This is a genomic window from Denitrobacterium detoxificans (genome assembly GCF_015062615.1).
GTDB lineage: Bacteria > Actinomycetota > Coriobacteriia > Coriobacteriales > Eggerthellaceae > Denitrobacterium > Denitrobacterium detoxificans_A.
The window spans coordinates 115344-230686 of record NZ_SUUH01000003.1 but is presented as its reverse complement, the minus strand read 5'-3'; the positions used below and the strand labels follow the sequence as shown (position 1 = coordinate 230686).

The window sequence follows — 115343 nt, the reverse complement described above, 5'->3', positions numbered from 1 at the left end:
CCCTTGCAATAATCGACGACCGCGATCATGTGAACTCCTTGGCAAAACGAGCGCTACAGGGCGCCCTTGGTGGAAGGCAGCACATTGGCAATGCGCGCGTCGATGCGCGTAGCCTGGCACAACGCACGGCCCGTGGCCTTGAAGGCGGCCTCGATGATGTGATGCGCGTTCTCGCCCGCAAGGCTGCGCACGTGCAGCGTGAGCCCCGCGTTGCTGGCCAGCGCGATGAAGAACTCCTTCGCAAGCGAGGTATCGAACGTGCCAATGATTTGAATGGGCAGGTCGACGGCGTAGTGCAGCTGGCCGCGCCCCGAAATGTCTATGGCAGCAAGCAGAAGCGATTCGTCCATGGGAACGAAGCTGTTCCCAAAGCGCACGATGCCGCGCTTGTCGCCCAGCGCCTGCGCAATGGCCTGGCCAAGCACGATGCCGCAATCTTCCACGGTATGATGTGCGTCGACTTCTATGTCGCCCTTGGCGCGCACGCGCAGGTCGAAAAGGCCATGACGTCCAAATGCGTCGAGCATATGGTCGAAGAAGGGCACGCCCGTCTGAATGTCGGTAATGCCCGTGCCATCCAAGTCGATGGTGATGTCGATATCGGTTTCCTTGGTCGTGCGCGTAACGTGCGCCACGCGAGTACCTTCGGCCATGATCGACCCCTCTCTACGCCAAAATCGCCTGCAAAGCGGCGATAAGCCTATCATTTTCCTGGGGCATGCCCACGCTAATGCGCAGGCACCCAGACGTAAGCGCACCTGCGCTGAAGTCGCGTACGAGCACGCCCTGTTCGTATAGGCGCTCCCATACGACAGAGGCATCCTGCTCGAAGCGCACGAGCAGGAAGTTCGCCGCACTCGGATACACCACGACGCCCGGTAGGGCCTGCAATTCCGCAGCAAGACGGGCGCGTTCGGCAACGACGAGCGCAATGCCCTCGTCGAACGCGACGCGGTGCCGCACCACCTGCAGGGCGATGGCCTGCGAAACGGCATCGACCGAATACGGCTGGCGTACCTTCGTAAGCTCGGCCACAACCGCAGACGACGCAAGCAGATACCCCATGCGCACGCCCGCAAGGCGATATGCCTTGGAAAACGTATGCAGGATAACCAGGTTGTCGTACGTAGCAAGCAGCGGCGCGGCGCTGGCATCGCGCGGCGCGAATTCCATGTATGCCTCGTCGACCAGCACCAATGCATCGGTAGCCTGCAGCAGGCGCTCGATGAACGCAAGGGGCGCCACATCGCCCGTGGGATTGTTCGGGCTGGTGATGACCACCATGCCCACATCGCCCTGCGAAGCGCGTGCGACGACCGCGTCTTGGTCGATGGAAAAATCGGGCAGACGCGGAACGTCGATGACCTGCGTGCCGGTAAGGCGCGCGTTGGCAGCGTACACGCTGAACGTGGGCGGCACGTTCAGAAGCGCATTTCCCTCGCCGCCCCAGGCCAGAGCCAGATCGAACAGCAACTCGTCGCCACCATTGCCGCAAATTACCTGGTCACGCGTAACCCCATGCCATTCGGCGATGGCCTGGCGCAGCTCGTTGGCCATGGGGTCGGGATAGCGATTGAACGCCATGCGCGCGATTTCCCCTTCGATGGCCCGCCTCACGTCGGCGGGAACATCGAACGTAGTCTCGTTGGCGTTGAGCCCCACCTGCGCAGGCAGGTACTTCGGGTCATAAGGCTCGACGCCGCGAAGCAGGGAATTCGAAGCACGCAGCTTAGCCACGATTCAGCTCCTGCAGGCGCAGGCGCACGCTTTCCGCGTGACTCCACAGGCCCTCGCGATCGGCAATGGCCACGATGGCGTCACCGTCGTCAGCGAGCGACTGACGCGTGTACTGGATGACGCTCGAGTGCTTCATGAAGTCCATGGTGCCTAGCGGACTGCTGAACTTCGCGGTGCCACCGGTGGGAAGCGTGTGGTTCGGGCCGGCCACGTAGTCGCCCACGGCCTCGGGAGTCCATTCGCCCAGGAAGATGGCGCCCGCGTTGCGGACGGCACCCAACTGGCCCATGGCGTTGGCGATGTGCATTTCCAGGTGCTCGGGGGCGATGACGTTCACCGCGCCCATGGCCGTTTCCATGTCGGGGCAGACCACGATGAGACCCTGGTCGCGCAGGCTAGCCGTGGTGATGTCGGCACGCGTGCTGCGCTTCATGTGCTGCTCGATGTTGGCTTCCACCTCATCGGCATACGCGGCATCGAAGCACACCAGATAGCAGCTGGCCAGCGGGTCGTGCTCGGCCTGGGCCATGAGGTCGATGGCGACCATCTTCGGGTCGGCCGTTTCGTCGGCAACCACGCAAACTTCGGAGGGGCCGGCGATCATGTCGATGCCCACATCGCCCATGACGATCTTCTTGGCCGCTGCAACGTACGCATTGCCAGGACCCGTGATCTTGTTGACGGGCTCGATGGTTTCCGTGCCATACGCCAGCGCGGCAATGGCCTGCGCGCCGCCGATGGAGTAGATCTCGCTTACGCCGCAGATGCGACAGGCTTCCAGAACGGCCGGATCAAGCGAACCATCCTTCGTGGGAGGCGTAACGCACACGATGCGCTCCACGCCTGCCACCTGGGCGGGAATGGCGTTCATGATAACGCTGGAAGGATACAGGGCGCGGCCTCCGGGAACGTAGATACCCACGGCCTCGATGGGCGTAAGCTTGCTGCCAATAAGCGCGCCGTTGGGACGCACGGCAAACATGCTTTCCTGCAGCTGACGCTCGTGGAACTCGCGAACCTGGTTGGCGGCGTGTTGCAGGCTCTTCGCCAGATTGGGGTCGAGCGTAGCCAGGGCCGCATCGATGGCCTCCTGGCTTACGCGGAAGCTCTCGAGTTCAACGCCGTCGAAGCGCGCGGTGAAATCGCGCAGCGCAGCGTCGCCGCCTTCGCGCACCGCATCGACGATGTCGGTGGCAGCCTTCAGGGCCTGTGCATTGAAGGCGCTCGTGCGCTTCAGGTGGCCGTTATTGAACTTTTCTCCCGCATTCAGCACTACACGTCGCATGGGTCACTCTCCTTCTACTCTGCGATGTTGGTTTTCAACGTTGTGGCTAGGCGCAACACGCGTTCGTCCATGCGGAACGCGCAAGGGTTGGCGAAGAAACGAGCAGTGGATTCCATGACGTCGTCCACCACTTCCAGGTTGTTCTCGCGAAGCGTGGTGCCCGTGGCGGTGATGTCGACAATGCGGTCGGACATGCCAATGAGCGGGCCCAATTCGATATTGCCGTGCAGACGAACGATTTCCACCTGCTGGCCAATGCGATCGTAATACGCCTTCGTGATGTTGGGATACTTGGTGGTAACGCGGATGCTGCCCAGCTTGCGATAGCGTTCCTGTACTGCGGGCGTTGCACCCTTGGGCTGCGCCACCACGAACTTGCATGCGCCGTATTGCAAATCGACGAGCTCCACCACGTCGGGACTTGCCTCGACGAGGCTATCGCGACCGCAGATGCCGCAATCCGCAGCGCCCATGGCCACGAAGACCGGAGCATCAGTGGGACGCACGATGATGTAATCGACGCCCGGGTTGCTGATGATGAGCTGGCGGCCCGGGTCTTCCAGGCCGGTGGTATCGAGACCGGCTTGCGCCAAGACGCGAATGGTGTCGGCATTGAGCGAGCCCTTCGGCACGGCAATGCGCAAGGGGCGACTAGCGCCCGCCTGGCCCGCAAGCGCGGCCATGACCTGCTCCAAGTAGAACGCGAAGCCACCAGCGGGAAGCGAATCGCCATCGTAGGAGGCAAGCATGCCGTCGTAGCGGCCGCCGCTTCCCAGGCTGGCGCCCATGCCGGGCACGTACGCCTCGAAGACGATGCCCGTGTAATAGTCGAACGAGCTCATGATGCTGAAGTCGATGAGCAGCGCGTCTTCCATGCCCTGCTCGCACAGGATGTCGAACGTGCTGGCCAGATCGGCCAGGCCACGGGCGCACCCCAGCGGCTCGGCAAGCTGACGGGCGCGCTCGATGGCGTCGCGGCCACCACGAATGAGCGGCAACTGCGCAATGGCACGCGCGAACGCCGTGGGGACCTCGGGCAGCGAGGTCAGGCGATCGAGCTCGATGAAATCGGATGCGTGGTACGCTTCGAGCACCTGGTTCTTCCAGGCGCCATCGGCCGGGCAGGTTTCCAGCAGCGCGCGCAAGACGCCCACGGTGCCAAGCGCGATCTTGAACGTGGCCAGCCCAGCGGAACGCAGCGCCGAGGCGAACAGGCCCACGATTTCAGCGTCGACCTGCGGGCCTTCGATGCCCAGGCATTCCAGGCCAATCTGCGTGAGCTCGCGCGAAGCGGCCTGCTGGTCGGCCTCGCGGAACACGCGCTGCGTATAGCGAAAGCGGAAGGGGCCCGCCTGGCCGCGCAGACGCGTTGCGCACATGCGCGCCACCTGCATGGTCACGTCGGGGCGCAGGGCGAGCAAATCGCCCGAAGCGTCGAAGAGCTTGAAGGGCAAAGACGGAATGCGGCCCGCGGCGCGCAGGACGTCCATGCGCTCGAGGGACGGGGTTTCGATGGGCGCGTAGCCATGCTCCGAGAACAACGCCTGAACCTGGCTGTTGATCTGTTCGCGCTGCAGCGCTTCTTCGGGCATAACATCGCGCAATCCCGCCGGCGTAACGTAATTCATGTCATCCCCACCTTTCGCTTGGCCCATACACCAGTATACTGGTCGCTCTTCTTCCAAAACCGCTCATTTTTCCAAGCGGATTATTGATAACAGGTTTCTGACCTGGCCACTTTAGTACGATAAAGTGCTAAAGTGTTAGGGGTATTATACAATACGTCGCGAAAAAGGGAATACCTCGGCAAAATGAGCACATAGCAAGGGGCGGCCACGCAATCGCGCAGCCGCCCCCACTGATGTATGTGCGAAACGCGCTATTCGTAGCGCTCGTCGTACACGCGCTTGCTCTTCTTCTCGCTGCGAGGCAGCAGCCCCAACTCGACGATCTTCACCAGCGGCGTAAAGCCGATGCGGCTCTTCACCTCGGCGGCAATCTGCTTGCCCAGCTGCGCGAAGTCGACTTCGCCGCTTACCGCCTCAACGTACAGACGCATGGTGTCGCGGCCGTCCAGGTGCGAAATGCGAATCTGGTACTCGCTCGAAGCGCCGTCGAACGCGGCGAGCACTTCCTCGATCTGGCTGGGGAACACGTTCACGCCATGAATCTTCATCATGTCGTCGGAACGGCCCGAGATGATGTCGAGTCGCACGTCTTCGCGACCGCACGCGCACGTGCCAGGCACGATGCGCGATAGGTCGTGCGTGCGGAAGCGAATGAGCGGAGCGCCTTCCTTCTGCAGCGTGGTGAGCACGATTTCACCCCACTCGCCATCGGGAAGCACCTCGCCCGTTTCCGGGTCGATGATTTCCACGTACACGTAGTCGTTGAACACGTGCATGCCATCGTTTTCCGGGCAGCTAATGCCAATGCCGGGGCCGTAGATTTCAGTAAGGCCATACACGTCGTAGAGTTCGATGCCCAGGATTTCCTGAATGCGCTCGCGCGTCTTGGCGCCCCAGCGCTCGCTGCCGATAACGCCCTTGCGCAGGTGAATCTGGTCCTGAATGCCACGCTTTTCGATTTCCTCGGCAAGCAGCAGCGCATAGCTTGCCGTGGCGCACAGAACCGTGGACTTCAGGTCGATCATCATCTGGATCTGCTTGTTCGTATTGCCCGGGCCCATGGGGATGGCCATAGCGCCCAGCTTCTCGGCGCCATTCTGAAAGCCGATGCCCGCCGTCCACAGGCCATAGCCCGGCGTGATGTGAATGCGATCGCGATTCGTGATGCCCGCGATTTCGTAGCAGCGCTTGAACATCTCGCCCCAGTCGTCCACGTCCTTGGCGGTATAGGGAACGATGACGGGAGTGCCCGTGGTGCCGCTACTGCTGTGAATACGCACGATCTGCTCTTCCGGCACGGCAGCCAGTCCCAGGGGATATGCCTCGCGCAAGTCGGCCTTCTCGCTGAAGGGGAGCTTCTCGAAATCGGCCTGGGTCTTTACGCTGGCCAAATCGATACCCTCGAACTTCTTCGCGTAGAACGCGGAACGATCCTTGAGGTTCTCGAGCTGCTTGGCAAGCAACGCGAACTGGTCGGAGGTCATTTGCATAGCCTGATCATCGCCTTGGTCTATTCGACGCCCGAGAGCGCCTGGTTCGTCAGTTCAATTGCGGAACAGTTTAGCGCAATAAAGCGCTCCTTCACGCACATTTCCAGAGCGCGCGTCAATTCGTCCAGCCCAATGGCGTCGCCCAGACCCGCCTGGCACCTGCGGGAACTAATGACGGCGGCGGCGAGCATAACTACGTTGGCCACCTTGCGGCTACCCACCGCATCGCAGATGGCAGCCTCGTCGACCTGCACGAAATGGGCCGCATGGAAACGCAGGTGGGCAAGCAGCTCATCTGCCTGATAGGCATCGCCCGCCAAGCTGGTGGCCACGGAGGGAATGGGCGTGGAAGCGCAGACCATCAGGCCATCGGGCGCCAAATACGGAAGGGCGCGCACGCCCTCGCCCGGCTCGAGCGCAATAACAAGGTCGGCCTGGCCATGCGCCACGAGCGAGGAGTGAATCGCTTCGCCGTTGCTGCCCATGCGAATGTGCGACGTTACGTTGCCGCCTCGCTGCGCCATGCCGATGGTCTCGGCAGTGCGCACCTGCCAACCGCGATTCTGCGCGGCTTGGGCGAGGATCTTCGCGGCGAGCACCGAACCCTGGCCGCCAATGCCGGCGATAAGCACGTTGAGCATGCTACTTCGCCTCCTTCCGGAACGCGACGAAGGGCACCTGGCCCGCTTCGCGCACGGGGGAAGCGATAGCCTGCACAGGGCAGGAATCCACGCACAGGCCGCAGCCATAGCACAGGGTGGCATCGATGCGCATGACGCCTTCGTGCCAGGTCATGGCAGGGCAACCAAGCGTGGTGAGGCACTTTCTGCACCCAATGCACGCCGTTTCGTCTACCGTGGCAGGCGCTTCGGGGCGCACAAGCTGCATGCAGGGCGACTCGAAGATGATGGCCGAGGGCCCTGGGAAGTCAATGGCCTCCCGCGCAGCCGCCGTGGCCTCTTCGGCATAGAGCGGGTTCGCCCGCACGATGCATTCCACGCCCAGCGCACGCAACACCTCGGCGATGCTGATGGGCTTGGTCTTCGGCCCCATGAGCGTTTGCCCCGTTCCAGGGTGCGGCTGGGAGCCAGTCATGGCTGTGGTGGCGTTGTCGAGCACGCACACGGTAATATCGTGCTGGTTGTAGACCGCGTTCGCGACACCCGTAATGCCACTGGCGAAGAACGTGGAGTCGCCCACGAACGAAATGCACTTCCTATCAGGCTCGGCTACGGCAAAGCCCTGCGCCATGGTAATGCCCGCACCCATGCACAGGCAGGTATCGATGGCCTCAAGCGGCTTTGCATTGCCCAGCGTATAGCAACCGATATCGCCGCAGAACACGGCGGGGCGCTTCCCCACCGCACGCTTCACGGCATAAAACGCGCCACGATGCGGGCAGCCCGCGCACAAGACGGGCGGGCGCATGGGCGGCTGAATGGCTTCAGGCGCCTCGTTCGCACTTTCCATCGGGGAATCTTCGGGGCGCGCATCGCCCGACGCAAGGAACGCGCGCAGGCGAGCGAGCGCATCGTCGATGCCGTTCTCGCCGCGATCGAGCGTGCGACCATCGAGTTTTCCATGCACGGCATACGGTAGACGATGCTTTCCCGCAAGTTTCAGGAATTCGTCTTCCAGAACATGATCGAGCTCTTCGAACACGAGCACATCCTGCAGGCCCTCCGCGAATTCGAGCGCCTTGCGCTCGGGGAATGGGAACGGCGTGCCCACATGCAGAAACCGATACTCGGGAGCCGGCTTGCCCGCACGTTGGGCTTCGCCTTCCAGCATGGCAAGTGCATCGCGCACGTACGCGCTGCTCACGCCGCCGGCAACGATGCCTCGCACGGGAGCGCTCCCCCGCTGCTCCATCTGGTTGAACGCACCCTCGGACTGCTCTTCGGCAATGGCGGCAAGGCGCTCGTTGATTTCCCCATGAGCTTGGTAGGCGCGACGCGGAAAGATGATCCACTTGTCGCTGCGCTGGAAACCACCTTCGGGAATGGGGCGTGCATGCGTTTCCGCGGGCACGTCGAAGAACGTGCTCGCATGATTCACGCGCGTGGTGGGGCGCACGATAACGGGCGTGCCATACTTTTCGGAAACCTCAAAGGCCTCCTTCATCATGGCATAGCCCTCATCGGGCGTACTGGGATCGAACACAGGCACCTTCGCGAAGTTCGCGTAGCGACGCGTGTCTTGTTCTGTCTGGCTGGAAATAGGACCAGGGTCGTCGGCCACAAACAGCACAAGGCCCCCGCGAATGCCCACGTAGTTCAAGCTCATGAGCGCATCGCTGGCAACGTTCATGCCCATCTGCTTACACGTAAACAGGCAACGCGCGCCGCTCATGGACGCGCCAGCCAGAAGCTCGAGCGCCGCCTTCTCGTTGGTGGACCATTCCACGTGCACGCCCTGCGCAACGCCTGCGGCATGCAGCTTCGCCACCGTTTCCACAAGCTCGCTGGACGGCGTGCCCGGATACCCCGCTACGACGTTCACGCCCGCCTCAAGGGCGGCATACGCGAACGCCTCGTTGGCCATGAGCAGTTTAGCTGGCATCAGCCATGTCCTTCTTGTAGGCGGCCATCTGCGCACGACGCTCGTCATCGCCCGTGCCCAGCATCTGGAGCGCGAGGATGGCGGCGTTCTTGGCGCCGTTGATGGCAACGCAAGCAACGGGCACGCCACTGGGCATCTGCACCATAGAGAGCAGACTATCCAGGCCACCCAGATCGCTCGTCTTCATGGGGACGCAAATGACGGGGCACGGCGTGTAAGCGGCAACGACGCCACCCAGGTGAGCAGCCTTGCCAGCTGCAGCGATGATCACGCGGATACCGCGCTCCTCGGCCGTGGACGCCCATTCGTGCACTTCGAGCGGCTTGCGATGAGCGCTTGCCACCTTTACCTCATAGGGAATGCCGAATTCGTCGAGCTGCTTCATACATGCTTCCATGGTGGGCATATCGCTGTTGCTGCCCATGATGATGCCTACGACGGGCGTTACGTCTGCCATGCGCTATTCTCCTTCGCCAGAATGTAGATACTGCCTGCCATTCTAGCATTGCAAGGTACTCCAGCGCGCGAAAGTGCGACGTATGGAGACAGGCTCCAAACCGTACGGCGTAACCCTACGCAAATCGCCTAGAACCCCTGCATGAACGGAGCGAGGTCGGCGTTGAAATCGGCGCCCAAAAGACAATGGGAGAGGCCGATACGCACGGCAAGAGCGAAAAGAACGACATACAGAACCGCAACGACAAGCGGCAGCGCAACGCGCACGATGGCGTCGACGTCCTCCATGGCACGATGCGCCCATCGACGCGACACCACACGGACCAGCCAAGACAGCCCCCGAGACACAAGGCGGACGCCGCATGTGGCAAAGATCATCACAGGAACGAAGGCCGAATACAGATAGCGCCCCTGCGGCTCGTAATCGGCCGACCAGGAATAGTAAATCGCGAACGCCACTGCAAAGAGCACGCTTGCCATAAGTGCGAGCGGAAGCAAACGCCTTCCCCGCACGGCAATCGTTTTGGAACCCGCCACTCCCAGGATCGCAAGCAAGACGACAACGCCATATGCGCCGTACATGGCATTGGGAAGCATGTGCTTCATATAGCCAAACAAACCGAAGAAGCTGTAGAACGTCCACTTCCACCAGATGATTTCGCCCCACGGCTCGAACAGCATCTGCCCCACGGACCAACCCAGGTTCCGCGGCGTTACGTGATCGCTCGGTTTGAAGCCCACTTGCGCGCACGCCTCCGCCAGTTCGTTGCGGGGCCCGAATCCAAAGATATCGCCCTGGTAGATAAACGCGTTGCGCACGTAATACCAGCCGCCTACGAGCATCGCCACGGCGAAAACCAGCAACGCAAGCGCGAGCAGACGCTTCACGGAAACTTGCTCTCGCGCATGCGCGCGAAACGCGCTCACGCCATACACGACAATGGAAAGGACAATGAACCCGAAGCCAAAGTAATACGTAATGGCGCACAGACCGATTCCCAGACCCAGCAGAGCGCAGGTCTTCACGTCCCATCCGTCCTGCAGACCCCGCACCCAAGCCAAGATGATCACGGCGCACGCAAGCGCCGAAGGAACGTCGTTATTGAGATACGATGACATGAACGCGAATTGGGGCGTAAAGCCCACGAACACGGCAAGCAATACGGCATACACGGGACTATCGAAGAGACGCCGCCCGATACGAAGCGACACCCATACGCATATGCCACCGCACAAGACGTTCACCAAACGCACGACGATGGTGAGCACGACAAGGTCGTGGGTAAACAAGGAGGCAATCGCCAGAAATGGAACGGCCACCAACGAAGGGCCATACGCCGTATACGCGTACGAAAAGCCCCAGATAGGATTGACGATAGAAGGTTCGGGGCCCAGCGGAAGCGTTCCATTCTGAAGGATGAACAGGGAAAGCGCCTCGCGAAGGGGCTCGTCGGGCGTTTCGTACGCGCTCAGCGACAAGGCGAACGACAAGTACACCAGCGTGCAGATAATGGGAAGCGCGACGTCCACAACGCGCGACTCGAAAACGGAATTCAAACGACAGAGCACGCTCGTGCCCTTACGCGAACCTCCCTGCATTATGACTAGCCCCTATACTCGCGCGCGCTTGAATCCCACGTACGTCGCTCGACCAAGTAGCGGGGACGGCGCTTGACCTCTAGATACACTTTGCCCAGATACTCTCCGATAATGCCAACGCTCACAAGCTGGATGCCGCCAATAGTACAAATGATACATACCGTCGAAGACCAGCCGGAAATCGTGGAGCCCAGGAAAAAGGATGCAATTGCCCAGATGACGCCCACAAGGCCAACAAGGCTGAAGATGATGCCGAGCATCGACACGATGCGCACGGGCTTGATGGAAAAGCTCGTGATGCCATCGAAGGCAAGGTGGAGCATCTTCCTAAGAGGGTAATGGCTCTCGCCGGCAACGCGCTCGTCGCGCGTGTACTCAACCGTGCTATGGGGCAACCCCACAAGTGGCATAATGCCTCGCAGGTATAGGTTCACCTCGCCATATTCGGCAAGCCCGTCGAGGGCCCGTGCGCTGAGCAGGCGATAATCGGCGTGATTGTATACGGTTTCAGCGCCCATGGCATTCATGAGACGGTAGAAGAACTGCGCCGATCCGCGCTTCATACGCGTGTCGGAATCGCGATTCGAGCGCACGCCATATACGACATCGTCGCCATCGAGGAACCGCAGGACCATTTCGTCAATAGCGTTGACGTCATCCTGACCATCGCAGTCGATGGTCACCACCGCATCCACCTTGCCACGCGCTTCCATCATTGCGCAGAGCAGCGAGTTCTGATGCCCCCGATTGCGGCTCTGCTTGATTCCTATCACGCGCGGGTCGGCCTGCGAGGCCTCCTCGATAAGGCGCCATGTATTATCGCGCGAGCCGTCGTCGATGAAGCATACACGGCTCTGACGAGAGATGAGATCGCGTTCCACAAGTTCGTCGATCTTGCGCGTAAAGGTCTCGAGCGAATACGGAAGGACGTCCTCTTCGTTATAGCAAGGCGAAATTATCCAGATAATGGGCTTGGCGGCCATACCATTCCTTCCCGCACCCAGCGTCGCGCAATGCGCGGACCCCTAGCACCAACAAACGTGAATATCATAATTCAACATCGAGCGCGGGGCTCCACGAACCCTGGCAAACAGCCCGATACCGTAGCTTCGCTATCGTGGCTACAGACCGTACCAGCCAATACCCTCGTCGTTCCAACCAAGCTCAACCAATCCGTCGCGCTCTTCGACGCTCATGGTGTAGTGATGCGAACCCGTTTCGGCATTGGGGTTGTACAGGCGATAGAGCGGCGTGGTCTGCACGGTGTCGGAATGCCAGCCCACGCCTTCGTAGCGCCAGCCAAGCCCAATCAGCCAGTCGCGCTCCTCGGCGCTCATGGTGTAGTGATGGTCGCCGCCGTTGGGGTTGTACAGGCGATATACCTCGTAGCCGCTCGAAGGGGCGTACCAGGCAACGCCCTCGTACGTCCAGCCGCACACCACCAGATTGTCGCGTTCGGACGAGCTTTCGGTATAGAAATGCTCACCGGAATTGGGGTTGTACATGCGGAACATGGAGCCCGACTCGGTCGACGGGAAGCTTACGCCCAGGTAGACGTATCCCAGAAAGCTACCATAGCCACGCGTGCTCGCGCTTTCCAGGTCTTCCCTGCTCATAGTAGTGATTTGGCAGTAGCCATGTTCGGAGCCGGCACTGCTCATACCACCTTCGCTAATGGTGTAAGCGTCACCCGAGACGTTTTCGATGACCAGCACGTGATCGGTAAAGCACGCGAGCGCCTTGCCCGTGGGAACCGATGTTCCGCGCGAAAAGCCATAGTCGGCATACTTGGAGTCGTACCAGTTCTTGCCGCTCCAAATAGTCACGTCGATGCCGGTAAGATCGCAGATGCGCGCGCTGGCAAACCAAGCGCATCCCTGCGTGCCATAGGCATATTCGCCCGAATGCTTCGTGGCGAAATAGGCATACGGATCGGAATTGATGTCGATGGTAATGCCATCGAGCCCATTGTTCAGGATGCCCGCGGACGCATTGGCATGCGCGGAAGAGGGCGTGGTCGAGGCAAAGACCAAACCGCAAACAAGAATACAAGCCGCCAGCATCGCCACAAGGCGATTACGCTGCGCTGGCCGCACGTGCTTAGCGTACAGTACCTTCATGCGTCGACTCTTCTTTCGTTTAGGGTGCATGTATAGTCGGCGTTTAGCAACTTCGGAAACTGTAACGTTAACGGTTAGCCAACCCGAATGACCAGAGCATTATTCAGAGACGCACCAAACAGTCTTCACATGCGAACACCATATGTTGTGGAATGAAAACGAATCGCAACAAAAGCAATTCCGATGCCGCCGCATGCAAAAAACGCCCGCATACCCAAGGCATGCGGGCGTTAAACGCTATGAGGGCAATGGCCTATGGGGCGCTTACGCCGTGGGAACACTGCCTTCGCTGGACTCGTCTTCGGCAGGAGCACTCTGAGGCTGCGCCGGTGCGCTTGCCTCTTCCGCTGCGGGAGCGGGAGCGGCCGGGGCTTCAACGGCAGGGGCGGCAGGCTCCGCGGCCGGAGCTTCAGGCGCAGGAACTGCCGGAGCCTCGGGAGCGGGAACCACCACGGGAGCCGTAGCAACCACGGGCGTGGTGGGTGCAACCTGAGGAGCAGGCTGCGCCGCCGGGGCTTCCTGCTGTGCCACGGGAGCGGCTGCAGGCTGGGTCGGCTGAGCAACGGGAGCGGCCTGCGTGGGCTGAGCCTGAGGCTGCTGCACAGGCTGGGCCTGAGGCTGCTGAGCCTGATAGGGCTGCTGATACGTCTGATACGGAGCCCGCTGCTGAGCTTCAAAGGGCATGGGGTCGGCCTGAGCGCCCCACTGGGCAACATCGAACTGACGCGTCCAATAGCCCAGCGCACGGGCGGTGAGGATGACCATGAACGCATCGAACACGCAGCAGATGTACGCCAGAATGATGATAAACACGAACAGAATGCCCAACATAGGCAGAATGGCCGACAGAACGGCAGCAAACTGGTTCGACCCCGTAACGCCATACGGATACGAGTAGCCATAGTACGTAGAACCGTCCAGTGCAGCGATCTGGGGCGCAACCGACGCAAAGCAGATCGCAAATACGATCATGCTCAGGACGAACAGGATAATGCCAAAGATAAGACCGAAAATGAGGTTCATACCGAAGATGCGGAAGAGGCCGCCGCCATCGTGACGCATCATCTTCCAGATCTTGCCAAACTGAAGACCCGCGCTGATGTTGTCGTAAATGGAAGCGCGCATCGAGCCTACCCAGGTGAAGAACATAGCGGCAAACGTAGCCACCATGTAAATCAGGTAGAACAACATGGCAAAGCCCGCAGCGGCACCGGCGCCGGCATTGACGCCATAAGACGCGTGCGACGCAACCGAGGAAGTGGCGGAAAGAACGTCCGAGACGATCAGGAAGACCATGGGAACGAGCGAGATCACCAGCGCAACCAGGAAAAGGAACCAACCGCGGCGATACAGCTTGCCGTCTTCATTTGCGAAAATGCGCGCGGGAAGCGGCTTATGCACGTTCCACGCGATATCACGCGCCCAGCCATACGCATAGCCAAGCAGCACGATCTGGCCGAATACCGGCACGAACTGGAGCAGCGCGAGCAAGCACATCTTGCCGAACCACCCCTGCGTAGACTTAATATCCGCCCATGCGGTAGAAAAGTATCCTGCCTGCATGTAATAACTCCTATCCTTGCATCTTCAGGTGCGCCTATTATAAACAATTGTCTCCTAACTCGGTATTTCCGCGGCAAAGATACTACAAGTTGAGTAGGAACGGGGACTTGTTTGTTCAAACGGAGCAGCCAGGCAGGAGCCAAAGGCAAAATGGGCAAAATCGAGGACCGTTTTTGCAAAAATGTCGCGTTTTACACACGAATAGCCCCTGTTTTGTCTCTCTGATGGACCAAATGACGCCATCCCCCATACCCGAATCAGCGTTTCCCCAGGTCGCTTTTTTCATGCGGCAGCTCGGGTGCCGACCAATGTGTAATACGCGACATTTTTTACATTTTGCCGGCCGATTCTGCCCAAATCGCGCGCAGGCCTCGCCCGCCGCTGCCGCGGCGCTCGGCCCCGAACGCGCCGCTGGCGCGTTCGCCCTTCGCAGGGTTCAAGTCCCTACGGGGTTTACGGACATGAAAAGGCCCCATTGCTGGGGCCTGTACGATCATGGTGGTCGGAGGGGGACTTGGGCGCGTTCCTCCGGAACCCGCAGGCCTCGCCTGCCGCTATCGCGGCGCTCGGCCCCGAACGCGCCGCTGGCGCGTTCGCCCTTCGCAGGGTTCAAGTCCCTACGGGGTTTATGGACATGAAAAGGCCCCATTGCTGGGGCCTGTACGATCATGGTGGTCGGAGGGGGACTTGAACCCTCGGCACGGGGATTTTCAGTCCCCTGCTCTACCAACTGAGCTACCCGACCAGTTATGTGACGCCTCATCGAAGCGCGAGTTGAAATTATACCCATCACCCCGCAGTCGGTCAAGCGGGATTTTTCGTTCACGAAGCACACACGATTAGCAGCATCTACGCGCCCATGAACAAGGAGGCAACGGCAACGTCCTACCCTCGCGGAGCGTCCTCTGTGCCACCAGTAGACGCCAACACGAAACGACGGTTCTTCTCGTAGAACTCCATAAGGTCGCGCAATGCGCTTTCCGAAAGCCCCACCACAGGAAAGTCGTCGACGATCTCGACATTCACGCGGGCATCGCACAAGGCGCCCAGGCTATCCTGGACTTCCTCCATGGCAACGGACACATCGGCAGCGTCGGCGGTAAGCATGTCGGCAAACTGGGTGGCCGCATAGCGCACGCGCTTGGCACGCTTGCGCACCGTATGCGTTTCCTCGGCGTCTTCGATATGCAGAGCCCCCAACCGTGCATAAATATCGGAAACCATGCCATTGAAGCGCTTCTGCACAATACCCGCAGGAAGACCGCCCCACGCATACTGGCGCTTCCATTCGATGCGATTCGCCTCTGCCGATACGCGGCTAAGACGCTTACGTACCTTCTTGCCGTGGAGCTGGCGATACACCCTGCCCCGCTCGTCATTGCACTGGATGTTCACCGCGCTCAGCAGGCCCTGGTCTACGCCCTCCTGTTCGGCAAGCTCCGCATAGAGCACGTCAAGCTCGCGCAGACGCGACGTAAGCCGCACAACCTCGCGCAGGTCATCCTGCATGGACGCATTCTGTCCCTTCTTCTGGAAGGGGCGCACGAACGCAAGCAAACTGCGAAACGTGCGAATGGACACGCGAAACTTGTGCATCGTCTCTACGTCGGAAGGGTCGGCCAGAAACGAGATAAGCCGCTTGTGAACCGTCTCGTTTGCGGACTTCAGCTTGTGCTCCATCTCGATGAGCGTCTTCCAGCGCTTTGCCTCGGGACCCTGCACGAACCACAGCAAACGCGTATCGGGCTCTTGTTCCACGGCGGCATGCGCAGACCAGGAAACGCGGATGGCGGCCATACCACCCGTAGCGAAAGGCAGATGAACGCCCGTTAGGCGCTCGGCGATATCCTCGATCATGGGATTATGCCCCACGGCATACACCACGCGTGACGACGTGTTGCGCAGCTCGTCTAGGAACAAATCCTCGTTCTGCCCCAGCAAGGACGTGCAGGGACGCATCTCTGGCTCGATGGGCAAGCCCTCGTTCTGCAGCGAAGCAAGCAGCTCTTCGGCCGTGCCCACCGCACGCTCGGCGGGACTCGTCCAGATTTGCGCGGGCTCCAGAACCACGCCCTCGAAATCCAAGCGGCGGGCTACGAGCGGCATATGCGCACGCAAGGCACGCCTTCCTGCTTCGGTAAGCTCGCGCTGTTCATCGGGTATGTCCTGATTTCGCGTTTGCGCTTTCCCATGCCGCACAAGCACGAGTATCTTATCCATGAATCATTGTCCCATCGAGGCTCATTCCGCCGCGTCATCACTGGAAACGCGACCGGCAAACGAACGATACACAAGGAAATGATAAAGCAAGACCAGCGGAAGGCCAATGCACGTGATGACCGTCATGGCGCCCAGCGCAGCGTCGCTGGAAGCCGCACTCGCCACTGTAATGGACAACGCAGCATCGGTTGCCGGAACGATATTCGGGAACAACGTCGTGGCGGTCAGGGCCACCATCCCCACGCATGCAAGGCTCGAAAGAGCAAACTGGACAAGGTCGCTCGCATTGCGCAGAAGCATGCACGCCACTAGGGGCAACACGATTACGCAGACGCATGCGATACGCGCGGCGACAGGAACGCTACCCGCTGCAGCCGAGGCGCCAAGCGTAAAGTACGCAAGAGTTGCCAGGCCGAACACCACCAACACGGACAACGCAAGCGTCTTTCGCAGCGCTACGGCGAGACTATGCAGCCTGCCAGGCAACGTCTTCAGCGCAATCCACGCTGCACCCTGAAGCAGGCACTGGGCAAGGCCCAACACGCCACACACCAGCGCAAACGGATTGAGCAAGGCAAAGAACCCGCCCGTATAGTCGCCATTGGCATTCAAAGCGATGCCCTCGATGACGTTTCCCACGGCCACGCCGAACAAAAGCGCCGGAAGCAAGCTGCCAACGAAAAACAGGGCATCCCAGATGTGCGCATTGCCCTTGTCGTGGGCATAGAGCTCCAAGGACACGGCACGCACGATCAGGCCAAACAGAACCAGCATGATGGCCAGGTAGAACCCCGAGAACGTGCATGCATACGCAGGAGCGAACGCGGCAAACAACGCGCCACCCGCCGTAAGCAGCCAAACCTCGTTGCCGTCCCAAACCGGGCCGATAACGCGACGTAGCAGCGCCTTCTCGTCGTCGCTCTTGCCCAGAAATGGGTAAAGCACGCCCACGCCCAAATCGAAACCATCCAGAACGAAATACCCCGCGATGAGAACGAAGATGAGAATGAACCAGAGAACTTGAAGGAACGTCATGGCTAGTTCGCCCCCTTTGCCTCGGACGATTCTATGGCGACGTTGACGGGACCCTCCTTGATGATGCCCAGAGCAACGCGCAGGTACATCACCAAAATGAAGGCATACACCAAGACGAACAGCGCGATGGTAATGAGCAGCTGCGTGGCGTCAACCGACTGGGAGATCGCATCGGCGGTTCGCAGCTCCTCCCACACAATCCATGGCTGCCTGCCGACTTCGGTGACCATCCAACCCGTCTGGATGGCGATAAACGGGAACAACGGCGCAAACATGAGCACCTTGAGCAACCCGCGTGAGGGCTCTGCACCCTTGCGAACGCGCAGGGTGGCCACCAGGGAAAGGATGACCCACACCCCAATCGCGCCAAACATGGCAACCATGAGGTGGTACGCCTGGAAGACGATCTGCACGGGAGCCGTCTCGCCATATTTCGCCTGCACCTGATGAAGGCCAATATACGAGGTGGAAGGGTCGCCCGACGCTAGAATGGACGTCATGCCCTCGATGGGAACCTCGATGCCGACCACCGTCTCGTTTGCCTCGTCGACCCAGCCGAAAACGTACATCCCCACGGGACCCTCTTCGTACTGACCTTCCATGGCGGCAAGCTTTTCGGGCTGCTCGTTGGCAACCACCACGGCTTGCTGATGCATCGCGGGGATCATGAGAACGCAGGCAACAATGGCGACAATCGTGCCCGTTGCCAGGGTCTTCCTCCCGAAGTCGCCTTTGCCATTACGCATATGGTAAGCGCCAATGGCGATGGCCACGAACGCACCCATGATGATGAGAGCGATGATGGTGTGCGCGTAGCGCGCCACCACCGAAGGATTGAACGCCGCAGCCCAGAAATCGGTGAGCACGGCCTTGCTGCCATCGGCGGCAATCTCGTACCCCGCAGGCGTCTGCATCCAGGAATTGGCGATGAGAATCCAGAGCGCCGAAAGCAGCGACCCAGCCCACACCAGCCACGATGCGGCTAGGTAGAACTTCGGGGAAACCTTCCCGCGACCAAAGAGCACCACGCCCAAGAAGGTGCTTTCCAGAAAGAAGGCAAACAGGGCCTCCGCCGCAAGTGGCGCGCCAAAGATATCGCCCACGAAACGCGAGTAATCGGCCCAATTGGTGCCAAAGGCGAATTCCATGGTAATGCCCGTGGCAACGCCCACCGCAAACGTAGTGGTGAACAGCCTAACCCAGAAACGCGCCGAAGCCTGGTCGGCCGCGTCGCCCGAACGATACGCGCGCGTTTGAGCAAGCGCCATGATCAGGCCCAAGCCAATGGATAGCGGCACAAACAAGAAATGATATGCCACGGTGAACGCAAACTGGAACCGTGACAAAACGACAACGTCCATCCCTACCCCCTTCACCCCACCTGGATACTACCGTTCAGATTATCACGAAATCTGCACAATTCATACGGGTAGAAACGAAAAACGGCGTAACGGATAGCCGTTACGCCGCAAAAGGCAACCCTATTGAAGCCAGCGCTAGAGAAGAGGCGAGCCCACCGAAATCTCGGGCGCAGCGGCGCAATTCTTGCCGTCGCCGAAGATGAGTTCACGCTCGAAGCCGGTAAGCTTGGCACGTGCCTGGTCGCGCAGGTTATTCACGCCGATGAAGAACTGGCGCATCATGGCAACCAGCAGGTAGCGGCCCTTGGGGGAAAGCGTGATCTCCTCGTCGTTGTTGACGTCGAAGGCGCCCACGGCCGACATGAAGGCCATTTCGGCTGGCAAGCCACGCTCAACCGACATGCCGAAGTCCTCCTTGAACTGCTTCTTATCGAGGCGCAGGCCAAAGAGCTGCATCATGAAGCGGTAGCGCATGCGATTGTGCAGCGAGAACGTCTGCTCGTCTTTCACGGAAAGCTTGCCCGCGGGAATGAGCTCGTTGTAATCGGTGACGCTGAAAGTGTTCACGTACAACTTGCCATTCAGATACGTAATGCCACCCGAACCAAGCGCAGGGTATTCCTCGTAGTCGACCACGTATTCGTCGATCATATCGCCTGCGGAGCGGTCGAACGTCCAGGCGCTCGACATGCTAAAGCCGCCTTCGGTAAGGGCATGCCAGATGATGTCGTAGTAATGAGCCTCGCGGCTGTAGTCGACCGCACCCACCGTAGCAGCGAGCGAGCGTTCCACCGAGGGAGACGCCATAAGCGGGTAGAACGTGGTCTGCGTCGCACCGCTTTCCAGCACGTAAGCCAAATCGGTAATGAGCATTTCCTCGGTCTGCGCGGGGAAGTTGAAGATCATGTCGACATTCATGGACTGGAAGTACGGAGAGGCAACCTTGATGCGCTCGAAAATCTCTTCGTTGGTGCCGTACTTTTCCAGACGCCCCATCTGCTTGAGCAGGCCATTATCGAAGCTCTGCACGCCCACGGAAAGGCGCTGCACGCGGCCTTCCAGCTTTTCCAGGTATTCCGGAATGAGGTGATTCGGATTCGTCTCGCTGGAGACTTCCTTGATGGAGAACATCTCGCGAGCCAGGTCGATCGTCTTGCAGAGCTCGTCGATCATGATGGTGGGCGTGCCACCGCCAATGTAGACGCTATCGAAGTCGTAGCCCCTGTCGGCGAGCATACGCATTTCGGTGCGCAGGTTCTCGAAATACGGCTTTGCGCGATCCTCGGCAAAGGGGAATCGATTGAACGAGCAATACGGGCACAGGCGCTCGCAGAACGGAATATGCATATAGAGCATATAGCGCTTACCCGGCTGAGGGCCCGGAATGTCGTGCTCCTTGCATGGGGAGAGTTTCAGAAAGTCATCCATGCATCCACGAATGACACGTGAGAGAATTCGTTCTTCGAGCATTGCCAATCCTTTTCACACACAGGGGACGCATGCGCGTCCCCCTCAATTACTCTGAGTACCCCCTATGATGCGGGCTAGTCCCAGGAAGCGCGCCCCGCTGCGGCTTTCGCGCCAATGTCGGTGCGCAGCTGCTTGCCCTCGAAGTTGATGCAGTCGCATGCCTCGTACGCACGCTCGCGCGCCTCTTCGAACGAGCTGCCCAGGGCAACGACGTTCAGCACGCGACCGCCGTTGGTGATCAGCTCGCCATCGGTGTTGAACGTGGTGCCCGCATGGAACACCGTAACGCCCGGAAGCTGCTCGGCTTCGTCGATGCCCAGAATGACCTTGCCCTTCTCGTAGGCGCCAGGGTAACCCTGGCTGGCCAGAACCACGCACACGGCCCATTCCTCGCGCCAGGAGAGTTCGATTTCCTGGGGAGCGCCCTTGGCAACGGCCTCCATGATGCTCACCAGGTCGCCCTGGAGACGTGGAAGGATGACCTGCGTTTCGGGATCGCCGAAGCGGGCATTGAACTCCAGGACCTTCGGGCCCTGGGGCGTGAGCATGAAGCCGCCGTAGAGCACGCCGCGGTAATCCTGCTCGAACGGCTCGCGCGCCGTGGCAGCTGCCGCATCTTCCATGATCTTCGTCATGGCAGCGAGCTCTTCGTCGGTAACGATGGGCACAGGAGAGTACACGCCCATGCCACCCGTGTTCGGGCCCAGGTCGCCATCGTAGGCGCGCTTGTGGTCTTGTGCAGTGGCCATGCAGAAGGCCTTGCCGCCGGAAACAAACGCCAGCAGCGAGCACTCGGGACCCGTAAGGCATTCCTCGACGACTACGCGGCTGCCAGCCTCGCCAAAGGCACCGGTGAAGCAGCTGCGCACAGCATCGACGGCGGTTTCCACGTCGCCCGCCACGATAACGCCCTTGCCCGCGGCCAGGCCATCGGCCTTCACCACGATGGGAGCGCCCATGTCGCGCACGTACTGCTCGGCCGAAGCGGCGTCGGTGAACGTGCCATACGCGGCCGTGGGGATGTTATTGTCCAGCATGAAGCGCTTGCTGTACGTCTTGCTGCCCTCGAGCTGGGCACCCTGAGCGCTGGGGCCAAACACCAGCACGCCCGCCTGGCGCAGCACGTCGGCCACGCCCGCTACGAGCGGAGCCTCGGGGCCAATGACCACCATGTCAATATCGTGATCGCGGCAGAAGCCAACCAGGGCATTGCCGTCGGTAATGTCGAGGCCGGAAACGTTTTCGGCTACCTGGGCCGTGCCACCATTGCCGGGAGCAGCATACAGGGTGCTGCAACGCGGCGAACGAGCCAGCGCCCAGCAAATGGCGTGCTCGCGTCCACCGGAACCCAGTACCACGATGTTCATGTTGTTAGCTCCTTCTTTCATTCACGATAATAGGTGAACATACCACACGGCTTCGTTCCGCGGGGAAACGAAGCCGCTTCAATTACTTCGACTGCCAGCCGCGGAAGATTGTCTGGTCACGGTCGGGGCCTACGGCAATGATGCTCATGGGCACGCCAACCTTTTCCTCGAGATAGGTAACGTAGGCCTGGGCGTTTTCGGGCAGCTCCTCGAAGGAACGGCAACCGGTGATGTCCTGGCCCTTCCAACCGGGAAGCTCTTCGTAGATGGGCTTCACGTGGTTGGGATAAAGCGCCGACTGCTGCATGGGGAAATAGTCGTACGTCTTGCCGTCGGCCTCGTAGCCCACGCACACCTTGATGGTGTCGAACGCGGAAAGCACGTCGAGCTTAGTGAGCGCCATGTCGGTAAGGCTATTGCAATCGGCCGCGTAGCGAGCGATAACCGCATCGAACCAACCACAGCGACGCTTGCGACCCGTGGTAACGCCGTACTCGCCGCCGATTTCGCACAGGGCCTCGCCGTCTTCGTCGAACAGCTCTGTGGGGAACGGGCCGCTGCCCACGCGCGTGATGTAGGCCTTCGAAATGCCAATGACGCGGTCGATAGCCTTCGGGCCCACGCCCGTGCCGATGCATGCGCCGCCAGCACAGCAGCTGGAGCTGGTTACGAACGGATACGTACCATGGTCGATGTCGAGCAGGGTGGCCTGCGCGCCTTCGAACAGGATGTTCTTGCCCTCGGCCAGCGCAGAGTTCAGCAGCTGAGCGGTCTCGGCCATATGGGGTCGAATGATCTCAGCGTACGGAAGGTACTCGTTGCAGATCTGGTCGACCGTGTAGGGAGCCATGCCGTACACCTTTTCCAGGATCTGGTTCTTCAGCTCGAGCGCTGTTTCCAGCTTCTGGCGGAAGATATGCTCGTCGAGCAGGTCCTGGATGCGAATGCCCGTGCGGGCGGCCTTATCCTGATAGCAGGGGCCAATGCCGCGGCGGGTCGTGCCGATTTCGTTCTTACCCAAGCGCATTTCGGAAGCGCCATCAAGGTCGATGTGATAGGGCATGATAACGTGCGCATCGCAGGAAATGACCAGGTGCTCACAGGAAATGCCCTGCGCCTCGAGCTTCGCCATCTCATCGACGAGCACGCGCGGGTCGACCACGACGCCGTTGCCGATAACCGGCGTGATTCCCTCGTACATAACGCCCGAAGGAATAAGATGCAGCGCGAGCTTCTTGTCGCCATGGATTACCGTATGGCCGGCGTTGTTGCCGCCCTGGTAGCGAACGACGTAATCGAAATCGCGCGAGATGAGATCGGTGATTTTGCCCTTGCCTTCATCGCCCCACTGGGCGCCGACGAGCACGGTGCTGGGCATGGTACTTCCTTTCCTCAGAAGAAAATGCGGGATGCGTTTCGCGAGCGCCCCAAACACCTGCGTTTGGGCTGATAACGCCGCGTGCCTAACCCGCTATGCACAATCGCCCATTATATATGACAGCTCGACCACATGAGCATCGCTGGCGACATCCTGCATAAGCCTTACAACTTCCCTGTGGCACGTGAGGATGATGACCTGCCTGCGCGTTGCCAGAAGCGCCAATGCACGGGCCGCCCCCTTCCTGCGCGACTCATCGAAATTCACCAGGATGTCGTCGGCAACGATGGGCACGTTCACGCCCACATTACGAGCCGTCATAAGCAAGGTGATACGCAGGCTAAGGTACAACTGCTGGCAAGTGCCCAGAGAAAGCACCTCGATGGCGCATGGCTCACCGTTCGCACGCACCGCTTCGAGTGCGCCTTCACGACTGATGCGCACCTGCGACCAGGCGCCATCGGTCATGAGCGAGAACAGCTCGGATGCCTGGCGGTACACCGCTGGCTGGCTGTCGCCTTCCCACGAGGCAATGGCCTCTTCCAGCATGCGACGCGCCAGAAGCAGGCGCGCGTAATCTTCCAGGGCGTCCTGCATGCGCGTACGCAACATGTTCTGGGCAAGCTTCGCCTCGTCAAACGCCTTGGCATGACGCGCCTGCCCCAACGTGGCGGAAAGCTCGCCATACCGGGCATTGACGCTTTCCATGGTGCGCAATTGGGCATCGCGCTGTTCGGTGCGCAGGCGCAAGCGCTCATCAATGACGGAGAGCGGAGCGCTGCCTTCCTGACCCAAAGCGGAAAAGGCGTTCCGACTATCGGAAGAGCAGCGATCGAGTGCTTTCTGGATTGACGCGCGCTGAGACTCGATGGACTGGCGGCGCTGGTCGAGCAGCGTGGCCTGAGCCCGCAGCTCGCCCGTCTCGTCAAGCAAGGCCCGGGCGCGACGCAAGCTGCCCCGAGCACGCTGCATGCCCGCTTCGGCCAGGAACTCGTCTACCCTGCGGTTATGTTCGGACAGCGCCTCTTCGCTCACCTGAAGCTTGCGCTTGTCCTTCTGCATGACCAGCTGAGAGTCGCGCAAACGTGCCTCCACGTCTTCCTCCATGCGGTTGGGGCGGAAGAGCATGACGATGGCAGCAAGCGCCATAATGACGGCGGAAAACACCAGCGCAACGCCAAGCACGGTGATGGAAAGGCTGGAAATATGGCGGCCGCGCACGAACACGTAGGTACCCGCCACGGCGAACAAGATGGGCAGTACTGCGGAAAGGGCGACCTGCAGGCGCTTCTGGCGCGTAGCGCGCTCCTGGAGGCGCTTCACGTCATCGGCTTCCTCCAACGCCTCGTGTCCCGCCACCGAAAGCGCGTAGTCCTGCTTCGCCAAAGCAACGCCATGTTCCAGGCGATTCCGCTCTTCGGCCATGTCGTCGAGCGATTCGCGCAGCGTGCGTTCCTCCACGGCATCGAGCCGCAGGTAGCGCTCGCCACGACGGGCTTCGAGCTCCGCTTCCTCAGCTTCTAACTGGGACATTTGTTCATCAAGCGCGGCAAGGTCGGCGGAAAGCCGTTCGGATTCGTCCTGAGCATGGAGAAGCGCCTCGCGCTGGGCGGTAATCGACTCGATCTCCTGGTTCAGGCGAACGACGGCACGCTGCAACTCGACGCGGCGCTTGGCAAGCTCGGCCATCTCACCGTCTTCGCGACGATAGCGCGCAGCCTGGGCCTGGGCCTCGTTCACTTGCGCACGCACCTCATCGAGACGTGCCTGTATGTTGGCAATGGAATTGCCCTTCGCAGCGGCACGCGAAAAGCAATCGGAAAGCGATGCGTTGAGGGCGCGCACGGCGCCCGCCGGAGAGGATGCCGTACCGGCACCTGCAGTGAGCAGGCGCGACGTTACGTCTCCCACATGCCCCAAGCTGCGAAGCTCGTCGGAGTCGAGCGAGAAGATCGTTCCGTACGTTTCAGCATCGATGTCGCTGATGATCGAGGGGTGCGGGTCGGGCTTGATGCCCTCGGCATTGCGCACGCGCGTGCAGCGGACGACATCAGGACCGCCATCTTCGGCGAACTCGAGCGTCACGGCGCGCTCGGAATGAGCGGGACGATAGGTATTGCGCTCCATGCGCGCATCGGGCCAGCCAAACAGCACACCGCCAATGGCCGAGGCCAACGTGGTCTTCCCCGATTCGTTCGGACCGAACACCACGTTCAGCCCCGGAGCAAACGGACCTACCTCGCGCCGCGCGAAGGCACCATAGGCGTCCATAATCACGCGCTTCAGATAATGCGTTCCCAGCCGGTTAGTCATCGGTAGGACCTCCCAGCAAATCGAGCACTTCCTCTTCGGCTTCGCGTATAAGACGGTCGATGTCCCGCACACACGACGAGGGAAGCTGCAGGCTATGCGCCAGGAATTCGTGCTGCAGGTAATCTACCTGATCGCTCGGAGAATCCTCCATGAGAGCAGACTGCGCGAGCAACGCCGAGGGGAACAGCCCCTCCGCCGCCAAGGCGGCACGGTCGATGGGCTGGCTCGTACGGTCGATGAGGGCATCGCAGAAGAAGACGGGGTACCCATCGTTGATCTGCTGGCGCAGGTCCTCCACCACGCCAGGCTGGCGCAAGATGTGATGCAGGGGCGTCTTGCCCACCAACGTTACGCGTTCGACCATTTCCTCGCACTGGGCGTGGCCGTTCGCCGTAAACAGCTCGCGCATGATGGCATCATGGCAATCGGTGAGCGTGGCACATTCGGATATATCCACCGTGAGCTTCTGCCACACCACGCTGGCCAGGGGAACAAACTCCGCCTGGTTCGGGGCACCCTCTTCCAGCGTGACCACATAGCAGCCGCGCGACCCCGTCTCCTTGATGTCGCGACCCTGAATGCATCCGGAAAAGACCAGATGGGGATCGATTGGCGTGTCGAAGTACGGTTGGTGGATATGGCCCAGCGCCCAATAGTCGAATCCTGCGGCGCGAAGCTCGCGCGGATCGGTGGGCGCCTTGATGTTGTCGAGATGCAAGCCCGTATGGAGCACGCCCACGCCGAAGGGGGCTTCCACGCCTAGAGCCGCCTGGGCAGCAGTCTTCGTAATGCCCGCAGCCAGGTTCTCCTCGGCCGAAACCGTCTGATTGTAGTACCCACGACCCCCCAGCACGCACAGGGGCTCGCCGTCGCGTTCGTACAGGAAGAACCCTGGCTGCGATGCGGGAAACATGTGCACGCTTTCGGGAAGGCGCACGTAGGAATTTTTCCAGCTGGTATACGGATCGTGATTGCCCGTGCAGAAATACACGGGAATGCCGGCATCGGAAAGGCGCTTCATGCCGTCGGCGAAGTGCAGCACGTCGCGATATGACGGCTGCGCGGCATCGAAAATGTCGCCCGCGATGGCCATGAAATCAACTTCGCGCTGAATGGCCAGGTCGATAAGACGATCAAACGCCTCGGGAATAGCCTCCACCATGCGATCGGCCCAAGCGGGCGAAAGCGCGCGCAGCCCCCTGAAAGGCGCGCCCAGGTGAAGGTCGGCGGTGTGGATCCATGTAATGCGCTTGCTCATGGTAAGAGTTTAGCGCACCGGCCCCATTTAGATGCCCCCGAATCGGCTATCGTCAATGTAGTTACCAAATGCCGTGTTCTCGGCCGACCAGGAAAGCGTGATGTCGCGCGTGGAACCGTTACGGTGCTTGGCTACGATGAGGTTTGCCGTGCCCAGGTCGGGGCGTTCATCGGATTCGGCCTCTATCTCGTCCATGCTTCGGTCGATAAACATAACGATGTCGGCGTCCTGCTCGATGGAGCCCGATTCACGAAGGTCGGAAAGCATGGGGCGCTTGTTCTTGCCACGCTGCTCGACGGCACGAGAAAGCTGCGACAGAGCAATAACGGGCATGTCCATTTCCTTGGCCAGAACTTTCAGGCCTCGACTGATTTCGCCAACCTCGACGGCGCGGTTGCCGTCTTTGCGAGCTTGGGGCGGGTTCATGAGCTGCAGGTAGTCGACGATGATGAGGCCCTTGTCCTTGTTGCGCAGCTCGCGGCGCGCCTTGGCGCGGGCCTCCAAAATGGAAAGCGAGGGCGTATCGTCGATGTAGAGCTCTACGTTGGAAAGGCGGGTAATGGCATCGGCCAGAGCCTGCCAATCGGATTCGCCCAGGAAGCCGCCACGCACCTTTTCCAAGCTGATGCGCGCTTCCGCGCACAAGATACGCTGGACGAGCTGGGACGCACTCATTTCCAACGAGAAGAACGTGGTGGGAAAGCCAGCTTTCGCCGCGTTGGTGGCAAGGTTCAAAGCGAACGACGTTTTGCCAACACCGGGGCGAGCGGCAAGAATGACCAAGTCGCCGCCGCGAAAGCCGTGGAACAGGTTGTCGACGTCGGTAAAGCCCGTGGGCACGCCCGCCATATGCGTCTTTTGTTCGGCAAGCTTCGTAATGTCGTCGAATGCTTCGGTGAGCAGCGTGGTAATGGGCGAAAACGTAGAGGACACGCGCTGCTCCGTAACGCTGAACAGCGTTTTCTCGGCACTTTCGACAACCTCGTTCAGATCGTCGGGCGCGTCGTAGGCCATAGCCGTGATCTGGGCGGAGGCACGAATAAGGTCGCGCAGGATGGAGGTACGCTTCACCACGTCGGTGTGCATAATCCAGTTCGTGAGCGCGAAAGTGTTGTCGGCCAGATCGACCAGGTACGACTTCCCACCGGCAGCTTCGAGCTGGCCCGACGCGCGTAGGTTCTCGGCAAGCGAAATCTGGTCGATGGGCAGGTTGCGCGCATGCAGTTCGCACATGCTGCGGAATATGATCTGATGCGCGGGACGGTAGAAGTTCTCGGGGATGAGCTTCGAAGCCACCTCGTCGATGGCTTCCTGATTGAGCATGCACGCAGCGAGAACCGATTGTTCGGCTTCGATGTTATGCGGGGTTTCCTTCGATCCGCCCTTCGAAAGAGCCGGTTCATTGTAATCGGGCATGCGTGCTCCCTAGTTCCTTCTTCATCGTGCGATTCCGTTATAGTACACCAGATTGCAATCCAATATAACCGCTGTTCAAGTGGCGTTTTTATGGTCGGATGCGAAGGTTGGGTTTTCCACAACGGCAAAGGAAAACCCCCTTGGCATAACCTGTGCCTTCGGGGGTTTTCCACATTTTCCACCGTCTAGGACAGTGGAAAAGATTTTTTGGCTGAACTATTCAGCGGCCTCTTCGGCAGCTTCCTCTTCAGCGGCTTCCTGCTCGGGAGCTTCCTCGATGATGCCAGCTGCGGCAGCGGCAGCAGCGATGGCCTCGGGGTCGCCAACGATCATCTTGATCGTGGCCTTAATGTCGCGATGCAGGGCAACGGTGGCCTCGTGCTCGCCAGCCGTCTTGATCTGAGCCTTCAGGTCGATCAGACGACGGTCGATCTCGACGCCCAGCTGTTCCTTCACAGCGTCGGCGATCATCTGAGCGGTAACGGAACCGAACAGCTGGCCCTCTTCGCCCACGCGGGCGTCGATCTGAACGGTGGTGCCGTCGAGGGTTTCCTTCAGCTGGTTGGCAGTAGCCGTGCGGGTCTCCTCGCGCTTGGCGATGTTGTGACGGCGCATTTCCAGCTGCTTCAGGTTACCCTTCGTGGCCTTGACAGCCACCTTCTGCGGGAGCAGGAAGTTGTTGGCGAAACCGTCGGCAACTTCGATGACGTCGCCTTCGACTCCCCTCCCCTTCAGCTCTTGAAGCAAAATAACTTTCATGGCTATCCTTTCGAACTAACCGCGATTGCGGCGATCGCCACGGCCGCTGATGGACGGCACGGCGTACGGCATAAGAGCCATCTCGCGGGCGCGCTTCACGGCGTTCGCGATGTCGCGCTGATGCTGGGTGCAGGCACCCGTGACGCGACGAGGCTTGATTTTACCGCGGTCGGTTACATATTTACGCAGCATCTGGGTATCTTTGTAGTCGATGTACTCAGTGTTTTCCTTGCAGAACTGGCAGTACTTACGACGAGGCTGCTTCACGTAATCAGACATTACATACCTCTTTCGTGATCCCTAGAACGGGATGTCTTCATCGTAGACCGAAGCATCCACCGCTGGCTGGGGCGCAGGCGCAGGTGCAGCAGCAGGCTGGCTGTAGCCACCGTTGCTGTAACCGCCATTGTTATAGCCGCCGTTGTCGCCACGCGGGGTCATGAATTCGATTTCGTCGACAATGACCTCGAGTTTGCTGCGCTTCTGTCCATCGCGTTCCCACTGGCTCCAGCGAAGCTTACCTTCGATGGCAACCTTGTTTCCCTTGCGCAGGAAACCGGAAATGCTCTGGGCACGCGAACCGAACATGGTGCAATCGACGAAGTTGGGATAATCTTCCCACTCGCCAGTCTGCGGGTTCTTGCGACGATCGTTTACCGCCACGCCGAAGCCCAGAACCGCCATGCCACTGCTGGTCTGGCGAAGATCGGGATCGCGCGTGAGATTGCCGCTGATAACAACTCGATTGATGCTCATAGTCTCTTCCTATCCTTGCTTAGAGGGCAAGCCCTCTCCGAACAAATTTGCTTAGTCGCGGTCAGCGCGGCACACGATCATGAAACGCTTCACGGCATCGGTAATGCCCAGCACGCGATTCAGCTCTGCAATGTGTTCGGGTTCTGCATGGAAGTTGACGAGCGTGTAGTCACCCTCGGTCAGGCCATCGATTTCGTACGCAAGCTTGCGCTTACCCCACTCCTCGGTCTCATCGATCACGCCATTGCCCTCGGCGATGGTGTTCGCGATACGCGTGGAAACGTTGGTACGGGATTCTTCGTCGATCGACGGAGCGACGAAATACAGCAATTCATAAGCCTTCATCGGCTCACCTCCTCCTGTGGACTTACGGCTTCGGGCATTCTTTCCTTTCCCGAAGCAGGAATAGCTTTGTCATACTAGCAAACGCATATTGCACGCGCAAGCACACGTACGCTCCCTTTCACAAAACCTGCAGCGCGCCACCCGAACGTTGCCTTTAAGCTTGAGCGAACGCAGTGACACCACGGCACTAAAAAGGTCGCGAAAAGCTTGCATAAAAATGGCGACTGGGTCACCCCAGCCGCCACGACGTGATTCATGCGCTATTCCGCAGCACCTGTGGACTCTTGACCCGCTTCCGCAGCGGCCGCCTCGGCTTCCGTGGCGGGTTCCGCCGGCACGTCGGGCGTGAGCATCATGAAGTTCGGAGCGGGGCCAATGTAGACGGGCTGGGAGGTCACCTTCGGGAAGGCGCCTTCCTCCTTGGCCTCTTCGTACAGGTACCCAATCGCATAGCCCTCGGGTTCGCCCGCCATGCCACCCTCGGCAATGAGAGCGTCCTTGGTGCCATCGTCGGTTTCCACGTAGCCGTCGTAGCAGAGCGCGTAGGCATCGGCGCCACGTACGTTCTGCACGGTATGACGAGCAAGGTTGAAGCACTGCTGCGTATCGTCGGCAGGATGCGATTCCAGGAACAGATTCTCCTTCACGGCGAGGGCGGTGAAGGGAACGACGCTCTCGCCCTTTTCCAGACGCTCGCGCGCTTCCTTCAGCGAGGCGATGAGCACGGCCTGCAAGCGCTCGGGGATTTCGGGAATACTCTCGAGCGTGTCTTCAACGATTCTATCGGCCATAATGCCTCTCCTTTCGAGCTCCCGGCCTGGTGCGGGATTCTATGCTGCTAGTAGTATAGGGCATTTCACACGTGGGGTTTTGAATAAACGGCGAAGACGAAAAACGCATTTGCCGTACGGCCGTCGAATGCTGTATACTTCGTATTCGCTGCTTTACAGGCAGCCATTCGGTTTATGGAGAGATGTCCGAGCTGGCCGAAGGAGCACGATTGGAAATCGTGTATGCCCCAAAAGGGTATCTGGGGTTCGAATCCCCATCTCTCCGCCATGATTGTTATAGCGAGCCCCGAAAGGGGCTCGCTTTTTTATTCCGATCGCGTCGTCCTGCCGGGGATGCCCTTCAGGTCACCCGCTCCGCTGTTCGCTCGGTTTCGCCCCTCGACGGGGCGAAACCGTCGCTCATGCGCTGCGCTGGTTCATGCCTTTACTTGCGCTCAGCTAAGCTGAGCGCATTAGCTGGCGTTCACAGTGACCTTGCGGGCATCCCCGGCAGGACGACAATCGCCAGCATAGAAGCGAGCCCCTCCGCCACCCTCCCATTCGCATGGCGGAGCGTTGGTAGGCTCTTCGGGTCGGCTTGGGGCGTATCCGGGTTCGCTGTCCACCTCATCGATTCGAATCCTTTCCGCCCAAACGGCCGCGCACCTCGTAAACGAGCAAATTCAGCCGGCAAAATGTAAGAAATGTCGTCGTTTACACGCTTGCAGCTCTCCGAGATTCTGCATAGGAAATAGCGACCAGGGACAATACCGATACAAAAGGGCGGGACGCCCCCTTTCGCTCCGTTGGAGAGCCAAAAGCGCCAAGATTACCGTGTAAACGACGACATTTTTGCAAAAACGACCCCGTATTTTGCTCGTTTTCGTTCTGACACCCGTTTAGAAATAGGACCTGCGTGTTTACCATGGCGGAGGAGGAGGGATTCCTGCGTTCGCCGCGCGAACGCCGACCCCTCCCTCACAGGCTCGGTCGGGCAAAACGCTACGCATGCCCCACTGGGGCATGCGCTAAACGCGTTTTCACCTCATCGGTTCGAATCCCTTCCATCCCGAAAAATAAAAAAGCAGGCCCGTTGCCGGACCTGCGTGTTTACCATGGCGGAGGAGGAGGGATTCGAACCCTCGTTACCCGGGTTACGGGTAAAACGGTTTTCGAGACCGCCGCATTCAACCACTCTGCCACCCCTCCGTGAGGTGCAATTGGGTATGGTAGCAGTTTTGCGCCCCTGGGACAACGGGAGAAACAATCCGCACAGAAATTTGCTGCTGGGGCTCGCTGCCCGGACGAGGAACGATTGGCTTCGCCTCCGTTCCTCGCCAGCGCAACTCGACGGGATCGCAGCATACAAAACGACCCGGGAGAGAGCCCGGGTCGTCGCATTCGCGAATATGGAGTATCGCTTAATTGGTGGTCGTCGACGAGCTTGAGGAGCTATCGGTGCTCGAGGAAGACGAGCTAGAAGAGCTCGCGCTATCCGTCGAAGAGGTCGAAGCATCGGTGCTCGTGGAGCTGTCCGTGGACGAGCTATCGGTGCTGCCGCTATCGGTGGTAGCAGAGCTGTCGGTGCTCGTGGAGTCCGTCGACGTGCTCGTAGAATCGGTGCTCGTGCTGTCATCCGTCTGATACTTCGACATATCCAGGTCGTACGGCAGGTCGGAAGGCATGTCGGCCGTCCAAATGTCGGCCTTATCCTTGTAGTCAGACAGCCAGTTGTTGTAAGCCGTGCTGGAGTTACTGCTCTTCACCATGGCGCGCACGTACTCAACCAGAGCCTCGGGAGCCTGGTCGAGGCTCGTTACCTCGTCGGGAGCCGTGTAAACTTCGGTGCACTTGATGATGTGGATGCCATAGTCGCTGGTGACAAGACCGCTCACCTGGCCAGCCTCAAGGCCGTCGAGCGCCGTCTGATAATCGGTAACGAAGGAATTCAGCAGGTCCCAGCCCACATCGCCGCCATTTTCAGCAGAGGCGGTGTCGGTGGAGTACTGCTTGGCGGCGTCCTCGAAGGAAATCTCACCGTTGTTGATCTGGTCGAGCACCTGCTGGGCCGTAGCCTCATCGTCGCTGCTGAACAGGATGTGCGAGGAACGCTTGGCACCCGAGAACGCAGAAGCGTACTGGCTGACCATGGAAAGCACTTCGTCGTCGGTAGGCTCGATGTCCTCGTCGCTTACCACGACTTCCTTCAGCTTGCTTTCCAGCATGGCGGTACGCACGCTGTCACGATACTGGTCTTCGGTAGTGCCGGCAGAGGAAAGGGCCTGCTGCCACGCATCGTCGGAAGAGTAGTTCGCCTTCATCTTCTCGACCTGCTCGTTGACTTCGTCGTCGGTGACCTCGACGCCATTTTCAGCGGCAGCCTGAACCTTCAGCTCCTTTTGAACGAAGTAATCGATAACCTCGGAACGCACGCTCGAGGGGTCGAGGCTATAGGATGCCATCCAGTTGCCCCAGTCCTCTTCGCTTTCCAGGGACTGCGAAGAGCGGAACGATTCGATGTAGTCGGTGATGGTCTGCTCGGAGATTTCCGTACCGTTCACCGTGGCGGCAACCGAGTCGCTGGAGCTGCTCGACGAAGAGCAGGCTGCCAGGCCGAATAGGCATGCGACCGAAAGGGCCGCAGCGCTTGCCGCACGCGCAACAAATGAAGTGTTCATACGTGCCTTCCTTGCATAATTGCAGTTCTGTAGACGTTCCAATTTTCCCATAGCGGAGAATTGGCAGTTCGGTTTGCACAATATGACCACGTTACTACAAAGTCGTTACACCGTGTGGCGTCACTTTTTCCCAAGACATTTGCATTCTTTGCAGTTACGAGAGCGAATCGAGCGTTACTCAACCTTGGTCTCTCGCCTTTTCCCACAACATCATTATTTTTTTCGACATCTATTCTTGACGGAGAATAATATATGGCCTATAGTGTAGTCACTCTTCCAAAAGCATTAATGCTTTCTCGTCTGGTAAGGGGGCCGCGCAAGCGGCTCTTTTACCGTCTGGGACCCTTCTCCCCAGACGAATGAGCCCCTCCATTCTCAGGCAGGAATGGAGGGGCTCGTGGCTTATCTGCGCCTGGCAGCTATGCGTCCAATCGAGGCAAACTCTTCAACGCATGCCAAACAAGTTGCTTGCCCTGGGGCGTTTCCATGTTCTGGGCTATCTGCGGAAGCAGGCGGACTTCCCTGCCCTGCACGCGCTGCGTAGCGTGAGGCGCAGCCTGAAGGCGGTACGCCTGGGAAAACAAGCGAGCTGCTTCCTCCCCCGCGCACACCAACGCAATGGGGTCGAGCCCCTCGACGACCTCATACAACGCATCGGCCGGCAACGCTTGCCCGGCAACGCTTACGAACGTGACGCCATCGGCGCCATACCCAAGGGCCTGGGCGGACTTGACAAGCGCCTCGCGCGCGGCATCGGTGCAATCCGCGCCCGCGAGCACCACGAACAGACCCGCATCGTTCCCAGAAATTAGCTGGCCATACGCACGGAACACGTGCGCACGGCCAGCGCTATACGGCCCCCAAGAGGCCATGTCCGCGCGAGCAGACATTAGATCTTGTACATGAAGTCGAAGACGTCCTGACGCTGCAGCGTAATCTGCACGCCAAGCTTCTCGGCGGTCGCAGCGAGCTTTTCCTGGACCTCGTTGAAATCGGCCGTGTCGGTATCGAGCGTGACCATCATAGTCATGCTGAAGATGCCCGACAGGATGGTCTGGGAAATATCATCGATGTTCGCATGGCATTCGGACAGAACCGCGGAAACGGCGGCAACGATGCCGCTACGATCTTTGCCGAGTACGGAAATTACGCAACGCATGTACAAGTTCCTTTCGTTGAACTGCTACTACCGGAAAATAAGGGAAAGCGCTTCGGCGCGCGTGGCATGGTTCTTCTCAAATGCGCCGCGCACGGCACTGGTCGTGGTCTTCGAACCAGGCTTCTTCACGCCGCGCATGCTCATGCACAGATGCTCGGCCTCCATAACTACGATGACGCCCTGAGGATGAAGCTGTTCGATGAGCGTATCGGCAATTTGGCTGGTAAGGCGCTCCTGCACCTGCGGGCGGCGCGCATAAGCATCCACCAGGCGTGCGAGCTTCGAAATGCCGCAGATGCGACCATCGCTGGCCGGAATGTAGGCCACATGCGCCTTGCCGAAGAAGGGCGCCAGATGATGCTCGCACATGGAATAGAACGGGATGTCGCGCACGAGGACCATTTCCTCGTGATGCTCGTCGAAGGTGGTCTCGAAGTATTCGGCCGGGTCGGCGGCAAGACCGGCAAAGCACTCGGCGTACATCTTCGCCACGCGCTCCGGCGTCTTCAGCAGGCCCTCACGATTCGGGTCTTCGCCCACGCCCTCCAGAATGAGGCGCACGCCCTCCTCGACCTTCTTCAGGTCCATCGTCTTGCCCGAAATATCGAGTTCGTTGCTCACGTAGTCTCCTTATGCGTCGAGTTCCAGCGACACGGGACAATGGTCGCTGCCATAAATATCGGAATGGATGAGCGCCATGCGCACTTTGTCGCGCAACTGCTCGCTCACCAGGAAATAGTCGATGCGCCACCCCGCATTGTTCTCGCGCGCGTGGAAGCGGTAGCTCCACCAGGAATAGGCGCCCGTCGTGTCGGGGTTCAGCATGCGGAAGGTGTCGATGAAGCCCGCGTCGAGCAGCGTGGTGAACTTCTCGCGTTCCTCGTCGGAAAAGCCAGCCTTGCCACGGTTGGGGCCAGGATTCTTCAGGTCGATCTCGTTATGGGCGACGTTGAAATCGCCGCACATAACAACGGGCTTGGGCTCGGCGGTATGGGGACCTTCGGGCGTGGTGCCCTCTTCCAGGCCCTTGCAGAACTCGCGGAACGCGTCGTCCCATTCCATGCGCCCGTCGAGGCGCGCAAGCTCGTTCTTGGCATTGGGAGTGTATACGCACACGAACCAGAACGCCGGGAACTCGAGTGCGCAAATGCGACCCTCGCCAGCGGCATCGAGCTCGGGACGGCCCATGCTATGCAGCACCTGGAGCGGTTCGACGCGCGAATACACCGCCGTGCCCGAATAGCCCTTGCGATCGGCGTAGCTCCAATAGCTGGTATAGCCAGGAAATTCCAGGTCGATCTGGCCTTCCTGCAGCTTGGTTTCCTGCAGGGCAAACACGTCGGCATCAAGCTGCTCGAACGACTCCGCAAAGCCCTTCTTCGCCACCGCCCGCAGGCCATTCACATTCCACGAAACGAGTTTCATGACCATCCTCTGTTTGCCACTTTACTTGGGAAGAGTATACCGCCCCTAGCAAATGCCACGCCCCTTACGCAAATCGCAGCGTAGGGAAAACAGAAGATAGGTCAAGGACGACCAAAAAGAGCCCGGCTTCGCATGTGCGAGAGCCGGACTCGAAGCAATCTATGAGCGAAACCGCTATTCGGCGGAATCCTTCTTGGCGAACTTGGCCTTCAGGCCACCCAGAGGGCTCGTGCGGTTTTCCTTGGCAGCAGCGCGCTTGGCAGCGTCGAGAGCCTCGCGCTCGGCACGCTCTTCCTCGGCCTTCTTCGCAGCGGCCTTGGCAGCCTTACGCTGACGCGTGGCTTCCTTGGAACGGGAGCCGGCGGCGTTCGCAGCATAGTTCTTCCGAATCTTGCGCACCTTCACCACATCGATGGCAATGGACACGATGAGCAGCGCATAGCCCAGACCCAACAGAACGTAGCTCACCCATACCAGGTCGGCAGGCAGCCACATCTGCAGCGCGAACGACAGAATAGTGAGGATGAGCGCAGCGGCAATGGAAACCCACCAGTAGCGACGCCACTTCTTGTATTCGGGCGTAGCCGGATCGTAGTAGCGCGCACGCTCTTCGCGCGACGCAGCACGAGATTCTGCGCTTTCCCGCGGGCGCTTCTTCTGGCCAAACAAGCCCGTCTTCTCGGGCTTCTTCGCGCCTTCAATGCGAACGCTCGATGCGGCCTTGGTTGCCGGCTTGGCGGATGCCGCGCTGCGGCGGGTCTTGCCCTTATGTTCGTCGGCGTTCTGATAACGCTCGTTCATAGGATTACGCTGGGACATGGGTTCTCCTCGATGGATATTGCAAACTACCATGCAAGAAAACCGCCGCGACGGCATTGCGCCCGCGGCGGCCCTGCAAGTTGACTATTTTACAGCGAACGACCCGTAATGAGCTCGTAAGCCTGCGTGTATTTCTGGCTGGTAGCCTGAATGACGTCGGCTGGCAGATGCGGCGGCTCGCCCGTGCGATCCCAATTGGCGTTGAGCCAGTTGCGCACGAACTGCTTGTCGAAGCTGGGCTGCACTTCGCCTTCCTTGTACGTTTCCACACCCCAGAAGCGGCTACTATCGGGCGTGAGCACTTCGTCGGCCAGGATGACTTTGCCGTCGATGACGCCGAATTCGAACTTGGTATCGGCGATGATGATGCCGCGCTCTGCCGCGTGGTTGGCGGCCTTCGTGTACACGGCAAGCGTAAGATCGCGAAGATCCTGAGCGGCTTCGTCACCCACGAGCTTGGCGCACTGCTCGAAGCTGATGTTCTCGTCGTGGCCGCCGATTTCGGCCTTCGTGGAAGGCGTGAACAGGGCCTCGGGAAGCTTGGAGGCTTCGGTGAGGCCAGCGGGCAGACTAATGCCGCACACCGTGCCGTCGGCCTGGTAAGACTTCAGGCCGCTACCGGTGAGGTAACCACGCACGATGCATTCCACGGGGAACATTTCGGCCTTGCGCACGAGCATGAAACGGCCATCGAGGTACTCGGACCAGGGCTTGAACTGTTCGGGCAGATCGGCCACGTCGGCGCTGATGAGATGATTGTCCACTACGTCGGAAAGCAGTTCGAACCAGAAGCACGAGAGCTGCGTGAGCACCTTGCCCTTGTTGGGAATCTCGTCGGGAAGGATGTAGTCGAACGCGGAAATGCGGTCGGTTGCCACAAGCAGGAGCTTATCGCCCAGGTCGTACAGATCGCGCACCTTGCCCTGTGCATCGGGCTTGATGTCAATGGGGTTCATGAACGTGCTTTCCTTTCAGAATGGTCTAGCGGGGCTCTTCCCCGGATTCTGCTTCCTCATTATGCGCTTCGAACGAGCGCTTCATACGCTGCTTGTAGGATTTCACGCGCTCCTCACTGAAGAGCGGAATGTACATGGTGAACGTGGAACCCACGCCCTTTTCGCCTTCCACGCGGACCCAGCCTTCGTGGATGTCGGCAATTTCCTTCACCAGGGAAAGGCCAACGCCCAGACCGCCCTGAGCGCGATTGCGCCCAGCGTCGGCACGCCAGAAGCGGCTGAACACCATCTTGGCTTCTTCGGGCGAAAGACCGATGCCCGTGTCGGCCACGGCGATAGCGGCGTTTTCGTCACCCTTGCTCACCGTGACGGTAATGTGGCCTTCGGGCGTGTAGCGCACGGCATTCGAAATGAAGTTTGCCGTGGCCTGGCGAATGAGGTCGGGGTCGCCGTAGACGTACACGTCGGGGTCGGCCGAATAGCGCAGCTCCAGACCCGAATCGGCCACGAAGGCCTCGTGCGTGGAAACGATGCTCTGGATGAGCTCGCCCACGTTCACGATCTGCATGTTCGTGCTTACGGAACGGTTTTCCAGGCGCGAGAGCTTCAAGATGGCGTCTACCAGGCGCGAAAGGCGCTGGACTTCGGAGTTCACCGTTTCCAGGCGTTCCTGGTCGGCCGCAAATACGCCATCGACCATGGCTTCTACCGTAGACTGAATGGCCATGAGGGGCGTTCGCAGCTCGTGCGCGACGTCGGTGGTGAGACGGCGTTCGAGCTGACGGTCCTTCTCGACCGATTCTGCCATGGCATCGAACGTTTCGCCCAGCTTGGCAATTTCGTCGTCGCCATGCAGCTCGGTGCGCGCCGAAAGGTTGCCATCGCCAAACGACTTGGCGGCCTTGGCGATGCGTCGAATGGGTTGCACCAGGCCACGCGCAAATACGAAGCCCAAGAACAGGGCCAACACCACGGCAAGCGCGGTGGAGAACACCATAGCCTGGTAGCTCTTGTTGCGGAATTCCTGGTCGGCCTGGGTAAGAAGCGTACTAGAGCCGTACACCCATACGCGCACGGTGCCCACATCCTGGCCGTTGGCGTAAATGGTGGCCTGCGCCATGGAATCCTTGCTGGTAGGGGCAAGGGATATCTGCTCGGCGCTATCGGTGGTGCGCGAGTCGTCGTAGAGAATGGCACCGGTGGAATCGAGCACCTGCACGCCCACGCCATTGGAAAGCTCACTTGCAGACGAAGCGGGCGTGAGCGCGCCATTGTACCAATCGTTGCTCTGTTCGTACTTCGACCCAATGGCCGAAGCGGTAGTGGAAGCGATGCGCTGCATATTCTCGCGCGTGTAGGTCTGGAAATGCTGTTCCCACACGAACGAGAGCACGCCAAAGGCAACCAGAGCCGTCATGGCCGAAACCAAGGCAAACGCTGCGGTTACGCGCGTAGTATACGTAAGATTTCCCCAGCGCTTCTTATGCTTGCCCGACCGAGACTCGCGCATGCGCCTTCCCCCTGTTGCAGTAGCTTACTGGCCCTGCTTGGTGGGATCTTCGAAGCGATAGCCCACGCCATGCACCGTGTGCAGCCAGGTGGGGTTACGCGGATTATCGCCGATCTTCGCGCGCAGGTTCTTCACGTGAGAGTCGATGGTGCGCTCGTAGCCTTCGAAGTCGTAGCCGAGCACCTTTTCCACCAGCTCCATACGGGAGTACACGCGACCGGGATAGCGGGACAGCGTGGTGAGCAGCTTGAACTCGCTGGCCGTGAGGTCGACTTCCTCGCCGCGCACGAGCACCTTGTGGCCCGACACGTCGATGGTGAGGTCGCCGAATTCCAGAACCTCGCGCTGGGGTTCCACGTCGGAATGCACGCGGCGGAGCAGCGCGCGGACGCGGGCAACCAGCTCGCGGGGGCTGAAGGGCTTCACCAGGTAGTCGTCGGCGCCCAGTTCCAGGCCGATGATGCGGTCTTCCACTTCACCCTTTGCGGTAAGCATGATGATGGGCACATCGGAGTTGTCGCGGATGGCGCGGCAGACGCGCTCACCGGGAACGCGCGGAAGCATGAGGTCGAGAATAACGAGGTCGAAGTGGTGCTTGCTGAATTCCTCGAGGGCCTCCTGGCCATCGCCCGCAGCCGTTACCCAGTAGTTTTCACGCTCCAGGTACGCCGCCACTGCATCACGAATCGCCTTTTCGTCTTCCACGAGTAGAATGCGTCGCGTTTCGTTGTTGCTCATGTATGCCTCTTCTTTCCGATAGTTTAGCGCTTATGGCAACTTGAACAGGAGTTCTAAGCGGAATATGCCATGTACGTAACATGCGAATGCGTTTATTGTAGCAATTGCACTTAAACACCGCTGAAACCCCGTGTCAAATGACACAATAAACGTGAAATGATACACCTGCAAGAGGATGAAGGAGCGCATGGACCGCAGACCCGGCCAACGTAGGCCCGCGAACAGGCCTTCCGCCCAGTCGCGGCGCAAGGGCACATCGGGTTACGCGCGCCCCAGCACCCAAACGCGGGCAACTCGCGTTCGCAACACCACTCCCCCCAGTGCATCCATGCGCGGCATGGGAAACCACCGCTCCGCACGAGGAGCCGGGCGCCCACGCGCAAGCAAGGCCAACCACGCAGGCGCAAGCGGCACGCTGCTCACCAGGCGTCACTTCCTGTATGGCGCCATCGGCGTGGGTGCAGTCGCAGCCGTGGGCTTTGGCGCGAACACGCTCATCCAGCAGCGAAACGCCGCATCCAGCACCATCTCCACGCTTTCGGTACCCGCAAGCAACGTTTCCACGCTCGACGATTACGCGGAAATCGAACTGGCGAACGCCTTCGAGCAAGTAGGCGAATACGAGCTCCCCTACGGCACGCTCATGTGGTGCAACGACGACTCCATCGCCACGTGCCTCATCCCTACCGAAACCGCTTCCCCGCTTACGCAGATTGGCGTCATGAAGCTTTCCAGCGGCAACCTGGAAACGGTGGTCGATGCGGCGAATGGCGCCTCCGACGGCTTCGAGATCTACGATGTGCGCGGCACGTCATCGGGCCTGGTATGGACGGAAGCCAACATCTTCGAAGGAACCTGGCGCATCCTTACGGCCACGCTCAGCTCCTCCAATTCGGTGGGCACGGCCCATGTCGTGGATAGCGGCGATTCCTCTACCGAAACGCCCTCCATCGCAGCCGTCGATGGCTACGCGTACTGGGTTGTCATGCCCCCTGCGGGCGCCGACAACGAGAAGACGGGCACCGCGCAGCTCAAGCGCGCGCAATTCGGGCAGGAAAGCGCCCAGACGGTATACGAGGGCACGGGTCGCATGGCCGCGCCCCTCTACGGCGCCAGCGACGGCGTGGTTATCACGCCCCGCCACCCCGATGGAACTTCGTACTTCCAGCTCGTTCACGTAAACGGCTCCACGGGCGAAGTGGATGACAGTATTACGCTCCCCTCGGCCATGCAGCCCGTCGAAGCTGGCTATGGCAACGACCGCTTCTCGTTCTGCTTCGAAGCCATCTACAGCTATGGCGACGGCATTGCGAACCTAGGCACGTACACGCCCACAACCAACCCCAACGGCAATTACAGCAGCGCTTCGTGGTTCCGCTTCGGGCGCACGCCCCTGGCACCTCCCGCATGGTGCGGCGATTGGCTCATCGTGAAGTCAAGCCAATCGGTGGTCGCCATCAACTTCGCCTCGAAGTCGTACTGCACGTTCGGCATCATCAGCGGCGCCACCAGCTGGGGCGATTACCTAGCCATGAACGGCACGCACGACCGCGTGGTTACCATCAGCCAGATCAACGAGGTAGACACCGAAAGCAACGCGAACCAAACCTGCACGGTTCGCGTTTGGAAACCCCTCTCGTAACGACAAAGGCGCCGCTGGTTCTCTCCCAGCGGCGCCTTTTGCATATGCGGGGTTACGCGCAGCCTAGCAGGCTACAGCGCGCGAATCTGCTCGGCGAGCCATTCGGCCCATTCCTCCACGCCATCGCCCGTGGTGGCGCTGATGCGGAACACAGGGGCCTGGGGGTTCAAACGCTCGATATGGCTATCGAATGCCTCCTCGTCGAAATTGAACACGGGCATGGTGTCGACCTTGTTCAGGATGACCGCCTGAGACACCTGGAACACGCCCGGGTACTTCAGCGGTTTGTCGTCGCCTTCGGGTACGGAAAGAATCATGACCTTGGCGTTCTCGCCCAGATCGAAATCGGTCGGGCACACCAGGTTGCCCACGTTTTCCAGGAGGATGAGGTCGAGATTGTCCAGGTCGAGCACGTCGACCGCGCGCTTGATCATGTCGCTTTCCAAGTGGCACGCCCCACCGGTGTTGATTTGCACGGCGGCGATGCCCTGGGCCTTGATCTTCTCGGAATCGACGCTGCTGGCGATGTCGCCTTCGATGACGGCAATGTTGAACTCATCGCGCAGAGCCTCGATGGTGGCAAGGATGGTAGACGTCTTACCCGAACCAGGGCTTGCCAGAATGTTCAGCACGAATACGCGCTTCTCCGCGAACAGACGGCGGTTTTCCTGCGCAAGGCGGTCGTTCTTGTCCAGAATGGGCTGCTTCATATCGATATGCATGACATGCGCTCCTTCGACGTTGTTTCAGGCGCTATTATGGCACAACCCTGCACACGAATACGCAAGATTGTGTGAAAGCGCGTATCAGACGGCCGCAAGTGCAAAAAGGGCCGCACGCTTTGCGCACGGCCCGCAATGGCAATGAAGCGATTGCTACTCTTCGGGGATGTCAACCTCGATATTGTCAATCTGCAAATCGCGCCCCGCAAGCAGCTCGGTGGCAATGGAGCCGCATTCCGGGCAGGTCATGTGGAAGCGGTCATGATCGAACTCGACGCCGCATTCCAGGCACCTGCTATGAGGATGAACCATGGTGAGGTTCAGCTTGGAACCCTCCATGAGTTCGTTACCCTCCGTAAGCGCCTCGAAGGCAAAGACCAGGCAGTCTTCGATGGCTTCCGTCATCTCGCCCACCGAAAGGTTCACTTCCAGCACGCGGGTGGCTCCCGCATTGCGAGCGGCTTCGGAAACGGCGTCGACGACGCCCGTCATCATGCCCAGCTCGTGCATGGCCTAGTCTTCCGACTCACGCTCGAGCTTGCGCTGACGCTGACGTTCGGCCCATTCGGCTTCCCATTCGGCGTCTTCCTTGGCCTGCTGTTCCATTTCGAGCTTCTGCTGCTTGATGCGGCGACCCAGCACCAGGCGGGATGCCAGCAAGCTGAGCTCGTACAGGGCCAGCATGGCGCCAAACAGCAGAACCATGGTGACGGGAGAAGCATCGGGCGTAATGAATGCGGAGAGCACCATGAGGCCGATGTACACCTCGCGCCACAGGGAACGCAGCTTGGCATACGGAACGATTTCGAAGATGGTGAGGTAGAACACCACCAGGGGAAGCTCGAACGCGATACCGAAGCCAATTTCGAACTTGATGATGATGTCGACCCACTTGTCAGCCTGGGGCGTAATGGTGGCGAAGCCGGCCGCTTGGTCGGTGAGCCACTGGAACGCCGGGTCGAGAATGATGTTGTAGCAGAACACCGTACCGAACACGAACAACGCGCAGGCGATGGCGAACGTGGGGATGAACCACTTGCGCTCGTTGGGCTTCAACGCGGGCAGGAAGAAGGCCAGCAGCTGCCAGATGATAACCGGCATGCAAGCAACCACCGATGCCCACAGGGCAATGGTGAAGCGCACCGCGAAGGCGTCGAACGCGCCCAGGACGATCATGGTCACGTTGCCATTGGCGTCGGTGGGCATGTATTCAGCTACGGGTGCAAGCAGGAACTGGGACAACGTAGGAGTTGCCATGTAGAAAACGCATACGGCAATAAGCATGCAGACCACGATGCGAACCAAGCGCATACGCAGTTCGCCCAGGTGATCGAAGAGGGGCATTCGCGCAGGACCGATAGGCATGTCTTATTCCCCCTTCTCTTCCTTGGTGGCAGGCTTGGCCTCGGCCTTGCTGCCGGCGGTTGCATTCTTCTTGGGAGCCGAAACGGGCTCGGGAGCCTTAGCACCGCTGGACGCGACCTTGCGCGCGGGGCGCTTGGCAACGGGCTTCGTACCATACAGCTCGTCGGCAGAAACCTTGGGAGCGACCTTCTTCGAGGCCTCTTCCTTGGGCGCAGCTGCCGCTGCTACCGCGGTTGCGCCCGCAGCCTCGGCGGCCTTCTTGGCCTCGTTGGCAGCCTTGCGCTCCTCGGCAGCCTTGCGCGCAGCACGCTGCTTGTCGTAACGAGCCTTGCGGGCTGTGAAGCTTTCGCCCTTGTCTTCCTTCTTGACGTCGTTCTCAATCTTGCTGATAGCGTCGAGAGGGTTCTTGAACGGATCCTCGGCGTCGGGATCGTAGACTTCCTTTTTGATGACATCGCTCATTTCGTTTTGAGCGTTGCGGAACTTGGCGATAGCGCGACCAATGGTCTTCGCCATTGCCGGAAGCTTATCGGGCCCGAAGATAAGGAACCCGAAGAGCAAAATGAGCAGTAGCTCGTTTGCACCAATTCCAAACAATGAAAACCTCTTACTTACTACCGTGCGACGCTTTCGCGCCTACCGTTACCAAACGTGAAATTCTACCGTATTCAACTACGCTGCGCCACCCGAGAGGAAACTGAGGGCAACCGTGGGCACGCCAAGCGCGAGAACGAGAATGATGCACACGATGACGATACCAATGCGCTTCAGACGCTCGGTGCGCTCCTTCTTCAGGCGGGCTGCTTCCTCGCGTGCGCGGGCCGCTTCAAGCCGTGCCTCGCGCTGCTTGGCAGACATCTTCTGCTTCTTTGCCATGGTACTTCCTTCTTACAAAGTGTCGGCGCACTGCCTGCGCAGGCGCGTACGCGTTTTGATCATCTGGGCGACGCTCGAGCCGAACGGCGCTTGAATGTTCCACTTACCCTGGTCGTACAGGGCCTTGCCGCCCACCATGGTCATGACCACGTCGTTGGGGGTAGCGGTGTTCACCACTGCCGCGCACGGGTCGTTGGTGGGCGTGGAGTGAGAGCCCGAAAGGTCGACGGCAATGATGTCGGCCATCTTGCCCACTTCCAGCGAACCAACCTGATCGTCGATGTGCATGGTGCGCGCGCCGCCGATGGTGGCCATTTCCAGCAGGTCGTGCGAAGAGATGAACCAGTTGGTTTCCGAGCTGACCGCACGCTGGACCATCATGCCAATGCGCATCTCGGCGAAGATGTCGGTGGAATCGGTGGCAGCGGGGCTGTCGGTGCCCAGGCCAATGGCCATGCCGGCCTTCATGTACTCCTCGATGGGCGCAACGCCCATGCCCAGGTTCGCATTGCAGCGCGGGCAGTGAGCCACGCCCACGCCGTACTGGCGCAGCTTCTGGATGTCATCCCAACGAACGTGCACGCCGTGCACGACCGTAACGTTTTCAGCTTCGAAAGCGCCCCAGTTCAGAGCATAGTTGACGGGCGTAGCACCCGTGGGCAGCCAGGGCGGAACCTCCATGTAGCCGCGACGCTTCATGGCGTCGACGGAAAACGGCGTGCGACCGTACTTGATGAAGGCGTATTCCTCGCGGCTGCTGGCAACGTGCATGGCAAGCGGCGTGGTGTCGGCCGCATACTTTGCGGCTTCCGTGAAGACGCGCGGATGGCATTCGTAGAGCGGAGCAGGGGCAATGCCAATCTGCAGCAGATCGCCATCGACCATGCCGCGCCACGACTCGATGTCTTCGATGGCCTGGCGCATGGCATAGTTCACGCGACGGCCGTCCATGGCTCCCACCTCGCGATAGGCGATGCCACGCATGCCAAGGTCGTTCATAGCGCGCACGGCGGGTTCGGAGGAAGCGATGTTTGCGGCGCAGGTAATGCCGGACGCAATGGACTCAAGACCGCCAATGAGCGTGGAGTCGTACAGATCGGCCGCGTTGAGCGTGCTGGAAAGGGCGCTGACGCGACCCATCCACGTAGCATACGGCTCGTCGTGCATCATGCCGCGGAGCACCGTGTACTCCATGTGGCAATGTGCATTCACAAAACCGGGAAGGATGGCCGCCTGGCCGAAATCGCGAATTTCCTCGTTCGCATAACGTGCGCGCAGCTGCTCCACCGGGCCTATATCGCGTATACGGCCTTCGGAAATAAGAACCGCGCCCGCCTCGATGGGGTCGGACGTGATGGGCAACACGTATTCAGCGCACAACAGCATGGGCGTCCTCCTGGTGAATTCGTAGCGCACATTCTAGCATTGAACCAGCGGGCACGGCGGAATGCACACAGGAAAGGCGGCTACTTCACCGCCGTGTGGATGGCAACCGCCCCGAAGGCCAGGTTTTCGTATGCCACGTGGCCAAATCCAGCCGCGCGCAGCATATCGCAGAACTCCTCTTGCGCGGGGAAGGCCTTGATGGAATCGGCCAGGTAGACGAAGTCCTCGCGCTTGCCCGTATAGTGCTGCCCCCAAGCGGGAATGCCCCACTTCAGATACAGGTTGTAGAAGGCACGCTCGACGGGACGCGGCGGCGTCGAGAATTCCAGAATGCATGCGGTGCCGCCGGGAACGAGCACACGGCGAATCTCACGCAGAGCGGCCATGCGATCGGGCATGTTGCGAATGCCGTAGGCCATGGTGACCACATCGAAGGAATTGTCCTCGAACGGCATCTTCTGGGCATCAACGACCTGGGTGTCAACGTTCACGCTGCGCGCGTCGCCCGCGGCGATGCGGCGCTTGGCCACTTCCAGCATGGCGGGCGTATAGTCGGTGAGCAGGATGTGCGCAGGGTGCGCCTTGCGGCAGATGGCGAAGGTGACCTCACCAGTGCCACCCGCTACGTCGAGTATGCGCGAGCTCGAGGTGATGGGTGCAAGCTCTACCAGGCGATCGAGCCATTTATGGTCTTGATGAAAGCTAGACGAGCGATTGAAGCGCTCGTACTGCTCGGCGATTTCAGTGAAGATGTTCAGCACGCGCTCCTCGGAGATTTCCGCGGGAGCTTCCTTCCCCGTAGCCGTATCGATGGTATGCGATTTCGAATCGGTCATAGTGGGCTCCTAGTAAGGCTCTTCCAGGTTCGTATGGGCGCAGGCGTCGGCATCGAGCCCGCTCGTCTTGCCCTGGTTGAAGCGATCGAGCGCAACGAGGGCGATCATGGCAGCGTTGTCGGTGCATGCGGAAAGCGGCGGCATGGTAAGGCGCACGCCACGCTTGCGGCACATGCGCTCGTAGGCCGCGCGCAGGGCCGGGTTGGCGGCCACGCCACCACCCAGGCAGAATTCCCTGGCGCCCGTTTCGCGCAGGGCGGTTTCCGCCTTCGCCACCTGCACATCGATAACCGCAGCCTGGAAGCTTGCGGCAATATCGGGCAGGTTCAACTCAGCGCCTTCGGCACGCTGCTGGTTGATATACGTAATAACGGCCGTCTTCAAGCCCGAAAGCGAGAAGCGCAGGTCGCCCGAATGCATCATGGCGCGCGGGAAGCGAACGGCCTTCGCATTTCCCTGGGCGGCAAGCTTCGAGATGATGGGGCCGCCCGGATAGCCCAGACCCAGGGCCTTCGCCACCTTGTCGAACGCCTCGCCCACGGCGTCGTCGATCGTGGAGCCCAGAATACGATAATCGCCCCAGTCACGCACGTGCACGAGCATGGTGTGCCCGCCCGAGACAAGCGAAACCACCATGGGAGGCGTCATGTCAGGCGTGGCGATCTTGTTCGCGTAGAGGTGCCCCTCCAAGTGATTCACGCGCACGAACGGCACGTCTGCAGCCCACGCGGCAGCCTTAGCGTAGGCAACGCCCACCACGAGCGCACCCACCAGGCCAGGGGCATACGTGCAGGAAATGGCGTCCATGTTGGCCAGGGAAAGCGCGGGGACGCCCAGGCGGGCAGCGGCGCTTTCCAGACACACCTGCACCACGCCGCAGATGGCCTCAACGTGCTTGCGGCTTGCGATTTCGGGAACCACGCCGCCGAAGCGCGCATGGAAGTCAATCTGGCTGGCCACGGTATCGGCCAGGATTTCGCCCTTGCCGTCGATGATGGCCGCGGCGGTCTCGTCGCACGACGACTCAATAGCCAGAATCAGCGGATGCGCCACATTCGCAGGAGCGTCCTGCATGGCAGCGGCGTCAACGCGCAGCGTCATACCCGCCACGTCACGCTCTTCAAGCGGCAGCGGGCCTTCCATGATGACCGCATCCTCGCGGTCGCTGTAGTAATGCGGACGCGTGCCGATGGGAGCGAAATCGAGCGAGGCGTAGAACGACTGCGCACCCAGATTGCTTGCACGCACCTCCAACGAGCACGTACGTGCCCCCAGGTCGCGCGCATCACTGGCCACGCGGGCAATGAGCACACGGGCAATGCCACGACGACGAAACGCGGGGTCCACCGCAATCTTCAAGATCTGCAACTGGCCGTCGGTAATCCAACCGCCTGCATACCCTACCAGCGTGCCGCTGGTATCGTACGCAGCCCACCAGCTACGATCCTTGCGGGGCAGCTCATCGACGACCAAATGCTCGTTCCAGGCATCGGTGCCCATGGCAGTAGCCTCGAGCTGGGCAACGTCGGCGGCATGCGCGGCGTCGAGGGGGCGGTATACGATCTCCTGCGCTTCCCCATCGCGCACACCAGCATGCTGCACGCCCGTGCGCAGGTTCTTGGGCTCGGAAGAAGACAGGCGGACGCGCTCGTTCTCTTCCGCATCGGAAAGGCGCGTGTACACCGGCAGTAGCAGCGCCGGGTCGTGACGGCGCGCGTCGAACGGATCAATCGTACCCGCCCGCCAGGCCGCCTGCACGGCCGCAAGCAGGCCCGCACCTTCGGGCGTCCAAAGCTCGCGCGGGGCAAGAGAGCCCGCATTCTGAAACAGCTCGGCGTACTTTTCGAGCGCGTCGCCCGCAATGAGCACATCGTCGCCGTGCGCGAGGGATTCGGCGAATGTCTGCGCCTTCACGACGGTATCGGGCTCCAAGCGCTCGGCAGCCTGGTCGGAAAGCTCATAGCGAACGGGATAAACTTCCTTGCGCATGGCATCGGCCAGCACGAGCGCGCGGCCGCGATGGCCCGCCGCCTGAAGCTGCCAGGCAATGGCATCGAGCGTGGATACGCCCACGAGGGGCACGCGCAGAGCCTGAGCCACGCCCTTCGCGGAGGCAATGCAGATGCGCACGCCCGTGAAGCTTCCTGGCCCACGGCCGCAGGCAACGCATGCAACGCCATCGCGCGCAACGCCCGCTTCATTCAGAAGCTCCTGGATGGCGGGCAGCAACTGCGTGTTCGAAGCGCGATGCGCGGGAATGCGGCGCGAGGCGACGCACTCCACCGAACGGGTTTCAGAACTCAGAATGCCCAAGCCCAGGGCGATGACTTCGTTTGCCGTGTCGAATGCGAGGATGTACGTAGGTTTCATCGGAATCTTTCCCAAAAGCACGCTAGCCCAGCGAAACGCTATTCGCCCAGGCGATGCCAGGCATCTGGGGCAGCCTGCACCCAGTTGAACAGCAGCTGGTTCGCGCGCTTGCCGCGGGCGATGACGCGATAATCGCGGCCGCCCTTGCTATTTGCAGAAAGCAGCAGCTCCAGGTAGTCTTCCGGCGCTTCATCGGGGAACTTTTCGCCCCATTCCACGAAGGAGACGCCACACCCCTCGAGCGTTTCCCAATAGCCCAGGTCGTAGAGTTGATCGGCATCGTCGAGACGATACAGGTCGAAATGATTTAGCACGAGCGAACCGCTTTCGTAAGTAAGCTGAATGGTAAACGTGGGACTCGTGACGTCATCGGTGACGCCAAGGGCACGCGCAACGGCCTGGACGAAGCTGGTCTTGCCAGCACCCAGATCGCCATTGAGCATAACGACGTCGCCCGCGCGCAGAAGCGGGGCGAGCTGGGAAGCCAGGGCGCCCGTCTGTTCCAGGTCGGCGCACGTGCACGTATATGCGAGTTCATCGTTCATGCCGCTATTGTAGCGCCCCCGACCCGTCTTCAAACGAATAACAGCTTGCGCGCAAGGTACCGCCACGCGCGCAAGCCGCGGGATTACGCGATTCCGAGCGCGCTTTCGCACGAATGGATGACGTGCTCCATGGTAGTAGACGTGGTAACCGTGCCAATGCCACCGGGGACGGGCGTGATTGCCCCAACAATGGGCTCGGCCGCGTCGAAGTCGACGTCGCCGCACAGATTCCCCGCCTCGTCGAAGTTGATGCCCACATCAATGACCGTCTGACCAGGCGCAAAGCATTCCGCTCCAAACGCCTTCGCACGCCCCGTCGCGCAAATGACGACATCGGCCTCGCGGCAACGAGCCGCAAGGTCCTCGGTACGCGAATGGCACATGGTAACGGTGGCGTTGCGCGCGAGCAGCATCATGGCCACGGGCTTGCCGATGACCAGGCTGCGGCCCACCACAACGACGCGGGCGCCATGCAGCTGCACGCCATAATGATCGAGCACGTGCATGCAGGCCTGGGCCGTTGCCGGCGGGAAGCCGTAGCCCGCACCCGTAAACACGCGCGCGAGCGATGCGGGCGAGATGCCATCGATATCCTTGCGCGCATCGAGTGCCGCGCACGCTGCCGCCTCGTCGAGACCGGCAGGCAACGGACGGAACATAAGACAGCCATGAATGAATTCGTCGGCGTTTACCTGCGCAATCGCATCAAGAAGCTGCTCATTCGTTGCGTTGGCGGGAAGCACGATGGAGCGAATGCCCACCCCAAGCACCTCGGCGCGCTTACATGCCGTGCGCTCGTAGCTAAGGTCGCTGGGGTTTTCGCCCACGCGCAAGATGGCGAGCGTAGGCTGCGCACCAGCTTCGACGCACCCCTGCACGCGTTCCTTCAAGCCAGGGGCCATTGCCTGGACGACTTCCTTACCGGAAAGAATACGGGCCATGCTAGCGCACCTCCTGCGCAACGTAATCGAATGTTGCCTGGGCCTTTGCGGCGTATTCCGCGATGAGGGCATCGGCCTGAGCGCGATAGGCGTCCGCCGCGGAAGCATCTGCGAGAGACTTCGCGTTGATATACACGTTGAGCGATGCTCCCATAAGCGCCGCGCGGGCAAACGCCGCCGCAACGCCAGCATCGCTGACCGCCAGGCGGCTGCCATCATGCGCCATGACGTCACACAGCTCGATGACACGCACGCACGCGTTCATGATTGCGAGCGGCGCTTCCGTTGCGCCCACGAGTGCCGCCTGCAACGCAGCGTCGCGCTCGGCAAGCTCTTCGGGCGTGCTGCGCGGCATGCCATACGCCGCAGCCAGAGGCGCAAACGCGCGGGCGTCTTCGTCGATGAGCCCCAGCAAGCGAACGCGCAGCGCTTCGAGCTCGCCAAGGGTTTCCTTCACGCGCTCTTCCACCTGCGCGTACTTCGGCTTGCCCACCGTAAGGTTTCCCACCATGGAGCCCAGGGCCGCAGCAAGGGCGCCGCAATAGGCGCAGGCCCCACCACCGCCGGGCGTAGGATCGGCGCTCGCCAACTTGTCGATAAACGTAGTGTCGACCATTTCCCCACCTTACAGAAGCGGGAAGGCAGAACCTTCCCGCTTCCCATATCTCATATGACCACGTAGCTACGCGGATGCATTTAGAACAGACCGGTAATCTTGCCCGTCTCGTCGACGTCGATGTTGAACGCCGCGGGATGCTTGCCCAAGCCGGGCATCGTCATGATACTACCCGTGAGCGCGACGATAAAGCCCGCACCTGCGCTGACCTTCACGTTGCGCACCGTCATGCGGAAGCCGCGGGGCGCGCCCAGCAGCGAGGCGTCGTCGCTAAAGCTGTACTGGGTCTTCGCCATGCATACGGGCATGTCACCGAAGCCAAGGCGCTCGAGCTCGGCGATTTCCTTCTTCGCAGCGGCCGTGAAATCCACGTCATCGGCGCGATAGATGCGCTTGGACAGCGTGCGAATCTTGTCGGCGATGCCACCTTCCAGCTCGTAGCTAAACGAGAAGTCGTTGGGCTGCTCGCACAGGCGCACGACCTCTTCGGCCAGCGCCGTGCCGCCCTTGCCGCCCTGAGCCCACACCTCGGAAAGCGCCACGTTCACGCCCAGTTCCTTGCACTTGGCTTCGACCAAATCGAGCTCGGCTTTCGTGTCGGTCGGGAATGCGTTGATGGCAACCACGCAGGGAAGCTTGTAGACCTTCGTAATGTTTTCCACGTGCTGCAGGAGGTTGGGCAGGCCAGCCTCGAGCGCCTCGAGATTCTCGTCGTTGAGCTGGTCTTTCGGAACGCCGCCATGATTCTTCAGCGCGCGCACCGTAGCAACGACGACCACCGCGTCGGGCTTCAGGCCCGTAAGGCGGCACTTGATGTCCAGGAACTTCTCGGCACCCAGGTCGGCGCCGAAGCCGGCCTCGGTGATGCAGTAATCGCCCAGGGCCATGGCCATGCGGGTAGCCATGATGGAGTTGCAGCCATGCGCGATGTTTGCGAACGGGCCGCCGTGGATGAACGCGGGCGTGCCTTCCAGCGTCTGAACCAAGTTGGGCTTGAGCGCGTCCTTCAGAAGCGCAGCCATGGCGCCTTCGGCATGCAGCTGATGTGCGGTAACGGGCTCGCCAGCATGGTTGTAGCCGACTACGATACGGCCCAGGCGCTCCTTCAGGTCGGTGATGGATGTGGCCAAGCAGAAGATGGCCATGACCTCGCTGGCCACCGTGATGTCGAAGCCGTCTTCGCGCGGCACGCCGTTGGCCTTGCCGCCCAGGCCGTCGACCACGTGACGCAGCTGGCGATCGTTCATGTCGACGACGCGCTTCCACGTGATGCGGCGCGTATCGATGTCGAGCTCGTTGCCGTTGTGGATGTGCGCGTCGAGCAGCGCGGCGAGCAGGTTGTTAGCAGCGCCGATGGCGTGGAAGTCGCCCGTGAAATGCAGGTTGATGTCCTCCATGGGGATAACCTGGGCATAGCCGCCGCCGGCAGCGCCTCCCTTGATGCCGAACACCGGGCCAAGCGACGGCTCGCGCAGGGCAACGACCGTCTTCTTGCCAATGAGGTTCATGGCGTCGGCCAGGCCCACCGTCGTGGTGGTCTTGCCTTCGCCCGCAGGAGTGGGGTTGATGGCGGTAACGAGTACGAGCTTGCCATCTTCATGCTGTGAATCGCGCAGCAGGTTGTAATCGACTTTAGCCTTCGTATTGCCGTAAAGCTCCAGGTATTCGCGGGGAACACCGGCCACATCGGCAATCTCGGTAATGGGACGAGCCTTGGTCGCCTGGGCGATTTCGATATCGGTCAGCATGCAGCGCCTTTCTCTCGCGGACTTCACCTAGGCGCATTGTATCTCAGGGGCGCGACGACGCTGGCGTGGTTGCCGCGAACGACGCAAAAGCGGAACGGATATGGCAAAAATGGCACGATAGGGGTGATGCCCCGCACGACGGCAAACGAGACGCGAGGAGCGTTTTGGCGGCGAACGGCTTAGGAGGCGCTACCCACGCTGGGGATGGCCACGATGAAGCATGCCCCGCCCTCGGGCAGATTGTATGCCTCGACCGTGCCGTCGTGAGATTCCACGACGCTCTTCACGATGGCCAAGCCCAGGCCACTGCCACCCGTGTTGCGGGCACGACTGAAGTCGGTGCGGTAGAAGCGCTCGAACAGCATCTTCGGATCCACGTCGCCGAAGCCCGTACCGTCGTCTTTCACGGCGATGACGGAATTGCCCTTCACGCCATACAGTTCCACGCGGATGTGGCCACCCGGCTCCACGAAGCGACTCGCATTGTCCACCAGGTTCGAGACGACCTGCTTCAGCCGGTCCCAATTACCCAGCACATCGGGCGCCTCGCCCGTGATCTCGACATTCGCCTGTCGGTCGGCTAGCACCGGGGCCAGGGCATCCACCGCTTCCTGAGCAAGCGGCTTCAAGTTGATGCGCTTGAAGTTGAGCACGTGGCTGTCGCCTTCGATGTGCTGCAGCGAGAGCAGGTCATTCGTAAGGCGCGTAAGGCGTTCCGTTTCCCGAATGATGGTGTTGCAGAACTTGTCGTGCAGCTCGGGAGGCAGGTCGGGATCGGAAAGGAGCTCGGCGTTTCCATGGATGGCCGTAAGCGGCGTGCGCAGTTCGTGAGCCACATCGCCTACGAACTGAACCTGTTGCTTTTCCCTGCGCGACAGGTCGGCGCATTGGGCATACGAGGAATCGAGCAGGTCCTTGAAATCGACGGCCAAATCGTCGGCCTCGCGCAGCGCCCCGCGCCTGCGGAAGTCCACGTTCGCGTCGCCCGCGCGGTACGCCTTGATGGCGTCACGCAAATCGGAAAGCGGCTGGCCCATGAAATGCCCCACGACAAGCGAGAACATGAAGATCGCCAGCGCCAGCGGCACGATGAGGCTAAACGTAAACGCATCGATGGCGCCATACACGCTTGCTATGACGAGGATGGCAGCGCAAGCGAATATGCAGATCAGCGTGACGAAGCACGCAAAATATGTTGAGAGTTTATTCGTGAGGCGCCCCTATGCACGGAAGCGATACCCGTAGCCACGCACCGTTTCCACGATGGCGGCGTCGTAGCCCGCCTGGGAAATCTTGTCGCGCAGGCGCTTGATGTGCGTGTCGACCGTCTTCGTTTCGGTGAGGTATTCCCAGCCCCATGCGTCCCGCAGCAGGTCTTCGCGGGAGACCACATTCCCCGCGTGCTTCATGAGCGCGGCCAGCAATTCGAACTCGCGCGGCGTGAGGTCGATGGGGCCCGATTCGCCCACGGCAGTGTGAGCGTCTTCGTCGAGCGTGATGCCGCTTGCCGTGATGGCATGGCTCTGTTCCATCTGGCCAGTGCCGCGGCGAAGCAGGGCGCGTACGCGTGCCACGAGCTCGCGCAGGCCGAAGGGCTTGCTCAGGTAGTCGTCACCGCCAATTTCCAGGCCGACGACCTTGTCGAGTTCGGTGTCTCGCGCAGAGAGGAACAGCACCGGGGCGCTCGTCTTGCTGCGCAGACGGCGGCACAGTTCGTAGCCGTCCATACCGGGCAGCATGATGTCGAGAATGAACAGGTCGTAGTCGTTCTTCCCCGCCATGGCCAAGGCGTCTTCGCCGTTGCTTGCCACGTCGGGCTCGAACCCTTCCTTCTTCAGTGCGTATCCGACAAAATCGGTGATGGTCTGCTCGTCGTCTACTACGAGGATGCGCGCTGCGTTATCGTTCATGGGCTGCTCCTTGACTATGTTCGCCGATGCGACACGTGCCGAATCGGAAGGTGAACAGAAGTTTTTCTTGAGCTCGTATTATCATATCACCCAAAATACAATTTCGAACCGCTAAGGGGCTGACACGTACATGTTACTTACCATCGACGTAGGCAACACGCATACCGTTCTCGGTGTATACGAGGGTGAAGAGTTGCTGCATATGTGGCGCGTGCAGACCGACGCCCAACAGACCTCCGACGAGGCGCGTGTGGCGCTGAACGGCCTGTTCCAAATGGCAAATATCGAAGCGCGCCAGATTTCCGGCATCGCCCTTGCCACGGTGGTTCCCAGCTTGAACCGCCTGTGGCGCACCGTTGGGGAAACGCTTTGCCACTGCCCCGTCGTATCGGTTGACGCAAACGTGGTAGCCGACATGATCGACACCTCGGGATATGGCGGCACGCCTGGCGCCGACCGCCTGGCCGACGCCGTGGCCGCACGCGCGCTCTATGGCAGCCCCGCCATCGTGCTCGACCTGGGCACCGCCACGAACATCGAAGTCATCGACGAGAACGGGCGCTTCCTGGGCGGCGTCATCGCACCGGGCATTCAAACGTCCATCGAGGGCCTGGTGAACCGCACGGCCCTGCTCCCCGACGTCGAGCTTGCCGACCCAGGGTGCGCCATCGGCAATTCCACGGTGAAGGCCATCCAGATTGGCGTCGTATACGGCCAGGTAGATGCCATCGACGGCATGGTGCGCCGCATCTGGAAGCAGCTTGGCACCGAAACGCCCGTCATCGCCACCGGCGGCTTCGGCTATCTCATGTCGAGCTTGTCGCAAACCGTAACCGACGTAAACCCCGAGCTCACGCTCCAGGGCCTTCGCCTCATCTACCAGGCAAAGACAGAGCAGTAAGCAACCTCCCCTTTCCGCATGAAAGAGAGGGGAGGTTGCGTAAAAGTAATCGAAGCGAACGCGCGGGGACCGAACTATTCCACTCGGCAATGCCTAGGGCATTCCATCCGCTCAACACCAGCGACATTTCCGTTGCCTGGCGTTGCTGAGCATCAATCGAAAACTATGCAGCCTGAACCTGAGGCTTCACCTTGTCGGTAACGGCCTTGCGCACGGCATGCGCAGCGGGAACGGCAAGTACGATCTTGATGATGTCGATAACGATAAACGGCGCGACAGCGGCAACGAATGCGGACTCGGCGCTCATGCCCGTGGACGTCATGAGCCAGAACCAGCCCATCGCATAGCTGATTACCAAGTAGATTGCCGCGGCAACGTATTCGAACACAATGGAGCGCTTGCCCGTCACGCGCAAAAACGCAATGGCCACAGCGGCGGCAACGAAGAAGCTCCAAAGGAAGCCGCCCGTGGGCCCCAGCAATGCGACCATGCCACCCTTCATCCCCGAGAACAACGGCAGGCCAATACCACCCAGCACCAGGTACGCGGCAATAGCCGACAGGCTCTCACTTGGCTTCAGTGCAAGCAGCAGAAAAACGATGACGAACGTCTGCATGGTGAACGGCACGGGGCCAAGCGGAACGGTAATCCACGCGGATACTGCCAGCAAAGCAACCGACAGCCCGGCAAACGCAATGGAACGCGTACGTGATACGGCCGATGAACGAGTTTGCATGTCCTCTTCTTCCTCTCTATTAGCGAACGCGGTTCACTTTAGTCGAGTGAAGCGGGATTGTAAACCTATTTTTTGCTATAGGTTTACAATCGTCAAACTATTTCCTCACCAGGGCGAAAGACATCACCATCAGAATGAACGAACAGGCAAGCGAGAAGTAAATGGCGCAATTCACGCCAAGCGCCGTAACGGAGCCTACCTCGCCGCCAATGGCCATGAGTAGCACCATGATGCTCGTGCCAAACGCAGCCGCAATCTGGCGCACGGCGTTGCTCACGCTCGTGCCGTCGGCAACGATGGACTCATTCAAATTGCGCATGCTCCACGTGGTAAGCGGCTGAATGAGCGAGCTAATGCCAAAGGCGCGAACCGCCTGCCACGCCATAACCAGCGGCAGGGAATCCATGTTGCCCAGGTCGTACATGCCCAGCGTGCCAATCACGAGCAAGGCGGAGCCCACGCACGTTACGTATCGCGCGCCAATGCGGTCGTAGAGAATGCCCGACACCGGGTTCATGATGAACGCGGCAACCGTACCGGGCAGAAGCGACATGCCCGCTTCGAGCGCCGAACGGCCATGCACGCTCTGCAGCTCCAGGGGCAGCGCGAGCGTAACGCCAATGAACGCGCTGAAGAGCAGGCAGGTCATGATGGTACCCAGCGTGAAATCACGGTTCTTGAACGGCTCGAGAGAAAGTAGCGGATTCGCCACCTGCGACTCGCGACGCACGAACCAGGCCATCGACACGCCGCCCACCAGCAAGGGAACGACGCACTGCCACCCCATGCCAAACGAGGAAATGTTCGACACGCCCATGAGCAGGCCTCCAAAAGCCAACGTGGAAGCGATAAGCGAAAGCACGTCCAAGCCCGACGCGCCATGCTGGGTGTTGCTCTTATGTATGGCGAAGCACGACAGAAGCGCAATGAGCGCCGAAATGCCGGCAAAGCACCAGAAGGCCGCGCGCCAATCCCATGCCTGGATGAGCACGCCCATGATAGTGGGGCCAATGTTAGGGGCAAATCCCATGGCCAGCCCCACAAACCCCATGATGGTTCCCCAGCGCTCGCGCGGGAACTTCTTGAAGACCACCACCTGCACCATGGTGAGCATGATAGCAACGGCAATACTTTGGAGGACGCGCCCCAGAAAGACTACGGGGAAGAGCGTAGCGAGAGCGATTACCACGCTGCCAAGCGAAAAGAGCAGCGAGCTGGCAACGAACAACGCCTTGGTGCTGAATCGCCGCGAAAGAAAGGCCACGAGCGGCATAACGATGCCCAGCATGAGCTGGAATACGGTCACCAGCCACTGAGCAACATCGGTGGTGATGGCCAGATCGGTCATCACGGAGGGAAGCGCGGTGTTCATGCCCGTTTGGGCCATGCCTCCCAAGCTAGACCCAAGCACCATAAGAGCCAAGGCAAAGTACGAAAACCCGTTCTTGCGCTCAGCTCTCATAGTGCATCCTTGTTATTGTCGTCGTCGATTAGAAGGCGGCAGCTTCGAGCTCGCCCGACTCCAAGCGCTTCATGCGCCTGAGCTCGACAAGCATGAAAATAACCGTGGTGAAGATGGCCAGGAAGTCCGCCAAGGGCACCGCGAAGTACAGGGCGTCAAGGCCGGAGTACTGCGGCATGATCTGCGGAAGCAGCTCGGGCAGCAGGATGTACAGCGGAATGAGGAACAGAACCTGACGCGTAAGCGAGAGGAATGCGCTCTTCACGGGCTGGCCCGTGGCTTGGAAGTAGTTGGAACCAATGATCTGGAACGCAACGAACGGCAGCAAGAAGAGCTGCACCTTCAGCGCGAAGACGGTGAACTCGATGAGCTCGGGATCCTCCAAGCCGAATGCGCCCACGATCTGATTGGGCCACAAATGTACGGCAACCCACATGGCAACAGCGATAACGGTACCGCCCAGCATGCCCTGGAACAACGTGGTGCGCACGCGCTTGAACAGGTGAGCACCGTAGTTGTAGCCCAGCAGCGGCTGCAGCGCAACGGCCACGCCAATGAGCGGGAAGATCGTGAACATGGCCACGCGGCTTACCACGCCAATGCTGGCCAGCGCCGCGTCCTGCCCCAGAGCGCTCTGCGCGCCATACTTCACCAGCAGGTTGTTCAGCACGAAGTTGACCACGGCAGCAGCAGCCTGAATGGCAAAGCTGGCAAAGCCCAGCGAGAGGATCAGACGAACCGTGCGACGCTCGAGCTTCATGAAGCGCTTGTGCAGCTTCATGGGCACGTTCTTGGTAAAGATGAAGAACCAGAGCACGCTTACGCAGCTTGCCGCCTGGCCCGCAAGCGTGGCGCATGCGCTACCGGCAATGCCCCAGCCCAGCACGATAACGAACAGGTAGTTGAAGATGACGCACACTACGGCGCCGATAATCATGGTGCCCAGTGCACGATTGGGATTACCCGACGTACGAATGAAGTTGTTCACGCCCATGCCGATGCACTGCAGGAAGAAGCCCGCCGAAATAATCTGGATGAACGTCTTGGAATACTCCCACACCTCGGTCGTAGTGCCCGAAATGGAGAGCAGGCCGTTGATGCACGGCGGGACAAACGCGAGCAAGGCAACGATTGCGCTCACGATAAGGGAGAGCGTGACGGTGTTACCCAGGCTGCGCTCGGCGCCCTGGCGATCGCCCTCGCCCATGCGCAGCGCGGCAAGTGCATTGCCACCATTGCCGATAAGCATGGAAATGGCCATGAACACGATCATGATAGGCACGGCGGCGGTAACCGCGGCCTGGCCCGTTTCATGCATCGCACTACCCAGGAAGATCGAATCGATGATGTTATACGCCCCATTCACCACCATGCCGATGATGCTGGGGATGGCAAACTCGGTAATCAAACGCGGAATGCTGGCGCTTCCCATGCGATTGACCTTGTCGTCGCGCCCCGGGTTCTTCGGGTCCTGCCCTACGGGCGCTCCCGTGCTCGATGCCGAATCAAACAGATCGTTTCGTGCTTCTGCCACAATGCCCCTATCTTACTTATCGTTGTGTAATGCTCACCTAGCTTACTCCGTTTAGCCAAGCTTGCGAGAACGCGCACAATAGACGCATAGCCGCAATGTAATGCTATACATGCGGTGCCATTTCGTGTATAATATACGCTTGGGTTTAGAGTTATGGAAGCCCAGCCTATGCGACGTTCCAAATCCTCCCCAAAAACCGCAACGTCACACTGGGTTACTGAAGCGCAGGGGCGAAGGCCTCCCCTGCGCTTCTTGTTTCCTCTATTCAGATGAAATACGCGACTAGCGAATCTTCTGCGCGGCGCCCACGGTTACCGTGTCGAGCGTAACGAGCGTGCCATCGGAAAGAATATGACGCGGCAGCAGCTCGAGGAGCGGCTTCACCACGAAATCGCGCTCGGTGAGCAACGGATGCGGCAGCGTAAGCTGCTCGTCGTCGGACACGTAAAGCTGATAATCCAGAATGTCGATGTCGCACGTACGCGGACCGTTCTTCACGGTGCGCACGCGGCCCAGGCTATCCTCCACGGCGTGCAGGTACTGCAGCAGATCGCGCGGCGCCAAGCCCGTGCGCAGCAGAACGACCGCATTCACGAATGCATCCTGATCTTCCAGGTACGCAGGCTCGCTAGCATAGAAGCTAGAGCAGTCGATCATCTGGGTATCGGGCATCATGCAGATAGACGAAATCGCCTGATTGAGCTGGGCAATCTTCGCCTCCTGCTCCTGGCCGCGCTCGCCCACGAGCGCCACGTTGCAGCCCAGGCCCAGCAAAACGTAGGGTCGAATGGCCGCCAGCTTTTCCACGGTAAGGGGCACGTTGTGCATACGAACAACGCTTGCTCCCAGTTCGCAGGCCATGAGGGCTTCCTCGACGCTCGCTTCGTCGCGGTCGCGTGGGTCCTCGATGCCATAAGCGTAGCCAATGTAGCTCTTGCGCGAGGGAGCAGCCACGACGGGATACCCCGTGCGCACGAACTCGTGAAGGTTGCGCATGAGCTCGATGGTCTGCTTGGGCGTCTTGCTGAAGCCCGGACCGGGGTCGATGGCAATGCGATCGCGCGCAACGCCCTCCTCTTCGAGCATGCGGCAGCGCTGTTCAAGATAGTCGCGCACTTCGGCAACCACATCATCGTACTGCGTGAACTGCTGCATGGTAGAAGGCTCGCCCTGCATGTGCATGACGATAAGGCCCGCTTCGCATTCCTGGGCCACACGCACCATGTCGGAAGAGCTGAAGCCCGAGATGTCGTTGATGATGGCAGCGCCCGCTTCCACGCAAGCACGCGCAACGGACGCGTGGCGCGTGTCGACGCTTACGCACACGCCCTGCTGAACCAAGCCGCGCACGACGGGAAGAACGCGATCGAGCTCTTCCTGCGGACTCACGGGCGTAGAACCGGGGCGCGTGGACTCGCCGCCCACGTCGATAATGAGCGCGCCGGCTTCCTTCATGGACAGGCCGGCGGCAATGGCCTCTTCCGCGTTAGCATACGAACCGCCATCGGAAAAGGAATCGGGAGTGACATTCAGGATGCCCATGACAACGGGCATCCTGGAATCGAAGCTAAAAGAACCACAACGCCAAATCACAGGCGTACCTCACTTGAAAAGAACTACTGATTGTTGGAAGAGGGCGAATCGGAACCCTCGCCCGCATGCGGATGCTGGGGCTTCGGCGCATACGGCACGCCCGGAGCGCCCGAACCCGGCTGGGCGGGAGGCTGCGGGATCTGTGTCTGCGTGGCAACGGGGGCGGGAACCTCTTCGGGCGCAACAACCGTGGTAGCCGCGCGCTCGCGCTCGGCCTTGCCGGCTTCGCTCTGCTCATGCTCTAGGTAAGCGCTCCACTCGTTGTCGAGCAGCGCCTGGCAGGCTTCGCCGTCGATCGTCTCACGCTCGAGCAGCACCGATGCCATGAGGTTCATCTGCTCCTTGTGGCTGGAGAGAATCTCGTAGGCGGTATCGTGCGCATGCTTCATGAGGCGTGCGACCTCGTCGTCGATGCGACGAGCCGTTTCCTCGGAGTAGTCCTGCGTGTTGCCATAATCGCGGCCCAGGAACACCTCGTGATTCGGCTGGCCAAAAATCTGAGTGCCAAGCTCGGCGCTCATGCCGTACTGCGTGACCATCTGGCGAGCCATCTTGGTAGCGCGCTCGAGGTCGTTGCTGGCGCCCGTGGTGATGTCGTCGCAGAAGATTTCCTCGGCAACACGACCGCCCAGAAGCACGGCCAGTTCCTGCATCATCTCGTTGCGGCTGTTCAGCACCTTGTCTTCCTTGGGAATGGACAGAGTGTAGCCCAGCGCGCGACCGCGGCTGACAATGCTGATCTTGTGTACCGGATCGGCCAGCGGAAGCGTATGGCCTACCAGGGCATGACCGCTCTCGTGGAAGGCAATGGTCGTCTTCGTCTGGTCGTCCATCACGCGGCCCTTGCGTTCGGGGCCGGCGATGACGCGCTCCATGCTGTCCTGAACTTCTTCCATGGAGATGACCTTCTTGTTGCGGCGAGCAGTAAGAAGGGCGCTCTCGTTCAGAAGGTTTGCCAGGTCGGCACCCGTGAAGCCAGGCGTGAGCTTGGCGATCTTGGGCAGGTCGACGTCCTGCGCGATGGGCTTGCCCTTCGCATGGACGTTCAGAATCTTCTCGCGGCCGCGCACGTCGGGCACGTCGACCACAATCTGGCGGTCGAAGCGGCCGGGACGCAGCAGGGCCGGGTCGAGTACGTCGGAGCGGTTGGTGGCGGCAATAAGGACCACGGAGTCGTTGGCCTCGAAGCCGTCCATTTCCACGAGCAACTGGTTGAGCGTCTGCTCGCGCTCGTCATGACCGCCGCCCAGGCCCGTACCACGTTGACGACCCACGGCGTCGATCTCGTCGATGAACACGATGGCGGGAGCGGCTTCCTTGGCCTGCTTGAACAGGTCGCGCACGCGGCTTGCGCCCACGCCCACGAACATTTCCACGAAGTCGGAACCCGAGATGCTGAAGAACGGAACGCCCGCCTCGCCGGCAACGGCGCGCGCAAGCAGCGTCTTACCCGTACCCGGAGGGCCCACCAGCAGGCAACCACGGGGAATCTTCGCGCCAATGTCCTGGTACTTCTTCGGGTTGGCCAGGAAGTCGCGAATCTCCTGCATCTCCTCGACGGCCTCGTCGACGCCAGCGACGTCGTCGAACTTCACGTCGGGACGCTCTTCGGAAGCCATCTTCGCCTTCGTCTTGCCGAAGGACATCTGAGAGCTATTCGCCTTGTTCATCTGGTAGAACATCCAAACGAAAAAGACGGCAATAAGAATCATGGGCAGATATGACAGCAAGCCGGACAGCAAACCGGAAGGCAGCGTGACCTGGTAGCTGATGTTGGGATGGGCGGCCATGAGCTCGCCCAGCGAATCCTGGCCCACCCACGTTGCCGTGTAATTGCGCTCCGTACCCAGGTTCTGCACATCGAGTGCGTTGGTTTCGACCGTGCTGGAGATGGAAGCCTCGTCGTTGGTATGCAGCGTGCCCAGGGCCGAGGAAAGCGCCTGGAAAGCCGTGTTGTACGCTTCGCTGGTGGTGCCGCCCGCAGTTGCCGCGGGATAGTACGTGCCGGAAACGGTGTCGGAGCCCGCATCGAACGTGACGTCTTGCACGCGGCCCTCGTTCACGGCGGCGATGAACTCGCTCGTCTTCAGGTTGTCGGTCTGGCGCGTTTCCGCCTGATGACCAATACCCGTGAGCTGCGAACCCAGGAACAGGAAGATGAGAACCATGAGGATCGTCCAGACGACGGTCGTCCTGGAACTGGGCTTAATAGGCGGTTTCTGATCTGGCATGTGGTATGTACTTCCTTGCTGTCCGAATGGAAGTTCGGGCTATTTCTCGTAAACGCTCTTCTTCAGAACGCCGATGTAGGGCAGGTTGCGATAGCGTTCGGCGTAGTCGAGGCCGTAGCCGACGATGAACTCATCGGGGCATTCGAAGCCCACGTAACGGCAGTCGATCTTCGCCTGCTGGAGCGTCTTCTTGCGCAGCAACGTGGCAACCTCGATGGAAGCTGGGTTGCGCGCCTGCAGATTACGGATGAGGTAGCTGAGCGTAAGGCCGCTATCGAGGATGTCTTCGGCGATGAGCACGTGACGGCCTTCCACCGAAGAGGTGAGATCCTTCAAGATGCGTACGATACCGGAGCTCTTCACGCCGTTACCGTAGCTGGAAATGGCCATGTAATCCATTTCGAGGGGAAGCTCGATTTCGCGGACCAGATCGGCCATGAAAATGGCGGCGCCACGCAGCACCGAAATGACAAGCAGGCTCTCGCCTTCGTGGTCGGCGGTAATCTGGCGACCCATCTCGCAAATTCGATTATGCAGATCCTCTTCCGTGAACAGAATGCGGTCTACATCTTCATGGATATCCTGGAACGACAAAGCCATTACCTCTTCCTGATTACGCCATGAGCAGGAGCGCATGGCGCCACAAACTACACTCGGTTTCTGAGTGTAGCAAATCCCCCTAGCCCCTAACTCGACAAACAGGTAACGGCGCGTTATTGAGCACGTTATTTACACGCTGGACACGCCACGTAGCGGACCTGCGGCTAAACGCTATTCGGCAAGCGCGGGAACAAGGTGCAGCAACGTGGCAACCGGAAGCCCCACGATATTGTCGTAATCGCCTTCGTAGCCGGCAACGAGCTTGGCCCCCTCGCCCTGTATGGCATAGGCGCCCGCCTTGTCGAAACTTTCGCCGCAAGCCAGGTAATCGGCAATTTCCTGACTGGAGAGCGGCTTGAACGTGACTTCGCTGGTCTCGGAAAACGCACGGCGTGCAATGGACACATGGCCCTCTTCGTCGGGACCGAGCATCCATACGGAGACACCTGTAATGACCTGGTGCGTCACACCCTGAAGCTGCTGCAGCATGTGGGTACCCTCTTCAAGCGAGCGGGGCTTGCCGAAGATTTGGCCATCCTTCACGACCATGGTATCGGCGCCAATGACGGCCACGGGCTGGTTGAGCGGACGCGGAACCGCCAGAAGCAGCTGAACCACAGAACCGGCCTTGCGGTCGGCAAGCGTACGAGCCGCCTTCGACGGGTCGGCGAGCTCGGATTCGGTGAGCTCTTCGGTTGCCTCGCTGGGGATTACGCGAAACGTTACGCCCGCCTTCTTCAGGATCTCGCGACGACGAGGACTTCCCGAAGCAAGAACGATTTCCACTACTACCTCTTCCTGCGCGCGCGAAACGCGCTCATTGGCTCGATGCGTACACCCCGCTTGTTTGCGGAAACGGCGAGGTCACCCTGTATGTTGGCGGTATACCCCGACACCGGGGCCTGGCCATCATACGCCTGGACCACCGCCTGAACGGAGGCGGATTCCACGCGGACCTCGTCGCCCAGCATAAGCTGCAGGACGTTTGTAACGCAACGCCTAACCAGGGGTTTCGGCTGAATCGCCATACCGGGGTCCAGCAGGCAGCCCTCGGAATAACGCGGCTCGGACGATTCGCTGAGCCAGGAAACGTAGCGATTCTGCAGCTCGAGCGCCATGCCTTCGAGCATGTCGTCTTCGTCGGCGATGAGGTTCATGGAACGGCACAGCGTGTCGAGTAGGCGCGGATTGCGCTCCTTGGCAGCGGGTACGATCTTGTGGCGCACGTACGCGCGAAAGCGATCGGTGTGCGCGTTGGTGGCGTCCTCGCGCCACAGGTTGCCCTGCGAGTCGCGCACCAGGACGACGCTTTCATCCTCGGCGGAATCAAGCTCGCGCATGCCCAGGTAGGCACGCAGATCGTCGCGCGAGACATCGAGGCAGGGACGCACGATGGAACCATTGCGATAGCGCATGGAGCGGAACCCGCCCGGCCCCGTTCCCACGATGGAGCGCATATAGAAGTTCTCGACGCGGTCGTCTTGCGTATGCGCCGTAAAGATACGCCCCTCGGAAAGCGGCGCTCCCACATGAAGGCACAGGCTTTCCAGAGCCTCGTTGGCGGCCTGATAGCGTTCCTGACGAGCGACGGCTTCCAAGTTGTCACCCGTCATCTGCACCAAGCGGGGAATGTCGACCTGCACCATAAATAGCGGAATGCGAAGGGCGCCAGCCAGGGACCGCACGAACTCCGCATCACCGTCGGATGCCTCGCCGCGAAGATTGTGGTTCACGTGCAAGATGGCAAGCTGGCCCAAACCCCCTTGGCGATGCAGATCGGCCGCCAGGTACGCAAGCGACGTGGAATCGGAGCCACCCGACACCATGAGCAACACGGGAGTATCGGGGCCAGCAAGCCCCTTTTCCTGAATGGTGCGCGCGAAGCGAACCTGCGTGGTTTCCTTTGACGCGGACACGCGAACTACCCCAACCCGTGGAACAGGTCGGTAGACAGATAGCGCTCGCCCGTGTCGACCGCAAACGTGACGATGGTGGAACCACGAGCCTCGCGATCGTTTTCGATGAGCTCGAGCACGGCGGCCAGGTTCGCACCCGTGGAAATGCCTACGAGCAGGCCTTCGTCGCGCGCGGTACTGCGGGCGGCCTCGATGGCGTCTTCGGTGGGAACCTGAAGCGCACCCGCCAAGGCCCCCAGATCGAGCGTTTCGGGAATGAAGTTGGCACCAATGCCCTGAATGCCATGGGCATGCGGCGTGAGCTCTTCCCCGGCAAGCGCCTGCGAGATGATGGGGCTTTCCGCTGGTTCCACGGCATAGCACTTCGTGCGGGCATGCTTGCCCGCGAAATAATGCGCGCAGCCGGAGATGGTTCCGCCCGTGCCCACGCCCGCGAGCACGTAGTCGGGGTCGAAGCCCAGCTGCTCGAAGATTTCAGGAGCCGTAGTGCGCTCGTGAGCCAATGGGTTGTTCGGATTGGTGAACTGCCCCACGATCCAGCCAGAGTGGAACGTATCACGCAGCTCTTCTGCCTTGGCAACGGAGCCCTGCATTCCCAGCTCGGCAGGCGTAAGGACCACTTCCGCACCATAGGCGGCCGCAAGCTTGCGGCGTTCCACGCTCATGGATTCGGGCATGACCAGAATGACGCGATAACCGCGCACGGCACCGATCATGGCGATGGCAACGCCCGTGTTGCCGCTGGTGGGTTCAATGAGAACGCTACGAGAAGGGGCGATGATGCCCTCGCGTTCTGCACGATTGATCATACACAGTGCGGCGCGATCCTTCAGCGACGCACCCGGGTTCGCCGCCTCGTACTTCACAAGCACCCGAGCCCCTACTTGCTCGGAAAAGCTACGAAGCAGAATGAGCGGAGTACGCCCAATGGCGTGTGTTAGTTCGCTGGTTCCCTGCATAGCAGCCCCCTTTCCCAGGCAAACATATTGGACCCATCATACTGCTGTGAAGATTAGATGGGAACACATTTTCAGCAGAAAAAGGAAGCGGCAAATGTGCGCCCTAACTGGTCAAATGTGGTAGTATTGCACTAGCATATGAGAGACTTACCGCACATAATGAACTTCCGCGATCTAGGCGGAATGGCCACGAGCGACGGCTATATCATCAAGCCGCGCAAGCTCTACCGTTGCGCCGCGCTGGGCGCCACTGATGCGAACGAACGAGCCCTGCTTGCCGGCTACTATAACGTGGGAACGGTCATTGACCTGCGTACGGGGCTGGAACGAAACAGCGATCCCGACCCCGATCTACCCGGTGTCACGCACCTGGAAGTGCCCCTCATGCCAGTAAGCGCGCTGAGCATCACGCTGGAAGATTACAATTGGCAGGAGCTTCTACGCGGCACCTGGAGCCCCGACCTGTACGACGCATGTGCGCTCTACCGCAAGATGGTAAGCCCCGCCATGGCGCCGCGCTGGCATCAGATCTTCCAGGTCCTACTGGAAGCGGGCGACCAAGCCGTCCTGTGGCATTGCACGAACGGGAAGGACCGCACGGGCGTCGTGGCGGCCGTGGTGCTGCTGGCGCTGGGCATCCCCGAGGAAACGGTGCTGGCCGATTACATGGATTCGAATTCCGGTCTGGCGGATTATCGCGCGAAAATCCTGCAGGACGCACGCGACCGAGGCGTTGAACCCAGCATGACGCACCGCATGGGCCCCCTGCTCGAAGCGCGTTACGAGCACATAGCCGCCGCAATAGAGGCAATCGACAAGAACTTCGGCGACTTTGCCGGCTTCCTGGAAGACGTGTGCGGCGTAGGCCTGGCTGAAGAGGACACGCTTCGCTCCATCTTCCTGCAATAACTATGGGCCCCGAACGTGCCCGCGCAAAATGTGCCACAATAGCCGCATGAACGCGAAACACGAACACAAGCAATCCCATCGCAAGCACTCCCCCGCCCCCGCAAAGGGCGACAAGAAGCGCAGCGAAAAGCAAACGCGCCACGCCAAAGCCAACACTCAGGTGAAGACGGGCAAGAAGCCCGTGAGCAAAGCGCGTAATAGCAAGCACGCGCAGGGCCCGAAGTCGCAGCTCTGCCCCGTTGCCGCCGAATGCGGCGCATGCTCGGTCATCCACGTGCCCTACGCAGAGCAACTAGCGAACAAGCAGAAGCGCATCGTCGACCTGTTCAGCGACCTGGCCGACGAATCGTGCATGCTCGACCCCATCGCCGGAATGGACGAGCCCCTGCACTACCGCAACAAGATCACCTCGCCCTTTGCGCCTGGACGCGCGCAGAAGGGCGGACGAGGGGGACAGGAGCGGCGCCACGAGGTTCTCTGCGGCATGTACGCCGCGCATTCGCACCGCATCATCCCCGCAGACACTTGCGCCGTCGAAAACGAAATCGGCCGCAAGGTCATTGCAGCCATCAAGGCCATCATGGGCAAGTACGGCATCGAGCCATACAACGAAGACATCGGCACGGGGTTCATGCGCCACGCCATCGTGCGCGTGGGCCACGAAAGCGGCGAGGTGCTGGTCACGCTCGTCACCAACAGCAAGCAGTTCCCCGGGGCGAAAAACTTCGCGCGCGAACTGAAGCGCCGCTGCCCCGCCGTCACCACCATCGTGCAGAACGTGAACCTGCGCCAGACGAACGTCATCCTGGGGCAGGAAGAGCACACCATCTACGGCCCGGGCTTTATCATCGACACGCTCTGCGGTCTTTCGTTCCGCATTTCCTCGCATTCGTTCTACCAGGTCAATTCCAAGCAGACCGAAGTCCTATACCGCACTGCCGTACAGTTCGCAGGGCTAAACGACGGCGCCGAGAGCGGCCGAAACGATAGCATTACCGTGCTCGACGCATACTGCGGAACGGGAACGATTGGGCTCATTGCCGCAGCCGCTTCCGGCCGCGCGCAGGTCATTGGCGTGGACAGCGTTGATTCCGCCATTCGCGACGCACGTGCCAACGCCGCGCACAACGGCATCAAGAACGCTGAATTCGTCACCGCCGACGCGGGCGCGTTCATGAAGGAATGCGCCGCGCAGAACCGCACCATCGACGTCCTCATGATGGACCCGCCGCGCGCAGGCGCCAGCGAAGACTTCCTCGACGCCGTGAACGTGCTTTCGCCTGGCCGCATCGTCTACATCTCGTGCAATCCCACCACGCAAGCGCGCGACGTGGAATACCTACGCACGTTCGGGTACCGTCCAGTGCGCATCCGCCCCGTGGACATGTTCCCCCATACCGATCACGTAGAGAACGTGGTTCTGCTAGAGCGAGAAGCCAAGCTTTCCTAGGGTCGACAGTTCTTACACGGCTCGTAACCCTGCGCGATGAGCTCATCGCGCGTGCAATGCACTTCCTGCTTGTTCTTGGCGCTCATCTTCTTCACCGACGAGCAATCTGGGTAGTGGAATTTGTGCGTGTTGGTATTCATGACGTAGTCGTGCGCTTCGGAAGTCGCAGGCTGCTCCTGCTGGGCGCTCGATTCGACGGGCGCAGATTGCTCTTGTTGGGGACTCGATTCGATAACGCCATTCTGCTGGACACTTTCGCTTGAGCTGGAAGACGACTCCTGTCCCTCACTAGCAACGGGGTCGGGAGCAGAGCCATCGGACGCATACGCGCCCGTGGCGTAATCGATGACATACCCCTTTGCGCAGTTGTAGACTTCGACCTCTTCGTCGATGCTTCCATCCGAGGAGCGAACGTCCACGACGACCGAACGAGCTACCAGCTCATCGCCCACGTACAGGGGCGTAGCCGCGTAGTACACCGTTCCCTCGGGATGGGATTCCAGCCAATCCCGCGCCTTTGTTTCGGTGTACGCCATGCCTCCTGGCGTGAAGGTCTGGTCGTTGGCTCCCACGTTCTGGGTTCGCGTACCCGTAATGAGGTTCTCGAGCGTCTCTTCCCCACCCAGCGACTTCGCGAGCAGATGGCTGCGGTTGTAGAAATAGCCGTTATACGTCGTGCCGTTGGGCATTTGAATCGATACTTGGCGGTTCTCCTGCCATCCCGAAGGATGCAACGAGCTCATGTCGGAACGCTCGCGCGCCAGGCCAGCCTCCATCATAGAATACGTGACCACGGCGTACACGGCCCCAGCACGCGAATGGGAATCGAGGCCCTGATACGTCGCCACGCCCTCTTCCGCCGCGTAATCGCAGACCGCAGAGCCAACAACACGATAGTAATCGGGCGAAGCGGTTTCATCCCATTCGGTGGGAACGGCCAGGCGCTCGCCTGCTTGCGCGGAATGATCCGCCTGCTCGGCAGAGTACGACGATTCCGAAGACTGCGTAGCAACCGTCTGCTGCGATTCGGAAGACCCACTCGACGAATCGGCGCTACTGCATCCCGCAAACGCCACCCCGCCAAACGAAAGACACAAAACAAGAACGGCAGCCAGCACGCGCGCGTAAAGAGCACGTGCCACGGCCGCATCATGAATACGATGCATGAATGTACCCCCTGTACATATGACCACTAAAGCCATCATACCAGGCAGAAACGCCTCCATAGTTTTGAAAACGCGACGCACGGTTCGTGACGATTCGGTACAGAGTTTTTCCGAAACCGTTATGGCACGTAAGATAGAAAGCCATGTATACCAACGACCGACACGCCAATCGAAACGGAGAACGCATGGCCGCGCATTTCTGCCCCGCTTGCGGTACGCCCCTGGATGAAGGGGCGCGCTTCTGCATGAACTGCGGAAAGGAAATCGTCCCGCCCTCCGAACTCGAGGCGCAGGCGGCATGGAGCGGCATTGAGAACATTCCCGAACCGCTTTCGGAAGCGGGAACCCAGGAAGCCATGGCTCCCGCGGCGACGCAAATGATGGACCCCGTTGCAAAGGCATCTCGCCTGGCGCACATCCCGCCCATCAAGCCCGCTTCAATCAACCGCGACGAAACGGCCGTCATCGCACCCAACCCGTCTTACGCCGTCGCCACGGGCATGGTCGATGCCGACAAGACGCAGATCCTTGCCGCGGCGGCCCCGCCCAACCCCTCCGTCTTCTCCCAGGCAGACCCAGGCGAACCCGACCTGAGCGGCTTCGACATCCCCGCTGCGCCGCGCCCCGACACGTTCGGACAAGACGAATGGGCCAGCGAACGTCCCGCAGGATGGACAAGTGGCATGACGCCCCAGGCAACCACCAACATGCCCCAGAGCGCACCGGCCGCCACCCCGGTCACGCGCAGCGGCACGGAGGTCATGGAGCCCATTGGGGTCGACGCCTACGGCTACGCGCAACCCGCCACGAACGCACGCACGTTCTCCTCGGAAAACACCGCGCGCAAGTCGTACGCAGGCCGCATCGCGCTCATCGTAATACTGGTCCTGCTCATCTTCGGGCTCGTGTACGTCATCCAGTTCAACCCCTACCTGTTCGAAAACCTGGGCTACTCGATTAGGCAGGCATTCGGAGAAGCCGCCGCAAACGGCTTCGATGCCGCAGTCCAGGGCGCGAAAGACCTCATCGAGAACCTGGCAAACATGGTCAAATAGCAATCGACCCCGCTGGCCAACGGGGTCGTTCTTTACGTGCTGCGGAAACGCGGCTATTCGTAATCGCGCTTCAACGCGCCAAAGGCCTCGCGCGAGTTGCGGATCGTCTCTTCCGCGATGCAGTAGCCCAGGCGCACCCAGCCGCCCACGCCAAAGCTATCGCTGGGCACCAGCAGAAGCTCATGCTCCTTCGCCTTGTCGCTGAACGCCTGCGCATCGTCCTCAAGGGCCTTCACCCACAGGTAGAACGCACCTTGCGGCTCGATGTAGGTGTAACCGAACTCATCGAGGATGTCGCAGAGAATCTGGCGATTTCGCTCGTACGTGGCAATGTCGGCAGGCAGGTCGACGCAGCGCTCGATGATGCGCTGGAAAAGCGCAGGGGCACAGATGAAGCCCAGCGCACGGCCAGCACCGGAAACGGCCTGCGTAAGCGCCACATGCTCGGTTGCCGTAGGCGGCACGAGCACGTAGCCAATGCGCTCGCCCGGCAGCGAGAGACACTTGCTCCAGGAATAGCAGACAATCGTGTTGTCGTAGATGCTGGGCACCCAAGGCACTTCACGCCCGCCATACACGAGCTCGCGATAGGGCTCGTCGGAAATTAGGAAGATGGGGCGGCCATTCTGCTCGCTCTTGCGCGTAAGCACGCTAGCCAGGCCCTGCAAGTTCTCCAGCGAATACACGACGCCCACCGGGTTGTTAGGCGTGTTGATGATGACGGCCTTCGTATGCGCGGTGATGGCAGCCTCCAGCGCGGGAAGGTCGATTTCGAAGTTATCGAGACGCGCGGGAACTTCCACGATGCGCGCGCCGTGGGTTTCGATCCATACGCGATACTCGGGGAAATACGGGCTGATGACGATGATCTCGTCGCCCGGCTCGATGATGGCCTTCAGGGAAATGCTGATAGCCGCGGCGGCACCACAGGTAAGGTAGAGATTCGAGGCATCGTAGCTGGTGCCATGCTGGCGATTCAGGGAATCGGCGATGTGCTGGCGGATGTCGGGGTCGCCCGCAGCCTGCGTGTACGCATGCACGGCAACGGGGTCGGCCTGGCCGAATTCCACCATGGCATTGCCCACCTCCTGGGGGGCGGGAACGCTGGGATTGCCAATGCTGTAGTCGAACACCTTATCTGCGCCAATGACCTTCTTGCGCTCGGCGCCATACGCGAAGAGCGTACGGATAGCCGACGGGGCCGCGCCCAACGATTGCATCGTGGTATTCAACATGGCCGATTCCTTTCGCCGCTTTCACTGTTTGAAAGAGTATGGTAGCACTTTCGCGTGATAAAGCGGACGACTGCGGCGTGACGCTAGCTGGATATCGGGAATTTCCATAGCTGCCGCCCGGAAGAGCGGCTGTTACCAGCTGGTGACGTCGCCCGACTGGCTAAGGCTCACGGGTTCGCTCAGGCGCGTGGCCTGTTGATTGGTGAGCACCTTGCCCATGTCGCTGATGCGCGCAAACACCTCGCGAATGTCGAAGTACGTCTGCTTCGCATAGCTATGCAGGTCGCTGGAGACGCCCACGACTTGCATGCCGAAGGAACTGGCGTCGAACAGCGCGCGATACTGGTGATACTCCTGCGTGACCACCACCATGGAGGAGACGCCGAACACGTATTTCGCGCGGTACATGCTGTCGTAGGTGTTCAGCCCCGCATGATCGCAAAAGATGTCCTCGCTGGGCACGCCCGCCTCGACGGCATAGCGCTTCATGTTCATGACCTCGTCATACGAGGAATCGCTCTCGTCGTCGCCACTCATGATGATCTTCGGGGCCACGCCCGCCTTGTACAGGGCTATGGCCATATCCAGGCGATCCTGCAAAATAGTGGAAGGCTCGCCGTTGGATTGCACCGCCGCGCCCAGCACGAAAATGCAGTCGTACGTGGCAGTGCCTGCCTGCACGGACGCCTCCACGGCATCGCTTTCGCGCAGCTTTCCCACCTGCGTGGCGTATTCCCATGCATTGGGCACGAGAAGAACGGCGAGCGCCACCGCGATGATGGCGCCCACGATTCTGAATACGAGTTTGAAAACGAACCTAATCAAACGCACTTATTTAACGACCACATTCACGAGACGACCGGGAATGACGATGGCCTTCAGCACGTTCTTGCCTTCCGTATAGGCGGAAATGGCCTCGAGCGCCTGTGCGCGAATGTCATCTTCGGCAGCAGAGGCGGCAACATTGATGCGCGCACGCACCTTGCCGTTCACCTGCACGGCAAGCTCGACTTCGTCGGCCTTGGCGGCCTCGGGATCGAACGTGGGCCATTCGGCGCGATGCACCGAACCATCGTTGCCCAGGGCAGTCTGCCACAGCTCGTCGGCCCAATGGGGCGCAACAGGAGCCAGCAGACGCACGAGCACGCTTGCCACCTCGGCAGACATATCTGCGTATTCGGCAGCGCGCTGCTCGGCATTCGTGACGCGCAAAAACGCGCCCGTAGCGTTGGAAAGCTCCATGATGGCGGCGATGGCCGTGTTGAAGTTCGTACGATCGAAGTCGTCGGTGACCTTGCCCACCACGCGATGGCGTTCGCGCAGCAGCGTCTTGGCGGCGTCGGCGGGCGCCGGAGCCTTCTTGTCGTTGGCGGCCTCGGGGTCGAACAGCGTCTCTTCCCCAGCGATGCCCAGCAGGTCGTGCACCTGGCGCCACACGCGCACCAGGAAGCGATGCACGCCAGCCAGGCCATCCTCGTTCCACAGCAGCTCCTTCTCGGGCGGAGCCATGAACAGGATGTACGCACGCACGGCGTCGGCGCCGTAGCGTTCGATCATGGTTTCGGGGGCGATGACGTTGCCCTTGCTCTTGCTCATGACGTCGCCATGCTCGTCGAGCACCATGCCCTGGCAGAGCAGATTCGTGAAGGGCTCGTCGAAGTTCAGCAGACCGCAGTCACGCAGCACCTTCGTGTAGAAGCGGCTGTAAAGCAGATGCAGGATGGCGTGCTCGATGCCGCCGATGTACTGGTCGACGGGCATCCAGCGGTTCGCCTTCGCGGAATCGAAGGGAGCATCCTGGTTGTGCGGGTCGGTATAGCGCATGTAGTACCAGCTGCTGCACGTAAACGTATCCATGGTGTCGGTTTCGCGCTTGGCGGGACCGCCGCACTTCGGGCACGTGCAAGAACAGAATTCCTCATGGGAAGCAAGCGTCTCGCCTGCAGCAAGGTCGATGTCCTTCGGCAGCAACACGGGAAGGTCCTCTTCGGGAACGGGCACGACGCCGCATTCCGGGCAGTGGATGGCGGGAATGGGGTTGCCCCAATAGCGCTGGCGAGAAATGAGCCAGTCGCGCAGGCGGAATTCCACCTTGCGCTTGCCGCGGCCCGCCTCTTCCAGCGCGGCCACGATGGCGGCCTCGCCTTCGGAATGTTTGCCTCCGCGCATACCCGTGTACGGGCCGCTCTGCACGAGCGTGCCCTCGGCATCCATGGCCTGATCCCACGGAACCTCGGTGACAACGCGATTCTGCTCGCCCGCCAGCTGTTCCATGAGCGGATCATCGTCGCCCAGGATGATGGGGATGATGGGCAGGTTGTACTTACGCGCGAATTCGAAGTCACGCTGGTCGCCACAGGGAACGGCCATGACGGCGCCCGTGCCGTAATCGGCCACTACGTAGTCGGCAACCCATACGGGCACCTTCTGGCCGTTGATGGGGTTCACCACATAACGGCCGGTGAACTCGCCATGCTTTTCGTGATCGCCCTGAGCGCGCTGCACGGCGGTTACCTTCTTCGAGGCTTCCACCAAGTCCATAACGGGCTTTTCGTATTCCGTGCCCGCCACGAGCTCGGCCACGCGCGGATATTCCGGCGCCAGCACGAAGAAGCTGCAACCGAACAGCGTGTCGGCGCGCGTGGTGAACACGGTAATGAAATCGTCGGTTTCGTTGCCATCGGCATCGCACAGGGCGAATTGAACTTCCGCGCCCTCGCTGCGACCGATCCAATTGGCCTGCTGCTGCTTTACGCGCTCGGGCCAACCCTCCAGCTGATCGAGGTCGTCGAGCAGCTCCTGCGCGTAGTCGGTGATCTTGAAGTACCACTGCGTGAGGTCGCGCTTTTCCACTTCGCTATCGCAACGCCAACAACGGCCTTCGATGACCTGCTCGTTCGCCAAAACGGTCTGGCAACCTGGGCACCAGTTCACGGGAGAATTGCGGCGCTCGACCAAACCACGCTTCCAGAACTGCTCGAAGATCCACTGACCCCAGCGATAGTACTCGGGGTCGCACGCAACCACGGTGCGGTCCCAGTCGTAGCTGAAGCCCATGCGCTTGAAGCTGGCCTTCTGGGTTTCGATGTTTGCATACGTCCAGGTGGCGGGGTGAGAATTGCGCTTGATGGCCGCATTTTCCGCAGGCAGGCCAAAAGCGTCCCAGCCCATGGGATGCAGCACGTCGAAGCCGCGCATGCGGTTGTAGCGAGCAACCACGTCGCCAATGGAGTAATTACGCACGTGACCCATATGGATATCGCCCGAAGGATAGGGGAACATCTCGAGCACGTATTTCTTGGGCTTGTCGGCGCTCTCGTTTACCTTGTCGAGTTCTGCATCGGCCCACGCCTGCTGCAGACGGGGCTCAATCTCGCGCGGATTGTATTCCTTCATGTGCATTCCTTCGTGCATCTGGTCGATAGTTTTCCCAATTATACGCATGTTTGAACACGATAGGCGCACCCACCCCGAAACCCACAATCGAAGGCAGAGAATGGCGAAAGCGCCCAGTCCTGCAGAGACCGGGCGCTTTCGATCCTATAACAGCCAACGCCTGGGAGGGGAAATGCGCGGCTATGCGAAAGTGCTATTTGCTGGCAGCGTGCTTACCCGCGACGCGACCACTGGTCATGGCGTTACCCATGTTGTTGCCTGCACTCGGGCAGTTGTAGGCATTGCCATAGCGTTCGCCCATGGTGTTGCCTACCGCGTACAGGCCTTCGATGACGTCGCTCTTGTCGGCCTTGAGCACCTGGTAGTTACCATTCACGCACAGGCCAGCCAGCGTATTGAGGCCGGGGCCGTACAGGGACGTCGTGCCCTGAGTGGCAACGTAGAAGGGACCCTGCTCGATGGGAAGCATCACGTCGGCGGGCTTGCCGTAGTCGGCGTCGGCACCGGCGGCGCACAGCTCGTTGTAGCGCTCGAGGGATTCGAGGGCCGTGGTCAGGGCATCGCCTGTGAGGCCAGCGTTCTTCAGCGCCTCTTCGGCGGTAGCGCCCACGTATACGTCGTTGTACATGGGGCTCGTGCGGTTCGCGATTTCCAGACCGCGCACGTTCACGACGCCTGCGGACACATCGGCGTTCTTCATGGCCGCGTCGAACTCTTCAACGCCTTCTGGGAATCCCCAGTTGGGAGCGCCGTGGTCGAGACCAGCGCGCTGGATGTAATTCATGTAGTTGGCGTCCATGATAGCGAAGTTGCCCTGCATGGCGGCATCCGTATCGACAGGCTGACGGATGGACTGAGCCAGAACCAGGCCAGCAAAAGCCTCGTTCATGAAGCGCTCGCCCTTGCAGTTCAGCCACAGGCAAGGCGTAGAGCCCCAGGGACCAAAGGAGATCATCGGAGCATTGCCGGCAACCGGACGGGGGTGGCTTTCGATTGCGCCACCAGCCCAGCAGCCCAGCTTATGGCCACTGCCATCGCAGTCGGTCATGCCAACCAGGTCGGTCTTCTCAACGCCGTGACGCATGGCATTTTCAGCACATTCGCTGCAGAGTTCCCAGACCATTTCGTAGTTGGCGCCAAAGTCGCCCGTTGCCAGGATAACGCCCTTGGTCGCGTCGAATTCGACGTAGCCGCCCGCGCTGCTCTTGGCAATAACGCCCGTCACGGCGCCATTGGAATCCTGAACGAGCTTGGAGGCAGTGCAGCCGCAATGCCATTCAGCGCCCAGGTCCTCGGCCGCCTCGCGGGAGTACCACTCGATTTCGGCCAGGCGACTGATGCCAGTGAGCTGACGCTTGCCAACCGGCTGCTCGTTTTCCGTGCCGATGGTCTGCACGGTGCTTGCCCACATCTTGTAGCCAGCGATCTCGACGGGATACGAGCTTCCATCGGGCTTATCGTAGGCCGTCTGCACGATGCACTGGCCACCATCGCGATCGAAGATCGTGCTCGTGGAGGGCACGATGCTCACCAGGTTATCCATCATTTCGCCCGAGTTGTACACGAAAGAGCGAATGACATCGGTGTTGCAACGGCCATTTGCGCGGCGCACGTACTCGTTGACGATCTCTTCCAGATCGTACGGGCCAAAGCCCCAGCTCTTCAGCAGCTCGCTGTTGTAGCTGCAGATGTCGTCGCCACGATAGACGATCGAACCATCTTCGTGCGTCTCGACGACGCAAACGCTGGCGCCCAGCTGAGCTGCAGCCAAGGCGGCCTGCGTACCGGAATGGCCGCCGCCAACGACGACGACATCATATGATTTGGTTTCAGTGATTTCGCTACTCGCGATTTCCGGGGCTTCGCCCAGCCAATCGCTATCGCATATGTAATAGTCGGGACGCGTCGCCTGCGCAGAGCTTCCGCTCTTGGTGGAGCTCGTCTTCGGCGAAGCGCAACCTGCCATGCCGGCCGCTGCTGCAGCCATTACGCCCGCGCCCGCAGCGCCCTTTAGAAAACTACGACGTGAAAGTGCCATATTTCCCTCCAATGGATCTTTGGACAAGCCCGCCACCTCTTCGAGCGAGCCAGGGAACATATTCCGCGCCCACAGCACCCTCCGCCATCCGAAAAAATGTTTATTTCGCTTGCGATTGGGCCATTACAAGCTCTCAACGTTTTTACGTATTTTTACGAAACCCCCAGGTCATAAGTGTACGACCCGTTCCAATTTGGCAAGCGCCGCCAACGCCCCTCACGGGTATGCTACCCTGCCGTCAGGAGGAGATAGAAGTGACCGAGGACCACAACAGCACGCGCGCCCTGCGCCACGAAACGATACTCATCACAAGCGGCATGGCGGCGTTCATTGCCTCCGTGCAGCTCTATTCCCCCGCAATCCTGCCCTTCCAGCGCCTCCCCGGAACGACCGCCTTCGTGGGGTCATTCGCCCAAATCCTACTCGCATGCACGTTCGTTCTGGCGCTGATCGTGGCACTCCTGGCATTCCGCGGACGCCGCATTTCCGATGCCGTTGCGCGCCCCACGGGAGCACTCCTCTACGTCATCGGCTCCGCCTCGTTTATCGCTTCCAGCGTATTTGAGGCGCTGCCCACTAACGCCATCGCATTTACCTGTATAGCCACCGCCCTCACGTGCAGCCCGGGAAGCGTATTGCTTTGCCTTACGTGGGGCAGAATCCTCAAACGCCTGTCATTCAGCCGAGCGCTCATTACCGCCGCATCAGCGGCCGTTATCTGCGCGGCAATTCATGCATTCGAGTACTACGCACCCGTCGAAATCGCCCTGGGAGCATTTGCGGCCTGCGTCATAGCCGCTGCACTGTTGCCGTATGCGCTTCGCTCGCATCAAACAACCAGCCAGCCGGCGTTCTCGGAGCATCTTCCTTCGCTCGCTCACGTAACCGCTGCGCCTGCATTAGGGCTCGCCCTTTGTGCCTTTATCACTGGCTCCATGCGCACCGTGTTCATGGAGATGTACGATACGTACATTGTGGGCACGCTTATCGCAGCAGCCATCGTCATTAGCTGCGTCTTGCTCACGCGCAATGCCCCGCTTATTCGCGTTCTCTACCAACGCGTCATTCCGCTCATCGCAGTAAGCACGCTTTCCATCTTCAGCATTACGCTTGCCGTACTTGGCGGCTCCGTCCTAAACGCTGTCATGACCATGCTGCTGTACATGTTCGTAGCGATCTTGACCCTTGGCATCATCTGCGCCATTGCGCACGCCGGAGAGTTTCCCAGCGATTCCGTATTCCTGCTTGCCCTCTCGCTTTTCGCGCTCGCATCGTTCCTTGGCGTGCGTGCAGGAGAGATGATCGCCGATTCCGACATGAACACGCTCGCCATCGTAGTCACCGCGCTGTACGCCATAACCACCGTCCAATCGCAGGGCGTTTTCAACAAGGCGGATACGGAAACGGACGTAAAGCCCGACGAGCAGGGAGAAAACGCTGCCAGCGATCTTACGGACGCTCGTGAAGAGCACATCGACCGCATTGCCCAAACGCATAACCTCACGCCCCGCGAAACCGAGATCCTGCACTATCTTGCCAAGGGACACACGGGTACCTACGTTGCAAAAGTTCTGTTCATCAGCCCCAACACCGCTCGCACGCACATCCATAACATCTACCGCAAGTTGAACGTTTCAAGCCGAGAAGAAATTCTCCACCTCACCCGCTAGCAGGGGCCAGAACCATCGCCAAGGATGCGCGTCTACGCCTGGTCGCAACTCGGCGGCGTGGCCGCTTACGTACAACCAGCCCAGATGGCGAGGAGCGCGGGCAAAGCATACGTATACGTGCTCGCCCCACTGCCCCAACACCCACGTTTCCATGCAATTGGGCAAATTCAGGCGGCAAAATGTAAAAAATGCAGCCTTTTACACATTTTTCAGCGCTTGGAATCACACATGGCAAAAGCCGACCTGGGGAAATACCGACCCAGAAGCGTGAAGTAGCTCCGTTACCCCCTTCAAAGAGCCCAAATCGCGATGATTCATGTGCAAAACGGCGCATTTTTGCAAAAACGACCCTCGATTTTGCCCATTTTACGATTCAGCCTCCCAACGGAAGCAAATGACTCGCAAAATACGCCTCAATTCGGAACGGCGAGCGTTCGACAACGCCGAAAACGAGCGGAACGGGGACGAATTACGCCCTCAGGTCCGCCAATGCAGCTGCGAGTGCAAAAAGGGCGCCTCCCGTAGGAGACGCCCTGCGAATCGCGAAATAAAGCGTTTAGCCTACGTTCGTAACGTAGGGGTTCTTGTCCTTCTGCAGAACGTCGTGTGCGCCGCCTTCCACGATGGACGTGGCGCTGACCACGGTGAGCTTCGCCTTTTCCTGGAACTCGGGGATGGTGAGCGCACCGCAGTTGCACATGGTGCTCTTGACCTTGGACAGCGTAACGTTCACGTTGTCCTTCAGGCTGCCAGCGTAAGGCACGTAGCTGTCGACGCCCTCTTCGAACGTCATGCCCTTCTTCTGACCGCCCAGGTCGTAGCGCTGCCAGTTGCGAGCGCGGGCTGAACCCTCGCCCCAGTATTCCTTCATGTAGCTGCCGTTCACCATAACGCGGTTGTTGGGAGCCTCATCGAAGCGGGCGAAGTAGCGACCCAGCATGACGAAGTCGGCGCCCATGGCCAGGGCCAGCGTGATGTGCGTGTCGTACACGATGCCACCGTCGGAGCAGATGGGGATGTAGATGCCCGTCTCCTCGAAGTACTCGTCGCGCGCCTTGGCAACTTCGATGGTAGCCGTGGCCTGGCCACGACCAATGCCCTTCTGCTCACGCGTGATGCAGATGGAGCCGCCGCCGATACCAATCTTGATGAAGTCGGCGCCAGCTTCTGCCAGGAAGCGGAAGCCATCGCGGTCGACTACGTTGCCAGCGCCAACCTTCACGCTGTCGCCGTAGTGGTCGCGGATCCACTTGAGGGTAAGGGCCTGCCACTCGGAGAAGCCTTCCGAGCTGTCGATGCACAGGCAGTCGACACCAGCTTCTACCAGGGCGGGAACGCGCTCAGCGTAGTCGCGCGTGTTGATGCCAGCGCCTACCATGTAACGCTTATGAGCGTCGAGCATTTCATTGGGGTTGCTCTTGTGGGAATCATAGTCCTTGCGGAACACCATGTAGACCAGGTTGTCGTTCTCGTCGACGATGGGCAGGGAGTTCAGCTTGTTGTCCCAGATGATATCGTTTGCCTTCTTCAGCGTGGTGTCGGCGGGAGCCACGATGAGCTTTTCGCGCGGGGTCATGAAGTCGCGCACGACTTCGTCCATGCTCATACGGGAAAGGCGATAGTCGCGCTCGGTAACAACGCCGAGCAGCTTGCCATGGCCCGTGCCGTCGGAGGTAACGGGCATGGTGGAATGGCCCGTCTGCTCCTTCAGGGCCACCACATCGGCAAGCGTCATGTCGGGGGAAAGGTTCGAATCGCTGGTTACGAAACCGGCCTTGTAGTCCTTCACGCGGGCAACCATGGCGGCTTCGTCTTCGATGGTCTGGCTACCGTAGATGAAGCTCATGCCGCCTTCGGTGGCCAGGGCAACACTCATGCCGTCGTCGGAAACAGCCTGCATGATGGCGGACACCATGGGGATGTTCAGGCTGATGGCGGGCTCTTCGCCCTTCTTGAACTTCACGAGCGGGGTCTTCAGGCTCACGTTTTCGGGACGATTCTCGGACGATGAGTAACCGGGAACGAGCAGGTACTCATTGAAAGTACGAGAAGGTTCTTCGAAGATGTAGGCCATGGAGCATCCCTTTCGCCGAAAATTTCGCTTAATTGGCTCATTATAGCGAGCCGAAAGGAGGCCCATACGCTACGGCGCACATTCATCACGCGTTCTCTACGCCATGCCCCACCACACGCAAAACGGCCCCGGAAGAATCCGGGGCCGTGAAGCATGCAACCAAGCCTGCTCAGTTACGCGTTATACGTAACGCGCGCACCCTGGGGCGTGTCTTCGATGGTGAAGCCCAGACCCGCAAGACCGTCACGCACCTTGTCGGCCAACGCGAAGTCGCGATTCTTGCGCGCCTCGGCACGAGCCGCCAGCAGCACGTCGACCGCCTGCTTGGGATTCGCGCCCGTATAGCCCGTAAGCTCGCGGGAAAGGTCGACGACTTCCTGCGGGAAGTCGGAGCCTTCCTCCTCCTGGCCCAGCATGATGCCGAACACGCTCATGAGCTCGATGATTACCGTATGAGCACCACGCAGGATGGGCACATCGGAAAGCGAACAGGTCTTGTCGCCCAGCTGGGTATTGAGCTCGCCCACGAAGGCGAACAGCACGCCCAGAGCGCCAGCGGTATTGAAGTCATCGTCCATGGTGACGATGAACTCGTTGCGCATTTCCTTGGTGCGCTTCATGATGGTGCGCGTATCGAGCGGGCTGGGGATGTCCTGGGCGTTCTTCATAGCCCAATCCAGGCGCGCTACCAGGCCCGAAATGCGCTCGAGGGCAGCTTCGGCTTCATCCAGGCGGTCCTGGGAGAAGTCGAGCGGGCTGCGGTAGTGCGTCTGCAGCATGAGCATGCGCAGAACATCGGGCTTCGTGGTGGCAAGCACGTCGCGCAGCAACAGGAAGTTACCCAGCGACTTGCTCATCTTCTCGGAATTGATGCGCAGCATGCCACTGTGCATCCAGTAGTTGCAGAACGTCTCGCCATAGCCGGCTTCGCTCTGCGCCGTCTCGTTTTCGTGATGCGGGAACACCAGGTCGGCGCCGCCACCATGGATGTCGAGCGGAAGGCCCAGGTACTTCTTGGCCATGGCCGAGCACTCGATGTGCCAGCCGGGACGGCCCATACCCCAGGGGGATTCCCACGCGGGCTCGCCGGGCTTGGCGGCCTTCCAGACGGCGAAGTCGAGCGAATCGCGCTTGCGATCGCCGATGCCCTCGGTACGCAGGTCGCGATGGCCGCTTTCCAGCTCGTTCACGTCGCGGCCAGAAAGGGCGCCGTACTTTTCCCAACTGCGGACGCTGAAGTACACGTCGCCTTCGGCTTCGTATGCGCAGCCAGCGTCGATGAGCTTCTGCACGAGCTCGATCATCGCGGGGATTTCCTCGGTGGCCTTCGGGCGCACGTCGGGGTCGAGCACGCCCATGGCATGCATATCGGCGATGAATGCCTCGGTGTACTCCTGGGCAACCTCGGCGGCGCTGCGGCCCTCTTCGTTCGCCTTGTTGATGATCTTGTCATCAACATCGGTAATGTTCTGCACGAACGTGACATCGAAGCCACGCCACGAAAGGTATCGACGAATGACGTCGAAGCTGATGAACGTGCGGGCATTGCCGATGTGAATGTAGTTGTAAACCGTGGGGCCGCACACGTACATGTGCACTTTGCCCAGTTGAGCGCTCTGGAAATCTTCCTTCTCGCGCGTCTTCGTATTGTAAATGCGGATCATCTACGAGCCTATCCTTCGTGTTCCTGTGGAAAGCATGATAGCTGATTGAACATCATAGCGAATACCCAATCGGAAGAACGCACACGAAATGGCAGCGCCCCGCATAACGGGGCGAGCGTAGCAGCATGCGTTATGGGCGGCACCTAGTTACATCGCGCGAGCAGAGCGGTGGCCTGGGCAGAAATGCCCTCGCCACGACCCTCATAGCCAAGATGCTCGGTTGTGGTGGCCTTCACGCCCACGTTTTCCACGGAGATGCCCATGGCCTTGGCCAAGTTGGCGCGCATGGCGTCGCGATGCGGCGACATCTTGGGAGCCTGCGCGGAAATGACGCTATCGACATCGACGATTTCGAAGCCAAGCTCGCGCACGTGCTCGGCGGCCTTCGCCAACAGCACCATGCTATCGGCCCCGGCATACGCAGCATCGGTATCGGGGAAGAGCTTGCCAATGTCGCCCGCACGGGCAGCACCCAACACGGCGTCGGCAACGGCATGGGCCAGCACGTCGGCATCGGAATGCCCCAGCAGGCCCTTTTCGTAGGGAATGTTCACGCCGCCGATGATGAGATCGCGGCCCTCCACCAGCTGATGCGTATCGGCGCCCAGGCCGATGCGCAGGTTGGGAATAGACATTATTCCTGCTCACCCGCCCTTTCGCGCAGCATGGTATGCACGGCTGCGGCCAACATGAGATAGTCTTCCGGCACGGTGAGCTTGATATTGTCGCGCTTGCCTTCCACCACGAGCACCTTGCCGCCCAAGCGCTCGATGAGCGAGGCGTCGTCGGTGCCCACGAAGCCATCGGACAGCGCCGAAGCGTGGGCGCGACGATAGATGCCCGTGCGGAACACCTGCGGCGTCTGCGCATTCCAGAACACAGTGCGATCGGGCGTACCCATGATCACGCCGTTTTCCACGACCTTGAGCGTGTCGACCGAAGGATGGGCCACCACAGCGCCATCGGCGTCGACGTTGCCCTTCAGCACGCTAATGGTGTGCGCGATGAGCTCGGGGCTGATGAGCGGACGGGCGCCATCGTGCAGCACCACGAACTCGAAGCGATCGTCGACGTATTCCAAGCCGGAAAAGGCGCTTTCCTGGCGGATGTCGCCAGCCGGGGCCATGACAACGGGCGTTACGAAGGGGAACGGGTCGATGGCGCGGGCCAGGTATTCCGCCTGGCGCTCCTTCGGGCACACGACCACGATAAGACCCACATCGCCCACGGCGTCGAACGCTTCAGCCGACCACGTGAGCACGGGCTTGCCAGCGATTTCAACGAGCTGCTTGCCACCATCGCGGCCAAAGCGCTCGCCCTGGCCACCAGCCAGGATAATCGCTGCGGTTTTCGGGTCCTTGTCGACCTTGCCTTCCAACCCCACGAGGTTCTGAGTAAGCGCATCGAAATCGATGGCGCTGATAAGAGCCTCGGGCGAGCGCAGCGCCGAGGGAGCGTAAATGGGATCCATCGTGCCCGCAAGGTTGTACTGCGCATCTACGTTGCGCATGGTGCGCCTCCTTTGCAATTCAAAGCGCGGGAACCCCCGCGCACGTTACCCCATGATACGACAAAACCCACGACATGCGGAATGACAGGGCAAAAGAGAAGGCGCATGAGCGAATCATGCGCCTTCGTCATCAGCTAGTTCGCTGCCCCGTCGGCTGCGGGAACGCCACCCGAACCCGAGCCGCCCGAACGCAGGGCGCGACCGGTATCGGAGAGGTCGTAGCCGCGCATGAGCAACTCGGCGTCATGCGCGATGCTATCGCGCTTACGCGGCGCAGGAATGTCGCCGGTTCCAGGCTCGAATATGAGCTCGCCATCCTTCAGGCTGACGTCGATAACCGAACCCGAACGCCACTTCCCTTCCAGAACCTGATCGGAGATGGGGTCTTCCAGCAGGCGCTGAATGGCACGACGCAGCGGGCGCGCACCGTACGTGGTGTCGGTGCCCTGCTCGGCAATGTAGCGGCAGGCGTCGTCGGTGATGTTGATGGTCATGTTCTGGGCGATCAAGCGCTCGCGCAGGTCGGCAACCATCAGCTTCACGATCTGGCCGATCTCTTCCTTCGTGAGGCTCTTGAACACGATGGTCTCGTCGATACGGTTCAGGAACTCGGGACGGAAGAGCTTCTTCAACTCACTCGTCACGCGGCTCTTGATTTCCGTATCGGAAAGACCCGCCTGCTCGGAACCGCCAAAGCCCAGCGGCGCCGTTTGGGCGATGTCACGCGCACCCACGTTGCTCGTCATGATGATGACGGTGTTGCGGAAGTCGACCGAACGGCCCTGGCCGTCGGTGAGCCTACCCTCTTCCAGGATCTCGAGCAAGATGTTGAAGACATCGGGATGGGCCTTCTCGATCTCGTCGAACAGCACCACGGAATACGGACGCTGGCGCACGGCCTTCGTAAGCTGGCCGCCCTCGTCGTAGCCCACGTAGCCCGGGGGCGAACCGATGAGACGCGATACCGTGTGCTTTTCCATGTACTCGCTCATGTCGAAGCTGATGAGCGCATCTTCGCTGTTGAACAGGAACTCCGCGAGCGCCTTGGAAAGCTCCGTCTTGCCCACGCCGCTGGGGCCCAGGAAGATGAACGAACCGGTGGGGCGCTTCGGGTCGGCCAGGCCGCTGCGAGCGCGGCGAATAGCCTTCGAAACGGCGGTGACTGCCTCGTCCTGACCCACGATGCGCTCGTGCAGCACGCTTTCCATGCGCAGCAGCTTGTCGGCCTCGGCTTCGGTGAGGTCGCTTACGGGCACGCCCGTGGTCATGCTCACCACGTCGGCGATGTCTTCGGCGGAAACCTGCTGAAGCGTCTTGTGCGATTCCTCTTCCCACTTCTGCTGGGCGACTTCGCGGTCGCGCTTCAGCTGCTCTTCCTGGTCGCGCAGGGCAGCGGCCTGTTCGAAGTCCTGGTCGGCGATGGCGCCTTCCTTCTTCTGGCGCACTTTGCGCAGCTTATCGTCGAGCTCTGCCAGCTCGGGCGGCAGCGTCATGTTGCGGATGCGCATGCGCGCGCCCGCTTCGTCCATGACGTCGATGGCCTTGTCGGGCAGGAAGCGGTCCTGAATGTAGCGACTGGAAAGCTGAACGGCCGCCTGCAGGGCTTCGTCGGTGAACTTTACGCCGTGATGCTCTTCGTAGCGATCGCGCAGGCCCCGCATGATGCGAATGGACTGTTCCTCGTTGGGCTCGCCCACGGTGATGGGCTGGAAGCGACGCTCGAGCGCGGAATCCTTTTCCACGTGCTTGCGGTATTCGTCGATGGTGGTGGCGCCAATGACCTGAATCTCGCCACGAGACAGCGGCGGCTTCAGAATGCTGGCGGCGTCGATGGAACCCTCGGCCGCACCCGCACCGATGAGCGTATGCAGCTCGTCGATGAACAGGATGATATCGCCTTCCGCGATGACTTCCTTGATGCACTTCTTCAGGCGCTCTTCGAACTCGCCACGGTACTTGCTGCCCGCAACCAGGCTGGAAATGTCGAGCGTGAACAAGCGCTGATGACGCAGCATGTCGGGAACCTGGTTGCTCACGATGAGCTGGGCCAGGCCTTCCACCACAGCCGTCTTGCCAACGCCCGGGTCGCCGATAATCAGCGGATTGTTCTTCTGGCGACGGCAGAGCACCTGCATGATGCGTTCGATTTCGCCCGCGCGGCCAATGACCGGATCGAGCTTGCCTTCGGCGGCCTTCTTGGTGAGGTCGGTGCCATATTCGGCCAGGGCGCTTTCCTTCGGCTGCGCACCAGGGTCGACCCCAGCGCGGCCGGCGAACACCGACGACTGACCCACCAGGTCGTTCAGGGCGCTACGCACGGCATCGCCCGAAACGCCCAGGCGACCAAGCGCGTCGATCGCGGCGCCCTCGCCCTCGCGCACGATGCCCAGCAGCAGATGCTCGGTAGAGATGTAGCTCTGACCCATCTGCATGGCCTCGCGCAGGCTGTTCTCCAGCACGCGCTTCACGCGCGGCGTGAAGCCCAGATGACCCGACACGTCGGAATCGGGGTCGATGGTCACGACCTGCTTCACGGCGTGCACGGCCTCGTCGTAGTGAACGTTCAAGCGGTCGAGCGCCTGAGCGGCCAGACCGTCTTGCTCCTTGATGAGAGCGAGCAATATGTGCTCGGTCCCGACATAAGGCTGATGCAGGCCCCTGGCTTCGTCTTGCGCGATAACCAGCACCTTTCTCGCCTTATCGGTAAACTTGTCGAATGACATGTGGCTCCTCTTTTCTGCAGTGGGCCTTAAAATTTTTGTACCATGCTAGCACTCAACTATCTTGAGTGCCAAAACGACACGTTCCCGTAATAAAACAACCGCGGAAACGCCTTGCCCCTACCCAAGCTGAACGACCGATATGTCCTTCATGTACAAGCCTGGCTTATGCGCAGCCAGCAAATCGGGCGCAGGCTCTTCGCCGCGCAGCCAAGCAACCAAAGCCTTTGGCAGGTTCACGCCCGCCTGATGGGAAAACGGATAACCACCACCGAAGCGCGCATTCATTTCCAGTACGCGCAACGAAGCATACGACCCGTCGTCGTTTTGCACCGCGAACACGTCTACATCCATGTTCCCCGGATGGGGCGCCACCTGGGCAAGCGTGCGCGCAAGCTCAACGAACTCGCACGGAGGCTCGATGACCTGGGCAATGTCGGTTTCACCCGAGCGCATGGCAATTTTCTTGCGCACCGAAACGCCAGCGAACTCACCCCGCAGATCGCACATTACGTCCATGCCGTATTCCTCGCCCGCGGCCGCCTGCTGAATAAGCACGGCGTGGCTAGGATCCTCGCACGACTCGTACTTCACATACGAGCTGGCGACCTGGGCGCGCACCAGACGATACATGGCCTCGAGCTCTTCCTTTGAATGGGCCGCATAGATGCCAATGGAGCCCATGCCCCAACGTGGCTTCACGAACAGGGGAAACGATACCTCCCCCGCCGCAAGCGCGCGCCTGGCGTCGTCTAAGGAAAGATAGGTGGCAAGCGCGGGAATGCCAGCGCCCTCCACGAGCTTCTGCCCCAGGTACTTGTCATTGCACGCCCGAGCCACCTGCAATGGCGCCACAATGGGCTCTACCCCCAACGCGCGGAACTCACTTGCATGGGCCGACAGAACGGGCACGTCGATGTCGAACAGCGAGAGCAGCGCGCCGATGCGATGGTCGCGGCAATACCGCAGCAGGAAGGGAATGTATTCGTCGGAATAGATGAGCGGACATACTTCCGCAGCGTCCGCCAGGGCAAATGCGGGCGTGAGCGATGAGCTGTTCACCACATGCACTTCGCCTTCGCCGGCAAGCGCCTCCTGGAACCAGCGCACCAGGTAGGTCCTGCGGCCCACCGACGTAATGAGCACGTTGGGACGCTCGGGGGCAAGCCCCGTTTGAACACCCTGCATACCGTCGCTCATACAGCACCCTTCCATCCGTCGAACACGCCGTTTCGCCCCAAGGCGAAATCGGTCCGCACATTATAGACTACGAAATCCCGACGCCTACGAGAAGAACAGCTCCTTGCAATCTTCCACGAACGCCTGGGCCTGCGCGCGACTCTCCTCGTTGCGCGCAGTGTAATACGCAAGCGCATCGGAACGCGTGCGCTCAGAATACGCCAGCTGCTCGGGGTCGAACCCAAATGCCACGCCGTACATCTTGTAGTCTTCAGCGTAATAATCGTCGTACGTCTTGCCCGGCTCGGGCACCACCACCGAAATGCACCCGCAAATGCTCGCCAACGTAGAGTATGCCGTTTGCATGTCGTAGCTCACGCAGTACTTACACTCGTTGAACACGCGAACCTTTTCCACCTCGGAAAGGTCATCCACCACGATGCCATCGAACGACTCGGGCAAGTCGGGGCGATCGGCGCCCTTTCGAACGACGTAGCACGTGCCCGTGCGCTCGCCGAAGTTCGTCTGCTTGTACAGTTCCAAGTCGTAATACGGCGTAGTCAGCTGACGACCCTGGGGGTTCAGGTCCATATCGTTGAACGGCTGCATGTAGCAGTAGAACACGTCGCTTTCGCTATAGGCCACGCCAGGGCGGTCCTTGTACGTATAGTGGTAGAGCAGCCAACGCACCACATGCGTAGCATGCAGCGGATTCCCCACGATGTTGTCGGAATACACCACCACGTCGTCATCGGTCACACGCGGCAACCACTTGCGCGCAACACCGCGCACCGACACGTTCACATACCCCTTGAACAGGGGGTTATTCAGAAACGGCTTCTCGCCGAAAAGCTTCACCAGCGCCACGCGCACAACGTCGGTTATGGTAAACACGATTTGCTGCCGCCAGAAGAACGCCTTGCGACCCGGTTCGTACTTGCGCTCGCCCGGATAGAACACGCGCGCACGATAGCCCAGTTCGGAAGCGTATTTCGCAAGGGCATGCAGCACGATGGCGCCGCCCCCGCTCTGTCGGGGCGACACGATCACGAACTGAGGACGGCGGGGGAAACGACGCGTCATGCACGCACCGCGCCTTCCGAGCCATCGAGTGCATCGAAGAACAGCGGCGTACCACCCGTATGCAAGAACAGTATGCGCTTTTCGCATATGCCCTGATCATGCAGGTATCGAAGCATGCCGTCGAAGCCCTTCCCCACATACGTTTCGTCAAGCGGCATGCCCGCGTGCGCAAACGCATGGCGAATGGTCTGCTGCTCAGCGGCATCGGCGCGCCCATAGCCACCATGCAGGAACTCATCGCTTACGTGAATGCGGCTATGCAGGTCGGCCGGCACGTCAACCCCACGCGACGCTAAATACGCCCGGCAATACCCCTCGATGTGCTCCGTAGCCGCTTCCGCAGAACGCGCCACGGAAACGCCCACGACCTTGCAAGCCGAACCGCCAAGGACGCTTCCGCACAGCAGCCCCGCCTGCGTCATGCCCGTGCCCGTAGCCAGGAAGACGTAGTCGAACGAGGCGCCCGAAGCGCGCTCCCAATCGGCAACTTCCCTGCTCGCATGCACATACGCCTGTACGGGAGTGGCCTCGTTACCCTTGCCAAAACGATTGCCGTAGATGTAATACGGCCGAAAGCCCCGTTCTCGCAATTCGTCCAGAGCGGCTTCCACCGCCTGGGCCACCGCACCCTTCTGACAGGGGCGAACCTGGGCCCCCAAGCGGGAGCAAAGCTCAGCATTGAACGAACGAGGGCGCGATCCGTCTTCCTCGGCCGGGGAAACCACGATGCAGGGCATGCTCATACGCGCCGCACCATTCGCCATAACGCGCGCCAAGTTCGAACGCGTGCTGCCATACGCCACGATGGCATTGCAACCTTGCGCAAGCGCATCGGCGAAGAAGCACTGGGCGATACGCGCCTTGTTGCCGCCGAACGAAAACGGAATCAGATCGTCGCGCTTCACGTAGAGCTCGTTGTCGCAGCTCACGCCATCGAGCTCCACGATGGGAGTGGGTGCGAGCAGCGACCCATCGGGCGCAAATCCCGGGAGCGCCGCAGCATTGTTCAAGCTGGCATCCATACGCTACCGATTCCCTCCCCGGTTCGATTCGAGTACATACGTTTCCGACAAGTCGCTCTCGTATGCCAACGAGGAGACTTCCAAGCCCAGCGAGCTGGACAGCCAGTCGAGCATGACGCTGGGATCGGGAGACGTCGCATACGTTTGGATATACACCACGACTGGCGACCCCTCCGGGTAGCGGGCCAGGTAGTCGCTCACGAGCGACAGGCTCTCATCGTACGGACCATCGGCATTCACCGTGCAAATGGAGCCGTACTCCACCAGCTGTTCGTAGTCGTTCGTCATGGCCGCATCGCGATACGTGGAAACGAAATACAACACCGGGTCGCTGGCATGCTCCTGGGCGAAGGCAGTTCGCTCGGGGTCTTGCGGCATCATGTAGTTGGGCGGCATGACCGCAACACTCATGCCAAGAGACGCAAGCGCCACCAACGCGCAGCATAAGGGCGCAAGGGCCCGCGAACGCTCGAACGCACCCAAACCGCGCGCCCACGTCACGAGCATGCCCACAAGGACGGCCATGAGCGGAATCACCGAGAACGTATAGCGCTCATCGTGATAGCCCCATACGGTGCGCACCAGGAAATACGCGGCAAACGCCGGCAGTACGATAATCCACGCCAGAGGATCAACGCGCAGGGCTTCGCGCGCCGCCACGCGCCCGCGAACCGTGCGCCATACCACGCACACGGCAAGGACTAGCGATGTGGCGCACATCACGAAACACGACGAGGCAAGGTACTTGAACGCCACGACCACGAGATACGCAAGCGAAGGCGTTGCCTCCACGGGCGCAAAGCGATCGGTCACGTTCGTCATCTGCTCGAACACGGCCGGAAACGTAGCCAGCATGGCAAGACCCGCCACGACGACCACCGCCGCAAACACACCCGCCCGACGTAGCTGCTTCTTGCGTAGCACCAGGTAGGCAACGTACGCCGCGGCAAGCAACGCCAGATAGAACGCGAACAGGTACTGCGTGAGCATGCCGCAGTACGCCACGGCGAAGAGGGCAACGTACCAGGCGGGCTTTTCGCTGCGATGTAGGCGCAGCACCACATAGGCCAGCAGCACCGTGAGCAGCGACATGAGCATGTACATGCGAATGAGCACCAACGTGGAAAGGCACGCCTGGCTCATGCCGTACGCGAGCATGGCCATAACGGCAGCCGCTTCGTCTTCGAGCAGCTCCCGCGAAAGACGATAGAGGAAGAAGAGCGTGAGTCCGAAGAAGACCAGGTTTATGGCCAGGCCTATCCACTTCGAGAACACACCTGGCAGAAAGGACGACACCGCATGCACGACGCAGTAGTACAGCGGCGGATGCACATCTTGCGACTGATTGTAGAACACCGAATCGAACGCGAATTGCTGGCCTTCGTCGACCTGCACGTATTCCAGAAGCGCATCGCGCTCGATCACCTTGCCGGTGATGTCATCGTCGTAGGCGCTCTTCAGAAATGGAGAATAGTAGCTGTTGGAAAGGCCGTACGAATAGATCTCGTCGACGAAGTAGCCCGATTTCGCAATGCAGAACGCCAGGCCCACCGCCAGCGCGGCAGCGAACGCAAGGACGAAGAGAAGCGAGGGCCGTGAAGCGTTCTTCCCTTGCACAGCCGTGGTAATCACTCCCCCGTTACAGCCCTTCGATAACGGGGATATTCTACACTATCCCCGTTACCCCAGGTATTACGGACGATAATTGTGGATGGTGGTACCCAGCGGGACGTTGTCGTACACCCACTGCGCGTTCTTCCACTCCAGGCGAATGCAGCCATGCGACAGATGCTGGCCCAGCTCGCTCTTCGAAGCCAGAATGCTGTGGACGGCATACGGGCCGGTGTACTTCGTGGCCCACTGCGAGCTCATCTCGGGCTCGCCCGCCCACATAAGGTAGCGTTCGTGAGTCTGCGTAGTCCACGTTCCCGTGGGCGTGCGATAGTTGCTGGCACCGCATACGCAACGCCAGAAGTACTTGAACTGCCAGAAGCCCTTGTACCCCACCATCACGCCGAACCAGCATTCCGAGGTATCGGTCATGAGCAGATAGCCCGTGGAGCTGCTCTTACTCTGCGCACGCAGGAACATTTCCAGCTGAGCGCCCGAATAGTCGTACGAACGCGTAATCTTGCCATCGTTGTCGGCATGGTAGAGCTCGTTGTTGCGCGCCACGTAGCCATTGCGCAACACGTAGTACACGTCATTGATGCCGTAGTACAGCGAGCCATCCACGGTGAAGTAGCCCTTGCGAGCGCCATAATAGCCGCCGCTAAACACGCTCTTCATGTAGTAGCGCTGGTAGATTCCACCGTCGTAATCCTTGGAAACGACCCAGCCGGCATTGGAAGGCATCTTGCCGTCGTTGTCGGCCAGCAACATGTAGTTGCCGTACAGCTGCTTACCACGCAGCACATAGCCCTGATTGCCCAGGCCGAAATACGGCGTGCTGTCGACCTTGAAGAAGCCCGACAGCATGGCATGGGACGTGGCGTCGTAGCGATAGCGCTGCAATACGCCATCGTAGGCCTTGGTCACAAGCCAACCGGTATTTCCGTCGGACGTGGATGCCAGCTTTCCGTCATTGCTCGCAACATAAACGCGACCAGCGCCGTTATCCCACTTTCCGCGCACGATGATGCCGTTGGGACGCGCGTATGCGGTATACCCCGCACCCTCCGAAGCGGTAACAAGGCGAGACTTGGCAACGCTTGCATTCGAATCGAGCCAGTAGCGCTCGAGAGACCCCGTCCACGCGGGGGAAACGAGCCAGCGCGCCGCAAACGGCAGGTTCGCGCCATTCGTGGCGTACCAGGCAATACCCTCGGCCGTCCAGCCCATCTTCACAAGCGAGGCGTTTTCGGAGGCGGACGTCGTGTAGTTGTGCGAGCCCGTCTTGGCGTTCTTGTTGTACTGGCGATACACGACGAGCCCCGTGTCTTCTGAATCGGAGTACCAGCCGATGCCCTCGTACTTCCAGCCCTTCTTCACCAGGCCGTCGCGCTCGCTCTTCGACGTCGTGTAGAAGTGATCGCCGCCGTTGGGATTGTATAGACGATATACGGGCGTGCTCGACGTGGTGGGAGCCACCCAGCCGATGCCCTCCCACTGCCAACCGGCACTGGCAACGTTCATTGCCTCAGATTCGCTCGACGTATAGAAATGTTCGCCCGAATTCGGGTTGTACAGGCGATACATGTTCACATGCGATTCTTCGTACGAGGGCGTTTCGCCATCGGAAGCAACGACAAGCCCCGACTCGGCGGCATCGCCATGCGAGGCGGCATCGGACGCCGGGGCAAGCTGGCTGGAGGAATCGGCGGCGTTCTGACCGGCGATTTCGTCTGCGGAAGCGACCGGCGTTTCAACGGCATCTGCGGAGAGGACGGCGCTTTCGCCTGCAGCAGACGCGGAGCCTTCTTGAACCGTCGACGAAGGCTCGCTCGCTTGAACAGCGGATTGCTCCTGACCATCAGCAGAAGGAACGGATTTAGCCGCTTCGTCCCGCGCATCGGCCAAAGCCGCTAGATCATCACTGGGCAAACCGTTTGCAACGGCATCCGCCTGCGTATCGACGGGGTCGTCGAGCGCATAGGCGGGGCCCGCCACGCAAAAAAGGGAAACGGCCAGAAGACTAGCGGCAATGGCAAGGCCAATGCGAAGCGTGCGCGCATGCGGTTGAATGTATGCGTTCGCCATAATAACCCCCACCCAGAACAACTTAGCGTAACTCGTTCAGTATACCGAGCAACCAGCCGAAACGCCACTATCGCAGACGGGGTTTTGCGCGCGTGCGCCACCCTACAATCGATGGGATGATTGGGCGCGAACGGGCCCTACGCCCTACGTGCGCGCACAAGGGTGCGCTTCGCGTACCAATACAGCGGGAAATAGATACGACGCCGCAGGAGAGCTATCTCGATACGCGTCTTCGCGTCAAGTGGCTTGTCGTCGATGTCGCGGATGGCCGTAGCAAACGGTTCGGTCTGACACAGGCCAACGAACGAACGCCTGCTCTCGTCGCCCATCTGCCGCCAAATGGGCGGAATGCAATCGACGCAGGCCATGTAGAACGTATTGCGCAGGAACCCGGCGTCGTGCTCTTCCATGAACCGCTGCACAGCGGCATAGTACACGAGCGTCTTCTTCAGCGATTCGGGGTCATGACGCCTGGTGGCCGAAGCGGAATTGATGCGGTACTCATACACAGGCTCGTGACAACACGCAACGCACGTGGCCAGGTCGAAGCAATGCAGATTGAACGCAATGTCCTGAGAACGGCGCAGTGCCACATCGCTCATCAGGCCATGTTCCACCAGAAACGCCCTGCGATAGATGCGCGCCCATACGGCACCAGCCAGGCCGCTACCCCTACTGCCGTCGGGTTCAATATTGGAAAGCACCATGTTCAGTAAATACGCGCGGTCATCGCGCCCGAAGTACGTGCGCTCGCTGGAAAAGTTCACGCGCACGCGGCGCGAAGAACCATCAACCTCAACGAAGTCGCCCACCACGATATCGGGTACACAGCCCTGCGGGCTGGGAGCCGTGCATGCCAGCAGCGTATGCAATGCGCCCGGCAGCAAGCGGTCGTCGGCATCGACAAAGCAGATCCATTCGCCACGCGCCTGCAGCACGCCCGCGTTGCGCGCAGCAGCGGCGCCAGCATTTGCCTGATGGAGCACCGTCACGCGCGCATCTTGCGCGGCAAGGTCGCGGGCAACTTCCAACGTGCCATCGGTGCTGCCGTCGTCCACGATGAGCACCTGCACATCGGAAACGCCCTGCTCGAAAATGGATTCCACACCCTCGCGCAGGCTATCCTCCACGTTGTACGCGGGAATGAGAACCGTTACCCGCACATCGTTCTCGCACGGCGCATCGCTGTTCGCTGTCACTTCATGTCCTTCCAAACGGTGAGCGTACGCGCGCCCACCCATACCTTCGCTGCCCGATTATATCCCACGCAAAAACGGCTGCTGTATAATCGGATGCCGTCAGGCCAGCTAGAAGGAAGAACTTCGCCTTGAATCGCCTATTTCGCCTTGTCCGCTATTGGATCCACCGCCACCTCCACCCGGTGAACGAACGCACGCTCTGCAGCCAGAGCCTGCTGGAACGCGAACTCGATTGGGCCTACTACGCACGCTATGGCGAGCACCCCAACCTGCAAAACCCGACCACGTTCAACGAGAAGATGCAGTGGCTGAAGATTCACGATGCGATTCCGCTGAAGACCATCTGCGCCGACAAGCTTGCCGTACGCCCCTACGTAGCGCAGCGCGTGGGCGAGGAGGTGCTTCCCCAGGTATTTCGCGAGTGGGAACGTGCCGAAGACGTGAGCTTCCAGGGGCTTCCCAGCTCATTCGTGCTGAAGGCGAATCACGGTTCGGGCATGATGAGCATGGTACGCGATGCGGCAAACGCAAACATGCAGGCCACGCACGAAGCATGCGCGCAATGGCTGGACACCGATTTTGCGCTGACCATGCTGGAGCGCTGGTACAGCGACATTCCGCGCAGGGTATTCGCGGAAGAACTGCTCGACGACATCGAATGGGAATACCAAGTGTGGTGCTTCAACGGCAAGGCCCGCTACGTGGGCGCCATGCACGACCCACACGGCAGCAACGAAAAGCAGTTCTTCACGCCCGACTGGGAGCGTCAGCCATTCGTTTCCTCGTTGCCCATCTTGGAGGGCGACATCGAACGACCCAAGAACCTGGACACCCTCCTGGACTACTCCGAGCGGCTTGCCGCCGATTTCGCGTTCGTACGCGTGGATTGGTATAGCTGCACGCAGGGCCTGCGCTTTAGCGAGCTCACGTTTACGCCCGCCGGAGGATTCGTACAGTGGACGCCGCGCGAGTATGACGCCAAGCTGGGCGCCCTGCTGAAACTGCCAAAGGTCGACTAGCGCTTAGCGCGCCTGGCACCCAAGCACGATATCGCAAATGCGATCGACCTGTGCAAGGGGAAGCGACGCATACATGGGAAGCGTGAGCACCCGCTGCGCCACATCGCGCGCCACGGGCGTTTCCTCACTGGAATACGTGTCGCGATAGCATGCATAATCGCTGATGAGCGGGAAGAAATACTTGCGCGCGCCAATGCCTTCCGCCGCCAGGGCGGCCTTCACCTCATCGCGGCTCGCGCCAAATTCGTCTTGGAAGATCACGGGGAAGTACGCGTAATTGTGCGTCACGTTCGCCGGAACGTCGAAGAGCTTCAAGCCAGGTGCGCCAGCCAGACGCTCCATATAGTGCTCGTGCACGACCTTGCGCAGGGCGATTTCGCTATCCAAGTGGCGTAGATTGCAAATGCCCATGGCGGCGCAGAACTCGTTCATCTTCGCATTGCCACCCACGTATTCCACGTCTTCCGGCCCGATAATGCCGAAGTTCTTCCACTGGTTCAGCACGTCGTAGAGCGAAGCATCGCGGAAGCATACCGCGCCACCCTCGATGGTGTTGAACACCTTGGTAGCATGAAAGCTGAACATGGACGCATCGCCGAACGCGGCGGCCGAAACGCCATCGCGTTCCACGCCGAACGCATGCGCCGCATCGTAGATGACCTTCAGCCCATGTTTATCGGCGATATCCTGAATGGCCTGTGTATCGCACAGGTTGCCGTACACGTGCACGGGCAGGATGGCGCAGGTGCGCGGCGTGATGGCGCGCTCGACGGACGCAGGGTCCAGCGTGCAATCGCTGCGGCGAATGTCGGCGAACACGGGCGTAAGGCCCTTGCGCACGATGGCGTGCGTGGTGGACGCAAACGAGAACGGCGTAGTGACGACCTCGCCTTCCAGCTGCAGCGCCTCCAGAATGCATTCGAGCGCATTGTGCCCATTCGTGAACAGGGCAATGTTCTGCACGCCCAGGCGGTCCTTCAACTGGGCCTCGAGCTCCGCGTGCTTTTCGCCCATGTTGGTGAGCCAATGGGACTCCCACAGCGGCGCAATCTCGTTCACGAACTCCTGAAACGGAGGCAGCGAAGAGCGAGTTACCAAAATGGGGTCTGCGGCCATGAGATTCCTTCCATGCAAAACGTATTTGCCAGTATACGACTTACCGGCCACGCCGTGCGGGAATGGCCTCGCGCGCCATCCCAACCAGATATCCGAATTCTTCCACATGGAATAGCTTCGCGAGCAGCACGTACGCCCCCACGAACACGACGACTTGCACGGCGATTTGCCCCAAGGCAGGAAGCCCCAGCAACGCAAGAGGCGCCGCTAGCGCCATGGCAACGACTGTGAGCGCAATGCCCGGCGCAATGTCGCGCAGCTGCTCCCCGTACGAATAGCCAATGACGCGCTTGTTGGGATGCGCGTTCACGAAGGTGGAGATGATGCCCGAGAGGATGTACGCCCCCACCATGAGGTAGATATCCTTCAGCACTAGGCCAAAGAACAGGATGAACGCGATTCCATAGCACTTCTTGATGATCTCGAGCTTCAGGAACAAATCACTGCGGCCCATGCCATTGAGCGTCTGCAGATTCGTGGTGTGGATGGGCAGCATTGCGTACACGACGCAATACATCTGCATGAACGGCACGCAGGGCAGCCACTGCTCGCCCAGCAGGAGCAGCACGATGGGCTGAGCGGTCACGGCAAACAGGCCCATGGCGGGCAGAATGAGAAACGTACTCGTTTTGATGGCGCGACGCACCAGCCCCTTCACGTTCGCCAGGTCATCCTTGGCGCGCGCCACCGCCGACATCATGACGGGCTGAATGGCGCCATCGAGCGTGGTGCCCAGCGCCGCGGGGTACTTCTTGCCCTGCGAAACCAGACCCAGCTGAGCTTGCGAAAACTGCTTGCCGATGATCAGATCGGACAGGCTTTCGTAGCCCGTCTGCAGAAGGCCCGACACCAGCAGCTTCCAGCCGAAGGAGAAATGCACGCGCGCACGTTCGGCGCTGAACGTGAACTGCGGTAGCCAGCGATTCTGCACGAACAGGACGAAGCTGTAGATAACCTGGTAGGCAAGTTGCTGAACGACGAGCGCCCACAACCCCGCCCCCAACGCTGCAGACGCGATGCCCAAGGCGCCCGACGCAACCACCGAGACGACGCCTGCCCAGAAGATCTTGCGAAACTGCAGCTCACGCTGCACGCTGGCGACCTGCACGGAATTGAACGCATTGATGAACAGGATGATGGTAAGCACGCGCAGAGGCACCACGAGAGCGTCGTACTGATAGAACGCAGCCACCGCAGGTGCGGCCAGGAATACAACCACGTACAGCACCGTGGCCGTGGCGAAGCACATCCAGAACACCGTGCTAAAGTCGCGACGGTCCACGTTGCTCGCCTGCACGAGCGAAGTGTTCAAACCCGATTGTACGATGACGTTACCCAGGTTCACGAACACGAGCATGATGGCCAGCGCCCCGAAATCGTCGGGAGCGAGCAAGCGAGCAAGCACGATCTGCACGATAAGCGCCACGAGCGACGTGCCTCCGCGCTCCATGAGCTTCCAGAACATGGAGGAAATCGTACGCGCCTTCAGGGTCTCGGCCTTCATCGGCGCATCCCCAGCGACAGAAGGACCTGCACCACACGCTTTGCAGGCGTAGCGCGCCAGAAGCCATCGCGGCCAAGCGCGCGCAAGCGCTTGGCAGGATTCCACTCCAACATGTGGCCAAAATCGTGTGCGAGAGCAAGTTCACGCTCGCCCAGCTCATCGGCATACGTTTCCGCAAAGGCACGTGCCTGGCTATGAGCCGCGCGAATGCCATCCACAGTTTCGCGCATATGGGCTGCTCGGTCGGAAAGCGAATAGCGCTGAGCACCCAGGGAATTGTCGCCATGCTGACGATACTTCATGGTCACCTGGGGCAATACGGCAACGGCGCCCAGGGATGCCGCCACGAGCATCGTCCACCAGTCGTGCATTTCCACGGCCTCAAGACCCTCGCACGGTGGGCGCACGTTCATAAAGCAGGCGCGGTTCACGAGCATCGTGCACCCCGGCGCCATGTTCTCTACGAGCAGGTTATTGAACTCCACCATGCGCGTATCGCGCGCAGTGTACGCCAGGTAGGAAGGCGCGATCTCCGAGCCGTCTTCCGCCACGACCTGCGCATCGGTACAGATGGCCGCAGGCGCGCCATCGAGCGCGGCCTCGAGCTGACGCAGCGCTTCAAGCGAATCTGCCAGCTTGTTGGGAAGCCAGATGTCGTCCTGATCGCAGAACGCGAAATAGTCCACGTCGGCCATATGCTCCTGAGCATATGCGATGAGCGAAAAGAAGTTCTGCTTCGCGCCACCCTGACGCTTGGGCGCACGCATGACCGTAAACTTGCCGTTGGCCTGAGCGTATTCCTGCAAGATATCGAATGTCGCATCGGCGGAGCAATCGTCCTGAGCAACGCATACCCAATCGGCGTGCGTTTGCGCCACAAGCGAATCGAGCTGCTGGCGCACGAAGCGCTCGCCCTGATACGTGGCGAGCAGTATGCAAATGCGCGACATGCTATTTCACCTGTTCGGGCGCTTCTTCACCTTGCGCCCGGGCCGCAGCCTCGCTGCGCTCGTAATGGTCGAGCTGATTGATGGCAACCTGTTCGGCCAGTTCCTGCACGCGGCATTCCAGCTGCGACACGCGACGGCTACCCGCGAAGTTCTTCAGGATGAGCACGAAGATGAAGAACAGGAAGATGAAGTTCACGGGTGCCATGAACCCGAACGCATCCGAAGCAGCCACGGCAATCTCCGGAAAGATGCTCAGCAGCAAGATGACCAGCGAAAACGCCACCCAGAACAGGGAATCCTCGATGCGCATCTTCGAACGCTTGATGCTGTGCAGCAGGAAGACCACCAATGCCACGGCGGCCACGATGAGCACGATTCTAAGAGCAACGGACATGGCAGCCTACCTGAAGAACTGGATGAGCAGGACGGAAAGGGCCGTGCGGAACATGTACATGCTCGCCGACCACGGGTTGAAATAGCTGGTACCGGCAGTGCGCTCGGCCATTTGGACGGGCACTTCCGCGATGCGAGCGCCCTTCTTGCGCATGAGATACGAAAGCGTGTCGGGCTCGGGGCCAAGGTTCGGGCCGAAGGCAAGCTCCTTGATCATGCGGCGGTTGTACGCGCGCATGCCCGACGTGGGATCGGTGATTTTCGTCCCCGTGGTCAGGCGAATCATGCCGCTGATGAGCGAGCCACCGAACCCACGCAACCCCGAGGGCTTGCGCTCGTTCACGAAGCGCGACCCAATAACAACGTCGTTGGTCTCCAACGCGGCCACCAGGCTGTCCAGGTATTCCGGAAGGTGCTGGCCGTCGGCATCGAACTGAATGACGCAATCGTAGCCATTGCGATAGGCGTACTTCAGGCCCGCCTGAAATGCGCCGGAAAGCCCCACATTGATGGGCAGATCGAGAAAACGGTACCCGCGACGTCGGCAGATATCGGCCGTGGCATCGCGCGAACCGTCATTTACGACAAGGTAGGAATACGCGGGATAGTCGGCAATAAGGGCATCGACCACACGCTCGATGTTCTCCTCTTCGTTGTACGCGGGAATCACCAGGAGCGTCTTCATTCCCCCGCCTTACCGAAAACAATCATGAACTGCCGCTTTCTTCCCAATCCCTTGCAAACAGACCTATTTTATCTCATTGCGGGCGCATGCTTCCACGCCCCGACGCCAACCACGCCTGAATGCGCGCAGCAAGGCGCATCGACGGCGCTCGAACAGCAGGTTGCTCACGAATTCCTTCACGATGCAACTGCGCTCGGCGGCGTATTCCCGCGTACCTCGATACTTGCGCAGCACGATGGCCCACGAGCGAGCCTTATCTTCCCTGCGGAAATCACCATGATTCGTGCGGTACATCTGCTTCAGGTGGAACCCGTGCTCGCGGCTGAACCACGGCACCTTGCGCGCATATTGGTTGTCGCCAATAGCATGCGCAAGCGCCACTTCGTGCGTCTGCAAGATGCGAAAGCCATGCAAGCGCAGGTTGGCGCAGAAATCCATGTCGACCCAATCCACGAACAGCATCTCGTCGAACCCGCCCACCGCTTCATACGCAGCGATGCTCACGAGCGAACCGGAATTGATGGCGCGCGGCACCTGGCAAACGACATCGGAGGTTTCCAGGGCGTCGCCTTCCAGGTAGTTGCCAATGAGCGGGCACACCAGGCCGACGTCTTCGCCCAAATGGCGAACGAGCGTCTGCACCATGCCCGGAGCCGACGTGCTGTCCTCGTCGAGCAGCAGCACGGCCACCGCCCCCGCATCACGCGCCGCGCGCACGCCACGATTCAACGCGGCGGCCACGCCCAGGTTCTGGCCGTTCTCGACGACCGTGCATCCAGGGAATTCCGATGCGAGGAAGCGAATGGCGCGTACGTCCTGCGAACCATTGTCGACCACAAACACACCCGCCACCTGGCCGGACACTGCCCGCAGGTTATCCCGCAGGCGTGCAAGGTCGGGATTAAACGTGATGACCGTCGCAAAAATGCGATTGGAAGCGTATGTCGAGGTAGTTTTCACGGCGCCTATTCTATCGCACCTGCGCAAATGCGCGCACGATGCACATTTCGCCCGTTTAGCGCGCGCATCGCATGGTATCGTTTCAGGAAACGGAAAACCTGGGGGAACTGTGAGCACGAGCAAGCATATTGGGTTCGATATCGCCTTCGCCATCATCAGCGTGGTCTTCCTGATCGTGGGCATATTTGCCTCGCCGTTGTTCAACGTTCCCGACGAAGAATCGCACTTCTGCCGCGCGTATCAGGTTTCGGAAGGGCGCCTGGTATCGTACGCCGACCCCAACGACCCCAGCAACGGCCTGATGGGAGGCGTATTGCCCACCGCCGTTGCCGTACCCGACGAGTTGGCTAGAACGCACACGCACGCCGACGTGGCCGACTACGCCACGCGCGCCATCGACAACAGCGACCGTTCGTTCGTTTCGTTCCGCAACACCGCGCTCTATAGCCCCACATCCTACGCGCCCCAGGCACTGGGAATCGCCATCGCGCGCCTGCTCACCGGCAATGTTGCCGCCCTAGCCTACGCAGGGCGCTTCATGAACTGGCTGGCAGCGGCGGCGATCATCTTCCTCTGTCTGCGATTCCTGCCCACGGGCAAACCCATCGCATTCGCGCTTGCACTGCTGCCCATGATGCAGCAGGAGCTCTTCTCACTGGCCACCGACGGCATGTCGTTCGCGCTCTGCCTGGCCATCGTGACTTGCGCGCTCTATTGGCGCGAGCAAGACCGCACCATGGGCCTTCGCCACCTGGCGCTCATCGCGGCTATCGTGCTTGCGCTTTCCCAGTTCAAGATCGTGTACGCGCCCATCTGCCTGGCGCTGTTCCTTATCCCCGTCGAACGTTTCGGTGGCAAGGGCCGTTACGCCTGCGCCGTTGCATGCATCGGCGCACTGGGCATCGCGGGGTGCCTTGCCTGGCTTTCCATCTCGTCGGATATCTTGGCGCACGAGGCGCTAGGCACGGGCGTAGACCCCGATGCCCAAATGGCGTTCGTAAAGGCAAACCCGTTCGCGCTCGTTGCGGCCATGGCACGCACTTTCGCTGTGAACCTGCCGTTCTACCTGGAATCTTCCACTGCCGACTACCTGGCTTGGATGGGCGTACGCGTAAACCCGCTCATCGTAATTCTGTACCTGCTGCTTCTTGCCGCTGTTGCCATTTCCGGGACCGAACCCCTGAAGCGGCCATTCACCCTCCGCACGCGCTTAGCGCTCACGGGCATTGCGCTTCTGATCTGCGCGCTCATCTACGCCAGCCTGTACCTGCAGTACACGCCCGTGGGGTCTTCCATGGTGGGCGGCACGCAAGGCCGCTACTTCATCCCGCTCTACCTGCTGATTATGCTTGCGTGCCTGTCGAATAGGAACCTGCTGCCCGCCAAACTGGGCAGCCCCCTACGCTGGCTTCCACCCACAACGCTCATCCTGGGCCTAGCCACAGGCTTCACCGCCATCGCCCACGTCATGTAAGAGCACCCAAGCGCTATAGGATGTTGCGCTCGAAATCACTGTTGGGAATGCGATTCGGAGATTGCCACCAACTGCTCCCATTTGCAAAAACATAGCCAGTCGTAACGCATTTCTCTGCGAAATCACGCACAAAAAGGCTATCAACATCAGACGCATCAATGACTTCGATCCGCTCGCACTTTAGCCGACCCTTGCCATCCCGCCCCAGCCACATGGATACGTCAACAAACGCATTCCGTTGTAACGGGCCAACAGGAAGCTCGTATTTACCACCAGCCTCATCCTCGCAATACAGCGTTACAACGTCCTCCCCATTGAAGCGGCCCTCGCTATAAAAGACCCATTCAGGCTTCAGGGTTTTATCGGGCCCATCCGGATACTGAAGCAATACTTCCGAATCAGGGTTAAGAGCAACAACAGCGGTGCATGTCGATGCATCATAAGACAAAACCCGACCATATGCGTTATGGGGATACGCCCAGTAGCTATACCCCGTAACCATTTCCGCACGATGAGGCGAACAGCCGCTCACGCCTAGCGTGAATAGCAGGAAAGCGACTGCGATAAATACCGCGCGCAAGAGAAACGCTCCGGCAAAAGGTTCTCGCATTACAGGTCGAGCAGCATGCAATGCCATGGGGTCACGCACCTCGATTGTACGAACGGGCAAGCAACTTCGAACAGCAAAACTTGCCGCTATTGTTCGCCTTCGAGAGGGAGACGTCAACCTAGCGCGTTTCGAGCCAGTCGATGATGTGATCGATTTCGCGAACGTCGGTGCCGCCAGTGGCGGAAGTGTGATCGGCGGCCAGAAGGACGATGTAGTACGTTTCACCATTCACGCTAGCCTTGGCAAGCATGGATTCGCGTTCGTTCGTACCCGTCTTTATGCAGGTGAAATCATTGCTGCCAAGCTTCTGCCCCGAAATGGGCGCGTCGGCAGCCGCAGCGTTCAGCGTAAGCAGCATCATGTCGTTGGCGGTGGACTGGTTGTTCTTCATGCCACCCGAAGACGAGGAGAACCCACTCGTGAACACCCCATTGCCCGGGCCGAAAAGCCCCGACGGCGACACGAAGCTGGTGTTACTCATGCCAATTTCCGTTGCACGCTCATCCATGGCACGCAGCGCATTCGTCATGTCGCCCCAATCGGTTCCCGAAGCGCCATACCGCGCACGGGCAACGTAGCGCGCCAGGGCGTGCGCATACGGGTTCGACGACGTGAGCATGCACTGCGCCTCGATCTTCGCGGCGCTAGCGGTATGCCACGGCTGATTTTCGGGCGTATCGAACGGCGCGGCGATCTGCGTGTCGTACGAGGAGAGGCTCACCTGGCTATCGTCATCCAGGTATTCGCTGGCCAGCCAGCACGTAAGCAGCTTGGTGGTGGAGGCAATCTCGCAACGCGTATACGGGTTCTTCTGCGCAACCACCGTGCCATCGGCCGTGGCCACCAGCACGCCGTAGGCGCTCAGCGAAACGGGCAGGTCAACGGCGGAATCGTAGTTGAGCGTTACCAAGTTGCCCCAGGGAACCTCGGGCTCGCCGACGCTCCAAGCGATCTGCAGTGGCAAGGACGAGCCATCTTCCCATACGTGATTGGCATCGGGCGTAACCACGGCAACGTACTCCCCCGGCTCGACGGCGCTGCCGTCTTCTACGGTGTAGCCATCGCCCTCGGGAACGCCCACCTGGCTGGTCTTGCCATCTGCCACCAGGCCCGATACGGGCTCAGGTGCGGCGATGGGAGCGGGCGCAATCTTCGCCTGGCACACGACGGTGGCGTCCTTGTAGTTGCCGCCGCCATCGACCGTCATCGTTACCTCGTAGCTACCGGCATTGGTAGCCGTAGGGCGTTCGGACTCCACACCATTCACACCATAAGAAACGGAAACGCCTTCGGGTACTTCTTGCATGGAAACGAGCGACTGTTCCTCGCCCGTGAACGTGGAATCGACCGTGAAGGCCGAGACATCGAGCGATGCCTTGTCGATGGTCCACGATACGCACTTGGGTTCGGTGCTACCGTCGGGCCAATGACGGCCCTCGCACAGCGTGGCGGTAACCGTATACTCACCGGCGTTCGTGGCATCCACCTGACCCGACAGCGTATAGCCCTCGGCTTCCGAAACGCCTTCCTGCGCCGAGCCGTTATAGGTAAGACCGCTTGCGATAACGGGCATGGGAACTTCGGCCAACGCATACGCCGCAAAGAACAGGCCAGCGCACAGCGCCAAGACGCCGGCAGTCGCCGCCCATTGAAACGCATTCTTTCGAACGAAGCCACTCACGAAACACCCTACTGCACGTAATCCCAAAGCCAATTGACGATGGCAGTGGTCTCCTTCACGTCGGTTCCGCCCTGGCTGGAAGTGTGGTCGGCAGCCATGAGGGCGATGTAATACGTCTTACCCTTTATTCGTATCATCGAAAGCATGGATTCGCGCTCATTCGTTCCCGTTTTGATATTCGTGAACTTGTGCGGGCTCCCGAACGTGTTGCCCACGATGTGCGTTCCCGCAGGTACGGCGTTCAGCGTGAGGAGCATCATGTCGTTGCCCGTGGAACGATTATTCGTCATGCCCTTGGAGTTGCTGCTGAAATCCTGCGTGAAGTTGCCGTTCTTCGGGCCAAACAAGCCCGAAGGCGAAACGAACGTGGTATTCGTCATGCCAATTTCCACGGCGCGTTCCTGCATGGCGCGAACGCCATTGCGCATGTCGCCCCAGTCGGTGCCCGTTGCCCCGTACTTTTCCCGCGCCACGTAGCGAGCGAGCGTGTGCGCATAGGGGTTCGACGACACGTACATGCACTGCTTGGCCACGACGGATGCCGAATTGGTCTTCCACGGCTGGTCGCGATCGTAGACAAACGGCTGGGCAATCTGAATGTCGTAATCAGAAAGCGTGACCTGGGCATCCCCCAGGCTCTCCTGGGCGAGCCAGCACGTCATGAGCTTCGCTGTGGAGCCCGTCTCGCACTTCTTATTCGGCGCTTTGCTGGCGATGACCACGCCGTCTTCGCGCGCCACCACCACGCTGTATGCGGAAACGGAAACAGGCAGGTTCACCGCCTGAGAGTAATCGAGCGACGTAATGAAGTCGCTTTCAGATGGCTCGTAGCCATACCAGCAAATGCCCTCGGCATTCCAGCCCAAGCTCACGAGGTGGTCGTTTTCCTGCGCGCTCAGCGTGTAATTATGCGATCCCGACGAGGCATTGGGGTTGTACTGTCGATAGAGCGGCTGGCCCGCAGAAGCGCTCGCCGACCTCCAGCCCACGCCCTCGTAGTTCCAGCCCAGCGCAACCAGAAAGTCCTTCTCTTCAGCAGCCATGGTGTAATGATGGTCGCCGCCGTTGGGGTTGTACAGGCGATACACTGGCGACCCCGATGCTGGGGCAATCCAGCCCACGCCCTCGTAGGTCCAGCCAAGGCGATGCAGGTTGGTCATCTCCATCACATTCGCCGTATAGAAATGCTCGCCGCCATTGGGATTGTACAGACGATACATCTTCTGATCGCTTGCGGCATACGCCGAGGCAGGCGCTGCAAGCGCAGCAGCAAACGCCACTGCGGCCACGACAAGCAGCAGCGCAAGATAATGCTTGGAAGTACTCTTAGCGGGGTTCATTCCTCGCCACCCTTCGCGTATCCTTGATACGCTGTCCCAGTTCCCTTTGGCGTAACTATACGACAGCGTTCTGAAGATATGAGGGAGGGAATGACATGTCCACACACGCATTTGCAATCTGCGCCTACGGACAAAGCCCCTATCTGGAAGAATGCATCGCCTCCATCGAGCTACAGGAAACCGCAGCCGACGAGGTATTCATCGCCACATCCACGCCCAGCGAATGGCTAGAAGGCATCGCGCGAAAGCACGGCCTGCCCCTGCACGTGAACAGCGAAAGCCGTGGCATAGGAGCCGACTGGAACTTCGCATATGCGCAAGCAACGACTAGCTACATTACCATCGCGCACCAGGACGACGTCTACCTGCCCGAATACGCCACGCATGCGCGTGCCATGCTCGATAGCGCCAGCGATGGGCTCATCTTCTTCAGCGACTACGCCGAAATCCGCAACGGAGAAACGGTGAGCGACGGCACGCTGCCCCGCGTGAAGCGCCGCCTGCTCGCACCACTCGCCAAGCCCAGCAAGGCACGTAGCACACATGCGCGTCGCCATGCGCTGGCCTGGGGAAATGCTATCTGCTGCCCCGCGGTCACGTTCAATGCGACAAACTGCCCCACCCCGCCGTTCCATGCGGGCATGAAGAGCAACGTAGACTGGGACACCTGGGAACGCCTTTCGCGCATGGAGGGCGCATTCCTGTACGACCCTCAGCCCCTCATGCTGCATCGCATTCACGAGGCCTCTACCACCACGTCGCTCATCGGCGATTCCACGCGCAAGGCGGAAGACCTAGCCATGTTGAAGCGCTTCTGGCCCGCACCCATCGCACACGCCATCGCATGCGTGTACGCGCGCGGGGAAGCCGCCAACGACCTGTAGGCTATTTCAGGCGCAATGCCGCGGCGAACAGGCGCGGATGGCGCACGAATAGCCAGGTGGCAATACGCGCCCCGCGGCTATCGCCCCGCGGTCTGCCCATACGGGCATAGGGGTCGGAACGCCACGCGGGAACGTGGGCGTCGAGCCACGCGCGCAACAGCACCGTGCGTTCCGCAGCTAGTTCCGGACCGTCGCCGTCGCGCGTGAGGAACAGCGAGAACACGCCCAAGCGCACCATGGCATGCACGAACAGGGCATCTTGCCTACCCGACGCATCCACGCCCACGCGATCGACCAGGGCGCCCATGGCGCGGTCGAATTCCAGCCCCTCGGAGGTGCGCTGGCTGGTATTGGACACGCTCTCCGGGTTCATGAACCAGTTGTAGCCGCAGTACGGAACCACTTCCGTACGCTGCGCGGCATAGATGGCCGGAATCGAGAAATACAGGTCCTCGTAGATGTTTGCCGAAAGGAAGCGCAGGTCATTCGCCAGCAGGAATTCCCTACGGTAGAGCTTCGCCCATGCGGCAAGCACCGCGAAGGGCGCCCATTCCTCGCCCGGATGCGGCACGATCTCGCTGGCCACCGAACCGTCAGCATGCGGGCGGCGATAGCCACCAAACACGATGTCGGCGCCTTCGCCCACATGAGATACCAGCTGATCCAGAAAATCGGGATCGAGCCAATCGTCGTTATCCAGGAATGCCACATATTCGCCCTGCGCGAGCTCGATGGCGCGATTGCGCGCCTCGGCTGCACCAGCATTCGCGCGATGCTCCACGCGTACGCGTTTCGGGTCGCGTTGGGCATACGCGTCCAGAATGGCCGGCGAGCCATCGGAAGAGCCATCGTCGATGGCCACGATCTCGAACGATCCGTACGTCTGCGCGAGCACACTCTCAAGGCATCGTTCCAGGTAGCGTTCTGCGTTGTAGACGGGAATGAGAATGGATATGAGCACGTTTTCCGCCATGCACTAGCCCTGGCCGTACAGATCGCGCGTATAAACCTTGCCGCGCACGTCATCGAGTTCCGCCGTCATGCGATTCGCGGCAATGACGTCGCTTTGGCGTTTGAACTCTTCCAGGTCGCGCACCACAGGGCTGCCGAAGAACGCATCAGCCTCCAGCGTGGGCTCGTACACGATAACGCGCGCGCCCTTCGCCTTCACGCGCTTCATGACGCCCTGGATGGACGATGCTCGGAAATTGTCGGAGCCCGTCTTCATGGTAAGGCGGTAAATGCCTACCGTGACCTGCGATGCCGATTCGGCCGACCAACCTGCAGCTTGCAATACGCGGTCGGCGATGAAGTCCTTGCGCGTACGATTAGCCTGAACGATGGCCGCAATGATGTCCTGCGGCACATCAGCATAGTTTGCCAGCAGCTGTTTGGAATCCTTCGGCAGGCAGTAGCCGCCATAGCCGAACGACGGATTGTTGTAATGCGTACCAATGCGCGGGTCAAGCCCCACGGCATCGATGATCTGCCTACTATCGAGCCCACGCGTCTCCGCATAGGTGTCGAGCTCGTTGAAATACGCCACGCGCAAGGCTAAGTACGTATTCGCGAAGAGCTTCACGGCCTCGGCCTCGGTGGCGCTCATGATGCGCTGTGGCGTTTCCTCGTCGAGGCTGCCTTCCTGCAGCAAGGCAGCAAACGTTTCCGCATGCTGGCGCAGAGCCGCCTCGTGCGCACACGTGGGCACGCCCACAACAATGCGGCTGGGATGCAAGTTGTCGTAGAGCGCATGTCCCTCGCGCAGGAATTCAGGCGAAAAGAGGATGTTTGCCTGCGGATGCTGCTCCAGAAGGGACTGCGTGTACCCCACGGGAATGGTGGACTTGATCACGATAGGCACGGCGGGATTCACCGAAAGAACCAGGTCGATAACCTCTTCCACATGGCTCGTATCGAACGTGTTTGCCTGGGAATCGTAGTCGGTGGGCGCAGCAACGATCACCAAATCGGCCGTGCGATACGCCTGGGCGCCGTCGAGTGTGGGATGCAGATCGAGCTCCGCTTCGGACAGATAGCGCTCGATTTCCTCATCGCGAATGGGCGAGATGCCCTGACTCAGCAGTTCCACCTTGCGCGGAATAACGTCCACCGCATCCACGTGGTTGCGCTGAGACAACAACACCGCCAACGATAGGCCCACATAGCCCGTTCCTGCAACCGCAATCCTCACGGCTACCCCCTTCTACTCTGCCACATACGAGCGGTCGATGGCGTACAGGCGCATGTCACCCTCGCTCAGGACGACGGTGAACCCAGGCGTGTCATCGGTGATTTCCTCGATGCCAACCCAGTCTTTCTCCTCGTAGCGCTTTTCGACCATCGTGCGATTATCGGCCCCTGCGTAATCGAGCAGGAGCACGTACTGAATGTTCAAGTCGGACACCGCCTGCTGCACGTCTTCCGAAGTCGAAAGCTCCTTCATGTGCAAACGCAACAGCTTGTCCTGGTCGGACGTACCCACACCGTTCTTCACGCAGCGACGCCAATACGTGTCAAGCCCCTCGACACCGTAACTCCAGCAACTGCCATCGTTGGGTAGGTTCACCACGAGCGCGCCTTCGGGCACGACGTCCTTCACCTGCTGCACGAAGGCATCTTCCTCGGCCGTAAAGCCAATCTGCCACGAGTAGTTCGTAGCCAACTGATGGCGCACTGTCATGAGGCCCATGCGGATGTCGCGCTTCTCGCTGAAGTACACGTGCAACGGGGCGAATTGGCACACGAGCATAACGACAACAACCGCACTCGCAACCACACTCGCGCCCACGGTACCAAGCTTGTCCCCACCACGCAGACGACGCGCGAGGGCCAGGCAGGCGTCGGTAAGCCACAGCAGGCCCATGGCAGCAAGCGGAATGGCGAACAGAGCGGCCATGGCGCCCGTACGACGGTAGTCGGAATACCAAAAGCCCGCTAACAGGTGCTTGATGGGCCAATCGGTGCCCACGTCAACAAAGTAGATGAGCATGGCGCATGCGAATGCCGCCGTCATCCAAAGGTAGCGACGATGTCCCTTGCGGCACGTGCGGATGATGCCCAAGAGCACGACAACACTCAAAAACGGCTGAATGCCGCCATGCGTGCTGAACATGAACGTAAGCCCCGAGGCAATGCCCTCGGCAAGCGAAAGCGTAGCAGGCGTTTCGTATTCGACCACCGCTTGCAGAGGTGGCGCGAAATAAAACCCCACCCACACTACGCACGCCGCAACCACCAGGCCCACCACGCCCAGGATGCGCGCGCGAGAAAATGTGGCATGCTTGGCATTGGGCCCGAAGAAAATGCGCCACGCCACATACGCCACGGCAATGATGCCGAACGTGAATACGCCATTGGGCTGCGCCGCCGCAATGACCGGCAAGGCAATAGCCAGGCAGACGATCCACCGGGCCCGAGAGCCCGCGCCCTGGGCGTCGATAGCTCGCGCCAAGAACACCAGCGCCGCAATCACGAATATCCAAGAGAGCAAATTGCCGAACAGCTGCCCAAAGACCAGAAAGCCCCAGGGGAATCCGCAGAACGCCGGAGTCACGAGCGCGCCCACGTACGCAAGACGCGTGTTTTCCGGAAAGAACTGACGGAAGAAAAGCAACATGACCAGCGGAAACACCAAGACCATCGTGACTATGATGGTAGCGTTGTTCGCCAGCGATACGCTATCGCCGAACACCGAGGCCACAACTGCCGCCACGACGTACCAGGCACCCGGGTAATAGCCACCCGCAATGCCGTGGTCGAGGAACGACGAGCAGTTCAAAATGGAATAGCTACCCGAATCCAAGAAGCCGCGGATCACCGCAATGTGGAAAGCGGTGTCGTCGCTGCGCGAGAATGAATCGGGGCCATCGATGGCGGTAAGGAAAACGATTACGGTAACAAACAGGGCAACGCCAACGTAGAGCAGGACCTGCTTGCCCGCGCCTTGGCAGCAACGAGCGTCAATGCGCTCATCTTCAGAGCGTTGCCACGCATGCGCGCCACGAGGCGCCATGGGCCGAACAACCACGCGGGAGACAACGAAGCATGCCAGGCATATACCCAGTGCGACCAGGGGAAGCGCATACGCGGGCATAACCACGCCGGCCTTGTGGGCAACGATGCCCTCGGCCACGAGCAGAGCCACCGAAAACAGCGGCGCCACAGCCACCGCGTCGAAGCGGCGCATACGCAACGCGCGCGCAAAGAGAAAGCCCGGCACGTACAGCGCGCACGCGCACAGCAGCGTTGCCAGCAGAAGCTCAAACCACATACGTTCCCATTCCCAAGTCCCTGCAAAGCCCCACTCCGGGGGCGTAATTACAATCCACTATCTTAATTCATCGCACGGGACATACGCGAGTGCATTCCGTCACCGCCCACGCTTCCGCAAAAACAAAGCGACCCCGCTCGCAAAGAACGGGGTCGCAGGCAAGCAAGGATGACGAGCGCTTATTCGAATGCGGGGTTACCCTCTTCGACAAGCGCCTTTTCAGCGTCCAGAATGCTCGTGAACAGGTCGGAAAGCTCCATGCCCATGTATTCCGCACCGCGAGCGATAACCTCGCGATCGCAGCCAGCGGCGAAGCTCGCCGTCTTGTACTTCTTCTTCAGCGATTTCAGGTTCATGTCGGTCACCGAATGCGACGGACGCAGCTTCACGCATGCGTTGATGAGGCCAGACAGTTCGTCGACGGCGTACAGCACGCGCTCCATCTGGTGTTCCGGCGTAGGAAGCGCCGCATTCACGTCGGAGTTGTGCGTCTGAATGGCACGGGCGACCACGGGCGCCACGCCAGCTTCGGCAAGCATTTCGGCGGCACGCACCGTGTGATCTTCCTCGGTGGGGAACTCTTCCCAGTCGAGGTCGTGCAGCATGCCCACGATGCCCCAGAACTCTTCATTTTCCGAATCGAACTGACGCGCGTAGTAGCGCATGAGGCCTTCCAGCTGCAGACCGTGCAGGATATGATATTCGTCCTGGTTGTGAGCCTTCAGCAGCTCGAGCGCGGCATCGCGAGAAATGCCAGCCTCCAGCTTTTCGCCCGGCTGGGGAGCGGGCGTGTTGGCAGCTTCGGCAGCAGCGCCGGAAAGCTCGACCCCAGCAGCCGCAGGAGCCTCTTCGGCGGCAGATGCGACAGCTTCGGCAGCGGGAGCCGGAGCGGCTTCCGCAGCAGCAGCTTCGCCCTGCTTTTCCTGCTTGGACTCGGGACGCATGTGCGGGAATAGCAGCACGTCGCGGATGGACGCCTGGTCGCACAGCAGCATGATCATGCGGTCGATGCCGTAGCCCACGCCACCAGCAGGCGGCATGCCATATTCCAGAGCGCGAATGTAGTCGGCATCGTATTCCATGGCCTCGTCGTCGCCGTGTTTCTTGGCTTCCACCTGGGCGGCGAAGCGAGATTCCTGGTCGACGGGGTCGTTCAGCTCGCTAAATGCATTGGCGTATTCGTGGCCAGCAATAACCAGCTCGAAACGGTCGGTAAGACGTGGGTCGGAAGGCTTGCGCTTGGCCAAAGGGCTTACCTCTACGGGGTAATCGCAAACGAACGTGGGGTTCACGATTTCCGATTCGCACAGCTCGTCGTACAGCGTGAAGATGAGCTTGCCGGCGCCCCAGTCGCTCTGCCATTCCAGATGGTTGGCGTCAAGGATTTCGCGCAGGTGCTCAACAGGCGTGTCGAGCGAGACTTCCTCGCCCACATGCTCGCTTACCAGGTCGGACATGGCAACGGAGCGCCACGTACCGCCCAGTTCAATCGTCTGGCCCTGGTACGTAATGGTATCGCTGCCGTTCACGGCGGCGTTGGCAGCGCGGAAGACGCCTTCCGAAAGGCGCTTCATGCCCTCGACATCGTTGAACGCACAGTATGCTTCCATGCTGGTGAATTCGGGGTTGTGCGTGAGGTCCATGCCCTCGTTGCGGAACTGGCGGCCAATCTCGAACACGCGATCCATGCCGCCAACCAGCAGGCGCTTCAGGTGCAGCTCGGTGGCAATGCGCAGATAGCATTCCTGATCGAGCGCGTTGAAGTGCGTGGTGAAGGGCTTGGCGTTGGCGCCGCCCAGCGTTTCCTGCAGAATGGGAGTTTCGACTTCCAGATAGCCCTGCTCTTCCATGAAACGGCGAATGGCGCTGATGATGCGCGAGCGCTTCACGAAGACCGACTTGGAAGCGGGGTTCATAACCATGTCGACATAGCGCTGACGATAGCGCGTTTCCTTGTCGGTAAGGCCATGGAACTTTTCCGGCAGAGGGCGGATGGACTTGCTCTGCAGCTTCCACGTGTCGATGGCAACGGAAAGCTCGCCGCGCTTGGTGCGCAGCACGCAGCCTTCGGCAACCAGCCAGTCGCCTACGTCAAGGTCCTTCAGGGCCTCGAACGATTCCTCGCCCAGTTCATTGATGCGGCAGAACAGCTGAACGTCGCCCTCGCGGTCGCGCAGTACCAGGAAGGCGATCTTGCCCTGCACGCGGCGAGCCATAATGCGGCCAGCTACGCGCACGCGGTCTTCGGTAGACGCACCGTTTTCCAATTCGGCGTACTGCTTTGCAAGTTCGCCCGTAAGATGGGTGATTTCGATGGCTTCGGAGC

General features: G+C 60.3%; 97 protein-coding genes and 3 tRNA genes (2 of these 100 cut by a window edge). 10 read left to right on the top strand and 90 right to left on the bottom strand.

Annotated features, from left to right (window positions below):
* From hisH to E7002_RS06040, 28 genes are all read right to left on the bottom strand, one after another.
* Positions 1-29: the beginning of an imidazole glycerol phosphate synthase subunit HisH gene (gene hisH, locus E7002_RS06175; RefSeq protein WP_303727985.1), read on the bottom strand. 616 nt of this gene lie to the left of the window's left edge; the window shows 29 of its 645 coding nt (coding positions 1-29); the start codon lies at positions 27-29; the stop codon falls past the left edge of the window.
* A gap of 24 nt (positions 30-53) precedes the next feature.
* Positions 54-653: an imidazoleglycerol-phosphate dehydratase HisB gene (gene hisB / locus E7002_RS06170; RefSeq protein ID WP_303727984.1), complete on the bottom strand. Its 600-nt coding sequence runs from the start codon at positions 651-653 to the stop codon at positions 54-56.
* 13 nt (positions 654-666) lie between these two features.
* Positions 667-1737 carry a histidinol-phosphate transaminase gene (gene hisC, locus E7002_RS06165; RefSeq protein ID WP_303727983.1) on the bottom strand — a complete coding sequence of 357 codons (1071 nt, stop codon included), beginning with the start codon at positions 1735-1737 and terminating at the stop codon, positions 667-669.
* Positions 1730-3022: a histidinol dehydrogenase gene (gene hisD / locus E7002_RS06160; protein WP_303727982.1), complete on the bottom strand. Its 1293-nt coding sequence runs from the start codon at positions 3020-3022 to the stop codon at positions 1730-1732. Before hisD ends, hisC begins: the two co-directional genes overlap by 8 nt.
* A 14-nt stretch (positions 3023-3036) precedes the next feature.
* The gene (gene hisG, locus E7002_RS06155) at positions 3037-4650 is read right to left on the bottom strand and encodes an ATP phosphoribosyltransferase (protein ID WP_303727981.1); all 1614 of its coding nucleotides are present in this window, start codon (positions 4648-4650) and stop codon (positions 3037-3039) included.
* Positions 4651-4901: 251 nt separating this feature from the next.
* Positions 4902-6140 carry a phenylacetate--CoA ligase family protein gene (locus tag E7002_RS06150; RefSeq protein ID WP_303727980.1) on the bottom strand — a complete coding sequence of 413 codons (1239 nt, stop codon included), beginning with the start codon at positions 6138-6140 and terminating at the stop codon, positions 4902-4904.
* A gap of 20 nt (positions 6141-6160) precedes the next feature.
* On the bottom strand, positions 6161-6781 hold the full coding sequence (locus tag E7002_RS06145; RefSeq protein ID WP_303727979.1) for a 2-oxoacid:acceptor oxidoreductase family protein: 621 nt from the start codon (positions 6779-6781) through the stop codon (positions 6161-6163).
* A gap of 1 nt (position 6782) precedes the next feature.
* A complete protein-coding gene (iorA, locus tag E7002_RS06140; RefSeq protein ID WP_303727978.1) occupies positions 6783-8702 on the bottom strand; it encodes an indolepyruvate ferredoxin oxidoreductase subunit alpha in 1920 nt (639 codons plus the stop codon).
* Positions 8692-9159 carry a 5-(carboxyamino)imidazole ribonucleotide mutase gene (gene purE, locus E7002_RS06135; RefSeq protein WP_066660643.1) on the bottom strand — a complete coding sequence of 156 codons (468 nt, stop codon included), beginning with the start codon at positions 9157-9159 and terminating at the stop codon, positions 8692-8694. The genes iorA and purE overlap by 11 nt, the downstream gene beginning before the upstream one ends.
* Positions 9160-9287: 128 nt before the next feature.
* Complete coding sequence (locus E7002_RS06130; RefSeq protein ID WP_303727977.1) at positions 9288-10757, bottom strand: glycosyltransferase family 39 protein; 1470 nt, start codon at positions 10755-10757, stop codon at positions 9288-9290.
* Between the two features lie 5 nt (positions 10758-10762).
* Positions 10763-11740 carry a glycosyltransferase family 2 protein gene (locus E7002_RS06125; protein WP_066660640.1) on the bottom strand — a complete coding sequence of 326 codons (978 nt, stop codon included), beginning with the start codon at positions 11738-11740 and terminating at the stop codon, positions 10763-10765.
* Positions 11741-11878: 138 nt separating this feature from the next.
* Entirely contained in the window at positions 11879-12877 is a 999-nt protein-coding gene (locus E7002_RS06120; protein WP_303727976.1) for a CHAP domain-containing protein, read from the bottom strand.
* Between the two features lie 264 nt (positions 12878-13141).
* Positions 13142-14440, bottom strand: coding sequence for a DUF4013 domain-containing protein (locus tag E7002_RS06115; protein ID WP_303727975.1), 1299 nt, complete (start codon positions 14438-14440; stop codon positions 13142-13144).
* 669 nt (positions 14441-15109) lie between these two features.
* Positions 15110-15185: transfer RNA gene (locus tag E7002_RS06110), tRNA-Phe, on the bottom strand.
* A gap of 140 nt (positions 15186-15325) precedes the next feature.
* Positions 15326-16660, bottom strand: coding sequence for a CHAD domain-containing protein (locus E7002_RS06105; RefSeq protein WP_303727974.1), 1335 nt, complete (start codon positions 16658-16660; stop codon positions 15326-15328).
* A gap of 21 nt (positions 16661-16681) precedes the next feature.
* Positions 16682-17695, bottom strand: a complete 1014-nt coding sequence (cydB, locus tag E7002_RS06100) for a cytochrome d ubiquinol oxidase subunit II (RefSeq protein ID WP_303727973.1) — start codon at positions 17693-17695, stop codon at positions 16682-16684.
* 2 nt (positions 17696-17697) lie between these two features.
* A complete protein-coding gene (locus E7002_RS06095; RefSeq protein WP_303727972.1) occupies positions 17698-19056 on the bottom strand; it encodes a cytochrome ubiquinol oxidase subunit I in 1359 nt (452 codons plus the stop codon).
* Positions 19057-19191: 135 nt separating this feature from the next.
* Complete coding sequence (locus E7002_RS06090; RefSeq protein ID WP_303727971.1) at positions 19192-20526, bottom strand: coproporphyrinogen III oxidase family protein; 1335 nt, start codon at positions 20524-20526, stop codon at positions 19192-19194.
* A gap of 74 nt (positions 20527-20600) precedes the next feature.
* Positions 20601-21893 (bottom strand): phosphoribosylamine--glycine ligase, encoded by a 1293-nt coding sequence (gene purD / locus E7002_RS06085; protein ID WP_303727970.1) that lies wholly within the window; start codon positions 21891-21893, stop codon positions 20601-20603.
* Positions 21894-21975: 82 nt separating this feature from the next.
* Positions 21976-23271, bottom strand: coding sequence for an adenylosuccinate synthase (locus E7002_RS06080; protein WP_303727969.1), 1296 nt, complete (start codon positions 23269-23271; stop codon positions 21976-21978).
* A 93-nt stretch (positions 23272-23364) separates the two neighbouring features.
* On the bottom strand, positions 23365-25584 hold the full coding sequence (locus E7002_RS06075; RefSeq protein ID WP_303727968.1) for an ATP-binding protein: 2220 nt from the start codon (positions 25582-25584) through the stop codon (positions 23365-23367).
* Entirely contained in the window at positions 25577-26842 is a 1266-nt protein-coding gene (locus E7002_RS06070; protein ID WP_303727967.1) for a DNA repair exonuclease, read from the bottom strand. Before E7002_RS06070 ends, E7002_RS06075 begins: the two co-directional genes overlap by 8 nt.
* A gap of 27 nt (positions 26843-26869) precedes the next feature.
* On the bottom strand, positions 26870-28258 hold the full coding sequence (gene dnaB, locus E7002_RS06065; protein WP_303727966.1) for a replicative DNA helicase: 1389 nt from the start codon (positions 28256-28258) through the stop codon (positions 26870-26872).
* 216 nt (positions 28259-28474) lie between these two features.
* Complete coding sequence (gene rplI / locus E7002_RS06060) at positions 28475-29017, bottom strand: 50S ribosomal protein L9 (RefSeq protein WP_303727965.1); 543 nt, start codon at positions 29015-29017, stop codon at positions 28475-28477.
* Between the two features lie 15 nt (positions 29018-29032).
* A complete protein-coding gene (rpsR, locus tag E7002_RS06055; RefSeq protein ID WP_066660609.1) occupies positions 29033-29296 on the bottom strand; it encodes a 30S ribosomal protein S18 in 264 nt (87 codons plus the stop codon).
* A gap of 21 nt (positions 29297-29317) precedes the next feature.
* Entirely contained in the window at positions 29318-29773 is a 456-nt protein-coding gene (locus E7002_RS06050) for a single-stranded DNA-binding protein (protein WP_303727964.1), read from the bottom strand.
* 51 nt (positions 29774-29824) lie between these two features.
* Positions 29825-30118, bottom strand: coding sequence for a 30S ribosomal protein S6 (rpsF, locus tag E7002_RS06045; protein ID WP_066660603.1), 294 nt, complete (start codon positions 30116-30118; stop codon positions 29825-29827).
* Positions 30119-30378: 260 nt separating this feature from the next.
* Positions 30379-30909, bottom strand: a complete 531-nt coding sequence (locus tag E7002_RS06040) for a hypothetical protein (protein ID WP_303727962.1) — start codon at positions 30907-30909, stop codon at positions 30379-30381.
* A 176-nt stretch (positions 30910-31085) separates the two neighbouring features.
* Here E7002_RS06040 and E7002_RS06035 point away from each other — a divergent pair.
* Positions 31086-31177, top strand: a tRNA-Ser gene (locus tag E7002_RS06035).
* An 827-nt stretch (positions 31178-32004) separates the two neighbouring features.
* On the opposite strand, the gene E7002_RS06030 is transcribed toward E7002_RS06035, so the two are convergent.
* The 10 genes from E7002_RS06030 to E7002_RS05985 form a co-directional block, all read right to left on the bottom strand.
* Positions 32005-32097: transfer RNA gene (locus tag E7002_RS06030), tRNA-Ser, on the bottom strand.
* A gap of 212 nt (positions 32098-32309) precedes the next feature.
* A complete protein-coding gene (locus E7002_RS06025; RefSeq protein ID WP_303727961.1) occupies positions 32310-33566 on the bottom strand; it encodes a peptidylprolyl isomerase in 1257 nt (418 codons plus the stop codon).
* A gap of 419 nt (positions 33567-33985) precedes the next feature.
* The gene (locus E7002_RS06020; protein WP_303727960.1) at positions 33986-34456 is read right to left on the bottom strand and encodes a hypothetical protein; all 471 of its coding nucleotides are present in this window, start codon (positions 34454-34456) and stop codon (positions 33986-33988) included.
* Positions 34456-34725, bottom strand: a complete 270-nt coding sequence (locus E7002_RS06015; protein WP_303727959.1) for an ACT domain-containing protein — start codon at positions 34723-34725, stop codon at positions 34456-34458. The genes E7002_RS06020 and E7002_RS06015 overlap by 1 nt, the downstream gene beginning before the upstream one ends.
* 27 nt (positions 34726-34752) lie before the next feature.
* Complete coding sequence (folE, locus tag E7002_RS06010; protein ID WP_303728009.1) at positions 34753-35313, bottom strand: GTP cyclohydrolase I FolE; 561 nt, start codon at positions 35311-35313, stop codon at positions 34753-34755.
* Positions 35314-35355: 42 nt separating this feature from the next.
* Positions 35356-36150 carry an exodeoxyribonuclease III gene (locus tag E7002_RS06005; RefSeq protein ID WP_303727958.1) on the bottom strand — a complete coding sequence of 265 codons (795 nt, stop codon included), beginning with the start codon at positions 36148-36150 and terminating at the stop codon, positions 35356-35358.
* Between the two features lie 174 nt (positions 36151-36324).
* Complete coding sequence (locus tag E7002_RS06000; protein ID WP_303727957.1) at positions 36325-36969, bottom strand: hypothetical protein; 645 nt, start codon at positions 36967-36969, stop codon at positions 36325-36327.
* Positions 36970-37058: 89 nt separating this feature from the next.
* Positions 37059-37925 (bottom strand): phosphoribosylaminoimidazolesuccinocarboxamide synthase, encoded by an 867-nt coding sequence (locus E7002_RS05995; RefSeq protein ID WP_303727956.1) that lies wholly within the window; start codon positions 37923-37925, stop codon positions 37059-37061.
* A gap of 25 nt (positions 37926-37950) precedes the next feature.
* Positions 37951-39435, bottom strand: coding sequence for a cell wall metabolism sensor histidine kinase WalK (locus E7002_RS05990; RefSeq protein ID WP_303727955.1), 1485 nt, complete (start codon positions 39433-39435; stop codon positions 37951-37953).
* A 24-nt stretch (positions 39436-39459) separates the two neighbouring features.
* Positions 39460-40173 carry a response regulator transcription factor gene (locus tag E7002_RS05985; RefSeq protein WP_303727954.1) on the bottom strand — a complete coding sequence of 238 codons (714 nt, stop codon included), beginning with the start codon at positions 40171-40173 and terminating at the stop codon, positions 39460-39462.
* A gap of 337 nt (positions 40174-40510) precedes the next feature.
* Between E7002_RS05985 and E7002_RS05980 the strand changes: the two genes are divergently transcribed.
* Positions 40511-41815 carry a twin-arginine translocation signal domain-containing protein gene (locus E7002_RS05980; protein WP_303727953.1) on the top strand — a complete coding sequence of 435 codons (1305 nt, stop codon included), beginning with the start codon at positions 40511-40513 and terminating at the stop codon, positions 41813-41815.
* Between the two features lie 71 nt (positions 41816-41886).
* Here the strand turns inward: E7002_RS05980 and hypB are convergent, their stop codons facing one another.
* The 14 genes from hypB to E7002_RS05910 all read right to left on the bottom strand — a co-directional run bounded on the left by hypB (position 41887) and on the right by E7002_RS05910 (position 55130).
* The gene (hypB, locus tag E7002_RS05975) at positions 41887-42537 is read right to left on the bottom strand and encodes a hydrogenase nickel incorporation protein HypB (RefSeq protein ID WP_066660580.1); all 651 of its coding nucleotides are present in this window, start codon (positions 42535-42537) and stop codon (positions 41887-41889) included.
* A 153-nt stretch (positions 42538-42690) separates the two neighbouring features.
* Entirely contained in the window at positions 42691-43047 is a 357-nt protein-coding gene (locus E7002_RS05970) for a hydrogenase maturation nickel metallochaperone HypA (protein ID WP_066660578.1), read from the bottom strand.
* Positions 43048-43050: 3 nt separating this feature from the next.
* Positions 43051-43902, bottom strand: coding sequence for a twin-arginine translocase subunit TatC (gene tatC, locus E7002_RS05965; protein WP_303727952.1), 852 nt, complete (start codon positions 43900-43902; stop codon positions 43051-43053).
* A 3-nt stretch (positions 43903-43905) separates the two neighbouring features.
* Positions 43906-44499 (bottom strand): twin-arginine translocase TatA/TatE family subunit, encoded by a 594-nt coding sequence (locus E7002_RS05960; RefSeq protein ID WP_303727951.1) that lies wholly within the window; start codon positions 44497-44499, stop codon positions 43906-43908.
* A 75-nt stretch (positions 44500-44574) separates the two neighbouring features.
* Positions 44575-44778, bottom strand: coding sequence for a CASC3 protein CASC3 (locus tag E7002_RS05955; protein WP_303727950.1), 204 nt, complete (start codon positions 44776-44778; stop codon positions 44575-44577).
* Between the two features lie 12 nt (positions 44779-44790).
* Positions 44791-46164: an amidohydrolase family protein gene (locus tag E7002_RS05950; protein WP_303727948.1), complete on the bottom strand. Its 1374-nt coding sequence runs from the start codon at positions 46162-46164 to the stop codon at positions 44791-44793.
* Positions 46165-46244: 80 nt separating this feature from the next.
* The gene (locus E7002_RS05945) at positions 46245-47000 is read right to left on the bottom strand and encodes a ubiquinone/menaquinone biosynthesis methyltransferase (RefSeq protein WP_303727947.1); all 756 of its coding nucleotides are present in this window, start codon (positions 46998-47000) and stop codon (positions 46245-46247) included.
* Positions 47001-47009: 9 nt separating this feature from the next.
* Entirely contained in the window at positions 47010-49370 is a 2361-nt protein-coding gene (gene tsaD, locus E7002_RS05940; RefSeq protein WP_303727946.1) for a tRNA (adenosine(37)-N6)-threonylcarbamoyltransferase complex transferase subunit TsaD, read from the bottom strand.
* A 38-nt stretch (positions 49371-49408) separates the two neighbouring features.
* Positions 49409-49915, bottom strand: coding sequence for a tRNA (adenosine(37)-N6)-threonylcarbamoyltransferase complex ATPase subunit type 1 TsaE (tsaE, locus tag E7002_RS05935; protein WP_303727945.1), 507 nt, complete (start codon positions 49913-49915; stop codon positions 49409-49411).
* An 83-nt stretch (positions 49916-49998) separates the two neighbouring features.
* A complete protein-coding gene (locus E7002_RS05930; protein ID WP_303727944.1) occupies positions 49999-50856 on the bottom strand; it encodes a bifunctional 5,10-methylenetetrahydrofolate dehydrogenase/5,10-methenyltetrahydrofolate cyclohydrolase in 858 nt (285 codons plus the stop codon).
* Position 50857: 1 nt separating this feature from the next.
* Positions 50858-51472: a cyclodeaminase/cyclohydrolase family protein gene (locus E7002_RS05925; protein WP_303727943.1), complete on the bottom strand. Its 615-nt coding sequence runs from the start codon at positions 51470-51472 to the stop codon at positions 50858-50860.
* Between the two features lie 80 nt (positions 51473-51552).
* Entirely contained in the window at positions 51553-53220 is a 1668-nt protein-coding gene (locus tag E7002_RS05920; protein WP_303727942.1) for a formate--tetrahydrofolate ligase, read from the bottom strand.
* A 179-nt stretch (positions 53221-53399) separates the two neighbouring features.
* On the bottom strand, positions 53400-54347 hold the full coding sequence (locus E7002_RS05915) for a cell wall metabolism sensor histidine kinase WalK (RefSeq protein WP_303727941.1): 948 nt from the start codon (positions 54345-54347) through the stop codon (positions 53400-53402).
* Positions 54348-54440: 93 nt separating this feature from the next.
* Complete coding sequence (locus E7002_RS05910) at positions 54441-55130, bottom strand: response regulator transcription factor (protein ID WP_066660542.1); 690 nt, start codon at positions 55128-55130, stop codon at positions 54441-54443.
* 130 nt (positions 55131-55260) lie between these two features.
* Here E7002_RS05910 and E7002_RS05905 point away from each other — a divergent pair, with 130 nt between their 5' ends.
* Positions 55261-56031: a type III pantothenate kinase gene (locus tag E7002_RS05905; RefSeq protein ID WP_303727940.1), complete on the top strand. Its 771-nt coding sequence runs from the start codon at positions 55261-55263 to the stop codon at positions 56029-56031.
* A 163-nt stretch (positions 56032-56194) separates the two neighbouring features.
* Here the strand turns inward: E7002_RS05905 and E7002_RS05900 are convergent, their stop codons facing one another.
* The 9 genes from E7002_RS05900 to E7002_RS05860 all read right to left on the bottom strand — a co-directional run bounded on the left by E7002_RS05900 (position 56195) and on the right by E7002_RS05860 (position 67062).
* On the bottom strand, positions 56195-56767 hold the full coding sequence (locus E7002_RS05900) for a biotin transporter BioY (RefSeq protein ID WP_303727939.1): 573 nt from the start codon (positions 56765-56767) through the stop codon (positions 56195-56197).
* Between the two features lie 97 nt (positions 56768-56864).
* Positions 56865-58229 carry a DHA2 family efflux MFS transporter permease subunit gene (locus tag E7002_RS05895; protein ID WP_303727938.1) on the bottom strand — a complete coding sequence of 455 codons (1365 nt, stop codon included), beginning with the start codon at positions 58227-58229 and terminating at the stop codon, positions 56865-56867.
* A 28-nt stretch (positions 58230-58257) separates the two neighbouring features.
* Complete coding sequence (locus E7002_RS05890) at positions 58258-59763, bottom strand: MATE family efflux transporter (RefSeq protein WP_369692494.1); 1506 nt, start codon at positions 59761-59763, stop codon at positions 58258-58260.
* Between the two features lie 282 nt (positions 59764-60045).
* Complete coding sequence (folP, locus tag E7002_RS05885) at positions 60046-61356, bottom strand: dihydropteroate synthase (protein WP_303727937.1); 1311 nt, start codon at positions 61354-61356, stop codon at positions 60046-60048.
* A 23-nt stretch (positions 61357-61379) separates the two neighbouring features.
* Entirely contained in the window at positions 61380-63587 is a 2208-nt protein-coding gene (gene ftsH, locus E7002_RS05880) for an ATP-dependent zinc metalloprotease FtsH (RefSeq protein WP_303727936.1), read from the bottom strand.
* 39 nt (positions 63588-63626) lie between these two features.
* Positions 63627-64187 carry a hypoxanthine phosphoribosyltransferase gene (hpt, locus tag E7002_RS05875; RefSeq protein WP_177168527.1) on the bottom strand — a complete coding sequence of 187 codons (561 nt, stop codon included), beginning with the start codon at positions 64185-64187 and terminating at the stop codon, positions 63627-63629.
* 171 nt (positions 64188-64358) lie between these two features.
* On the bottom strand, positions 64359-64973 hold the full coding sequence (locus tag E7002_RS05870; RefSeq protein WP_303727935.1) for a nucleoside triphosphate pyrophosphatase: 615 nt from the start codon (positions 64971-64973) through the stop codon (positions 64359-64361).
* A gap of 2 nt (positions 64974-64975) precedes the next feature.
* Positions 64976-66103, bottom strand: a complete 1128-nt coding sequence (gene tilS, locus E7002_RS05865) for a tRNA lysidine(34) synthetase TilS (RefSeq protein WP_303727934.1) — start codon at positions 66101-66103, stop codon at positions 64976-64978.
* Positions 66104-66108: 5 nt separating this feature from the next.
* Positions 66109-67062 carry a PLP-dependent cysteine synthase family protein gene (locus E7002_RS05860; RefSeq protein ID WP_303727933.1) on the bottom strand — a complete coding sequence of 318 codons (954 nt, stop codon included), beginning with the start codon at positions 67060-67062 and terminating at the stop codon, positions 66109-66111.
* Between the two features lie 138 nt (positions 67063-67200).
* On the opposite strand from E7002_RS05860, the gene E7002_RS05855 reads away from it, so the two are divergent.
* Positions 67201-67971 carry a tyrosine-protein phosphatase gene (locus E7002_RS05855; protein WP_303727932.1) on the top strand — a complete coding sequence of 257 codons (771 nt, stop codon included), beginning with the start codon at positions 67201-67203 and terminating at the stop codon, positions 67969-67971.
* 46 nt (positions 67972-68017) lie between these two features.
* Positions 68018-69421: a 23S rRNA (uracil(1939)-C(5))-methyltransferase RlmD gene (gene rlmD / locus E7002_RS05850; RefSeq protein ID WP_303727931.1), complete on the top strand. Its 1404-nt coding sequence runs from the start codon at positions 68018-68020 to the stop codon at positions 69419-69421.
* On the opposite strand, the gene E7002_RS05845 is transcribed toward rlmD, so the two are convergent.
* Positions 69418-70587 (bottom strand): DNA/RNA non-specific endonuclease, encoded by a 1170-nt coding sequence (locus E7002_RS05845; RefSeq protein WP_303727930.1) that lies wholly within the window; start codon positions 70585-70587, stop codon positions 69418-69420. The genes rlmD and E7002_RS05845 overlap by 4 nt on opposite strands.
* A 185-nt stretch (positions 70588-70772) precedes the next feature.
* On the opposite strand from E7002_RS05845, the gene E7002_RS05840 reads away from it, so the two are divergent.
* Positions 70773-71642, top strand: a complete 870-nt coding sequence (locus E7002_RS05840; RefSeq protein WP_303727929.1) for a zinc-ribbon domain-containing protein — start codon at positions 70773-70775, stop codon at positions 71640-71642.
* 53 nt (positions 71643-71695) lie between these two features.
* On the opposite strand, the gene E7002_RS05835 is transcribed toward E7002_RS05840, so the two are convergent.
* The 4 genes from E7002_RS05835 to E7002_RS05820 all read right to left on the bottom strand — a co-directional run bounded on the left by E7002_RS05835 (position 71696) and on the right by E7002_RS05820 (position 78311).
* Positions 71696-72877: a pyridoxal phosphate-dependent aminotransferase gene (locus E7002_RS05835; protein WP_303727928.1), complete on the bottom strand. Its 1182-nt coding sequence runs from the start codon at positions 72875-72877 to the stop codon at positions 71696-71698.
* Between the two features lie 132 nt (positions 72878-73009).
* On the bottom strand, positions 73010-73702 hold the full coding sequence (locus E7002_RS05830) for a vancomycin high temperature exclusion protein (protein WP_303727927.1): 693 nt from the start codon (positions 73700-73702) through the stop codon (positions 73010-73012).
* Positions 73703-73708: 6 nt separating this feature from the next.
* Positions 73709-76273, bottom strand: coding sequence for a leucine--tRNA ligase (leuS, locus tag E7002_RS05825; RefSeq protein WP_303727926.1), 2565 nt, complete (start codon positions 76271-76273; stop codon positions 73709-73711).
* A gap of 193 nt (positions 76274-76466) precedes the next feature.
* The gene (locus E7002_RS05820; protein WP_303727925.1) at positions 76467-78311 is read right to left on the bottom strand and encodes an FAD-binding protein; all 1845 of its coding nucleotides are present in this window, start codon (positions 78309-78311) and stop codon (positions 76467-76469) included.
* Positions 78312-78565: 254 nt separating this feature from the next.
* Here E7002_RS05820 and E7002_RS05815 point away from each other — a divergent pair, with 254 nt between their 5' ends.
* Positions 78566-79981, top strand: coding sequence for a helix-turn-helix transcriptional regulator (locus E7002_RS05815; RefSeq protein WP_303727924.1), 1416 nt, complete (start codon positions 78566-78568; stop codon positions 79979-79981).
* 556 nt (positions 79982-80537) lie between these two features.
* Here the strand turns inward: E7002_RS05815 and E7002_RS05810 are convergent.
* The 11 genes from E7002_RS05810 to E7002_RS05760 all read right to left on the bottom strand — a co-directional run bounded on the left by E7002_RS05810 (position 80538) and on the right by E7002_RS05760 (position 96131).
* Positions 80538-82055, bottom strand: a complete 1518-nt coding sequence (locus E7002_RS05810; RefSeq protein WP_303727923.1) for an IMP dehydrogenase — start codon at positions 82053-82055, stop codon at positions 80538-80540.
* 173 nt (positions 82056-82228) lie between these two features.
* Positions 82229-83719, bottom strand: coding sequence for a cysteine--tRNA ligase (cysS, locus tag E7002_RS05805; RefSeq protein WP_303727922.1), 1491 nt, complete (start codon positions 83717-83719; stop codon positions 82229-82231).
* Positions 83720-83862: 143 nt separating this feature from the next.
* On the bottom strand, positions 83863-84354 hold the full coding sequence (gene ispF / locus E7002_RS05800; RefSeq protein ID WP_066660505.1) for a 2-C-methyl-D-erythritol 2,4-cyclodiphosphate synthase: 492 nt from the start codon (positions 84352-84354) through the stop codon (positions 83863-83865).
* The gene (gene ispD, locus E7002_RS05795) at positions 84354-85229 is read right to left on the bottom strand and encodes a 2-C-methyl-D-erythritol 4-phosphate cytidylyltransferase (protein WP_303727921.1); all 876 of its coding nucleotides are present in this window, start codon (positions 85227-85229) and stop codon (positions 84354-84356) included. The genes ispF and ispD overlap by 1 nt, the downstream gene beginning before the upstream one ends.
* A 134-nt stretch (positions 85230-85363) precedes the next feature.
* Positions 85364-87952: an ATP-dependent Clp protease ATP-binding subunit gene (locus E7002_RS05790; protein ID WP_303727920.1), complete on the bottom strand. Its 2589-nt coding sequence runs from the start codon at positions 87950-87952 to the stop codon at positions 85364-85366.
* 117 nt (positions 87953-88069) lie between these two features.
* Complete coding sequence (locus tag E7002_RS05785; RefSeq protein WP_303727919.1) at positions 88070-89149, bottom strand: ATP-grasp domain-containing protein; 1080 nt, start codon at positions 89147-89149, stop codon at positions 88070-88072.
* An 84-nt stretch (positions 89150-89233) separates the two neighbouring features.
* Complete coding sequence (locus E7002_RS05780; RefSeq protein ID WP_303727918.1) at positions 89234-90211, bottom strand: hypothetical protein; 978 nt, start codon at positions 90209-90211, stop codon at positions 89234-89236.
* Complete coding sequence (locus E7002_RS05775; RefSeq protein ID WP_303727917.1) at positions 90208-91233, bottom strand: 1-aminocyclopropane-1-carboxylate deaminase/D-cysteine desulfhydrase; 1026 nt, start codon at positions 91231-91233, stop codon at positions 90208-90210. Before E7002_RS05775 ends, E7002_RS05780 begins: the two co-directional genes overlap by 4 nt.
* Before the next feature lie 3 nt (positions 91234-91236).
* On the bottom strand, positions 91237-92865 hold the full coding sequence (locus E7002_RS05770) for a glycosyltransferase family 39 protein (RefSeq protein ID WP_303727916.1): 1629 nt from the start codon (positions 92863-92865) through the stop codon (positions 91237-91239).
* Positions 92866-92925: 60 nt separating this feature from the next.
* Entirely contained in the window at positions 92926-94932 is a 2007-nt protein-coding gene (locus tag E7002_RS05765) for a L,D-transpeptidase family protein (protein ID WP_303727915.1), read from the bottom strand.
* Between the two features lie 137 nt (positions 94933-95069).
* Positions 95070-96131, bottom strand: a complete 1062-nt coding sequence (locus tag E7002_RS05760) for a glycosyltransferase (RefSeq protein WP_303727914.1) — start codon at positions 96129-96131, stop codon at positions 95070-95072.
* Between the two features lie 128 nt (positions 96132-96259).
* Between E7002_RS05760 and E7002_RS05755 the strand changes: the two genes are divergently transcribed.
* Positions 96260-97150 carry an ATP-grasp fold amidoligase family protein gene (locus E7002_RS05755; RefSeq protein ID WP_303727913.1) on the top strand — a complete coding sequence of 297 codons (891 nt, stop codon included), beginning with the start codon at positions 96260-96262 and terminating at the stop codon, positions 97148-97150.
* Between the two features lie 3 nt (positions 97151-97153).
* Here E7002_RS05755 and E7002_RS05750 read toward each other — a convergent pair whose 3' ends face one another.
* From E7002_RS05750 to E7002_RS05725, 6 genes are all read right to left on the bottom strand, one after another.
* Positions 97154-98266 carry a DegT/DnrJ/EryC1/StrS aminotransferase family protein gene (locus E7002_RS05750; RefSeq protein WP_303727912.1) on the bottom strand — a complete coding sequence of 371 codons (1113 nt, stop codon included), beginning with the start codon at positions 98264-98266 and terminating at the stop codon, positions 97154-97156.
* Between the two features lie 40 nt (positions 98267-98306).
* On the bottom strand, positions 98307-99770 hold the full coding sequence (locus tag E7002_RS05745; protein WP_303727911.1) for a lipopolysaccharide biosynthesis protein: 1464 nt from the start codon (positions 99768-99770) through the stop codon (positions 98307-98309).
* Positions 99767-100720 carry a glycosyltransferase family 2 protein gene (locus E7002_RS05740; RefSeq protein ID WP_303727910.1) on the bottom strand — a complete coding sequence of 318 codons (954 nt, stop codon included), beginning with the start codon at positions 100718-100720 and terminating at the stop codon, positions 99767-99769. Before E7002_RS05740 ends, E7002_RS05745 begins: the two co-directional genes overlap by 4 nt.
* A gap of 1 nt (position 100721) precedes the next feature.
* Positions 100722-101114, bottom strand: a complete 393-nt coding sequence (locus E7002_RS05735) for a DUF2304 domain-containing protein (RefSeq protein ID WP_303727909.1) — start codon at positions 101112-101114, stop codon at positions 100722-100724.
* Positions 101115-101120: 6 nt separating this feature from the next.
* The gene (locus E7002_RS05730; RefSeq protein WP_303727908.1) at positions 101121-101798 is read right to left on the bottom strand and encodes a glycosyltransferase family 2 protein; all 678 of its coding nucleotides are present in this window, start codon (positions 101796-101798) and stop codon (positions 101121-101123) included.
* A 63-nt stretch (positions 101799-101861) separates the two neighbouring features.
* Positions 101862-102758: a glycosyltransferase gene (locus E7002_RS05725; RefSeq protein ID WP_303727906.1), complete on the bottom strand. Its 897-nt coding sequence runs from the start codon at positions 102756-102758 to the stop codon at positions 101862-101864.
* A 109-nt stretch (positions 102759-102867) separates the two neighbouring features.
* Between E7002_RS05725 and E7002_RS05720 the strand changes: the two genes are divergently transcribed.
* Positions 102868-104232, top strand: a complete 1365-nt coding sequence (locus tag E7002_RS05720) for a DUF2142 domain-containing protein (RefSeq protein WP_303727905.1) — start codon at positions 102868-102870, stop codon at positions 104230-104232.
* Positions 104233-104245: 13 nt separating this feature from the next.
* Here E7002_RS05720 and E7002_RS05715 read toward each other — a convergent pair whose 3' ends face one another.
* The 3 genes from E7002_RS05715 to E7002_RS05705 all read right to left on the bottom strand — a co-directional run bounded on the left by E7002_RS05715 (position 104246) and on the right by E7002_RS05705 (position 107863).
* Positions 104246-104869 (bottom strand): hypothetical protein, encoded by a 624-nt coding sequence (locus E7002_RS05715; protein ID WP_303727904.1) that lies wholly within the window; start codon positions 104867-104869, stop codon positions 104246-104248.
* Positions 104870-104960: 91 nt separating this feature from the next.
* Positions 104961-106523: a hypothetical protein gene (locus E7002_RS05710; protein WP_303727903.1), complete on the bottom strand. Its 1563-nt coding sequence runs from the start codon at positions 106521-106523 to the stop codon at positions 104961-104963.
* Between the two features lie 8 nt (positions 106524-106531).
* The gene (locus E7002_RS05705) at positions 106532-107863 is read right to left on the bottom strand and encodes a hypothetical protein (protein ID WP_303727902.1); all 1332 of its coding nucleotides are present in this window, start codon (positions 107861-107863) and stop codon (positions 106532-106534) included.
* A gap of 95 nt (positions 107864-107958) precedes the next feature.
* Between E7002_RS05705 and E7002_RS05700 the strand changes: the two genes are divergently transcribed.
* On the top strand, positions 107959-108747 hold the full coding sequence (locus tag E7002_RS05700) for a glycosyltransferase (RefSeq protein WP_303727900.1): 789 nt from the start codon (positions 107959-107961) through the stop codon (positions 108745-108747).
* Position 108748: 1 nt separating this feature from the next.
* Here the strand turns inward: E7002_RS05700 and E7002_RS05695 are convergent, their stop codons facing one another.
* The 4 genes from E7002_RS05695 to lysS all read right to left on the bottom strand — a co-directional run.
* Positions 108749-109720, bottom strand: a complete 972-nt coding sequence (locus E7002_RS05695; RefSeq protein ID WP_303727899.1) for a glycosyltransferase family A protein — start codon at positions 109718-109720, stop codon at positions 108749-108751.
* 3 nt (positions 109721-109723) lie between these two features.
* Entirely contained in the window at positions 109724-110938 is a 1215-nt protein-coding gene (locus tag E7002_RS05690; protein ID WP_303727898.1) for a nucleotide sugar dehydrogenase, read from the bottom strand.
* Between the two features lie 12 nt (positions 110939-110950).
* Positions 110951-113017: a DUF6541 family protein gene (locus E7002_RS05685; RefSeq protein WP_303727897.1), complete on the bottom strand. Its 2067-nt coding sequence runs from the start codon at positions 113015-113017 to the stop codon at positions 110951-110953.
* A 179-nt stretch (positions 113018-113196) separates the two neighbouring features.
* Positions 113197-115343: the 3' portion of a lysine--tRNA ligase gene (lysS, locus tag E7002_RS05680; protein WP_303727896.1), read on the bottom strand. 97 nt of this gene lie beyond the right edge of the window; only the last 2147 of its 2244 coding nucleotides appear in the window; its start codon lies off the right edge, out of view; it ends in the stop codon at positions 113197-113199.

What these genes read in the sequence shown, in the direction of transcription:
- iorA (WP_303727978.1), bottom strand. Translation starts at nt 8,702, where the DNA reads ATGCCAGCTAAACTGCTCATGGCCAACGAGGCGTTCGCGTATGCCGCC.
- E7002_RS06095 (WP_303727972.1), bottom strand. Translation starts at nt 19,056, where the DNA reads ATGGACGTTGTCGTTTTGTCACGGTTCCAGTTTGCGTTCACCGTGGCA.
- E7002_RS06090 (WP_303727971.1), bottom strand. Translation starts at nt 20,526, where the DNA reads ATGCTCGAAGAACGAATTCTCTCACGTGTCATTCGTGGATGCATGGAT.
- dnaB (WP_303727966.1), bottom strand. Translation starts at nt 28,258, where the DNA reads ATGCCCGATTACAATGAACCGGCTCTTTCGAAGGGCGGATCGAAGGAA.
- E7002_RS05735 (WP_303727909.1), bottom strand. Translation starts at nt 101,114, where the DNA reads ATGTCCGTTGCTCTTAGAATCGTGCTCATCGTGGCCGCCGTGGCATTG.
- ispD (WP_303727921.1), bottom strand. Translation starts at nt 85,229, where the DNA reads ATGCGCAACGTAGATGCGCAGTACAACCTTGCGGGCACGATGGATCCC.
- E7002_RS05990 (WP_303727955.1), bottom strand. Translation starts at nt 39,435, where the DNA reads ATGCGCGAGTCTCGGTCGGGCAAGCATAAGAAGCGCTGGGGAAATCTT.
- hisG (WP_303727981.1), bottom strand. Translation starts at nt 4,650, where the DNA reads ATGAATTACGTTACGCCGGCGGGATTGCGCGATGTTATGCCCGAAGAA.
- E7002_RS05905 (WP_303727940.1), top strand. Translation starts at nt 55,261, where the DNA reads ATGTTACTTACCATCGACGTAGGCAACACGCATACCGTTCTCGGTGTA.
- E7002_RS05950 (WP_303727948.1), bottom strand. Translation starts at nt 46,164, where the DNA reads ATGCTGTTGTGCGCTGAATACGTGTTGCCCATCACGTCCGACCCCATC.
- tsaE (WP_303727945.1), bottom strand. Translation starts at nt 49,915, where the DNA reads ATGAACGATGAACTCGCATATACGTGCACGTGCGCCGACCTGGAACAG.
- E7002_RS05955 (WP_303727950.1), bottom strand. Translation starts at nt 44,778, where the DNA reads ATGGCAAAGAAGCAGAAGATGTCTGCCAAGCAGCGCGAGGCACGGCTT.
- E7002_RS05780 (WP_303727918.1), bottom strand. Translation starts at nt 90,211, where the DNA reads ATGACGCGTCGTTTCCCCCGCCGTCCTCAGTTCGTGATCGTGTCGCCC.
- E7002_RS06020 (WP_303727960.1), bottom strand. Translation starts at nt 34,456, where the DNA reads ATGTCTGCTCGCGCGGACATGGCCTCTTGGGGGCCGTATAGCGCTGGC.
- E7002_RS05820 (WP_303727925.1), bottom strand. Translation starts at nt 78,311, where the DNA reads ATGGCACTTTCACGTCGTAGTTTTCTAAAGGGCGCTGCGGGCGCGGGC.
- E7002_RS06070 (WP_303727967.1), bottom strand. Translation starts at nt 26,842, where the DNA reads ATGAGCAAGCGCATTACATGGATCCACACCGCCGACCTTCACCTGGGC.
- E7002_RS06080 (WP_303727969.1), bottom strand. Translation starts at nt 23,271, where the DNA reads ATGCCCAGCACCGTGCTCGTCGGCGCCCAGTGGGGCGATGAAGGCAAG.
- E7002_RS05840 (WP_303727929.1), top strand. Translation starts at nt 70,773, where the DNA reads ATGGCCGCGCATTTCTGCCCCGCTTGCGGTACGCCCCTGGATGAAGGG.
- E7002_RS05685 (WP_303727897.1), bottom strand. Translation starts at nt 113,017, where the DNA reads ATGTGGTTTGAGCTTCTGCTGGCAACGCTGCTGTGCGCGTGCGCGCTG.
- E7002_RS06115 (WP_303727975.1), bottom strand. Translation starts at nt 14,440, where the DNA reads ATGCAGGCAGGATACTTTTCTACCGCATGGGCGGATATTAAGTCTACG.
- E7002_RS05945 (WP_303727947.1), bottom strand. Translation starts at nt 47,000, where the DNA reads ATGACCGATTCGAAATCGCATACCATCGATACGGCTACGGGGAAGGAA.
- rplI (WP_303727965.1), bottom strand. Translation starts at nt 29,017, where the DNA reads ATGAAAGTTATTTTGCTTCAAGAGCTGAAGGGGAGGGGAGTCGAAGGC.
- E7002_RS06150 (WP_303727980.1), bottom strand. Translation starts at nt 6,140, where the DNA reads ATGCAAATGACCTCCGACCAGTTCGCGTTGCTTGCCAAGCAGCTCGAG.
- E7002_RS06120 (WP_303727976.1), bottom strand. Translation starts at nt 12,877, where the DNA reads ATGAAGGTACTGTACGCTAAGCACGTGCGGCCAGCGCAGCGTAATCGC.
- purE (WP_066660643.1), bottom strand. Translation starts at nt 9,159, where the DNA reads ATGGCAGACGTAACGCCCGTCGTAGGCATCATCATGGGCAGCAACAGC.
- E7002_RS05695 (WP_303727899.1), bottom strand. Translation starts at nt 109,720, where the DNA reads ATGGCGGAAAACGTGCTCATATCCATTCTCATTCCCGTCTACAACGCA.
- E7002_RS06040 (WP_303727962.1), bottom strand. Translation starts at nt 30,909, where the DNA reads ATGGCCGATAGAATCGTTGAAGACACGCTCGAGAGTATTCCCGAAATC.
- E7002_RS06145 (WP_303727979.1), bottom strand. Translation starts at nt 6,781, where the DNA reads ATGCTCAACGTGCTTATCGCCGGCATTGGCGGCCAGGGTTCGGTGCTC.
- hypB (WP_066660580.1), bottom strand. Translation starts at nt 42,537, where the DNA reads ATGCATATCGATATGAAGCAGCCCATTCTGGACAAGAACGACCGCCTT.
- folE (WP_303728009.1), bottom strand. Translation starts at nt 35,313, where the DNA reads ATGGACCTGAAGAAGGTCGAGGAGGGCGTGCGCCTCATTCTGGAGGGC.
- E7002_RS05730 (WP_303727908.1), bottom strand. Translation starts at nt 101,798, where the DNA reads ATGAAGACGCTCCTGGTGATTCCCGCGTACAACGAAGAGGAGAACATC.
- E7002_RS05930 (WP_303727944.1), bottom strand. Translation starts at nt 50,856, where the DNA reads ATGGCCCGTATTCTTTCCGGTAAGGAAGTCGTCCAGGCAATGGCCCCT.
- E7002_RS05995 (WP_303727956.1), bottom strand. Translation starts at nt 37,925, where the DNA reads ATGAACCCCATTGACATCAAGCCCGATGCACAGGGCAAGGTGCGCGAT.
- E7002_RS05985 (WP_303727954.1), bottom strand. Translation starts at nt 40,173, where the DNA reads ATGAGCAACAACGAAACGCGACGCATTCTACTCGTGGAAGACGAAAAG.
- tatC (WP_303727952.1), bottom strand. Translation starts at nt 43,902, where the DNA reads ATGCCTATCGGTCCTGCGCGAATGCCCCTCTTCGATCACCTGGGCGAA.
- E7002_RS05765 (WP_303727915.1), bottom strand. Translation starts at nt 94,932, where the DNA reads ATGGCGAACGCATACATTCAACCGCATGCGCGCACGCTTCGCATTGGC.
- E7002_RS06075 (WP_303727968.1), bottom strand. Translation starts at nt 25,584, where the DNA reads ATGACTAACCGGCTGGGAACGCATTATCTGAAGCGCGTGATTATGGAC.
- E7002_RS05775 (WP_303727917.1), bottom strand. Translation starts at nt 91,233, where the DNA reads ATGGATGCCAGCTTGAACAATGCTGCGGCGCTCCCGGGATTTGCGCCC.
- E7002_RS06050 (WP_303727964.1), bottom strand. Translation starts at nt 29,773, where the DNA reads ATGAGCATCAATCGAGTTGTTATCAGCGGCAATCTCACGCGCGATCCC.
- E7002_RS05745 (WP_303727911.1), bottom strand. Translation starts at nt 99,770, where the DNA reads ATGAAGGCCGAGACCCTGAAGGCGCGTACGATTTCCTCCATGTTCTGG.
- leuS (WP_303727926.1), bottom strand. Translation starts at nt 76,273, where the DNA reads ATGAAGGAATACAATCCGCGCGAGATTGAGCCCCGTCTGCAGCAGGCG.
- E7002_RS05790 (WP_303727920.1), bottom strand. Translation starts at nt 87,952, where the DNA reads ATGTCATTCGACAAGTTTACCGATAAGGCGAGAAAGGTGCTGGTTATC.
- E7002_RS05900 (WP_303727939.1), bottom strand. Translation starts at nt 56,767, where the DNA reads ATGCAAACTCGTTCATCGGCCGTATCACGTACGCGTTCCATTGCGTTT.
- E7002_RS06125 (WP_066660640.1), bottom strand. Translation starts at nt 11,740, where the DNA reads ATGGCCGCCAAGCCCATTATCTGGATAATTTCGCCTTGCTATAACGAA.
- hisD (WP_303727982.1), bottom strand. Translation starts at nt 3,022, where the DNA reads ATGCGACGTGTAGTGCTGAATGCGGGAGAAAAGTTCAATAACGGCCAC.
- E7002_RS05860 (WP_303727933.1), bottom strand. Translation starts at nt 67,062, where the DNA reads ATGCAGGGAACCAGCGAACTAACACACGCCATTGGGCGTACTCCGCTC.
- E7002_RS05705 (WP_303727902.1), bottom strand. Translation starts at nt 107,863, where the DNA reads ATGAACCCCGCTAAGAGTACTTCCAAGCATTATCTTGCGCTGCTGCTT.
- rlmD (WP_303727931.1), top strand. Translation starts at nt 68,018, where the DNA reads ATGAACGCGAAACACGAACACAAGCAATCCCATCGCAAGCACTCCCCC.
- rpsR (WP_066660609.1), bottom strand. Translation starts at nt 29,296, where the DNA reads ATGTCTGATTACGTGAAGCAGCCTCGTCGTAAGTACTGCCAGTTCTGC.
- E7002_RS05810 (WP_303727923.1), bottom strand. Translation starts at nt 82,055, where the DNA reads ATGGCCTACATCTTCGAAGAACCTTCTCGTACTTTCAATGAGTACCTG.
- E7002_RS06130 (WP_303727977.1), bottom strand. Translation starts at nt 10,757, where the DNA reads ATGCAGGGAGGTTCGCGTAAGGGCACGAGCGTGCTCTGTCGTTTGAAT.
- cysS (WP_303727922.1), bottom strand. Translation starts at nt 83,719, where the DNA reads ATGATCCGCATTTACAATACGAAGACGCGCGAGAAGGAAGATTTCCAG.
- E7002_RS06000 (WP_303727957.1), bottom strand. Translation starts at nt 36,969, where the DNA reads ATGTCCCAGCGTAATCCTATGAACGAGCGTTATCAGAACGCCGACGAA.
- E7002_RS05740 (WP_303727910.1), bottom strand. Translation starts at nt 100,720, where the DNA reads ATGTCGCGCATTTGCATACTGCTCGCCACGTATCAGGGCGAGCGCTTC.
- E7002_RS05715 (WP_303727904.1), bottom strand. Translation starts at nt 104,869, where the DNA reads ATGGCATTGCATGCTGCTCGACCTGTAATGCGAGAACCTTTTGCCGGA.
- E7002_RS05910 (WP_066660542.1), bottom strand. Translation starts at nt 55,130, where the DNA reads ATGAACGATAACGCAGCGCGCATCCTCGTAGTAGACGACGAGCAGACC.
- E7002_RS05700 (WP_303727900.1), top strand. Translation starts at nt 107,959, where the DNA reads ATGTCCACACACGCATTTGCAATCTGCGCCTACGGACAAAGCCCCTAT.
- E7002_RS05895 (WP_303727938.1), bottom strand. Translation starts at nt 58,229, where the DNA reads ATGAGAGCTGAGCGCAAGAACGGGTTTTCGTACTTTGCCTTGGCTCTT.
- ftsH (WP_303727936.1), bottom strand. Translation starts at nt 63,587, where the DNA reads ATGCCAGATCAGAAACCGCCTATTAAGCCCAGTTCCAGGACGACCGTC.
- E7002_RS05785 (WP_303727919.1), bottom strand. Translation starts at nt 89,149, where the DNA reads ATGAGCGACGGTATGCAGGGTGTTCAAACGGGGCTTGCCCCCGAGCGT.
- E7002_RS06015 (WP_303727959.1), bottom strand. Translation starts at nt 34,725, where the DNA reads ATGCGTTGCGTAATTTCCGTACTCGGCAAAGATCGTAGCGGCATCGTT.
- purD (WP_303727970.1), bottom strand. Translation starts at nt 21,893, where the DNA reads ATGAACATCGTGGTACTGGGTTCCGGTGGACGCGAGCACGCCATTTGC.
- E7002_RS05835 (WP_303727928.1), bottom strand. Translation starts at nt 72,877, where the DNA reads ATGTTGAATACCACGATGCAATCGTTGGGCGCGGCCCCGTCGGCTATC.
- E7002_RS05855 (WP_303727932.1), top strand. Translation starts at nt 67,201, where the DNA reads ATGAGAGACTTACCGCACATAATGAACTTCCGCGATCTAGGCGGAATG.
- ispF (WP_066660505.1), bottom strand. Translation starts at nt 84,354, where the DNA reads ATGTCTATTCCCAACCTGCGCATCGGCCTGGGCGCCGATACGCATCAG.
- rpsF (WP_066660603.1), bottom strand. Translation starts at nt 30,118, where the DNA reads ATGAAGGCTTATGAATTGCTGTATTTCGTCGCTCCGTCGATCGACGAA.
- E7002_RS05970 (WP_066660578.1), bottom strand. Translation starts at nt 43,047, where the DNA reads ATGCACGAGCTGGGCATGATGACGGGCGTCGTCGACGCCGTTTCCGAA.
- E7002_RS05925 (WP_303727943.1), bottom strand. Translation starts at nt 51,472, where the DNA reads ATGGTCGACACTACGTTTATCGACAAGTTGGCGAGCGCCGATCCTACG.
- E7002_RS06025 (WP_303727961.1), bottom strand. Translation starts at nt 33,566, where the DNA reads ATGAACACTTCATTTGTTGCGCGTGCGGCAAGCGCTGCGGCCCTTTCG.
- E7002_RS06105 (WP_303727974.1), bottom strand. Translation starts at nt 16,660, where the DNA reads ATGGATAAGATACTCGTGCTTGTGCGGCATGGGAAAGCGCAAACGCGA.
- tsaD (WP_303727946.1), bottom strand. Translation starts at nt 49,370, where the DNA reads ATGAAACCTACGTACATCCTCGCATTCGACACGGCAAACGAAGTCATC.
- cydB (WP_303727973.1), bottom strand. Translation starts at nt 17,695, where the DNA reads ATGACGTTCCTTCAAGTTCTCTGGTTCATTCTCATCTTCGTTCTCATC.
- E7002_RS06005 (WP_303727958.1), bottom strand. Translation starts at nt 36,150, where the DNA reads ATGAAACTCGTTTCGTGGAATGTGAATGGCCTGCGGGCGGTGGCGAAG.
- E7002_RS05920 (WP_303727942.1), bottom strand. Translation starts at nt 53,220, where the DNA reads ATGCTGACCGATATCGAAATCGCCCAGGCGACCAAGGCTCGTCCCATT.
- E7002_RS05845 (WP_303727930.1), bottom strand. Translation starts at nt 70,587, where the DNA reads ATGCATCGTATTCATGATGCGGCCGTGGCACGTGCTCTTTACGCGCGC.
- E7002_RS05750 (WP_303727912.1), bottom strand. Translation starts at nt 98,266, where the DNA reads ATGGCCGCAGACCCCATTTTGGTAACTCGCTCTTCGCTGCCTCCGTTT.
- hisB (WP_303727984.1), bottom strand. Translation starts at nt 653, where the DNA reads ATGGCCGAAGGTACTCGCGTGGCGCACGTTACGCGCACGACCAAGGAA.
- hpt (WP_177168527.1), bottom strand. Translation starts at nt 64,187, where the DNA reads ATGGCTTTGTCGTTCCAGGATATCCATGAAGATGTAGACCGCATTCTG.
- E7002_RS05980 (WP_303727953.1), top strand. Translation starts at nt 40,511, where the DNA reads ATGGGAAACCACCGCTCCGCACGAGGAGCCGGGCGCCCACGCGCAAGC.